102 protein-coding genes and 5 tRNA genes (2 of these 107 running past the window's edge) are annotated in these 113,332 nt (G+C 72.6%); 56 read left to right on the top strand and 51 right to left on the bottom strand.

Going from position 1 to position 113,332, the window contains the following annotated elements; genetic code table 11:
* The 6 genes from ACQPWW_RS09300 to ACQPWW_RS09275 form a co-directional block, all read left to right on the top strand.
* Window positions 1-719, top strand: partial view of an ABC transporter substrate-binding protein gene (locus tag ACQPWW_RS09300; RefSeq protein WP_433131063.1) — the 3' portion only. The gene continues 610 nt to the left of window position 1, outside the view; the window shows 719 of its 1,329 coding nt (coding positions 611-1,329); its start codon lies off the left edge, out of view; its stop codon occupies window positions 717-719.
* Window positions 720-740: 21 nt separating this feature from the next.
* Window positions 741-1,697, top strand: coding sequence for a carbohydrate ABC transporter permease (locus ACQPWW_RS09295; protein WP_433131061.1), 957 nt, complete (start codon window positions 741-743; stop codon window positions 1,695-1,697).
* Window positions 1,694-2,608: a carbohydrate ABC transporter permease gene (locus ACQPWW_RS09290; RefSeq protein ID WP_433131060.1), complete on the top strand. Its 915-nt coding sequence runs from the start codon at window positions 1,694-1,696 to the stop codon at window positions 2,606-2,608. Before ACQPWW_RS09295 ends, ACQPWW_RS09290 begins: the two co-directional genes overlap by 4 nt.
* The gene (locus ACQPWW_RS09285) at window positions 2,605-4,740 is read left to right on the top strand and encodes an alpha-galactosidase (protein WP_433131057.1); all 2,136 of its coding nucleotides are present in this window, start codon (window positions 2,605-2,607) and stop codon (window positions 4,738-4,740) included. The genes ACQPWW_RS09290 and ACQPWW_RS09285 overlap by 4 nt, the downstream gene beginning before the upstream one ends.
* Before the next feature lie 104 nt (window positions 4,741-4,844).
* Window positions 4,845-5,246, top strand: coding sequence for a YciI family protein (locus ACQPWW_RS09280; protein WP_433131055.1), 402 nt, complete (start codon window positions 4,845-4,847; stop codon window positions 5,244-5,246).
* 6 nt (window positions 5,247-5,252) lie between these two features.
* A complete protein-coding gene (locus ACQPWW_RS09275) occupies window positions 5,253-6,524 on the top strand; it encodes an RNA polymerase sigma factor (RefSeq protein ID WP_433134240.1) in 1,272 nt (423 codons plus the stop codon).
* 125 nt (window positions 6,525-6,649) lie between these two features.
* On the opposite strand, the gene ACQPWW_RS09270 is transcribed toward ACQPWW_RS09275, so the two are convergent.
* Both ACQPWW_RS09270 and ACQPWW_RS09265 read right to left on the bottom strand, forming a co-directional pair.
* Window positions 6,650-7,102 (bottom strand): hypothetical protein, encoded by a 453-nt coding sequence (locus ACQPWW_RS09270; protein ID WP_433131053.1) that lies wholly within the window; start codon window positions 7,100-7,102, stop codon window positions 6,650-6,652.
* A gap of 113 nt (window positions 7,103-7,215) precedes the next feature.
* Window positions 7,216-8,607 carry a cellulase family glycosylhydrolase gene (locus ACQPWW_RS09265; protein WP_433131051.1) on the bottom strand — a complete coding sequence of 464 codons (1,392 nt, stop codon included), beginning with the start codon at window positions 8,605-8,607 and terminating at the stop codon, window positions 7,216-7,218.
* A gap of 374 nt (window positions 8,608-8,981) precedes the next feature.
* On the opposite strand from ACQPWW_RS09265, the gene ACQPWW_RS09260 reads away from it, so the two are divergent.
* The 3 genes from ACQPWW_RS09260 to ACQPWW_RS09250 are packed head-to-tail and all read left to right on the top strand — an operon-like array spanning window position 8,982 to window position 10,905.
* Window positions 8,982-9,944: a TIGR03557 family F420-dependent LLM class oxidoreductase gene (locus ACQPWW_RS09260; RefSeq protein WP_433131049.1), complete on the top strand. Its 963-nt coding sequence runs from the start codon at window positions 8,982-8,984 to the stop codon at window positions 9,942-9,944.
* Window positions 9,941-10,780: an alpha/beta fold hydrolase gene (locus ACQPWW_RS09255; protein ID WP_433131047.1), complete on the top strand. Its 840-nt coding sequence runs from the start codon at window positions 9,941-9,943 to the stop codon at window positions 10,778-10,780. The genes ACQPWW_RS09260 and ACQPWW_RS09255 overlap by 4 nt, the downstream gene beginning before the upstream one ends.
* On the top strand, window positions 10,777-10,905 hold the full coding sequence (locus ACQPWW_RS09250; RefSeq protein WP_355029451.1) for a hypothetical protein: 129 nt from the start codon (window positions 10,777-10,779) through the stop codon (window positions 10,903-10,905). The genes ACQPWW_RS09255 and ACQPWW_RS09250 overlap by 4 nt, the downstream gene beginning before the upstream one ends.
* Window positions 10,906-10,924: 19 nt before the next feature.
* Here ACQPWW_RS09250 and ACQPWW_RS09245 read toward each other — a convergent pair whose 3' ends face one another.
* From ACQPWW_RS09245 to ACQPWW_RS09220, 6 genes are all read right to left on the bottom strand, one after another.
* Entirely contained in the window at window positions 10,925-11,734 is an 810-nt protein-coding gene (locus ACQPWW_RS09245; protein ID WP_433131045.1) for an endonuclease/exonuclease/phosphatase family protein, read from the bottom strand.
* Between the two features lie 20 nt (window positions 11,735-11,754).
* On the bottom strand, window positions 11,755-13,245 hold the full coding sequence (locus ACQPWW_RS09240) for a phosphatase PAP2 family protein (protein WP_433131043.1): 1,491 nt from the start codon (window positions 13,243-13,245) through the stop codon (window positions 11,755-11,757).
* A 69-nt stretch (window positions 13,246-13,314) separates the two neighbouring features.
* Window positions 13,315-14,316, bottom strand: coding sequence for a YihY/virulence factor BrkB family protein (locus tag ACQPWW_RS09235; RefSeq protein ID WP_433131041.1), 1,002 nt, complete (start codon window positions 14,314-14,316; stop codon window positions 13,315-13,317).
* Complete coding sequence (locus ACQPWW_RS09230; RefSeq protein ID WP_433131039.1) at window positions 14,309-15,313, bottom strand: diacylglycerol/lipid kinase family protein; 1,005 nt, start codon at window positions 15,311-15,313, stop codon at window positions 14,309-14,311. The genes ACQPWW_RS09235 and ACQPWW_RS09230 overlap by 8 nt, the downstream gene beginning before the upstream one ends.
* A gap of 94 nt (window positions 15,314-15,407) precedes the next feature.
* Window positions 15,408-15,992 (bottom strand): Clp protease N-terminal domain-containing protein, encoded by a 585-nt coding sequence (locus tag ACQPWW_RS09225; RefSeq protein ID WP_433134238.1) that lies wholly within the window; start codon window positions 15,990-15,992, stop codon window positions 15,408-15,410.
* Entirely contained in the window at window positions 15,992-16,228 is a 237-nt protein-coding gene (locus ACQPWW_RS09220; protein WP_007457155.1) for an HTH domain-containing protein, read from the bottom strand. The genes ACQPWW_RS09225 and ACQPWW_RS09220 overlap by 1 nt, the downstream gene beginning before the upstream one ends.
* Before the next feature lie 153 nt (window positions 16,229-16,381).
* Between ACQPWW_RS09220 and ACQPWW_RS09215 the strand changes: the two genes are divergently transcribed.
* The 6 genes from ACQPWW_RS09215 to ACQPWW_RS09190 all read left to right on the top strand — a co-directional run bounded on the left by ACQPWW_RS09215 (window position 16,382) and on the right by ACQPWW_RS09190 (window position 24,636).
* The gene (locus ACQPWW_RS09215; RefSeq protein ID WP_433131037.1) at window positions 16,382-17,281 is read left to right on the top strand and encodes a DUF1963 domain-containing protein; all 900 of its coding nucleotides are present in this window, start codon (window positions 16,382-16,384) and stop codon (window positions 17,279-17,281) included.
* Between the two features lie 189 nt (window positions 17,282-17,470).
* Window positions 17,471-18,331 (top strand): universal stress protein, encoded by an 861-nt coding sequence (locus ACQPWW_RS09210; protein WP_433131035.1) that lies wholly within the window; start codon window positions 17,471-17,473, stop codon window positions 18,329-18,331.
* A gap of 67 nt (window positions 18,332-18,398) precedes the next feature.
* Window positions 18,399-20,792 (top strand): phosphoketolase family protein, encoded by a 2,394-nt coding sequence (locus ACQPWW_RS09205; protein WP_433131033.1) that lies wholly within the window; start codon window positions 18,399-18,401, stop codon window positions 20,790-20,792.
* Between the two features lie 10 nt (window positions 20,793-20,802).
* Window positions 20,803-21,648 (top strand): universal stress protein, encoded by an 846-nt coding sequence (locus ACQPWW_RS09200; protein WP_433131031.1) that lies wholly within the window; start codon window positions 20,803-20,805, stop codon window positions 21,646-21,648.
* 213 nt (window positions 21,649-21,861) lie between these two features.
* A complete protein-coding gene (locus ACQPWW_RS09195; protein WP_433131029.1) occupies window positions 21,862-22,863 on the top strand; it encodes an Acg family FMN-binding oxidoreductase in 1,002 nt (333 codons plus the stop codon).
* A 96-nt stretch (window positions 22,864-22,959) separates the two neighbouring features.
* Window positions 22,960-24,636 carry a GAF domain-containing protein gene (locus ACQPWW_RS09190; protein WP_433134236.1) on the top strand — a complete coding sequence of 559 codons (1,677 nt, stop codon included), beginning with the start codon at window positions 22,960-22,962 and terminating at the stop codon, window positions 24,634-24,636.
* A gap of 45 nt (window positions 24,637-24,681) precedes the next feature.
* On the opposite strand, the gene ACQPWW_RS09185 is transcribed toward ACQPWW_RS09190, so the two are convergent.
* Window positions 24,682-25,320 (bottom strand): response regulator, encoded by a 639-nt coding sequence (locus ACQPWW_RS09185; protein WP_433131027.1) that lies wholly within the window; start codon window positions 25,318-25,320, stop codon window positions 24,682-24,684.
* Between the two features lie 227 nt (window positions 25,321-25,547).
* Between ACQPWW_RS09185 and ACQPWW_RS09180 the strand changes: the two genes are divergently transcribed.
* Window positions 25,548-26,624 carry an Acg family FMN-binding oxidoreductase gene (locus ACQPWW_RS09180; protein ID WP_433131025.1) on the top strand — a complete coding sequence of 359 codons (1,077 nt, stop codon included), beginning with the start codon at window positions 25,548-25,550 and terminating at the stop codon, window positions 26,622-26,624.
* Here ACQPWW_RS09180 and ACQPWW_RS09175 read toward each other — a convergent pair.
* Window positions 26,549-27,199 (bottom strand): TOPRIM nucleotidyl transferase/hydrolase domain-containing protein, encoded by a 651-nt coding sequence (locus ACQPWW_RS09175; protein ID WP_433131023.1) that lies wholly within the window; start codon window positions 27,197-27,199, stop codon window positions 26,549-26,551. The two genes, ACQPWW_RS09180 and ACQPWW_RS09175, sit on opposite strands and share 76 nt — an antisense overlap.
* 222 nt (window positions 27,200-27,421) lie before the next feature.
* Window positions 27,422-28,414, bottom strand: a complete 993-nt coding sequence (locus tag ACQPWW_RS09170; protein ID WP_433131021.1) for an NAD-dependent epimerase/dehydratase family protein — start codon at window positions 28,412-28,414, stop codon at window positions 27,422-27,424.
* Window positions 28,415-28,716: 302 nt separating this feature from the next.
* Here ACQPWW_RS09170 and ACQPWW_RS09165 point away from each other — a divergent pair, with 302 nt between their 5' ends.
* The 4 genes from ACQPWW_RS09165 to ACQPWW_RS09150 are packed head-to-tail and all read left to right on the top strand — an operon-like array spanning window position 28,717 to window position 36,278.
* The gene (locus tag ACQPWW_RS09165) at window positions 28,717-29,649 is read left to right on the top strand and encodes an ABC transporter ATP-binding protein (protein ID WP_433131019.1); all 933 of its coding nucleotides are present in this window, start codon (window positions 28,717-28,719) and stop codon (window positions 29,647-29,649) included.
* A complete protein-coding gene (locus tag ACQPWW_RS09160; RefSeq protein WP_433131017.1) occupies window positions 29,646-30,368 on the top strand; it encodes an ABC transporter ATP-binding protein in 723 nt (240 codons plus the stop codon). Before ACQPWW_RS09165 ends, ACQPWW_RS09160 begins: the two co-directional genes overlap by 4 nt.
* Before the next feature lie 7 nt (window positions 30,369-30,375).
* Window positions 30,376-33,543: a permease gene (locus ACQPWW_RS09155; protein WP_433131015.1), complete on the top strand. Its 3,168-nt coding sequence runs from the start codon at window positions 30,376-30,378 to the stop codon at window positions 33,541-33,543.
* Complete coding sequence (locus tag ACQPWW_RS09150) at window positions 33,540-36,278, top strand: FtsX-like permease family protein (RefSeq protein WP_433131013.1); 2,739 nt, start codon at window positions 33,540-33,542, stop codon at window positions 36,276-36,278. Before ACQPWW_RS09155 ends, ACQPWW_RS09150 begins: the two co-directional genes overlap by 4 nt.
* Before the next feature lie 84 nt (window positions 36,279-36,362).
* Here the strand turns inward: ACQPWW_RS09150 and ACQPWW_RS09145 are convergent.
* A tRNA-Val gene (locus tag ACQPWW_RS09145) sits at window positions 36,363-36,437 on the bottom strand.
* 48 nt (window positions 36,438-36,485) lie between these two features.
* Window positions 36,486-36,558 (bottom strand) — tRNA-Gly (locus ACQPWW_RS09140).
* A 148-nt stretch (window positions 36,559-36,706) separates the two neighbouring features.
* On the opposite strand from ACQPWW_RS09140, the gene ACQPWW_RS09135 reads away from it, so the two are divergent.
* The gene (locus tag ACQPWW_RS09135) at window positions 36,707-36,949 is read left to right on the top strand and encodes a DUF6458 family protein (RefSeq protein ID WP_347663612.1); all 243 of its coding nucleotides are present in this window, start codon (window positions 36,707-36,709) and stop codon (window positions 36,947-36,949) included.
* Between the two features lie 120 nt (window positions 36,950-37,069).
* On the opposite strand, the gene ACQPWW_RS09130 is transcribed toward ACQPWW_RS09135, so the two are convergent.
* Entirely contained in the window at window positions 37,070-37,885 is an 816-nt protein-coding gene (locus tag ACQPWW_RS09130; protein WP_433131011.1) for an isocitrate lyase/PEP mutase family protein, read from the bottom strand.
* A 71-nt stretch (window positions 37,886-37,956) separates the two neighbouring features.
* Between ACQPWW_RS09130 and ACQPWW_RS09125 the strand changes: the two genes are divergently transcribed.
* The gene (locus tag ACQPWW_RS09125; RefSeq protein WP_433131009.1) at window positions 37,957-38,937 is read left to right on the top strand and encodes a helix-turn-helix domain-containing protein; all 981 of its coding nucleotides are present in this window, start codon (window positions 37,957-37,959) and stop codon (window positions 38,935-38,937) included.
* A 25-nt stretch (window positions 38,938-38,962) separates the two neighbouring features.
* Here the strand turns inward: ACQPWW_RS09125 and ACQPWW_RS09120 are convergent, their stop codons facing one another.
* A complete protein-coding gene (locus ACQPWW_RS09120; RefSeq protein ID WP_433131007.1) occupies window positions 38,963-39,544 on the bottom strand; it encodes a TetR/AcrR family transcriptional regulator in 582 nt (193 codons plus the stop codon).
* A 115-nt stretch (window positions 39,545-39,659) separates the two neighbouring features.
* On the opposite strand from ACQPWW_RS09120, the gene ACQPWW_RS09115 reads away from it, so the two are divergent.
* Together ACQPWW_RS09115 and ACQPWW_RS09110 are read left to right on the top strand one after the other, a co-directional pair.
* On the top strand, window positions 39,660-40,394 hold the full coding sequence (locus ACQPWW_RS09115) for a GNAT family N-acetyltransferase (protein ID WP_433131005.1): 735 nt from the start codon (window positions 39,660-39,662) through the stop codon (window positions 40,392-40,394).
* A 136-nt stretch (window positions 40,395-40,530) separates the two neighbouring features.
* Window positions 40,531-41,046, top strand: coding sequence for a winged helix-turn-helix domain-containing protein (locus tag ACQPWW_RS09110; protein ID WP_433134234.1), 516 nt, complete (start codon window positions 40,531-40,533; stop codon window positions 41,044-41,046).
* Window positions 41,047-41,123: 77 nt separating this feature from the next.
* Here the strand turns inward: ACQPWW_RS09110 and ACQPWW_RS09105 are convergent.
* The 3 genes from ACQPWW_RS09105 to ACQPWW_RS09095 form a co-directional block, all read right to left on the bottom strand.
* A tRNA-Val gene (locus ACQPWW_RS09105) sits at window positions 41,124-41,198 on the bottom strand.
* A gap of 13 nt (window positions 41,199-41,211) precedes the next feature.
* Window positions 41,212-41,282 (bottom strand) — tRNA-Cys (locus ACQPWW_RS09100).
* A gap of 34 nt (window positions 41,283-41,316) precedes the next feature.
* Window positions 41,317-41,389: transfer RNA gene (locus ACQPWW_RS09095), tRNA-Gly, on the bottom strand.
* A gap of 386 nt (window positions 41,390-41,775) precedes the next feature.
* Here ACQPWW_RS09095 and ACQPWW_RS09090 point away from each other — a divergent pair.
* Both ACQPWW_RS09090 and ACQPWW_RS09085 read left to right on the top strand, forming a co-directional pair.
* Window positions 41,776-42,378, top strand: coding sequence for a TetR/AcrR family transcriptional regulator (locus tag ACQPWW_RS09090; protein ID WP_433131003.1), 603 nt, complete (start codon window positions 41,776-41,778; stop codon window positions 42,376-42,378).
* 80 nt (window positions 42,379-42,458) lie between these two features.
* Window positions 42,459-43,040, top strand: coding sequence for a TIGR03086 family metal-binding protein (locus ACQPWW_RS09085; protein ID WP_433131001.1), 582 nt, complete (start codon window positions 42,459-42,461; stop codon window positions 43,038-43,040).
* A gap of 29 nt (window positions 43,041-43,069) precedes the next feature.
* Here the strand turns inward: ACQPWW_RS09085 and ACQPWW_RS09080 are convergent, their stop codons facing one another.
* Window positions 43,070-44,203 (bottom strand): alkane 1-monooxygenase, encoded by a 1,134-nt coding sequence (locus tag ACQPWW_RS09080; RefSeq protein WP_433130999.1) that lies wholly within the window; start codon window positions 44,201-44,203, stop codon window positions 43,070-43,072.
* A 221-nt stretch (window positions 44,204-44,424) separates the two neighbouring features.
* Between ACQPWW_RS09080 and ACQPWW_RS09075 the strand changes: the two genes are divergently transcribed.
* Complete coding sequence (locus ACQPWW_RS09075; RefSeq protein ID WP_433130997.1) at window positions 44,425-47,355, top strand: M36 family metallopeptidase; 2,931 nt, start codon at window positions 44,425-44,427, stop codon at window positions 47,353-47,355.
* A gap of 46 nt (window positions 47,356-47,401) precedes the next feature.
* On the opposite strand, the gene ACQPWW_RS09070 is transcribed toward ACQPWW_RS09075, so the two are convergent.
* Window positions 47,402-48,253 (bottom strand): hypothetical protein, encoded by an 852-nt coding sequence (locus ACQPWW_RS09070; RefSeq protein ID WP_433130995.1) that lies wholly within the window; start codon window positions 48,251-48,253, stop codon window positions 47,402-47,404.
* Between the two features lie 184 nt (window positions 48,254-48,437).
* Between ACQPWW_RS09070 and ACQPWW_RS09065 the strand changes: the two genes are divergently transcribed.
* The 5 genes from ACQPWW_RS09065 to ACQPWW_RS09045 all read left to right on the top strand — a co-directional run bounded on the left by ACQPWW_RS09065 (window position 48,438) and on the right by ACQPWW_RS09045 (window position 53,011).
* Window positions 48,438-49,106 carry a class I SAM-dependent methyltransferase gene (locus tag ACQPWW_RS09065; RefSeq protein ID WP_355029349.1) on the top strand — a complete coding sequence of 223 codons (669 nt, stop codon included), beginning with the start codon at window positions 48,438-48,440 and terminating at the stop codon, window positions 49,104-49,106.
* 9 nt (window positions 49,107-49,115) lie between these two features.
* A complete protein-coding gene (locus ACQPWW_RS09060; RefSeq protein ID WP_433130992.1) occupies window positions 49,116-50,294 on the top strand; it encodes a cytochrome P450 in 1,179 nt (392 codons plus the stop codon).
* A gap of 35 nt (window positions 50,295-50,329) precedes the next feature.
* Entirely contained in the window at window positions 50,330-51,172 is an 843-nt protein-coding gene (locus ACQPWW_RS09055) for a polysaccharide deacetylase family protein (protein ID WP_433130990.1), read from the top strand.
* An 88-nt stretch (window positions 51,173-51,260) separates the two neighbouring features.
* Window positions 51,261-52,193, top strand: coding sequence for an ATP-binding cassette domain-containing protein (locus ACQPWW_RS09050; RefSeq protein WP_433130988.1), 933 nt, complete (start codon window positions 51,261-51,263; stop codon window positions 52,191-52,193).
* On the top strand, window positions 52,190-53,011 hold the full coding sequence (locus tag ACQPWW_RS09045) for an ABC transporter permease subunit (RefSeq protein ID WP_433130985.1): 822 nt from the start codon (window positions 52,190-52,192) through the stop codon (window positions 53,009-53,011). The genes ACQPWW_RS09050 and ACQPWW_RS09045 overlap by 4 nt, the downstream gene beginning before the upstream one ends.
* A 37-nt stretch (window positions 53,012-53,048) precedes the next feature.
* Here ACQPWW_RS09045 and ACQPWW_RS09040 read toward each other — a convergent pair whose 3' ends face one another.
* The 4 genes from ACQPWW_RS09040 to ACQPWW_RS09025 are packed head-to-tail and all read right to left on the bottom strand — an operon-like array spanning window position 53,049 to window position 57,286.
* Complete coding sequence (locus tag ACQPWW_RS09040; protein WP_433134232.1) at window positions 53,049-53,666, bottom strand: response regulator; 618 nt, start codon at window positions 53,664-53,666, stop codon at window positions 53,049-53,051.
* Window positions 53,596-55,290 (bottom strand): histidine kinase, encoded by a 1,695-nt coding sequence (locus ACQPWW_RS09035; RefSeq protein WP_433130983.1) that lies wholly within the window; start codon window positions 55,288-55,290, stop codon window positions 53,596-53,598. Before ACQPWW_RS09035 ends, ACQPWW_RS09040 begins: the two co-directional genes overlap by 71 nt.
* A 54-nt stretch (window positions 55,291-55,344) precedes the next feature.
* Window positions 55,345-56,070 carry a dethiobiotin synthase gene (gene bioD, locus ACQPWW_RS09030; RefSeq protein ID WP_433130981.1) on the bottom strand — a complete coding sequence of 242 codons (726 nt, stop codon included), beginning with the start codon at window positions 56,068-56,070 and terminating at the stop codon, window positions 55,345-55,347.
* A 55-nt stretch (window positions 56,071-56,125) separates the two neighbouring features.
* Window positions 56,126-57,286, bottom strand: a complete 1,161-nt coding sequence (locus ACQPWW_RS09025; RefSeq protein WP_433130979.1) for an 8-amino-7-oxononanoate synthase — start codon at window positions 57,284-57,286, stop codon at window positions 56,126-56,128.
* Window positions 57,287-57,453: 167 nt separating this feature from the next.
* On the opposite strand from ACQPWW_RS09025, the gene bioB reads away from it, so the two are divergent.
* Genes bioB through ACQPWW_RS09010 form a run of 3 tightly spaced genes read left to right on the top strand, consistent with a single transcriptional unit; the run spans window position 57,454 to window position 59,157 of the window.
* On the top strand, window positions 57,454-58,449 hold the full coding sequence (bioB, locus tag ACQPWW_RS09020; protein WP_425772794.1) for a biotin synthase BioB: 996 nt from the start codon (window positions 57,454-57,456) through the stop codon (window positions 58,447-58,449).
* Window positions 58,410-58,646, top strand: a complete 237-nt coding sequence (locus ACQPWW_RS09015; RefSeq protein ID WP_433134230.1) for a hypothetical protein — start codon at window positions 58,410-58,412, stop codon at window positions 58,644-58,646. Before bioB ends, ACQPWW_RS09015 begins: the two co-directional genes overlap by 40 nt.
* Before the next feature lie 4 nt (window positions 58,647-58,650).
* Window positions 58,651-59,157: a GNAT family N-acetyltransferase gene (locus ACQPWW_RS09010; RefSeq protein WP_433130977.1), complete on the top strand. Its 507-nt coding sequence runs from the start codon at window positions 58,651-58,653 to the stop codon at window positions 59,155-59,157.
* 1 nt (window position 59,158) lies between these two features.
* Here the strand turns inward: ACQPWW_RS09010 and ACQPWW_RS09005 are convergent, their stop codons facing one another.
* The 3 genes from ACQPWW_RS09005 to ACQPWW_RS08995 all read right to left on the bottom strand — a co-directional run bounded on the left by ACQPWW_RS09005 (window position 59,159) and on the right by ACQPWW_RS08995 (window position 65,449).
* Complete coding sequence (locus ACQPWW_RS09005) at window positions 59,159-59,686, bottom strand: DUF488 domain-containing protein (RefSeq protein ID WP_433130975.1); 528 nt, start codon at window positions 59,684-59,686, stop codon at window positions 59,159-59,161.
* Window positions 59,687-59,885: 199 nt separating this feature from the next.
* Window positions 59,886-62,366, bottom strand: coding sequence for a non-reducing end alpha-L-arabinofuranosidase family hydrolase (locus ACQPWW_RS09000; RefSeq protein ID WP_433130973.1), 2,481 nt, complete (start codon window positions 62,364-62,366; stop codon window positions 59,886-59,888).
* Between the two features lie 200 nt (window positions 62,367-62,566).
* A complete protein-coding gene (locus ACQPWW_RS08995; RefSeq protein WP_433130971.1) occupies window positions 62,567-65,449 on the bottom strand; it encodes a glycoside hydrolase family 9 protein in 2,883 nt (960 codons plus the stop codon).
* Between the two features lie 358 nt (window positions 65,450-65,807).
* On the opposite strand from ACQPWW_RS08995, the gene ACQPWW_RS08990 reads away from it, so the two are divergent.
* Both ACQPWW_RS08990 and ACQPWW_RS08985 read left to right on the top strand, forming a co-directional pair.
* Complete coding sequence (locus ACQPWW_RS08990; RefSeq protein ID WP_433130969.1) at window positions 65,808-66,605, top strand: LPXTG cell wall anchor domain-containing protein; 798 nt, start codon at window positions 65,808-65,810, stop codon at window positions 66,603-66,605.
* Window positions 66,606-66,671: 66 nt separating this feature from the next.
* Window positions 66,672-67,070 carry a VOC family protein gene (locus tag ACQPWW_RS08985; protein WP_433130967.1) on the top strand — a complete coding sequence of 133 codons (399 nt, stop codon included), beginning with the start codon at window positions 66,672-66,674 and terminating at the stop codon, window positions 67,068-67,070.
* On the opposite strand, the gene ACQPWW_RS08980 is transcribed toward ACQPWW_RS08985, so the two are convergent.
* The 3 genes from ACQPWW_RS08980 to ACQPWW_RS08970 form a co-directional block, all read right to left on the bottom strand.
* Window positions 66,965-68,104 (bottom strand): GNAT family N-acetyltransferase, encoded by a 1,140-nt coding sequence (locus ACQPWW_RS08980; protein ID WP_433130965.1) that lies wholly within the window; start codon window positions 68,102-68,104, stop codon window positions 66,965-66,967. The two genes, ACQPWW_RS08985 and ACQPWW_RS08980, sit on opposite strands and share 106 nt — an antisense overlap.
* 90 nt (window positions 68,105-68,194) lie before the next feature.
* Window positions 68,195-68,896, bottom strand: coding sequence for an amino acid-binding protein (locus tag ACQPWW_RS08975; RefSeq protein ID WP_357802052.1), 702 nt, complete (start codon window positions 68,894-68,896; stop codon window positions 68,195-68,197).
* Between the two features lie 154 nt (window positions 68,897-69,050).
* Window positions 69,051-70,775, bottom strand: a complete 1,725-nt coding sequence (locus tag ACQPWW_RS08970) for an alpha-keto acid decarboxylase family protein (RefSeq protein WP_433130962.1) — start codon at window positions 70,773-70,775, stop codon at window positions 69,051-69,053.
* Window positions 70,776-70,976: 201 nt separating this feature from the next.
* Between ACQPWW_RS08970 and ACQPWW_RS08965 the strand changes: the two genes are divergently transcribed.
* A complete protein-coding gene (locus ACQPWW_RS08965; RefSeq protein ID WP_433130960.1) occupies window positions 70,977-72,056 on the top strand; it encodes a phosphotransferase family protein in 1,080 nt (359 codons plus the stop codon).
* Entirely contained in the window at window positions 72,056-73,267 is a 1,212-nt protein-coding gene (locus ACQPWW_RS08960; RefSeq protein ID WP_433130958.1) for an acyl-CoA dehydrogenase family protein, read from the top strand. Before ACQPWW_RS08965 ends, ACQPWW_RS08960 begins: the two co-directional genes overlap by 1 nt.
* Before the next feature lie 19 nt (window positions 73,268-73,286).
* Here ACQPWW_RS08960 and ACQPWW_RS08955 read toward each other — a convergent pair whose 3' ends face one another.
* From ACQPWW_RS08955 to ACQPWW_RS08930, 6 genes are all read right to left on the bottom strand, one after another.
* Window positions 73,287-74,333 (bottom strand): LacI family DNA-binding transcriptional regulator, encoded by a 1,047-nt coding sequence (locus ACQPWW_RS08955; RefSeq protein WP_433130956.1) that lies wholly within the window; start codon window positions 74,331-74,333, stop codon window positions 73,287-73,289.
* 82 nt (window positions 74,334-74,415) lie between these two features.
* On the bottom strand, window positions 74,416-75,837 hold the full coding sequence (locus ACQPWW_RS08950) for a GH1 family beta-glucosidase (RefSeq protein ID WP_433130954.1): 1,422 nt from the start codon (window positions 75,835-75,837) through the stop codon (window positions 74,416-74,418).
* Window positions 75,834-76,676 (bottom strand): carbohydrate ABC transporter permease, encoded by an 843-nt coding sequence (locus ACQPWW_RS08945; protein ID WP_433130952.1) that lies wholly within the window; start codon window positions 76,674-76,676, stop codon window positions 75,834-75,836. Before ACQPWW_RS08945 ends, ACQPWW_RS08950 begins: the two co-directional genes overlap by 4 nt.
* 10 nt (window positions 76,677-76,686) lie before the next feature.
* Window positions 76,687-77,658 (bottom strand): carbohydrate ABC transporter permease, encoded by a 972-nt coding sequence (locus ACQPWW_RS08940; RefSeq protein ID WP_433130950.1) that lies wholly within the window; start codon window positions 77,656-77,658, stop codon window positions 76,687-76,689.
* A 109-nt stretch (window positions 77,659-77,767) separates the two neighbouring features.
* On the bottom strand, window positions 77,768-79,057 hold the full coding sequence (locus ACQPWW_RS08935) for an ABC transporter substrate-binding protein (RefSeq protein WP_433130948.1): 1,290 nt from the start codon (window positions 79,055-79,057) through the stop codon (window positions 77,768-77,770).
* A 323-nt stretch (window positions 79,058-79,380) separates the two neighbouring features.
* Complete coding sequence (locus ACQPWW_RS08930; protein ID WP_433130946.1) at window positions 79,381-79,935, bottom strand: plasmid pRiA4b ORF-3 family protein; 555 nt, start codon at window positions 79,933-79,935, stop codon at window positions 79,381-79,383.
* A 150-nt stretch (window positions 79,936-80,085) separates the two neighbouring features.
* On the opposite strand from ACQPWW_RS08930, the gene ACQPWW_RS08925 reads away from it, so the two are divergent.
* The 10 genes from ACQPWW_RS08925 to ACQPWW_RS08880 all read left to right on the top strand — a co-directional run bounded on the left by ACQPWW_RS08925 (window position 80,086) and on the right by ACQPWW_RS08880 (window position 91,868).
* Window positions 80,086-80,832 (top strand): pyrimidine reductase family protein, encoded by a 747-nt coding sequence (locus tag ACQPWW_RS08925; RefSeq protein ID WP_433130944.1) that lies wholly within the window; start codon window positions 80,086-80,088, stop codon window positions 80,830-80,832.
* A gap of 261 nt (window positions 80,833-81,093) precedes the next feature.
* Entirely contained in the window at window positions 81,094-82,848 is a 1,755-nt protein-coding gene (locus ACQPWW_RS08920) for an ATP-binding protein (protein ID WP_433130942.1), read from the top strand.
* Window positions 82,849-82,866: 18 nt separating this feature from the next.
* Window positions 82,867-84,015: an exonuclease SbcCD subunit D gene (locus ACQPWW_RS08915; RefSeq protein ID WP_433130940.1), complete on the top strand. Its 1,149-nt coding sequence runs from the start codon at window positions 82,867-82,869 to the stop codon at window positions 84,013-84,015.
* The gene (locus tag ACQPWW_RS08910; protein WP_433130938.1) at window positions 84,015-86,489 is read left to right on the top strand and encodes an AAA family ATPase; all 2,475 of its coding nucleotides are present in this window, start codon (window positions 84,015-84,017) and stop codon (window positions 86,487-86,489) included. Before ACQPWW_RS08915 ends, ACQPWW_RS08910 begins: the two co-directional genes overlap by 1 nt.
* Before the next feature lie 55 nt (window positions 86,490-86,544).
* Window positions 86,545-87,504, top strand: coding sequence for a hypothetical protein (locus ACQPWW_RS08905; RefSeq protein WP_433130936.1), 960 nt, complete (start codon window positions 86,545-86,547; stop codon window positions 87,502-87,504).
* Window positions 87,505-87,522: 18 nt separating this feature from the next.
* The gene (locus tag ACQPWW_RS08900) at window positions 87,523-88,380 is read left to right on the top strand and encodes a spermidine synthase (RefSeq protein ID WP_433130934.1); all 858 of its coding nucleotides are present in this window, start codon (window positions 87,523-87,525) and stop codon (window positions 88,378-88,380) included.
* 124 nt (window positions 88,381-88,504) lie between these two features.
* Window positions 88,505-89,197: a sigma-70 family RNA polymerase sigma factor gene (locus ACQPWW_RS08895; RefSeq protein ID WP_355029379.1), complete on the top strand. Its 693-nt coding sequence runs from the start codon at window positions 88,505-88,507 to the stop codon at window positions 89,195-89,197.
* Window positions 89,194-89,976, top strand: coding sequence for a zf-HC2 domain-containing protein (locus ACQPWW_RS08890; RefSeq protein WP_433130932.1), 783 nt, complete (start codon window positions 89,194-89,196; stop codon window positions 89,974-89,976). The genes ACQPWW_RS08895 and ACQPWW_RS08890 overlap by 4 nt, the downstream gene beginning before the upstream one ends.
* Window positions 89,977-90,179: 203 nt before the next feature.
* On the top strand, window positions 90,180-90,827 hold the full coding sequence (locus tag ACQPWW_RS08885) for a hypothetical protein (protein WP_433130930.1): 648 nt from the start codon (window positions 90,180-90,182) through the stop codon (window positions 90,825-90,827).
* A 120-nt stretch (window positions 90,828-90,947) separates the two neighbouring features.
* Window positions 90,948-91,868 (top strand): DNA-3-methyladenine glycosylase family protein, encoded by a 921-nt coding sequence (locus tag ACQPWW_RS08880; RefSeq protein WP_433130928.1) that lies wholly within the window; start codon window positions 90,948-90,950, stop codon window positions 91,866-91,868.
* A 45-nt stretch (window positions 91,869-91,913) separates the two neighbouring features.
* Here ACQPWW_RS08880 and ACQPWW_RS08875 read toward each other — a convergent pair whose 3' ends face one another.
* Window positions 91,914-92,342 (bottom strand): SRPBCC family protein, encoded by a 429-nt coding sequence (locus ACQPWW_RS08875; protein ID WP_433134227.1) that lies wholly within the window; start codon window positions 92,340-92,342, stop codon window positions 91,914-91,916.
* A 96-nt stretch (window positions 92,343-92,438) separates the two neighbouring features.
* Window positions 92,439-92,651 carry a hypothetical protein gene (locus ACQPWW_RS08870; protein ID WP_433130926.1) on the bottom strand — a complete coding sequence of 71 codons (213 nt, stop codon included), beginning with the start codon at window positions 92,649-92,651 and terminating at the stop codon, window positions 92,439-92,441.
* Between the two features lie 134 nt (window positions 92,652-92,785).
* Here ACQPWW_RS08870 and ACQPWW_RS08865 point away from each other — a divergent pair, with 134 nt between their 5' ends.
* Window positions 92,786-93,901: an ATP-dependent DNA ligase gene (locus ACQPWW_RS08865; RefSeq protein WP_433130924.1), complete on the top strand. Its 1,116-nt coding sequence runs from the start codon at window positions 92,786-92,788 to the stop codon at window positions 93,899-93,901.
* Window positions 93,888-95,531, top strand: a complete 1,644-nt coding sequence (locus ACQPWW_RS08860) for an alpha/beta hydrolase (protein ID WP_433130922.1) — start codon at window positions 93,888-93,890, stop codon at window positions 95,529-95,531. Before ACQPWW_RS08865 ends, ACQPWW_RS08860 begins: the two co-directional genes overlap by 14 nt.
* Here ACQPWW_RS08860 and ACQPWW_RS08855 read toward each other — a convergent pair.
* Window positions 95,458-95,970 (bottom strand): potassium channel family protein, encoded by a 513-nt coding sequence (locus ACQPWW_RS08855; RefSeq protein WP_433130920.1) that lies wholly within the window; start codon window positions 95,968-95,970, stop codon window positions 95,458-95,460. The genes ACQPWW_RS08860 and ACQPWW_RS08855 overlap by 74 nt on opposite strands.
* A 72-nt stretch (window positions 95,971-96,042) precedes the next feature.
* On the opposite strand from ACQPWW_RS08855, the gene ACQPWW_RS08850 reads away from it, so the two are divergent.
* Both ACQPWW_RS08850 and ACQPWW_RS08845 read left to right on the top strand, forming a co-directional pair.
* The gene (locus ACQPWW_RS08850) at window positions 96,043-96,495 is read left to right on the top strand and encodes an N-acetyltransferase family protein (RefSeq protein ID WP_433130918.1); all 453 of its coding nucleotides are present in this window, start codon (window positions 96,043-96,045) and stop codon (window positions 96,493-96,495) included.
* 61 nt (window positions 96,496-96,556) lie between these two features.
* Window positions 96,557-97,054 carry a hypothetical protein gene (locus ACQPWW_RS08845; protein ID WP_433130916.1) on the top strand — a complete coding sequence of 166 codons (498 nt, stop codon included), beginning with the start codon at window positions 96,557-96,559 and terminating at the stop codon, window positions 97,052-97,054.
* A gap of 632 nt (window positions 97,055-97,686) precedes the next feature.
* Here ACQPWW_RS08845 and ACQPWW_RS08840 read toward each other — a convergent pair.
* The 8 genes from ACQPWW_RS08840 to ACQPWW_RS08805 form a co-directional block, all read right to left on the bottom strand.
* A complete protein-coding gene (locus ACQPWW_RS08840; protein ID WP_433134225.1) occupies window positions 97,687-98,412 on the bottom strand; it encodes an ABC transporter ATP-binding protein in 726 nt (241 codons plus the stop codon).
* Between the two features lie 11 nt (window positions 98,413-98,423).
* Window positions 98,424-99,419, bottom strand: a complete 996-nt coding sequence (locus tag ACQPWW_RS08835) for an ABC transporter ATP-binding protein (RefSeq protein WP_433130914.1) — start codon at window positions 99,417-99,419, stop codon at window positions 98,424-98,426.
* 1 nt (window position 99,420) lies between these two features.
* Entirely contained in the window at window positions 99,421-102,129 is a 2,709-nt protein-coding gene (locus ACQPWW_RS08830; protein WP_433130912.1) for an FtsX-like permease family protein, read from the bottom strand.
* The gene (locus ACQPWW_RS08825) at window positions 102,126-105,320 is read right to left on the bottom strand and encodes an FtsX-like permease family protein (protein ID WP_433130909.1); all 3,195 of its coding nucleotides are present in this window, start codon (window positions 105,318-105,320) and stop codon (window positions 102,126-102,128) included. The genes ACQPWW_RS08830 and ACQPWW_RS08825 overlap by 4 nt, the downstream gene beginning before the upstream one ends.
* Before the next feature lie 158 nt (window positions 105,321-105,478).
* Window positions 105,479-105,643, bottom strand: coding sequence for a hypothetical protein (locus tag ACQPWW_RS08820; protein WP_433130907.1), 165 nt, complete (start codon window positions 105,641-105,643; stop codon window positions 105,479-105,481).
* A complete protein-coding gene (locus ACQPWW_RS08815; protein ID WP_355029394.1) occupies window positions 105,640-105,855 on the bottom strand; it encodes a helix-turn-helix domain-containing protein in 216 nt (71 codons plus the stop codon). Before ACQPWW_RS08815 ends, ACQPWW_RS08820 begins: the two co-directional genes overlap by 4 nt.
* A complete protein-coding gene (locus ACQPWW_RS08810; protein WP_433130905.1) occupies window positions 105,855-106,334 on the bottom strand; it encodes a DUF2975 domain-containing protein in 480 nt (159 codons plus the stop codon). Before ACQPWW_RS08810 ends, ACQPWW_RS08815 begins: the two co-directional genes overlap by 1 nt.
* Before the next feature lie 31 nt (window positions 106,335-106,365).
* Window positions 106,366-107,010 (bottom strand): YdeI/OmpD-associated family protein, encoded by a 645-nt coding sequence (locus tag ACQPWW_RS08805; protein WP_433130903.1) that lies wholly within the window; start codon window positions 107,008-107,010, stop codon window positions 106,366-106,368.
* Between the two features lie 80 nt (window positions 107,011-107,090).
* Here ACQPWW_RS08805 and ACQPWW_RS08800 point away from each other — a divergent pair, with 80 nt between their 5' ends.
* A complete protein-coding gene (locus tag ACQPWW_RS08800) occupies window positions 107,091-107,828 on the top strand; it encodes a VOC family protein (protein ID WP_433130901.1) in 738 nt (245 codons plus the stop codon).
* Window positions 107,829-107,878: 50 nt separating this feature from the next.
* Here ACQPWW_RS08800 and ACQPWW_RS08795 read toward each other — a convergent pair whose 3' ends face one another.
* The 3 genes from ACQPWW_RS08795 to ACQPWW_RS08785 form a co-directional block, all read right to left on the bottom strand.
* The gene (locus ACQPWW_RS08795) at window positions 107,879-109,129 is read right to left on the bottom strand and encodes a DUF222 domain-containing protein (protein WP_433130899.1); all 1,251 of its coding nucleotides are present in this window, start codon (window positions 109,127-109,129) and stop codon (window positions 107,879-107,881) included.
* A gap of 155 nt (window positions 109,130-109,284) precedes the next feature.
* Window positions 109,285-110,073, bottom strand: a complete 789-nt coding sequence (locus tag ACQPWW_RS08790) for a GNAT family N-acetyltransferase (RefSeq protein WP_433130897.1) — start codon at window positions 110,071-110,073, stop codon at window positions 109,285-109,287.
* Window positions 110,074-110,211: 138 nt separating this feature from the next.
* Window positions 110,212-111,120 (bottom strand): LysR substrate-binding domain-containing protein, encoded by a 909-nt coding sequence (locus ACQPWW_RS08785; RefSeq protein ID WP_433130895.1) that lies wholly within the window; start codon window positions 111,118-111,120, stop codon window positions 110,212-110,214.
* Between the two features lie 124 nt (window positions 111,121-111,244).
* On the opposite strand from ACQPWW_RS08785, the gene ACQPWW_RS08780 reads away from it, so the two are divergent.
* Window positions 111,245-111,817, top strand: a complete 573-nt coding sequence (locus ACQPWW_RS08780) for a LysE family translocator (protein WP_433130893.1) — start codon at window positions 111,245-111,247, stop codon at window positions 111,815-111,817.
* 90 nt (window positions 111,818-111,907) lie between these two features.
* Here ACQPWW_RS08780 and ligD read toward each other — a convergent pair whose 3' ends face one another.
* On the bottom strand, window positions 111,908-112,945 hold the full coding sequence (gene ligD, locus ACQPWW_RS08775) for a non-homologous end-joining DNA ligase (protein WP_433130891.1): 1,038 nt from the start codon (window positions 112,943-112,945) through the stop codon (window positions 111,908-111,910).
* A 47-nt stretch (window positions 112,946-112,992) separates the two neighbouring features.
* Here ligD and msrB point away from each other — a divergent pair, with 47 nt between their 5' ends.
* Window positions 112,993-113,332, top strand: partial view of a peptide-methionine (R)-S-oxide reductase MsrB gene (gene msrB / locus ACQPWW_RS08770; protein WP_357247712.1) — the 5' portion only. Its footprint extends 65 nt past the window's final position; only the first 340 of its 405 coding nucleotides appear in the window; the start codon lies at window positions 112,993-112,995; its stop codon lies beyond the right edge, outside the window.

Raw genomic sequence — 113,332 nt, 5'->3', positions numbered from 1 at the left:
GCCTCACCCCCATCGCCTTCGCCGACAAGGACGGCTGGCCCGCGATGGGCACCTTCGACATCCTCAACCTGCGGATCAACGGCTACCAGTTCCACGTCGACCTGATGGCCGGCAAGGAGGCCTGGACCTCCGACAAGGTCAAGAAGGTGTTCGACACCTGGGCCGGCCTGCTCCCCCTGCACCAACCGGACAGCCTCGGCCGCACCTGGCAGGAGGCCGCGCAGTCGTTGCAGCAGAAGAAGAGCGGCATGTACCTGCTCGGCCTCTTCGTCGGTCAGCAGTTCAGCAACGACGAGCAGGACGACCTCGACTTCTTCACCTTCCCCGAGATCGACCCGGCCATCGGCGCGAAGGCGCTGGACGCCCCGATCGACGGCTACATGATGGCCCGCAAGCCCAAGAACGAGGACAACGCGCGCAAGCTGCTGGAGTACTTCGGCGGCAAGGCCGCCGCGGACATCAACCTCAAGAACGACCCAGCCGTCCTCGTCGCCAACAGTGGCGCGGACGTCGGCGGCTACACGGCGTTGCAGAAGAAGGCCGCCGAGCTGGTCGGGTCGGCCACCGAGATCGCGCAGTTCCTCGACCGGGACACCCGACCGGACTTCGCCTCCACCGTGATGATCCCGGCGATCCAGCAGTTCATCAAGAACCCCAAGGACATTGACGGGCTCACCTCGTCCATCGAGAACCAGAAAAAGTCGATCTTCACTGACTGACGGCGGAAGGGGAAGGACATCGTGTCCGACCTGCCCCTGATCCAAGCGGATCGCGCCGTGCCGCCGCCGGCCTCGACCACCTCCACGGGTGGTCGTCGCCGGCGGCTACGGCTCCTGTCCCGCACCGACCGCGTGGTCATCACGCTGATGGTGCTCGTCCCACTGCTGCTCGTCACCGCGTTCGTCTGGTTGCCGGCCGCGGCGACAGTGCTGCTGTCCGGCACCGACTGGGACGGCATCGGCCCACTGAACGAGATCGAGTTCGTCGGCGCGCGCAACTACAGCGACGTGGTGAACATCTACCCGCCGTTCGTGCCGGCGATCCAGCACAACCTGCTCTGGCTGGCCGCCCTGTTCGTGGTCGCCACCCCGTTCGGCATGTTCCTGGCCGTCCTGCTGGACAAGGAGCTGCGCGGCAGCCGCTTCTACCAGACCGCGCTCTACCTGCCGGTGGTGCTCTCGCTGGCGCTCATCGGCTTCGTCTGGCAGCTGCTCTACTCCCGCGACCAGGGCCTGATCAACGCGGTGTTCGGCAGCAACATCGACTGGTACGGCGACTCGAACGTCAACATCTGGGCGGTGATGATCGCCTCCGGGTGGCGGCACGTCGGGTACATCATGCTGCTCTACCTGGCCGGCCTGAAAGGCGTCGACCCCTCGTTGCGGGAGGCCGCGGCGGTCGACGGCGCGTCGGAGAGGCGGACGTTCTTCCGGGTCGTGTTCCCGGTCATGCGTCCCATCAACATCATCGTGCTGGTGGTGACCGTCATCGAGTCGCTGCGCGCGTTCGACCTGGTCTGGGTCGTCAACAAGGGCCGCAACGGGCTGGAGCTGATCTCCGCGCTGGTCACCCAGAACGTGGTGGGTGAGGCGAGCCGGATCGGCTTCGGCTCGGCACTGGCGACGATCATGCTGGTCGTCTCGCTGATCTTCATCACCATCTACCTGGCGACAGTGATGAGGGAGAACCGGGAATGAGCACCGCGACAGTGACCCGGCGTACCGAGGACGAGACCGACCCGCCGCACCGCCGCCGCAAACTGACGCCGGCGCGGCTGCTGCTGCACGGCTTCCTCATCGTCGTATCGCTGGCCTGGATCTTTCCGATCGCCTGGGCGGTGCTGACCTCGCTGCGCTCGTACGACTACACCGCCGCCAACGGTTACGTGTCGTTCGGCGGCTGGACCCTCGACAACTACGTCACCGCCTGGCGGACGGCCGAGTTCGGCAAGCACTTCCTCAACTCGGTGTACATCACCGTGCCGGCGGTGCTGCTCACCCTCTTCCTCGCCTCGTGCGTGGCGTTCGTCATCGCCCGGTTCAGTTGGAAGCTCAACGTCGTCCTGCTCGGGGTGTTCACCGCCGCCAACCTGCTGCCCCAGCAGGCGCTGCTCATCCCGCTGTTCCGGCTGTTCACCGAGGTGCCGCTGCCGGAGTTCATGAGCGACTCGGAGTTGCTGTACGACAGCTACTGGGGGCTGATCCTGATCAACGTGGCCTTCCAGTGCGGGTTCTGTGTCTTCGTGCTCAGCAACTACATGAAGGCGCTGCCCCGCGACCTGTACGAGGCGGCGATGGTCGACGGAGCCAGCATCTGGCGGCAGTACTGGCAGGTCACCATGCCACTGTGCCGGCCGGCCCTGGCGGCGCTGGCGACGCTGGAGGTGACCTGGATCTACAACGAGTTCTTCTGGGCGACCGTCCTGATGCGCACCGGTGACAAGTTCCCCGTCACCAGTTCGCTCAACAACCTGCGCGGCGAGTTCTTCACCGACAACAACCTGGTCTCGGCGGGCAGCGTGCTCGTCGCGATCCCCACCCTGGTGATCTTCTTTATGCTCCAGCGGCACTTCGTTCGGGGCCTGACCTTGGGAGCTTCCAAAGGATGACCATCCTGCACCTGCGCCGCGCGCGGACCAGCCTGGTGCTCGACGCGCGCGGCCCGGGGCTGCCCCGGATCGTGCACTGGGGCGGCGACGTCGGCGACCTCGACGACGACGCCCTGCGCCAGCTCGCCGAAGCGACGGTGCCGCCGGTGATGCCGAGCAGCTTCGACGAGCCGCCCGCGCTGTCCCTGCTGCCGGAACCGAGCGCGGGGTGGAGCGGTCGCCCGGGGCTGACCGGGCACCGCGACGGGCGGGACTGGTCCACCGCGTTCCGCCTCGACGGGTTGGACCTGCGCGACGGCGGCCCGGACGCCGCTCGGGTGACGGTGCGGGCGTCGGACCCGGCCGCCGGTCTGTCGCTGGCCAGCGAGATCACCCTCGACCCGCACGGCCTGCTGACCGTCCGGCACCGGCTGCGCAACGACGGCGACACGGCGTACGAGCTCCGGGAGCTGACCCCGGTGCTGCCGGTGCCGGCGGTCGCCACCGAGCTGCTCGACCTCACCGGCCGGTGGTGCCGGGAACGGTCCCCGCAGCGGCACCCGTGGCCGCACGGCGCCTGGGTCCGTGAGGGTCGGCACGGCCGGACCGGGCACGACGCGACGCTGCTGCTGGTGGCGGGCACCGCCGGGTTCGGCTTCGGCCACGGCGAGGTGTGGGCGGTGCACACCGCGTGGAGCGGCGACCACGTCACAGTCGCCGAACGCCGGCCCACCGGCGAGTCGACCCTCGGCGGCGGCGAGTTGCTGGCCCCCGGCGAGATCCGGCTCGACCCCGGCGAGTCGTACGACACTCCCCTGCTCTACGCGGTCTGGTCCGACGTCGGGCTGGACGGGCTCAGCGACGTGCTGCACGCGCACCTGCGCGCCCGCCCCGGGCACCCGCGCTTCCCCCGACCGGTGACCCTCAACGTCTGGGAGGCGGTCTACTTCGACCACGACCTGGACCGGTTGCGGGCCCTCGCCGACCGGGCCGCGCAGATCGGCGTGGAGCGGTTCGTGCTCGACGACGGCTGGTTCCGCGGCCGGCGCGACGACACCGCCGGCCTCGGTGACTGGTACGTCGACGAGGGCGTCTGGCCCGACGGCCTGCAACCGCTCATCGACCACGTGACCGGACGGGGCCTGGAGTTCGGTCTGTGGGTGGAGCCGGAGATGGTCAACCCCGACTCCGACCTGTTCCGCGCGCACCCGGACTGGCTGCTGGCCGTGCCCGGCCGGCTGCCTCCGGCGTGGCGCAACCAGCAGGCGCTCGACCTGGGCCGCCCGGAGACCTACGACTACCTGCTGGAACGCCTCGACGCGCTGCTCACCGACCATCCCGGCATCAGCTACCTCAAGTGGGACCAGAACCGGGACCTCACCGAGGCCGGGCACCACGGCCGCCCCGGCGTGCACGGGCAGACCCTGGCGGTCTACCGGCTGCTCGACGAGTTGCGCCGCCGGCATCCCGGCGTGGAGATCGAGAGCTGCTCGTCCGGCGGGGCCCGGGTCGACCTGGCCATCCTGGCCCGCACCGACCGGGTCTGGGCCAGCGACTGCAACGACGCCCTGGAACGGCTCAGCATCCAGCGCTGGACCGGGTTGCTGCTGGCACCGGAGCTGGTCGGCACGCACATCGGCCCGCAGCGCTCGCACACCACCAACCGCGTACACGACCTGGGCTTCCGGGCGGCGACCGCGCTCTTCGGTCACCACGGCATCGAGTGGGACATCGCCTCGATCAGCGCCGCCGAGCAGACCGAGCTGGCCGCCTGGGTGGCACTGCACAAGCGGCTGCGCCCGCTGCTGCACTCCGGCCGGGTGGTCCGGGTCGACCACCCGGACCCGGCCGTCTGGGCACACGGCGTGGTCGACCACGACAGGACCCGTGCGGTGTACGCGGTGGCGCGACTGACCACCTCGGTGACGCAGACTCCGGGCGCGGTCCGGCTGCCCGGCCTGGACCCCGGGCGGCGTTACCGGGTGCGACCGGTGGCGGACGTGCCGGCCCCGGCGACCATCGAGCGCGCCGCGCCGACCTGGCTGGCGGGCGGCGTCACCCTCAGCGGGGCCGCGCTGGCCCGGGTGGGTGTGCAACTGCCGGCCCTGCACCCGGAACAGAGCCTGGTGCTGGAGGTCGACGCCGTTGTTTGAAAAGATTCCGGGGAATCTTCGGTCGGGGTGTCGAGAAGGGCGCCGCCTGTTTCTACCTCAGGGTGAGAGCACCGACGAGGGTGCGCGGGCGTGAGGAGCCAACAATGAAGTACATGCTGCTGATGCAGTTCAGCGCCGCCGGGACCGACTTCCCGAGCATCGACACCTGGACCCCCCAGGAGGTCCAGGCGCACATCGCGTTCATGGGCGAGGTCAACGACAAGCTCACCGCCGCCGGGGAGTGGGTCGACGCGCAGGGTCTCGGCGGTCCGCAGCAGGCCCGGATCGTCCGCGCCGGTGAGGGCGGCGCGCCGGTGGTCACCGAGGGGCCGTTCGCCGAGACGAAGGAGTTCCTCGCCGGCTTCTGGATCGTCGACTGCGACAGCCCGGAGCGGGCGGTCGAGCTGGCCGCGTACATCTCCACAGCGCCCGGCCCCGGCGGCCGGCCGCTGAACATGCCGATCGAGGTGCACCCGGTGATGTCCGCCCCACCTGAGGAGCTGTGAGGGCTGATCACCGACCCCCGCACCGAGGACCTGCTGCGCGAGTTGGCGCCGCAGGTCCTCGGCGTGCTCGCCCGCCGCTTCGGTGACTTCGCCACCGCCGAGGACGCGGTGCAGGAGGCGCTGCTGGCCGCCGCCACCCAGTGGCCGGCCGAGGGGGTGCCGGCGAACCCACGCGGCTGGCTGATCCAGGTCGGCTACCGCCGGATGATCGAGCTGGTCCGCGGCGAGCAGGCCCGGCGCCGCCGGGAGGACCTGGTCGCCCGCCGCGACCCGGACGACCGGCAGTACGCACCGGCCGCGGACGAGGAGTTGACCGCCGAGCGGGACGACACCCTGGTCCTGCTGATGCTCTGCTGCCATCCGGCGCTGGCCCCGACGTCGGCCGTGGCGCTGACCCTGCGGGCCGTCGGCGGGCTGAGCACCGCCGAGATCGCCCGCGCGTTCCTGGTGCCCGAGGCGACAATGGCGCAGCGGATCAGCCGGGCCAAGCAGCGCATCCGCGCATCCGGTCTGCCGTTCCGGATGCCCGATCCCGAGGAGCGGGCCGACCGGCTCGCCAGCGTGCGGCAGGTGCTCTACCTGATTTTCACCGAGGGACACACAAGCACCGCCGGCCCGGACCTACGCCGCATCGACCTCGCGGCCGAGGCGATCCGGCTGACCCGCGCGTTGCACACACTGCTGCCCGACGACAGCGAATCGACAGGGCTGCTGGCGTTGATGCTGCTCACCGAGGCGCGCGGCCCGGCGCGGACCGGCCCGTCCGGCGAGCTGATCTCACTGGCCGACCAGGACCGCAGCCGCTGGGACGCGGCGGCGATCGCCGAGGGCATCGCCCTGGTCACCCGGGCCCTACCGCGTGGGCCGGTCGGGCCGTACCAGGTGCAGGCCGCCATCGCCGCCCTGCACGACGAGGCGTCGAGCACCTCGCAGACCGACTGGCCACAGATCCTGGCGCTCTACGAGGTGCTGGAACGGCTCGTCGGCAGCCCGGTGGTGGCGCTCAACCGGGCCGTGGCGACCGCCATGGTGCACGGACCGGCGGCCGGCCTCGCCGCCCTCGACGCGCTGGCCGGCGACCCCCGACTGGCCGGGCACCACCGGCTGCCCGCAGCCCGCGCCCACCTGCACGAGATGGCCGGCGACCGGGAGCGGGCGATCATCGACTACCGGGCCGCCGCCGCGCGCACGAGCAGCCTGCCCGAGCAGCGCTACCTGACGATGCGGGCCGCCCGACTCACCGCCGAGTCCGACGGTGACCCAACTCCGCCACGGTGATCGACCCCTGGGGCGGGCCGGGTTGCCCGGCCCGGACGCGCTGATCATCGCCGGGGTGGTCATCGTGAACCTGGCCGGGAAGCACCTACCGCAGCGTGCCGGCGGACCGGCCGGGCCGGACAGTTTCAGCTCCTGTCCAACCAGAACCGGTCGCCCCCACCCCCGACGATGTCCGTCAGATAGAGCCGGACCCGGTTGTCCACCCTCGCCAGAGTCAGCGGCATGCCGTACCCGTCTATCTCCACGACCACATCCTGACTGTGGTAGCGGTCCGGGGCCGACAGCCGCCATTGACCCGATCCGCTGAAGGGCGTCGAGTAGCGAGACGACTGGATGTTGAGGGGTAGGTTCCGCGCATCGAAGGTGTGGTCGGGATCGAGTGTCAGCACGACGTTGTCGCGACCACTCCAGTCGCCCACCACGTCGGCAGCCATCGCCGCCGGCGGCGGCCGCAGCAACACCTTCGCCGTGATGTAGACGCCGAACCCCATGAGCAGGACGGAGGTCGTCGCAAGCGCCAGAACCCACGCAGTTCGCCGCTTCATGGGGTCACCATAACGACCGGAGAACGTGGTCACCGTCCCTCGTGGACGTGCGGCGTCATACCGGCCGGCTGTCCCCAGCGGTCGCCGCTGCCGGCCGGAAGTGGCCGGGTCCGCACCGACCCGGCCACCGCTGTCGGTTTCGTTGATCAGCTCACCGTGCAACTCACCTGCGGTGCCGGGTTGCTGCCGGTCCAGCCGCCGAGGAATCCGAAGCTGATGCTGGCCCCGGCGGCCAACCGGCCGTTGTAGTCAAGGTTGCGCGCGGTCACCGCCGACCCGCTGCTTGTCACCGCGGCGTTCCAGGACTGGGTGACGCTCTGGCCGTTGGCGAGGGTCCAGCGGGTGGTCCATCCGGTGATCGCCGTGCTGCCCGCGGTCACCCGTACCTCGCCCTGGAAGCCGCCCTGCCACTGGTTGGTCACCGTGTAGGTCGCCGTGCAGCCACCCGCGGGTGGCGGCGTGGTCGGCGGGGGCGTCGTGGGTGGCGGGGTCGTGGGTGGCGGGGTCGTGGGTGGCGGGGTGGTGGGCGGGGGCGTGGTGGGTGGGGGCAGGCCACCGAAGACGCTGGCCTCCCGGGCGGTCTGCCGGATGCCGTTGACGCCGTTGAAGAGCCGCTGACCCCAGGTGGTCAGGCTGGCCGGGTTGAAGTTGGTGGCGAGGTCGAGATATTCCACCCCGCCGCCGTTGCCACTCCACGACCAGCCCAACCAGCCGATCCCGTTGGCCTGGCTGTACGCGAGGATGGTGTCCTCGTCCGGGTTCCCGTCGGAGTGGTTGAAACCGAACTCACCGACCACGATCGGCAGCCCGGCGGCACGGAACCGGCCCAGGTAGTCGCTGATCTCCGCCGCGGTGTCGAAGACCCCGTACATGTGGATGGAGAAGACGGTGTTGCGGGCCGGGTCGGCGGCGAAGACCGACGCGGCGTTGTCCCGCATGGTGAAGGACCAGTCCTGACCCCAGTTCGGCGCGTCCACCATGATGGTGTGGGTCAGCCCGCCGTTGCGGAGACGTGTGATCGCGTTGGCGTTGTCAGTGGCCCAGGAGCCGTAGTTCTGGTTGCCGTACGGCTCGTTGCCGATATTGACGATGACGTATCTTTCCTGGCCGACGAGAACGTCGGCGAGGCTGAGCCAGTAGTCGACGGCCCGGTCGAGGGTGATCGCCCCACTCTGCTCGCCGTACCCGGTGGTGTCGTGCACCTCGAGCACGCAGATCAGCCGGTTGGCCCTGCACGTCGAGATGACGGCGGCGACGTCGGCGTTGGTGTTGCGGGTCCACCGGTCTCCGCTGGAGAGCACCACCCGCACGGTGTTCGCGCCGAGCGCCTTGACGTCGGCGAAGGAGCTGGTCTGCTGCGGGTACCAGGTGTGCGCGTGGTTGACGCCGCGCATGACGAATTCGGTGCCGTTGGCGTCGTACAACTTGCCGCCCGCGACGGAGAAACCGGCCGCGGCGTGCGCCGGCTGGCCGAACGCCAGCACGGCGACGAGCAACGCGAGCAGGGCCGCGCCGGCGGCGGTGAGTCGAGTCTTCATGGCCTTCCTCAGGGAGGACCCCCGATGCCCGACAGGGGTGGGACGTGACAGGGGAAGGCGGCTGCAGCCCGGCAGCCGCGCCCGACGTCCGGCGCGCACGCATCAGGGTAGGGCGATGGATTGGCCCTCGCAACCGGTTCAGTTGGCGGCCCGGACTCCGGACAGCCGCAACGGCCCACGCGAACGCGGGCCGTCACGGGGCGATCATCCCCACCACAGGATGTGCGCCACCTCCGGGTCTTAACCGGTTAAGACCGACGGTAGGCAGGTCACCGCCATCCGTCAAGCACTGCCATCCGGAACCGGACGGGAGGGTTGACGGCGGCCGACCGGGGTATCCCGGGAACGATCAGTCAGTGAGAGGGGATACCAGGATGGTCAGCGTCGGCTACACCCTCATGGGCGAACAGGCCGGTCCCAAGCAGTTGGTCGACCACGCGGTCCGGGCCGAGGCGGCCGGCTTCGACCAACTGGTGATGTCCGACCACTACTACCCCTGGCTGGACTCCCAGGGCCACTCCCCGTACGCCTGGTCGGTGCTCGGCGCGGTCGCCCACGCCACCTCGCGCGCCCAGCTGATGTCGTTCGTGACCTGCCCGATCCGCCGCTACCACCCCGCCGTGGTCGCGCAGAAGGCCAGCACGATCGGGGCGCTCTCGGACGGCCGGTTCACCCTCGGTCTGGGTGCCGGGGAGAACCTGAACGAGCACGTGGTCGGTGGCTGGCCGCACGTGCAGCAGCGGCACGAGATGTTCGAGGAGGCGTTGCAGATCATCCGGCCGCTACTCAACGGGGAGACGCTGACCTTCTCCGGCAACCACTTCGACGTGCCCGACGCCTACGTCTGGGACCGCCCGGAACGGCCGGTGCCGATGGCCGTCGCCGCGTCCGGTCGGCAGTCCGCGACGTTGGCCGCCGAGTACGGCAACGGCATCATCTCCACCGAACCCGACCGGCACATCCTCGAGATGTACGACGACGCCGGCGGCGCCGGCCAGCCCCGCTACGGGCAGGTGGCCATCTGCTACGGCCCCGACGAGGCCGAGTGCCGCAAGATCGTGCACGACCAGTTCCGCTGGTTCGGGATGGGTTGGAAGGTCAACGCCGACCTGCCCGGCCCGGAGTCCTTCGCCGCCGCCACCCAGTTCGTCAGGGAGGAGGACGTCGCCGAGGGCGTGCCCTGCGGGCCGGACATCGACGCGCACGTCGAGGCGTTCCGCAAGTTCGTCGACGCCGGCTTCACCCACGTGGCGATCGTCCAGGTCGGCGGTGAGACCCAGCCGATGTTCCTGGACTGGGCGCAGGAGCAGCTACTGCCCCGGCTGCGGGCGTTGTGAAGCTGACGCCCGGCGGTCACTTCGGTCCCACGGAGCTACGGCTCGCCATGGCCGCGCCCCGGCCGGCCGCCGGCCTGACCAGCGAGTGGCGGCTCGTCGACGGGCTGCGCACCCACACCCGGCGCAGCACGGCGCCGGAGACGGGGGCGCCGCCCGTGGTGCTGGTGCACGGGCTGGCCGTCTCCCACCGTTACCTCACCCCGCTGGCCGTCGCGCTCGCCAGCACCCACCCGGTGTACGTGCCGGACCTGCCCGGCTTCGGGCTGACCGCACACCCCGACGGCGCGTACGACGTCCACCGGCACGCCGCGCACCTGGCCGCCTGGCTGGCCGAGTATCGGCTGCCGCCGGTCTGCCTGCTCGGACACTCGTTCGGCGCGGAGGTGGCCGCCGCGCTCGCCGCGAACCACCCGGACGCGGTACGCGCCCTGGTGCTGGCCGGGCCGACAAGTGACCCGTCGGCCCGGTCCCGAGTGGGCCTGTTCGGCCGGTGGCTGGTGGACTGCCTGCGCGAAGCGCCGTTGCAGGCGCCGATCCTGGTCCGCGACATCTGGAACGCCCGGCCCTGGCGGGTCCTCGCGACGCTGTCGCACTCGGTGCACAACCCGATCGAGGAGGACCTCGTTCGGGTCACCGCGCCAACCCTCGTCGTGACCGGTGCTCGCGACCCGGTCGTACCGGCGCCCTGGCGCGACGAGGCGACCCGGCTCGTGCCGGACGCGAGCCTTGTTGTCGTTCCCGGTGCCGCGCACAACGTGGTCACGACCGCACCGACCCAGGTCGCGGACGCGTGCCGCCGCCTGCTCGCCCCATATTCCGCACTCTCGGACAGGTGACCCTCATGCGCTTCGGCAACACGGAGATCCGCCCGCTCGGCGGTGGCCTCGGCTGCCTCCTGATGATCCTCTTCTCGATCCTCGCCTCGGTGGTGCTCACCGTCCTGCTCAACCTGGTGCTCTGAGGCTCACCCCGTCCACGCCTCAACCGCCGGTTGCGGCCGGGCCGAGGTCGAGTGTGGTGAGCAGCGGATAGTGGTCCGAGGCGCGGTCCGCCGTTCCGCCCCGGACCACCCGGCACTCCCGCGTCCGCTCCGCCACGTCGCGCGTGCCGAGCAGGTAGTCCAGTCGCATTCCGGCGAACTCGGCCCCGCCGAAGCGGGTGGGCACGGTGTGGCCGTCGGCCTCCGGCGCCCCGAGGTTGCACGACGGCCAGAGGTCGACCAGGTCGGCCGCGAGCAGCCGGGCGATCGCCCGGGTGTCCACGGCCCCACCGAAGCGGCGCAGATGCCGCCGCCGGTAGAGGGCCGGCATCCCGGCCAGCCGCTCGGTGTGGTCGACGCTCGGGTCGAGCGAGTTGAGGTCACCGGTGACGACTGTCAACGGTCCCCGGGCCCGTCGCACCGCCCGGACCAGCCAGTCGGCCTCCATCCGCCGCCGTCCACCGGAGTACGGGTACAGGTGGGCGCCGAGCACGGTGAGCGGGCCGGCGGCGGTCGCCACCACGACGCGGGCGGCGGCGTGGTGGAACGGCCGGCGCAGCGGCCCCGCCTCGACGACCTGGTACGGCGGCCGGACCAGCACCGCCACCGGCTGCCCGAGACAGGAGCGGGCCAGGTGCGGCGTCATCCCCACCCGACCCGCGACGGTGGCCATCAGCCCGTCGCTGTCGAAGCCGCGCAGTTCCTGGAGGGCCAACACGTCCGGCGCCTGCTCGTCGATGACCCGGACCACCTGCTCCAGCCGGTCGGCGCCGCCGCGGTCCCGACCGCCGGTGCGGATGTTCCAGCTCATCAACCGCAGCACTGTGGCGCTCAGTCGGCTCGGCCGGCGCGCGCCAGCTCGTCGTCGAGGGTGTCCACGTCCTCCGACTTGATGGCCGGTTGGTTGCCTTCCTTCAGGTCGGCGTTCGGGCGGACGACGAGGTAGAGCAGCCCGATCCAGAGCGCGGAGAGTAGGATCGCGCCCATGAAGTCGGTCGGGTGGTGCATGCCCCGGTACATCCGGGAGGTGGCCACCCCGACCGGCATGATCACGGCCAGCGCCACGAAGATCCAACGCCACCACCGGTGGGTACGCGGGAACACGATGAGCGTGATGGCCAACCAGACGCAGATGGTGGCGGCGATGTGCCCGGACGGGAACGACGAGGTGGGCATCTGCCCGTCAAGGTTCTCCACCGGTGGGCGGGGTCGGTCGACGGCCCGCGCCGAGGCGAGGAACAGGGTCAGCTCCCCCACCATCGCCAGCGCCACGAACAGCACCGGACGCCAGCGCCGCCACACCGCGAGCACCAGTGGGCAGAACACCAACGAGATGATCAGGATGGCGTGGGTGTCACCGAACTTGCTCCACCACCAGCTCACGTCGGTCAACACGTCGGTGTGCCGCTCGGCGAACCAGCGCGGCACCTCGGTGTCGAGGGTGTCGAAGAAGGTGCCCTTGGCGTGATAGCTGACGTACATGCCGAAGCCGTACAACGCCCCGAACACGAGCACCCAGCCCACAAGCAGCTCGGCCACCGCCGAACGGGGGTGGGCCAGCACGTGCTCCTCGGCCGGGGCGGCGGCGATGTCGTGCCCGGCCTCCGGCTCCAGGCCCTCGGTCAGCGGCGGCACCGGCCGCCCGCGCTCGCGCCGCCACAGCCGGAACGCGTACGCGGTGACGCCCAGCCAGGCCGCGCCGAGCAACCAGCCGGCCAGCACGTCGGAGATGAAGTGCACGCCCAGCGCGATCCGGGTCAGGCCGACCACCGCCACCAGCACGCTGACACCGACGATCGCCAGCTTGCGCCAGCGCGGCGCCATGGCCGGCAGGAACACCAGCAGCAGCGCCCCGTACGCGACGAACGAGCCAAGCGCGTGCCCGCTCGGGAAGCTGTTGCCCGGTGCGCTGGCGACCGGCACGTCCACGACCGGGCGGAGCCGACCGACGAGCGTCTTCAGCGACGGGTCGAGGATCAGGCCACCGACCCCGGTGATGATCAGGTAGACGGCAAGCCGTGGCTGTTTCCGAATCAGCAACCCGATCACGGCGACGCTGATCAACCAGATGAGGATCGGCCGACCACCCAGGTCGGTCACCGCCTGTAGGACGGTGACCAGCGCGTGGTGCGGCGCGACGAGCCCGTTGAACCACTCGGCGGCGGCGTGGTCGGCGTCCTGCAACGGGCTCCACCGCACCCGGACGAGCAGCAACAGCAGCCCGAAGGCCACCCCGGCGCCGGTGACGGCCGCCAGACCGGCGATGCTCCGCTCGGCGAAGTGACCGATCGGACGTCGCGCCATCTCCTTGACCGCGGTCACCCCGCACCTCCCTTTTCTGTCTGGCGAGGCGCTTTACCCGATCCGCGTCCGTCGTACACGCCGGCGCCGCTAGAGCGCCGTCATGTCTCCGGTGTCGAGCAGCTCGGCGCGGTCCGTGTCGGGCTCCCAGAGGTCTGGTTGGGCCGGCTCCCGTACCCCGATGCGCAGCGCCTCCAACTGGGCGGCGAAGGCCAGCCCGCCGAAGAGCGCCATCCCGGTCAGGTTGGCCCAGAGCAGCAGCGCCATCATGCCGGTCAACGCGCCGTAGGTCTGCCCGAAGCCGTCGCTGAACCGCACGTACGCGGCGAGCAGCAGGCTGGCCAGCCACCACAGGACCGTGGCGATGCCGGCGCCGAAGAACAGCCAGGACAGGCCGGGCTGGTTGCGTCGTGGCGCCTGCCGGAACAGCACGGCCACGGCGACGACGGTCAGGCCGAAGCTCAGCGGGAAGCGGACCACGTCCCAGATGCCGTTGGCGACCGCACCCCACTCGTAGTGCTCGCGTACCGAGTCGCCCATCGCGCCGCCGCCGACCAGGATCAGGAAACCGGCGAGCGCGGGCAGGCCGGCGGTGACGGCCAGCACCGCGGCGCGGAGGTACTTCGGCAGCGCGGGGCGGTCCCGTTCGACGCCGTAGATCCGGTTGGCACCCCGTTCGATCTGGGCCATGGTGGTGGTCAGCGCGAACAGACCGGTGAGCAGACCGAGGGTGAGGGCCAGCTCTCCGGCGTCCTCGACGCGTTCGCCCTCGCCCAGCAACTCGGCGACCATCTGGGCGCTCTGGCCCGGGGTGAGCGCCAGGACCGTGTCGGCCACCACCTGACCGCCCTCCTCGACGCCCAGTTCGCTGATCAGGCCGGTGAGGGCGATCAGGAACGGCACCACGGCGAGGCAGAGTTGCAGCGCGAAGGCCCGCGAGTGGCTGAACCCGTCGCCGTAGCGGAACCGGATGAAGGCGTCCCGCAGCAGCTGCCAGGCGCTCTGCCGGCGCAACGTGTGCCAGGCGTCGTCGGCGGACAGCTCCTCGTCGGCCATCAGCCGGGTCTCCGGCACGATCCGGGTGCTACTCACGGCGTGCCTCCTTGATCAGCTGCTCGCCCCGCTCCCCGGCGCCTTCGGCATCCACTGCCAGGTCGGGTGCGTCCTGGGGCTGCGGTACGCAGAGCCATAGTGCCTGCGGCCGGATCTGCGCCGCCAACTGCCGGCCCGGGGAGATGAGGTCGCCGTCCAGTTCCCTCGGCTGCGCCCGGTTGCTGGTGATCATCACGCGCCGGCCGCGGAACACCTCCATCCGCGGCACCTGGCCACTGCGGCGGATCACCGCCCAGCCGAGCGCCAGCCAGTGCCGCAGGTTGCGCGGGGTGAGCACGGCCACGTCGAGCCACCCGTCGTCCGGTTCGGCCTCGGTCAGCAGGTGCACACCGCCCTGGAGCCGGCCGACGTTGGCGATCAGGACCGACCGGGCCCGTCGGCGTACCGGGGGACGGTCGTCGATGCGGATCTTCACCCGCATCGGCCGGTCCCGCAGGTGGCGGGCGGCGCCCATCACGTACGCCGGCCAGCCGATGCGGGCCTTGGTGGTCTCGGAGGTGGCGGCGAGCATCTGGGCGTCGAAGCCCATGCCGGCCATCACTGTGAAGTACTGCTTCTCGACGGCGCCGACGTCGAGCAGCCGTCGTCCCCGTTCGATGGCGACCTGCAACCCGGCGGCCAGGTCGGTGCTGAGCCCGAGGTTGGCGGCGAGCAGGTTGCCGGTGCCCTGCGGCAGCACGGCGAGCGCCACGTCGGTGCCGACCAGCGCGCTGACGCAGGACATCACGGTGCCGTCGCCACCGCAGGCGAAGACCAGGTCGACGCCGGACTTGACGGCCTGCTCGGTCTGGCCCCGGCCCGGGTCCTCGACGGTGGTCTCGTGCCACTCCGGCTCGGGCCAGCCGGCCGCAGCGAGGGCGTCGTTCACGGTACGGCGCAGCTCGTCGAGATCGTCGACCTTCACCGGGTTGACCACCACGGCGGAGCGCAGCCCACCGTCGCCACCCGAGGGTCGCCTGTCCTGTCCAGCATCCACGGGCGCCAGTGTGCAGCACCGGAGCGGCTTCAGCGACCCAGCGGGGGGCGCGCGTCGAAAGTGCCACAGAGAGGTTTCAACGCGAGCGCACCCGTCAGGCCGCCGCCCGCAGCGCGCTCTCCACCCGTCGGCGCAGATCGTCGAGGTCGATGCCGGACTCGGTGAGCACCAGCGCGCCCAGCCCGTGCCCCTCCCGGAGCACCCCGAGCAGGATGTGCTCGGTGCCGATGTGCTTGTGGCGCAGGCGCAGCGCCTCCCGCAGGGACAACTCCAGCGCCTTCTTCGACCGGGGCGAGAACGGGCCGCCGAGGTACCGCCGCCGTCGGCGACCCCAGCGGCCGCGCGGTGCCGGCACGGCCTCGCGCAGCGCGTCCGGGCCGAAGGACTCCTCGATGCGGGCCACGATCGCGGCCAGGTCGATGCCGATCTCCCGCAGGGCCGCCGCGTCGGCGTCCCCGAGGCCGGAGCCGCCGCTGGAGGTGTGTCGGCGGACGCGCTCACGCAGGTCGTCGGCGCGTACGCCGGCGTCGGCGAGCACTCGGCTGGCCAGGCCGGCGTCGTCGTCGAGCAGGGCGAGCAGCAGGTGCTCGGTGCCGACCGGCCGTTGCCCCTCGGCCCGCGCCTCCTCCAGCGCCCGGCGCACCACGCCGCGCGCCCGGTCGGTGAACCGTTCGAACATCACGCCTCCCAGGATGAGTTGACCGCCGGTCGCCCAGCGTGCTTCTTGTGCACCGCCTGCCGGCTGACCTCGAGCGCGTCGGCGATTTCCTGCCAGGACCAGCCCTGTCGACGGGCGTTGTCCACCTGGACCACCTCGAGCCGCTCGAGCAGCCGGCGCAGCGCGCGGACGGCGCGCAGCCCGACCCGGGGGTCGGTGCTGCCGGCTGCCGCCGCGAGTTCTGTCGCCTGACTCATGCCGTCAACATACGTTGACAGCGCACCTCGTGTCAACCCCGGTTGACGCGCCCCTGGTCGGGGCAGGCCCTGCGGCAGCGATGCCGATGACAGCGCGTGCGAGCCATGGGGCATCCGGTCGCCGGGCTCGTCCACGTGGCACCATGTGGCGCTATGGATCATGAGGGACAGCTTCGTCGTGCAGCGCTCGCGTTGGGCATCCCGGACGACGAGGTCAGCCGGTTCAGCCAGCACCTCCGCCTGTCGATCCGGTTGAGCGGAGGCCCCAGCGGTGTTCCGGTCGGTCAGTTCGGTGGGTTGCCCCGGCTGCCGGTGGGCATGGACTGGCCGTCCGACGGGGTCGATCCGTTGCCGTTCATCTTCTCGGTCGACTGTGCGGCGCTGCCACGAGTCGACGGCTTCGGCCTGCCGGCAGACGGCTCGCTGCTGTTCTTCCTGAACCAGGAGCAGGCCGCTGCCACCGGGGAGCGCAGGTACGGGCGGGTCGTGTACGTGCCGGCGGGCACCGATACCGAGGTGGCGGCGGCATCCGCCGACCACGCGGTCGTCGACGAGCAGTACGACGTCAGCGCCACGCTGCGCGCGGAGTTCCCCGAGTGGTTCGGGGTGGGCGAGGACGACGAAGACGAGGACGAGGACGAGGACGAGGACGACCTGTCGCCCTTCCAGCAGCAGGTGGCCCGTGACCTCGAGCGTGACCTGCCGCACCTCGACGAACTCTGTGCGCTGGCCAACGGACTCTGGCCGCCCGACGACGGGTACACCAGCGCCTACCTCGGCGGGTACGCCGACCCGGAGGTGATCAAGGGTTTTGCGGAGCAGACCCTCGCCTGGCGCGAGAAGACCGGCGAGATCGTCATCCCGGTCGCGAAATGGTATTCCCGGGTGGAGGAGGAGACGCACCGACTGACGACCGAGTGGGTGTCGCTCGCCCGCTTTCCCGTGGACAACGAGCTCTATTACCGCAGTGACGGGCGTTTCGTGATCCGTCACGACGACCTGGCCGCCGGTCGGCTGGACGAGGCGCTCTCCATGGCTGAGTTGATCCCCTAGCGCACCGGCGGCACCGGATACGGCCACGATCAGCGTTGCCGCCGCTGCTGGTCGGCTGGCCGCCCGCCCCGGATCAGCTTCGCGGGGAGCCCGCAAACCCCACAATCGGCCCGCAATCGTGACCATCCGACTACCCTCGGTCAGGGACAGCGTGGTCGTGCCGGGCGCGACGCCCGGGAGGTGATATCGATGGCCGCAGCCAGCGACGCGGCGGTGCTGGTCGGCCTCGGCTCGGATCTCGACCTTCCGGTCGTCGAACAGGCCGCGCAGGAAGCCGCCGCGCACGGCCGGCCGCTGCACCTGCTGCACACCTTCGACTGGCACGCGGCCTTCGCCGCGGACAGCGTCGCCGGACCCCGCGACCGGGCCGAAGAGCTGCTCATCCGGGCCGCCCAACTGGCCCACCAGGCCGAACCCGGACTGACAGTGGGCAGCGAGATCGTCGAGAGCGCCATGCTGGCCACCCTCATCCGCCGGTCGGAGACGGCCTTCCTGCTGGCGGTGGGCGACAGCGGGATGGCCGGCAGCGGCCAGTGCGTACCGGCCGAGACGTCCGCCGTGCAGTTGGCCGCACGCGCCGGTTGCCCGCTGCTGGTGGTCCGCCGCGAGCCGCCGCCGCAGGGCCCGGTCCTGGTCGGCGTGGACGGCTCGCCCAGCTCGCACCTCGCGCTGCAGTGGGCGGTGGAATGCGCGGCCCGCCGGGACGCCCGCCTGCTCGCCCTGCGGGTGGTGGAGCAGGACGAGGACACCGACGCCGTCGCCGAGCAGCTCAGCGAGGCGGTGGCCCGGCATGCCGGCCGCAACGGCGCGGTGCCCACCGAGTGCCGAGTCGTCCGCGGCGATCCCGCGCAGGTGCTCATCGACACGTCCCGCGCGACGCAGGTGGCGCTTGTCGCCGCCCGCGGCGACGAACCGGGACGAGCGATGCTGGGCGCTGTCGCCCAATCCCTGCTCTACCACTCCCCCGCACCGGTGGTCGTCGTCCGTGGCCTGGCCGAGGCGCCGCTGACCGGGCCGGACGCCCGGCCGGCGCGGGACCAACGGCCCTGACCCGAGGCGTTCGCGGCGGTGAAGCTGGACGCCGGACACCCCACTCCTACCCGCGAGAGGCAGCCTGATGGACACCGCTCTCGACGTGCGACGCGCTCTCACCGACGACGAGCTGCGCCGGCTGGACGCCTACTGGCGCGCCGCGAACTACCTCACCGTCGGGCAGATCTACCTGCTGGGCAACCCGCTGCTGCGGGAGCCGCTGACCCCCGACGACATCAAGCCCCGGTTGCTCGGGCACTGGGGCACCAGCCCCGGGCTCAACCTCGTCTACGCCCACCTCAACCGGGTGATCGTGGCGCGTGACCTCAACGCCATGCTGGTCACCGGCCCCGGGCACGGTGGCCCGGCGATCGTGGCCAACACCTGGCTGGAGGGCACCTGGTCGGAGCGCTACCACGATGTTTCGCGCGACGAGGTCGGGATGGCCAAGCTGTTCCGCCAGTTCTCCTTCCCCGGCGGCATCCCCAGCCACGTCGCGTCGGACGTGCCGGGCTCCATCCACGAGGGCGGCGAGCTGGGGTACGCGCTGAGCCACGCCTACGGCGCGGCGTTCGACAACCCGGACCTGGTGGTGGCCTGCGTGGTCGGCGACGGCGAGGCGGAGACCGGGCCACTGGCCGGCAGTTGGCTCTCCGACGTCTTCCTCAACCCGGCGCGCGACGGGGTGGTGCTGCCCATCCTGCACCTCAACGGCTACAAGATCGCCAACCCGACGGTGCTGTCCCGGATCCCCGAGGCCGACCTGCTCGACCTGATGCGCGGGTCGGGCTACCAGCCGTACGTGGTGGCCGGCGACGACCCGGCCGTGGTGCACCGCTCGCTCGCCGCGACGATGGACCGCGCCCTGGACGAGATCGCCGAGATCCAGCGGCGGGCCCGTTCCGGTGGAGTCGTCGAACGCCCCCGCTGGCCGATGATCATCCTGCGTACGCCGAAGGGGTGGACCGGCCCCAGCGAGGTGGACGGCATCCAGGTGGAGGGCACGTACCGCGCCCACCAGGTGCCGCTGTCGGGGGTCCGCGACAACCCGGCCCACCTGGCCGAGTTGGAGCGGTGGCTGCGCAGCTACCGGCCCGAGGAGCTGTTCGACGCCACCGGCGCGCCGGTGGACGAGCTGCGGACGCTGCCACCTCGCGGAGATCGGCGGATGAGCGCCAACCCGGTCACCAACGGTGGCGTGGTGCTGCGCGACCTGACCCTGCCCGACTTCCGCGACTACGGCGTGGACGTCCCCGAACCGGGCCAGCCGGTGGCCGGCGCGACCGGGGTGCTCGGCCCGTGGATCCGCGACGTCATCAGCGCCAACCCGGAGACGTTCCGACTGTTCGGCCCGGACGAGGTCGCCTCCAACCGGCTGGGCGCGGCGTTCGAGGTGACCGGCCGGGCGTGGGTCGCCGCCACCCTTCCCGGCGACGACCATCTCTCCCCCGACGGCCGGGTCATGGAGGTGCTCTCCGAGCACCTGTGCCAGGGCTGGCTGGAGGGCTACCTGCTGACCGGCAGGCATGGCATCTTCACCAGCTACGAGGCGTTCATCCACATCGTCGACTCGATGCTCAACCAGCACGCCAAGTGGCTGAAGGTGACCCGGGCCATCCCGTGGCGGCAGCCGATCGCCTCGTTGAACTACCTGCTGTCCAGCCACGTCTGGCGGCAGGACCACAACGGCTTCTCCCACCAGGACCCCGGCTTCATCGACCACGTGGTCAACAAGAAGGCCGAAGTGGTGCGGGTCTACCTGCCGCCGGACGCGAACACCCTGCTCGCCACGATGGACCACTGCCTGCGCAGCCGGCACTACATCAACGTGGTGGTGGCCGGTAAGCAGGCGGCGCCGAACTGGCTGACGATGACCGAGGCGATCCAGCACACCCGACGCGGCCTGGGGATCTGGGAGTGGGCAAGCAACGACGGGGGCATCGAACCGGACGTGGTGCTGGCCTGCTGCGGGGACGTGCCCACCCTGGAGACGTTGGCCGCCGTCGAGTTGCTCCGCCAGAACCTCCCGGACCTGCGGGTGAGACTGGTCAACGTGGTCGACCTGATGCGACTACAGACGGACACCGAGCACCCGCACGGCCTGACCGACAACGAGTTCGACACCATCTTCACCGAGGACCGGCCGATCATCTTCGCGTACCACGGTTATCCCTGGTTGATCCACCGACTGACCTACCGCCGCAACAACCACGACAACCTGCACGTACGCGGCTACAAGGAGGAGGGCACCACCACCACCCCGTTCGACATGGTGATGCTCAACGACCTGGACCGTTTCCACCTGGTCATCGACGTCATCGACCGGGTACCCGGGCTGGCCGCCAGCGCCGCGCACCTGCGGCAGCGGATGGTCGACGCCCGGCAGGCCGCCCGCGACTACACCCGCCGGTACGGCGAGGACGACCCCGAGGTCGCCGAGTGGCGTTGGGTCCGCGAGACCGACCCGACCAACCCCTGAGGAGGACGACGTGCGCGACGCGGAGATCCTGGTCGGCTACGACGGCTCCACCGACGCGTCGATGGCGGTGGACTGGGCGCTGGAGGAGGCTCGGCACAGCGGCCAACCGGTGCGGCTGGCGTACGTCTTCGAATGGCTGACCGTGGCCGGCTGGGTCGGTCCGGGCGTGGCGCCCGGGGTCTGGCCGGACGAGACCGCCCGCCGGCAGGTCGAGGACCTGGTCGGCAAGGCCGCGGCGGACGCCGCCGCCACCCATCCCGGGCTGACGATCACCGGCCAGGTGTACGACGGACCACCCGCCCTGGTGTTGCAGGAACGCTCGGCTGAGGCCGGCGTGCTGGTGCTCGGCAGCCGGGGCCACGGCGGATTCGGTGGCCTGCTGGCCGGGTCCACCGCCGTGTCGGTGGCCGCCCACGCACACTGCCCGGTCGTGGTGGTCCGCGACGGGACGGCCGGTGGACCGGACGACCCGGTGGCGGTCGGGGTGGACGGTTCGGAGCCGTCGCTGGTGGCGCTCGGCTTCGCGGCCGAACGGGCGGCCCGCCGGCAGGTGCCGTTGCGCGTGCTGCACGCCTGGACTCCGGGCCCCGGCGGGGCGGCCGGGGTGCCCGACGAGCGGGCCGCGGTGGAGCAGGCGCTGGAGCCGTGGCGGCGAACGTTTCCCGAGCTGAGCATGTCCGTCGACATGATCCCGGGCAGCCCCGCGGCGATGCTGATCGAGGCGAGCCGGTCCGCGCAGTCGGTGGTGGTCGGCAGCCGGGGCCGGGGTGGGCTGGCGGGGATGCTGCTCGGCTCGGTCAGCCAGCAGGTGATCCAGCACGCCAACTGCCCGGTCGCCGTGGTCCGGGAACGCTGACCGCGCGGAGATCAGCTGGCCGGCGGCTGCCGGTGACCGTGTCCGCCGTCGGACGACCTGACGGGCCGGACACCGGGCAGCTCACCGGTGGGCGCAACGACCCGGCGGCCCGGGACCTACGGCCCCTGTGGAACGGCATCGGCTGCCACAGGATGGTGGGGAAGCCACCCACCCGCCCCGCCGAACGGCACGGCGGGCAGAGACGGAGAGATCGTGACGACAAGTCAGGAAAGCCGGCTGACCACCGCGCTGGCGGAGGCCGCCGTCACCGCCGGCCACGCCCCCTCGGTACACAACACCCAACCGTGGCGCTGGCGGGTGCTGCCCGACGCGCTGGAGCTGCGCTCGGTGGCCGACCGACAGCTCGCCGCCAGCGACCCGGACGGCCGGCTGCTCGCGATCAGCTGCGGCGCCGCCCTGCACCACGCCCGGCTGGCGCTCACCGCCGAGGGCTGGCGCACCGCGGTGCAGCGGCTGCCCGACCCGGGCGACAGCGAGCTGCTGGCCCGACTCACCGACCTGAGCCGGACGGCGGCAGACCCGGACGCCATGCGGATGGTGCAGTGCATGCGGGTCCGGCACACCGACCGGCGGCCGGTCAGCGACGAGTCGGTGCCGGCCGAGGCGATCGAGGCGATCACCCAGGCGGTCGGCGCGCAGGGCTGCCGGTTGCAGATCCTCGACCGCGACCAGGTGCTGGACCTGGCCGCCGCCGCCGGGCACGCCGACACGGTCGAGGCCGAGGACCCGGAGCTGCGCGCCGAGCTGGCGTACTGGACCAGCCGTGCCGGCGAGGGCACCGGCCTGCCGCCGGAGGTGCTGCCCGAGCAACCTCCCCTGACCACCGTCCCGGGCCGGGACTTCGGCCGCCCCGGCAGTCTGCCGATCGGTCCCGGCCACGACCGCACGGCCGTGTACGCGGTGCTGCACGGGGACGAGGACGAACGGGACAGTTGGCTGCGGGCCGGCGAGGCGCTCTCCGCCGGTTGGCTGACCGCCACCCGGCTCGGCGTGTCGGTGGTGCCGCTCAGCGCCGTGGTGGAGGTGCCCGGCACCCGGCAGACCCTGCGTCAGCTGCTCTCCGGGCTCGCTTTCCCGTACCTCGTGCTGCGGTTGGGCATCGCGGACCCGGCGCACGCGGGCCCGCCGCACACGCCGCGGCTGACCACCGCGCAGGTGGTCGACACCTCCGCGGTCGCCGACGGGCACGGCTGAGGGCCTGGCGGTGACGGCCGCCGGCGCTACCATCGCCCGGTGACGAGCAGCGCGCCGCATCCGCGTCCGGAACCGTCGGCGACCCCGTCGCTCGGGCTGAGCCCGCTGTCGCGGGTCCGCCTCGACGAGTTGCTCCACGAGATGCTGGACCGGGTCGGCGAGGTAGTCACCAGCCGGGAGCGGCTGCGTGCCCTGCTCGACGCGGTGGTCGGCATCGGCACCAACCTGGATCTGCGCACCACCCTGCAACGCATCGTGCAGGCGGCCTGCGAGCTGGTCGGCGCCCGGTACGGCGCGCTGGGCGTGGTCGGCCCGGACCGCCTGCTGCACGACTTCATCGTGCACGGCATCACCCCCGAGCAACACGCGCGGATCGGCGACCTGCCGCACGGGCGGGGCGTGCTCGGCCTCCTCATCGACGACCCCCGGCCGCTGCGCATGCCGGACATCACCCAGCACCCCCGCTCGTACGGCTTCCCGGCCAACCACCCGCCGATGCACAGCTTCCTGGGCGTGCCGGTACGGATCCGCGACCAGGTGTTCGGCAACCTCTACCTGGCCGAGAAGCAGGGCGGCGCACAGTTCACCGAGGACGACGAGGAGATCGTCGTCGCGCTCGCCGCCGCCGCCGGTGTGGCCATCGAGAACGCCCGCCTGTACGCCCTGGCGCACCGGCGGCAACGCTGGCTCGCCGCCACCGCCGAGATCACCGCGGTGCTGCTCGGCGAGGTTCGCCGTACCGACGCGCTGGCGTTGGTCGCCCGACGCGCCCGGGAGGTCGCCGAGGCCGAACTGGCGCTGGTGCTGCTCTACGACACCGACGCCGCGCAGTTCACCGTCGAGGTGGTCGACGGCGTCGACGAGCAGGCCCGGGTGCTGGTCGGCACGGTCCTTCCGGCGGCCGACACCAGTTTCGGCGCGGCGATCGCCGCGGGCCGACACGACCAGGTGGACGACCTGGCGCACGCGGCGCCGTGGCCGGCGCTGCTGCACAGCGGCCCGGCGGTGATCTCGCCGCTGGCCACCGCCGACACCCTGCACGGCGTGCTGATCGTGGCACACCGGCCCGAGCGTGGTGGCGTTGCCAGCGAGGAGGACGTGGCCCTGCTGGGCGGCTTCGCCGGTCAGGCGGCGCTGGCCATGGAACGGGCCCGCGGCCAGGAGGAACGGGAGCTGCTTGTGGTCCTGGAGGACCGCGAACGCATCGCCCGCGACCTGCACGACGTGGTGATCCAGCGGCTCTTCGCCACCGGTCTGCAACTACAGAGCGCCGCGCCGATGGTGACCCGCCCCGAGGTCGCGAAACGGATCAACGCCGCCGTCGACGATCTGGACGCCACCATCCGCGACATCCGCCGGACCATCTTCGAGCTGCGTACGCCGATGACCGCGGCGCTACGCACCGAGATCCGTGAGGCGATCGAGGTGGCCGCCGAGTCGTTGGGTTTCCGGCCACACCTGGAGCTGACCGGGCCGGTGGACAGCGCCGTCCCCGACGCCATCCGCCCGCATCTCACCGCCGTGCTGCGCGAGGCGCTGTCGAACGCGGTCCGCCACGCGCAGAGCACCCACGTCGACGTCGCCGTACGCGTCGAGAGCGGACAGGTCACCGTCACCATCACCGACGACGGAGTGGGTTGTGACCCGAGTGCCGCCCGGGGTGGCCTGGTCAACCTGCGTCAACGCGCCGACCGCCACGGCGGCACGTTCACGATCAGCCCGGTCGAGCCGCACGGCACCGAGCTGCGCTGGACCGCGCCGCTGCGCGACTGACCCGCACGGATCGCGCCGCTGCGCGACTGACCCGCACGGATCAGGTCAGGGCGTCTTGCCGAGCAGGCGGGTCGCCAGGACGGCGGCCTGGGTACGGCGCTCCAGGCCCAGCTTGGCCAGCACGCTGGAGACGTAGTTCTTCACCGTCTTCTCCGCCAGGAACATCCGCCCGGCGATCTCCCGGTTGGTCAGCCCCTCCGCCACGTACTCCAGGATCCGCCGCTCCTGCTCGGTGAGCGACTTCAGCTCCCGCGGCTCCTCCACGCCCTTGCGGATGCGTTCCAGCACGCGGGCGGTGACCGCCGGGTCGAGCAGCGACTGCCCGGCGGCGACCCGGCGCACCGCGTCGACCAGGTCGGTGCCGCGGATCTGCTTGAGCACGTACCCGGCGGCACCCGCCATGATCGCCGCGAACAGCGCCTCGTCGTCCTCGTAGGAGGTGAGGATCAGGCCCTTGATGGACGAGTCGACGGCGCGGACGTCGCGGCACACGTCGATGCCGTTGCCGTCGGGCAACCGTGCGTCGAGGATCGCCACGTCGGGGCGCAACGCCGGGATGCGGCGGGCCGCCTCCTGCGCCGAGCCGGACTCGCCGACCACCTCGATGTCGCCGCCACTCTGCAACAGGTCGGCCAGGCCCCGGCGGACGACCTCGTGGTCGTCGAGGAGAAACACGCGGATCATCATTCGTTTCTACCCGCGCCACCCGGCGGGCGCACGGGCCGAAGGTCCCGACCAGGCCGGGCGGACGTCCGACGCTCCCGCCGGGCAGCATCCGCGAGCAGGGGCGGTCGGGCCCGAGGGATCGGGACGTCCGGCCCTGCTCGACACCCACCCGCCGGGCGGACCGTAGGGGTGGCCGGCCGTCGCGGTACCGCCCACGGCCGACCCACCGGGAGAGGAGCACCGCCATGGACATCGGCTACACCGCGGACCAGTTGCGGGCCGCCACCGTCGACGCGGTCCGAGCACCGTCGCTGCACAACACCCAGCCGTGGCGGATGCGGCTGCGCGACGGCGGGATCGAGGTGCTGACCGACCCGACCCGGCGGCTGCCGGCGACCGACCCGAGCGGCTGGGGCGTACGGATCGCCTGCGGCGCCGCCCTGTTCAACCTGCGACTCGCGTTGGCCGTGGCCGGCGTCCCGGCCCGGGTGCGGCTACGCCCGGACCCGGCCGAGCCGGACCTGCTGGCCCGGCTGGTGCCGGACATCGCGCGCCGGCCGACCCCCGCCGAGCAGAGCCTGCACGCTGCCATTCCCCGCCGGTTCAGCAACCGGATGCCATTCTGGCCGGACCCGGTGCCGTCCGACGCGCGTTGGCGACTGGGTGAGGCGGCCCGCGCCGAGGGGTGCTGGCTGGAGCTGCTGATCGGGGTGAGCGCGGTGACCGCGTTCGGCGAGATCGCCCGCGGCGCACACCGGGTGCTGGAGCGCGACCCCGCCTACCGGGAGGAACGACGGCAATGGCTGCGTCGGGAGCCCGCGCCCGACGGCGTGCCCGCCGCCGCCGGCGGCCCCCAGCACGAGCCACAGGACGTGCTGCCGACGCGGGGCTTCGGCGGGCGGGACCGGGCGCCCGGACGGGACTTCGAACCCGAACCGCTGGTGGGGGTGCTCGGCTCGGTCGGCAACACCGCCATCGACCAGGTGGTCGCCGGGCAGGCCCTGCAACGGGTGCTGCTCACCGCCACCGACTCGGGTTTGAGCGTGTCGATGCTGTCCCAGCCGATCGAGGTGCCCACGGCGCGGGAGCAGTTGCGGCTGTCGCTGGGACGGTTCGGCACGCCGCAGATGGCGCTACGCGTCGGGTACGGCCAGCCGGGCCGGCCCACCCCGCGGCGGCCGGTCGACGAGGTGCTGGACATTGACTGTCGTGAAGACGTCGTCGACCCACCCTCGAGATCGTGGGATCAGCCGGCGAGCAGCCGGTCCAGCGGGCGGGGGACGGCGCCCGGGTCGAGGGCACCCACCAGCGCCTCGGCGTAGCGGGCCTTGCGGCCACTCATCGTGCCCAGGAAGCGACGCAGTTGCCGCTCGACCGACCGACCGCGCTGCGCGGGCTGGTTCTGGAAGACCCGGAACCGGGCCAGGTCCCGCTGCGCCGCGATGACCCGCTCGACGCCGTCGCTGCCGAGCGCCCGGATCAGCTCGTCCTCCAGGTCGGTGACGCAGACGTGGAAACCGAGCGCCTCCATCGCCGCCCGGGTCCGGGCGGCACCGAGGCCGGCCTCCTCCAAGCCGCGCCGGAAGAAGTCCTCCTCGGCCTCGTCGCACAGCCCGCGTACGGTCACGGCGAGGCCCTGCGCTCCGCAGAGCCGCAGGTATCGGCGGGCGCTCATGGCGCCACCGATCGGCACCACGCACACGCCCTCGGCCGCCAGATCACGGTGCCGCCGCTCGGCCAACGCCTCCACCGCGCGCCTGTCGCTGACACCCTCGACGAGCACGACCGTCCGCAGACCGACGGCCAGGTCCCGGGCCGCCGCGCCGGCCGCCGTGGCGTCGGGACCGCCGGCCGCCCAGGCGTGTACGGCGGCTCGGAAGCGGTCCGGGTCTCGCACGGACCAGAGTCTCGCAACGAGCGGCCCACCGCGCCACCGGATTGTCGACGGTCGGCGTGCTCGCAGGCACCACGGCTCGTCACCGACCATGCGACACCCGCGACGCGCGCACGTCGTACCCCGGATCTGGTGGGTTGGGCCGGGCAGCGACGCCGGCCGCGCCGTCCCCTGCACCGCCCGCATGCCACCTGCCCAGTCGCGGTGGGCCGCGAACGCCGAGGCTCAGCCGGCGAGCACGGCGGCCTCCCGGGCCGGGTCCAACCCGATCGAGCCGCGCAGCGGTCGCCCGGCACGCGGCGGAACCGCGCCGACCTCGCCCAGCCAACGCCAGGTGTCGTCGACGGTCTCGGCCACCGGCCGGCAGGTCAACCCGGCGGCCAACGCGCGGGTCACGTCCTGCTCCAGCAACCCCCGGTACGGGTGGCCGATCGGCATCCAGATCGGCAGGTCGCTCCACGGCTGCACACCGGCGGCAAGGAGCGACGCCGGATCGGTCCAGCGCAGCCGGGCGTTGGCGCCGGTGGCGGCCACACACGCGTCGAGCAGCTCACCCATCGTGGTCTGCCCGGGGCGACCGACCGCGTTGAACGTGCCGCCCAGCCGTCGGGCGCCCGCGTCCAGCATCCACCCCACCAGGTCACGGACGTCGACGTACTGCACCGGCAGGTCGGCCGGCCCGGGGGCGAGCACGTCCCCGCCCCGCTCGATCCGCCGTAGCCACCAGGGCAGCCGACCGATGTCCTCCCCCGGGCCCAGGATCAGACCGGCCCGGGCGAGCAGCGCACGCTTGCCGAACACCTCCCGAACGGCACGCTCGGCGCCGGCCTTGAGCTGCGGATACTCGCCGTCGGTGGAGCCGGGGTCGGCGTCCACCACCGGAGAATCCTCGTGCAGCCCCGTCGCGGCGTGGTCGGTGTAGACCGACCCGCTGGACACGTACACGTAGTGGCCGACCGCATCGACCAGAGCGCGGGCGGCGTCCCCGGCAGCCCGCGGCGCGCCGTCCCAGGTGTCCACCACCACGTCCCACTCGCCGCCCGCCAGCGCGGCCAGGCCGTCCGGCGCGGTCCGATCACCCCGCAACCGGTGTACGCCGGGCGGTACCGACCCGTGCAACCCCCTGTTGAACACCGTCACCGACCAGCCCCGGCGCACCGCCTCGGCGACCGTGGCCCCGCCCACGAAACCCGTACCACCCAGCACCAACAGTCGCATGCGCTCCACCCTGCCGGCGGCCCGCAAAGGACGACACCCCTGTTCACCGGTAGCGGATCTGCCCGTGGCAGAACCACGAGGTGCGTGACGGTCGGTGGCAGGCCCTCGTCCAGGATGCAGGAAAGCCGTTCAGGGGCATGGTCAACGGAGCCGCCGATTGCGAAACTGCTTCAATTGCGTCAGCACGGGCGATCGAGGCTCGTGACGCATGCGCTGACCACGCGTGCCGTCCAGGTGACACCACGTGCGCGACCGCTGCTCCAGCCTGGCTCGACGTCGGCACAACCCGGACGGAGAAGGGAATGTCCAGCACCCCGCTGTCCCTGCCGCGGCCATCCGCGCGGGCGCCCGAGTTCGGTCGGGACGCGCTGATCGTCTGCGAGAACCTGGTGCGGATCTACCAGACCGGTTCGATCGAGGTACAGGCACTACAGGGACTGGACCTGGCCGTGGAGAGCGGTGAGCTGGTCGCCGTCGTCGGCGCCTCCGGGTCGGGCAAGTCGACGCTGCTCTCCATCCTGGCCGGCATCGACGCCCCCACCGCCGGGCGGGTCCGGGTCGAGAAGTGGAATCTGCTGGCGATGTCCCGCGCGGACCGGGTGAACTACCGGCGGCACACCGTCGGGTTCGTCCGGCAGCAGACCGCGAGCAACCTGATTCCCTACCTGACCGCACGGGAGATGGTGGACCTGCCGATGACGGCGGCCCGCACCCCGAAGAAGGAGCGCCGGGAGCGCGCGGCCGAACTGCTGGACAGCCTCGGTGTCGCCGACTGCGCCGACCGGCGCCCCGGACAACTCTCCGGCGGGCAGCAGATGCGGGTCGCGATCGCGGTGGCGCTGGCCAACCAGCCGCGGGTCCTGCTCGCCGACGAGCCGACCGGCGAGCTGGACGCCGCCACGTCCGCGGAGGTCTTCGGCGTGCTGCGGGACGTCAACAGGCGGTACGGCGTCACGGTTGTCGTGGTGACCCACGACCCGGAGGTCAGCGGCCAGGTCGAACGGACCGTCGCGATCCGGGACGGGCGCACCAGCAGCGAGGTGCTGCGCCGCGCCACCACCGACGCGGCCGGCGACACGCACCTGATCGCCGAGGAGTACGCCGTGATGGACCGGGCCGGGCGGGTCCAGGTGCCCCGCGAGTTCCGCCAGGCGCTGGCGCTGACCCGACGGGTCCGGCTGGCCCTGGAACCCGACCACATCACGATCCGCCCCGATCCGGGGAGCGGCGAATGAGTGGCGAGCCGCTGCTGCGCGTGCGCGGCGTACAGCGGCGCTTCCACACCGGACCGACCGTCGTACACGCCCTGCGCGGCGTGTCGTTCGACGTGACCGCCGGTTCCATGGTGGCGCTCGTCGGCCGGTCCGGCTCGGGCAAGACCACCCTGCTCAACGTCATCGGCGGCCTGGACCGACCGGACGCCGGGACCGTGCACGTCAACGGCACCGACGTCACCGCGCTCGACGAGGACGGCCTGTCCCGACTGCGGCGCGACACTGTGTCGTACGTCTTCCAGAGCTTCGGGTTGATCCCGGTGCTGTCGGCCGCGGAGAACGTCGCCGCCCCGCTGCGGCTGGCCCGCGCCGCCCCGACCGATCGCGAACGGCGCGTCGCGTTGCTGCTGGAGCTGGTCGGGCTGGCCGACCACGCCCGGCAGCGGCCGGCCGAGCTGTCCGGCGGTCAGCAGCAGCGGGTGGCGATCGCCCGCGCGCTGGCCGCCTCGCCCCGGCTCCTGCTCGCCGACGAGCCCACCGGGCAACTGGACGCCGAGACCGGCCTGTCGGTGATGGCCCTGCTGCGCGGAATTGTGGAATCCGAAGGCGTCACAGTGCTGGTGTCGACGCACGACGCGGTGATGATGGCCCTGGCCGACCGGGTGATCCGCATCCACGACGGGCACCTCGACGAACAGGCGGCCGGGCAGCCGTACGAGCCCGTGCCGGACGTCAGGTGACGCGACGATGCTGAGGCTGGTCCGCCGGCGCGCCCGCGCGCAGTGGCCGTTGCTGGCAGCCCTGCTCGGGATCGTCACGATCGGCGCGACAGTGCTGGGCACCTGCACCCTGCTCGTCACCCGTACCGCCGAGCGGGCGCTGGAGGTCGCCATGGCCCGCGCCGCGCCCGCCGCCGTCGACGTGACCGTCTACACCGGCGCCGTCGAGGGCCCTGACACGCCGTCCGTCGCCGCCGACACCCGCGCCGTGGTGACCTCCGCGCTCGCGCCGTTCCCGGTGACCACCACCGCGCGGGCGTCGACAGTGCTGCGGGCGCTGCCGCCCGCGCTCGCCCCGGGCACCACCGTCGGGGCCCAGGCGTACCTGTCGGGGCTGGACGACCTGCCGGCCCGAGCCGAGCTGGTCACCGGGCGTTGGCCACAGCACCCTGGCGACGCGGTCCTGCTGGAGTCCACCGCACACCTGCTCGGCCTCACCCCCGGTCGCCGGGTGCGCCTCGGCGCCGAGCTGGCCCACGCGCCCGTCCCGGCCATCGACGTGACGGTCGCCGGTGTGGTGCGCCCGCTGCCGGGACGCGGCTGGGACCGCGACCCGCTGGCCGCGGCCGGCTCCGCCCCCGGCTACCGGGACGGCCGCTTCATGCAGCCGGTCAACGCCTACGGCCCGTTCCTCGTCGACCTCGCCGACCTGGTCACCACGGGCGCCACGGTCGACCGGATGGAGGTCACCGCCCATCCGGACCTGTCCCACCCCAACCGCCGCGACCTGGAGGCCGTGGCCGGGGCCGTCCGCGGTGCCGACCGCCCGCTGGCCGGCACTCTCGGCGACCGCGTCCAGCTCGCACGGGTCGCCTCAACCCTGCCGCTGACCCTGCGGGCCGCCGACGACCAGCGGCACGTCACCGCCGCCGTCGTCCTCGCCATCGCCGTCCTCGGCGGTGTCCTGACCGCGACGGCCCTCGTCCTCGCCGGCCGGCTGACCGCGGGCATCCGCGCCGACGAGACCGCCCTGCGGTCCGCCCTGGGCGCCAGCCGTCGCCAACTCGCCGCCACCGCCACACTCGAGGCCGGGCTCGTCGCCGCCGTCGCCGCGGCGCTCGCGCTACCGGCCTCGTCGGCAGTGCACGCCGGCCTCACCCACCTACCGCCGCTGGACGGCGCCGGCCTGACCGTCCGGCCGGCCATCACCGGCGCCCAGGTCCTCGCCGTCGCCGGCGGCGCGCTGGTGCTCACCGCCGTGCTCACCGTCCTGGCGATCCGGCCCGTCCCGGCGCCCGGTGACCGGCGCACCCGCCGCGAACTGCTGGCCCGATCCGGCGCCGACCTGATGCTCGCGGTGTTCGCCGCCGCCGGGTGGTGGCAGCTGTACGCGCAGCCCAGCACCGCCAGCCCACGCGCCGACACGATCCGGGTGCTCGCGCCGGCGTTGCTGCTCACCGCGGGCGCCGCCCTGGCGCTCCGGGTGGTGCTGCCCGCCCTGCGCGGCGCGGACCGGCTGGCGTACCGCGCCCGCGGGCTGGCGCTTCCGCTGGCGGTCTCCGAGGCCGCCCGCCGGCCGCAGGCGGTCGCCGCCGGGCTGCTCGTCGGGCTTGCCTGCGCGGCCGCAACCTTCGGCCTCGCCTTCGACACCACGTGGCACCAGTCGCAGCGCGACCAGGCCGCGCTCTCCGTCGGCACCGACCTGGCACTCACCCTCGGCACGGCGCCGGTGGCCGGCGACGGCGCGGTCGTCAGCGCGGCCACCGCGGGGGCGGTGAGTCCGGCCCTCGACCGTGGTACCGCCGTCGGTCAGTGGCTCGGCAACGCCGGCACCGCGCCGCGCCTGGTCGCCGTCGACACCACCCGCGCCGACGCCCTGCTGCGCGGGCCGCTGGACAGCGACCGCGGCTGGGCGGACGTGGGCGCCGCGCTGGCACCACGCACCCGGACCACCGGCCTCGCTGTTCCGGCCGGCGCCCCGCTCGTGCTGAGCGGGACCGCCGCCGGCGACACCCCGCTCACCGTGACGCCCCGACTGCTCCTGCAGGACGCCACCGGCCTCCGCACGTCCTGCGCCGGTCCCGCCGTACCGCTCGACGGCCGCGAGGTGCGACTGCCCGCCTGCGCGACGGCTGACGGGCTACGCCTCGTCGCTGTCGCCCTGCCGGTCTCCGCCGACCCGGCCGGCGCACCCGTCGCCGTAGCCGTCACGCTCACCGTGCCGCCCGCCGGGTCGGCGGAGGGGTCCCCCGACGGATCGGACTGGACCGCCACGTCCGCGCCGCCGATCCCGGGCAAGTTGACCGACCTGAGCGTCACGGTGTCCGCCACGCCGACGGGAACCGCGCTGCGGATGGCCGCGACGGTCGACCTCGGCGGCGCCGACGACGCGGCCCGGACCCTCGTCGCCACCGCCTTCCCGGACCCCGGCCCGGTGCCCGTCGCCGTCTCCGCCCGCTTCGCCAGCGAGGTCGGTGCCGACAGCGGCAGCCGGCTCAGCGTCACGGTCGGCACCACGCCCGTCCCGATCGTCGTCACCGAGGTCGTGCCGACAGTGCCGTCCGCCCCCGGCGCCGTCGCCGTCCTGGCCGACCTGGACACGCTGTCCCGCGCCCGCGCCGTCACCGGTGACCTGACGTTCCCGGTCGACGCCTGGTGGGTCGGCCGCCCGGACGGTCCCGGTGCCGCCGAGCGGGCCACCGCCCTGCACCTGGGCAGCGTCGCGACCCGCGAGGCGGAGCAGGCCCGCCTCACCAGCGGCCCGTTGCAGGCCGGGCTGCCGGCCGCGCTCCGGCTCATCGTCCCGGCCTCGGCTCTGCTGCTGCTCGCCGGCGTCGTCCTGCACGTCACCTGTGACCTACAGGTCCGCGCTGTCGAGGTGGCGCGGCTGCGCGGCCTGGGAGTGTCCCGGCGCGGCATCCGGGCCGTGCTGCTCGGCCAGCACACCGGCGTCCTGCTGCCCCTGCTCACGGGGGGCGCGATCGTCGGCGCGCTCGCCACCCGCGTCGTCGCTCCCCTGCTCGTGCGCTCCGACACCGGTGCCGCGCCCGTTCCGGCCGCGCAGCCGCACTGGCCGTGGCCGGCCGAGGCCGGACTGCTCGCCGTGCTGCTGGCCGGATGCCTGCTGGCGGTCGCCGTCGTGGTCACCGTCCAGGTCCGCCGGGCCGACGCCGCGCACCTGCGGGTGGCGCGGTGAACCGGTGGCTGGCGCCGCACTGGCCCAGCGTCCGCGGCCGTGGCCGTACCGACGCCGGACCGCTGCTGCTCACCGCCGCCGTCATCGCGGCCGTCGCGCTGCTCGCCGGTGCGGTGCCGGCGCTGCTCGGCGCCGCCGCCGACAACGCCGTCCAGGACACGGTCCGCCGCGTCGGCACCGACTCGAACGTCCTCGCACACGCCGACTTCGAACGCGACGACGGCCCCACCGGCGGGCGGGTCCGGATGCCCGACCTCGCCGAGGACGTCGAGAACTTCCGGACCCGGGCGACCCACGCGCTCGGGCCCGACCTGGACGCCGCGCTGTTCCCGCCCGTCGCCGTCGTCAACGGCCCGATCCTCGGCATCACCGACGGCACCGTGCCGCGTACCTTCCAGTTCACCTACCTGGCCGACGACCTCGGCGGCCCGCACGTGACCTGGACCGCCGGCAGCGCGCCCGGCCCCGCCGTCACCGACGAATACCTCGAGATCCCCTACGACGGAACGCCCTGGCCGGTGCAGGTCGGCCTGTCCGAGGCGGACGCCGCCGCACTCAACCTCGGCCCCGGCGATCGGATCCCGGTCAAGGACGGCCAGGGTCACGCCAAGGACGTCCGGATCAGCGGGGTCTACCGACCCGCGGACAGCGCCGACCCCGCCTGGCGACTCGCCCCGGCGCTACTGCGCCCCGTGCCCGGCGCCGACGGCGTGGGAACCACCCGGTTCGGCGGCCTGCTGTCGCGCGATTCGTTGCCGGACGCCCGGCTCGCCGTCAACCAGGACCAACTGCGGCGCACCGTCCACTTCGCCCCCGAAGCCGACGCGCTCACCTGGGATTCCACCGCGGCGCTCGCCGGTCAGGTGGTCAAGCTCAAGGCAGCGTCCGGCTCGGTGAGCGACAACGACCAGTCCCTGCGGTGGGAATCGCAACTCGACAGCGCCCTGCGCGACGCGCGTAGCCGCAACGGCGCCGCCTTCGCGCAGGCCGCCGTCCTGCTCGTCGGGGTGCTGACCGCCACGGTACTGGTCCTGCTGCTCACCGCCGACCTGCTGGTCCGCCGCCGTACCCCGGCGCTGAGCGCCGCCCGGCAGCGGGGGGCGGCACTACCCGACCTCGGTACGGAACTGACAATCGAGTCCACAGTGGTGTCCCTGTCGGCCGCCGCCGTCGGGCTCGCGCTCGCCCGCGCGGCCGCTCCGGGCGTCTCCTGGACCTGGGCCGTTCCCGTGGTCCTGGCCGGCGCCGTCGCCGGGCCGGCGTTCGGCACCCTCGCCGCCGCTCGCGCCAGCCGCGACCGGCGCCAACCCGCCAACCCGGCCGCCCGGCGCTGGATCCGGGCCACCGGCCAACTGCGCCGCGCCGCCGTCGAGGCCGCCGTCCTGATCGCCGCGGTCGCCGCGTTCGTCACCCTGCACCAGCGCGGGCTCCTGCCGGTCACCTCCGACGGCGACACCGGTGAGCTGAGCGGCGACCTGATCCTGCCGATCAGCGCCCTCGCTCTGGGCGCGCTCGTCGGCGCGCTCGTCCTGCTCCGGCTGCTGCCCCTCGGGGCGCGGTTCGCGCTCCGGCGGGCCCTGCGCTCGCGTCGCCCGCTTGCCGTGTTCGGCGCCGCCCAGGCGGCCACCACCGCCGGGCGCGCGCTGCCGCTGCTCGTTCTGGTCAGCACCACGGCGCTCGCGTCGTTCGCGCTCATCCTCGGCGGCACCGTCACCCGGGGTCTGGCCGACGGCGCGTGGAGCACCGTGGGCGCCGACGCCCGCCTCGACGTCGGCGCCGAGGCCGCCACGCCCGCACTCGCCGAGCGCATCGGCGCCGCACCCGGGGTGGGGCAGGTCGTCGTCGCGCAGGTGACCGACTCGGCACGCGTCTTCGCCGAATCGACACTGCTCACCCCACGCCTGGTCATCGTGGACGCCGCGGCGTTCCAGCGCCTGCTGGCCACCACTCCGCTGCCCGACGCGCCGGCGTTGGCCCGGCTGACGGCGCCCGGTCCCGTCCCCGGTGACGTTCCGGCGCTGGTCCGGTCGAGCGACGGCGGCCTGCGGACCGGTACGCGGCTGCAGCTGCCCCGGGAAGGCGCCCCGGCGATCCGCCTCACCGCTGTCGGTACCGCTCCCTCCGTCGGCGGCGTCGACGACGTCGTCATCGTGGACGCCGCGGCCCTCGCCGACGCCGGGCTGCCCGCCGTTCCGAATACCGTCTGGGTGACCGGCTCCGGCGCGGCGCGGGCCGTGTCGACAAGCGGCGTCGCCTCCGACGTCGTGCTGCGCGCGGACGTCCTTCGGGCGCAGCGAGTGGCTCCGCTGACCGCGGGGCTGCTACGGCTGGCGTGGACGGCCGCCGCGGTGCTGCTGGCGCTGGGGCTGCTCGGCCTCACGCTCGCCGCCGCCGCCGGTGCGTCGCAGCGGTGGCAGACCCTGACCCGGCTGCGGACCCTCGGCCTGCGGCCACGCGACGTCCGCTGGGTCGCCGCCGGAGAGCTGCTACCGCCGGTCGTGGTCGCCGCGGTGTGCGGCCCGCTGCTCGGGGCCCTGCTCGCACGCCTGACGCTCGGCCCGCTCGACCTGCGGCTGCTCACCGGCCAGGCCACCGACCCGGCGGCGGTCCTGCCGTGGTGGCTGCTCGGCCTGGTGAGCGTGGCGCTGCTGGCGACGGCCGCCGCGGTCGTACCCGTGGAGTCGGCGCTGCGGCGACGCGACCGGCTGAGCGAGGTGCTCCGCGCCGGCGAGTGACCGGCTGGTGGCAGGTGGGAAGCAGCAACGGCAAGGCCCGTTACCGGACATCCGGTAACGGGCCAACTGATCCGCTTGTATAGATGGTGGGCGATACTGGGTTTGAACCAGTGACCTCTTCCGTGTCAAGGAAGCGCGCTCCCACTGCGCCAATCGCCCGTGGCGACTGCCGAAACCGGCAGCCAGGCCCCGATGGGGCAGATCGCGAGCGGACGACGGGATTCGAACCCGCGACCCTCACCTTGGCAAGGTGATGCGCTACCAGCTGCGCTACGTCCGCACGTCCCCGACTCGCGTCGGTGACAGGTGAACTCTACCCGATGCCAAGATCGCTTGGCGCGGCACCCTGGGCGGTGAGCGGTTGCGCTGGTCGCCACCGGGGTACTGAAGGGCTCGACAGCGCACCACACCCCCTTAAGGAGGCTGTCGTGGGTATCGGCACCAGCATCTTCCTGATCGCGCTCGGCGCGATCCTCACTTTCGCGCTGGACGCGAGCGTCGGCGGCATCAACCTCGACGTGGTCGGCTGGATCCTGATGGGAGCCGGCGTGCTCGGCCTGATCATGACCACGCTGATCTGGGGCCGGCGTCGCCAGGTGGTCACGACCACCGAGCAGCCGGTGGAGTACCGCCAGGTCGAGGAGCGGCGCGACATCGCCCCGCCGATGTGACCCGTCCACTGCCAATCGCCGGCGGGTCGGGCGATGACGGACCGGCCGCCTCGACGAGGACGGCCGGTCCGTCGCACCCGGCCGAGGGCGGCGCGGGAGGAACGCCCACGAGCGCACCGCTCAGCGCATCAGCGCGTTGAGCGTGCCGTAGTCGAGGGCATCCGCCAACGCGCCGTAGGTGCCCACGCCCAGCGCCTCGTCCGCCGCCCGGCGGGCCACCGTGTACGCGGCCTCCGCGACCGCCGAGCCGAGGCTCACCCGGGCCACCCCCAGGCCGGCCAACTCCCCCACCGACGGCGCACCCGGCCCGGCGAGCACGTTCAGCGGCGCGGGCACCGCCTGCACCAGCGCGCGGACGGTCACCGGATCGACCACCCCGGGCACGAAGATGCCGTCCGCGCCGGCCGCGAGATAGGCGGTGGCCCGCGCCACCGTCTCCTCGACGCCCCCGGCGCCGCTGAGAAACGTGTCGATCCGGGCGTTGACGAAGAGCGGCAGCCCCGCCGCGTCGGCCGCGCCCCGCGCCGCGCCGATCCGGGCGCACTGGTCGGGCACGTCCCGCAACGGCGAGCCACCCTCCCGTCGGGCGTCCTCGATGTTCACGCCGACGGCACCGGCGTCGAGCACCGCGCGGATGGTCGCGCCGACCTCCGCCGGTGTCGCCCCGTACCCGGATTCGATGTCCGCGGTGACCGGCAGCGACACCGCGGCGGTGACCCGGCCGACCAGGTCGACGGCCGCGTCGCGGCCCAGGACGTCACCGTCGGACACGCCCAGGCTCCAGGCGACGCCGGCGCTGGTGGTGGCCACCGCGCGGGCGCCGGCGGTGGCCACGATGCGGGCGCTCGCGGCGTCCCAGGCGTTGACCAGGACCAGCGGCGATCCTGGGGTGTGCAGGGATCGGAAGAGTTCGGCTCGGGTGTGTTGTTCGCTCACCCGGCAAGTCTCGGCCGGTCCCGGTCACCGCAGTAATGTTTCAGTCCCAGCTGAATCCACCGGGGGTGTTCGTGGTCGCCATCAGCATGTCGGCGGGTGCGGTCGCCCGCATCCGGTTCGCCGTCTCCTCCCTGTGGGAGGTCGTCGCGAGCGTCCGGGTGCTGCGCGACCCCGGGGACCACGCCGTCCACCTGCCCTGGGTGCGCCGGGTCCGTCCACCGCTGGCCGAGGCGGGGTTGGTCGACCCGGACGGCGGGCTGCTCTGGCAGTTGGTGCCGGCCCGGCCCGGCTACCTGGCCGACTTCCTCACCCCGCCGCCGGCTGGCCTCAGTCCGGACCTGACCGCCGAGCTCGCCGCGCTGCGCGCCACCCCGGCCGACACCGTCCGCGCGCACCTGGACCTGTACCCGGGCGAACGCACGCCGGCGCTCACCGCCCTGTACGCCGACCCCCCGGTCGGGCTGCGCCGGCTGGCCGAGGAGATCGAGGCGTACTGGCGGATCGCACTGGCTCCGCACTGGCCACGGCTGCGACTGCTGCTCGACGCGGACGTCACCGCCCGCGCCCGCATCCTCGCCGAGGACGGCGCCGGGGTGCTGCTCAACGACCTGCACCGGCAGGTCCGCTGGGAGGACGACACACTGCTCATCGCGCAGCGGCACTGCCTGGCGCCGGACGTCCCGGACGGCCCGGGCCTGGTGCTGGTCCCGTCCGTCTTCGTCTGGCCGTCGGTGGCGAGCGTGTCGGCCGGGGACGCGCCGCAGCTCGCCTATCCCGCCCGCGGGCTCGGCACCCTCTGGGAGCGCCCGAACGGGGTCCCGCAGGCGCTGGCCGCCGTGCTCGGTCGCGGACGGGCCCGGCTGCTCACCGAGCTGACCTCGCCGGTCAGCACCACCGAACTGGCCCGGCGTAGCGAGATGTCGCCCGCCGGAGTCTCCCAACACCTCAGCGCTCTCCGCGCGGCCGGCCTGGTGGTGACCCACCGGCGGGGCCGGACGCTGCTCAGCGCCCGCACCGACCTCGCCGAGGCCCTGCTCTCCGCGACCGGGTAGGCGTCGCGGCGCGCGGACAGGGCGGTCAGTCCAGGCAGGTGAGCGCGACCTCGGCGTACCGCGTCAGCGCCGCCCGGTCCGGGCTGATGGCGCCCATCACGCGCAGACCCTGGAGGCTGGTCACCAGGAACCCGGCCAGGTCGCTGGCACTGCGGTCGGACGTGATCTGACCCCGCAGCTGCGCCTCGGCGAGCAGGTCGTAGAGCGCCAACTCCAGGGACCGGGTGGTGGAGCGGAGCCGCTCGGCGACCCGCAGGTCCTGGTGGGCCCGTTCCATCGACGCCCCGACGATCAGACAGGCGAGGTGCCGGCCGTCGCCGGTGATGTCGTCCACAGCGCCGATGAACACCTCGCGGATGACCGCCCGCGCGTCGTTGCCGGAGCGCAGCAGATCGACCATCGGTGCGGCGTAACGCTGCCGGTACAGGTCGAGCACCGCCAGGTAGAGCCCGTCCTTGCTGCCGAAGGCGGCGTAGATCGAGCCGCTGCCCAGGCCGGTCGCCTCGGAGAGGTCGCGCATGGAGGTGCCCTCGTAACCCTTCCTCCGGAACACGTCCATGGCGGCGGCGACCGCGGCGTCGAAGTCGAACTCCCGGGTTCGTGCCATGCCGCGAACGCTACCCGCTATCTGGAACGATCGACAAAGTACTGCCTGTCACAGTCCTCGAATTCCCCTGTTTCTCCAGGTGAGGGCGTCAAGTAGGCGCGCTAACATCCGGATCATGGAGTCTCTCGAGACGGTGCTGGCCGCGCACCGGGCGTACCTGCTCGGTTGGAACATCGGGGTCACCGGAGGACCGGACCTTCCGACCTACCGCAGCGAGGTGCCGCACGCGACCCTCAACGGCGTGCTGCGCGTCGCCGGCCGCACGCCGCGGGACGCGCTCGTCGAGGCCCGGCAGCGCCTGCACGGCGTACCCCGGGTCTGGTGGGTCGGGCCGGACAGCGACGCCGGGACCGCCGAGGGTCTGCTCTCCCTCGGCGCGGCCGAGATGGCCCGCCTACCGATCATGACCATGGCGATCGGTGCGGCAGCCGAGGTCGCGACACCGGCCGGCCTGCGGATCGCCGAGACCACCGACCTGGACGCGTTCGTCGCTGCCTACGCCCGGGTGTCCGGAATTTCGGCCGAGGGGGTGGCCGCGACGATCGAACGGGAGAAGGCGTTCACCGGGGACGGCACGGTGCTCAGACTGGCCGGCCGCCTCGACGACGGCCGGGTCGTCGGAACGGCCGTCGCCTGGCTCAGCCACGGACTGGTCACCCTCTACTTCGTGGGTACGCAGCCCGAGCACCGCCGCCGGGGCATCGGCGCGGCCCTGACCAGGGCGGCGCTCGACCTCGCCGGGGAACACGGCGCCCGCGCCGCCGCCCTCACCTCGTCGCCCATCGGCGAGCCGGTCTACCGCCGCCTCGGGTTCCGGCCGGTGGGTGAGTTCCGCGTGTTGACGTTCTGACAGCGACGCCCGAGGCCATCGCCACCCGTCAAAACCATTGACTACGGGAGTCAGACAGCGTTGTCTTTCCTGTGGCGCCTGGGGAGGGGGAACGGTGACGGACGACGTGTCCCTCGTGTTCTGCGTAACCGCCGACGTGTCGGTGCGCGAGCGGATGGTCCGACGCCTGGACGGCCTCGGCACCCTGGTGATCTGCGCCGACCTGGCCGAGTTGCAGGCGATGATCGGCCCGCCCGCGCTCGGCGCCCCGGCCCCGCTCCTCAGCCCCACTGCCGCCGCCCCCGGCCCAGTTCCCACCGCCCCCGGCCCGGCCGGCGCCAGGGAGCCGGCCGCCGTCAGCGCCGACGCGGGCGATCGGATCAGCCTCGGGGACCTCCTGATCGATCCGCTCGACCATCTGGTGACCTGGCGCGGACAACCGCTGGCCCTGACCCGCCTCGAACGGAGCCTGCTCACGCACCTCGCCACCGCGACGGCCGGAGTCTGCACCTACGAGCGGCTCTTCGAGTCGGTCTGGGGGTGCGCCTACCTGGGCGACACGTCGGTCCTGCACTCGGCAGTGAAACGGTTACGCCACAAGCTGCGCCTCGCCGGCGCCACGGTGCGGGTGCACACCGTACGCGGGATCGGCTATCGGCTCAGCGTGACGTGAACCCATCCGGGGGCCGACCGCCGGGGAAAACACGAGCGGCTCGTTACCGGGTATCCGGTAACGAGCCGCTGATCTGCTGGTGGGCGATACTGGGTTTGAACCAGTGACCTCTTCCGTGTCAAGGAAGCGCGCTCCCACTGCGCCAATCGCCCGTGCTTGTTGCCGAGGTGGGGACGGGATTTGAACCCGCGTACACGGCTTTGCAGGCCGTTGCCTCGCCTCTCGGCCACCCCACCGAGGTTGCCCCCGTCATGCGTGGCGGCAGCTCCGAGCGGACGACGGGATTCGAACCCGCGACCCTCACCTTGGCAAGGTGATGCGCTACCAGCTGCGCTACGTCCGCACGCCCCCGGACGTTCCCGGGTGACGGATGAGAACTTTAGCCGAGCCGGTGAAAGACTGCCAACTCGGGGTCACCTCGGCGCGTCCCATCGATCTCGGGCGGGATCGGGACCACCACCGGCGAGCTTCCTAGGGGGCTGGTCTGGTGCTGCTGGCGGCCACCGACCGTCACGCTCGGGGCCCATGAGGCGATGATGGACATCACTGCGTCGAACGCCGACCACCAGGCACTTCGTGCGCCACCCACTCGCGGCGGACCTCGGTGAACGCTCTCATAGGAACGACTGACGGCACTCCGAGGAAGTGTCCGGCTTCCGACTGTCGCAGCGCGGATCCGGCCGCAGTGGTAACTGCTCGTGTTCACTCGGATGGGCTACGGTAACGGTCGTGACGAGACGTGCGGCCGAGATCCGCCTGGATGCCCTGCTGCGCACCGCCTGTGACGTGATCGTGGAGCGCGGTCTGGCCAACACCCGGACGGCCGACGTGGCACAGGCCGCCGGCGTGAGTCAGGCACTGGTGTTCTACCACTTCGCCACGAAGGAGCGCTTGCTCGCGCAGGCCTTCGCGTACGCGGTCGAGCAGGATCTGGCCCGACTGGACGCGGTGACCCGCTCCTCGGCCCCCCCGCTGACCAAGCTCCGCCGGATCCTCAAGCTCTACACGCCGGCCGGACGGGCGACCTCCTGGTCCATGTGGATCGACGGCTGGTCCGAGTCGCTGCGCACCCCGGAGCTGGAGAAGGTGTCCCGCCGGCTCGACCTGCGCTGGCGGCAGGACCTGGCCGCGGTGATCTCCGCCGGGGTGGCCGACGGCACCTTCCAGTGCGCCGACCCGGACGGGGCCGCCTGGCGGATCAGCGCGGTGATGGACGGCCTCGCCGTCCAACTCGCCGTGCACGACCGGGTGATCTCCCGTCGGCAGTTCGGCGAGTGGGTCCGGCTGGTCACCGCCCGGGAGCTCGGCCTGGACCCCACCGCCCTGGACTGAGCCGGGCAGCCGGCGCGATCGCCCCCACCGGGCCGGCCAAAACGGCTCGGCCCGCGCCGTCGACCGGAACAATCGGCAGCATGGATCTACTGGAGGCGTACCGCCGGAGCCTGGCCGAATTCGTCGACCGGGTGGACCAGGTCGAGCCCGGCCAGTGGTCCGACCCGACACCCTGCTCCGACTGGGACGTGCGCACGCTCGTCAACCATGTGGTGAGTGAGGACCGGTGGAGCGTCCCGCTGCTCGCCGGTCGGACCATCGACGAGGTCGGCGACCGACTCGACGGCGACCAGCTCGGCGACGACCCGATCGCGGGGGCGCGGGAGGCGGCCGCGCAGGCCGAGATCGCCGCCACCCATCCGGGCACGCTGGACCGCGTCGTGCACCTCTCCGCCGGCGAGACCCCGGCCACGGAATACCTCAAGCAGCTCCTCGCCGAGCATCTCGTGCACGGTTGGGACGTCGCGGTGGCGATCGGCGCGCAGCCTCGGCTCGACCCGGACGCGGTGCACGTGGCCGCCCGGTGGTTCGCCGGCCAGATCGACGACTACCGCCGCAACAACCTGGTCCGGACCGGGGTGCGGGTGCCCGACGACGCCGACGAGCAGGACCACCTGCTGGCCGCCTTCGGCCGCGACCCCGACTGGACACCTGACGACTGACCCGGCCAGACGACCGACCACCCCCGGTGTCACCGCCGGCGGTGCACGTTGGCGCGCGCCCGGTCGCCGCCGTAGTGGGCGAGCACCCGACGGTCCATCACCCGCCGCCACAGCGGTGGCACCAGCGCAACGACCACCATCGTCGCGTAGCCGGCCGGCAGCCGCGGTGACGTGTCGAAGGTGCGCAGGGTCTGGTAGCGGCGCAGCGGGTTGGCGTGGTGGTCGCTGTGCCGCTGGAGCTGGAAGAGGAAGACGTTGGTGACCACGCGGTCGCTGTTCCAGCTGTGCCGGGGGTCGACCTTCTCGTAGCGGCCGGCGGCGGTGCGCTGCCGGGCCAGCCCGTAGTGCTCCAGGTAGTTGACCACCTCCAGCAGGGAGAAGCCGACCACCGCCTGGAGGACCAGGAACGGCAGCACCCCGGGGCCGAAGGCCACCGTCAGCGCCGCGTACAGCAGCACTGTCAGGGCCCAGGCGTTGAGCACGTCGTTGCGGTGGGTCCAGGGTGACCGGCCGCGGATCCGGAACCGGCCGGCCTCCAACCGCCAGGCCGAGCGCAGGCTGCCGAAGACGGTACGCGGCCAGAACGCCCAGAAGCTTTCCCCCAACCGGGAGCTGGCCGGATCCTCCCGGGTGGCGACCCGCACGTGGTGGCCGCGGTTGTGCTCGACGAAGAAGTGCCCGTACCCGGTCGGCGCCAGGGCCACCTTGGACAGCCAGCGCTCCACCCGCTCCCGCTTGTGGCCCAGCTCGTGGGCGGTGTTGATGGCGATGCCGTTGACCACGCCGACAGTGGCGACCAGGCCGGCGGCATCCAGCACCGAGAGCGCGTCGCGTGTCCACACCGCGGCGCAGAGCACCACTGCCGCGTACTGGGCCGGCAGGTAGAGGTAGGTGAGCCAGCGGTAGTAGCCGTCGGCGGACAGCCGGGGCACCGCCTCCTCGGGTGGGTTCTGCCGGTCGTCGCCGAGCAGCAGGTCGATCACCGGGATCAGGCCGAACACGACGGCCGGGGTGAGCCACCAGCCCCAGGCGCCGCCGCCGGCCCGCCAGACCGCGAAGCCGACGAAGGGCAGCGCCGGCACCAGGAGCGCCAGCGGCCAGAGCGCCCGGCGGGGGTCTCGCCACCGGGCGGGCTCGACGGTCGGATCGACATCGACGGCCATGACCAACCTCCGGTCTCGCGTCCCTGCACCGACTGTGGCAGCCGTCCCGGAGTTTTACAAGAGAGCAGATTTTGTAAAGTCGACTTATTTCGATCAATTGGCGCGTCGGGCGGCCCGGACCTTGCCGCCGCCACCCCCGACTGATATTCACAGACGCACATGCGTCACCGCGCATCGACGGCCGGCGACCGCCGGCCATTTCGCTCCCACGAGGAGGTCCCGTGCCACTACCCGAATGGTCATCCCCGATGAGCCGGCGTCGACGCCGGCTCATCGCCGTCCTGGCGACGACGGCCACGGTCGCCGCGTTGCTCCCCACCGGCGTGAGCACCGCGGCCCCCACCGGCAGCGCGGCGTCCGCCGAGCGCCGGTCCGGACCGTTCAGCGAGGGGCACGAGCCCGCCGACGCCGACAACCGCGTCGGTACGGCGGCACCCGCCGCCCGCCAGCGCGGCCTGGCCCGCGCCGCCGACCCCGACGTCCGGTGGAACCGACTCGGCACCCCGCAGGCGCTCGGGCCCGGCCGTGCCCCGCTCGCCACCGGGCTGCCCGCCGACCCGGAGGCCGCCGCCCGCGCCTACCTGACCGCCAACCGCGACCTGTTCGGCCTGGACGCCGCCGCGGTGGCCAGCATGGAACGGGTGCTGGTCCGGCCGATCGGCAGCGGCGCCGTGGTCACCCTCCGGCAACGCTTCGGTGACCTGCCCGCCGGCCCGGACGGCCTCGTCACCCTCGCCGTCACCGGGGGAACGGTGCTCTCGGTCAACTCCTCGCTGGCCCGCGACACCGGCACTCCCGCACCGGCCACCCGCACCGCCGAGCAGGCGTACGCCGCGGCCCTCGCCGACGCCGGGCTGACCGCCGGCGCGGTGGCCAGCCACACCATCCGGCAGGTGGCCGTACCCACCCCGCTGGACGGGCCACGGGCCGCCTACGAGGTCACCATGATCGGCGCGGACACCGAGCACCCGGCCGCGTTCACCAGCTACGTGGACGGCGGCACCGGGCAGGTGCTGGTCCGCGAGGACCTCGTCGACTACGACTCCGACAACCCGAGCTGGGCGGTCTTCCCCGCCACCCCGCCCCGCGACCTCGGCCCCGGGCAGGACCCCCGGGTGCGCTGGTGCGGCGACCCCGCACCCGGCTGCCAGGCCGCCTTCCGCGACCCGGCCACCGGCCAACCCTGGGACATCGACGCGGCCACCGGCGCACCCACCCTCACCTCGCGCGGCAACTCGGCGAACACCGTGCTCTCCTGGGGCGCCGGCACCCCGATCGTCCCGGCCACCACCAGCCCGGACCGCCGCTACGAGTACCCCTTCACCGACCAGTGGCACCAGGCTAAGTGCAACCCGGAGGTGTTCACCTCCGCCCAGCGCAACGACGCCGACGCGTCGATCGCCAACCTCTTCGCCATGCACAACCGGATGCACGACTGGTCGTACCGGCTGGGCTTCACCGAGTCCGCGTGGAACCTCCAGGCGGTCAACCTCACCCCGGACGGGCTGGGCGGCGACGCCGAGCAGGGCCGCGCCCAGCAGGGCGCGCTCACCGGCAACCGGAACAACGCCAACCAGGGCACCGGGCGCGACGGGCTGCCGCCGACCACCAACATGTACCTGTGGCAGCCACAGGCCGGTGGCCCGTACCCGCCGTGTGTGGACGGCGACTACGACATGACGGTGATCGGCCACGAGTACACCCACGCGATCACCAACCGGATGATCGCCGGCCCGGACAGCGGGATCGGCGGCCACCAGGGCGGAGCGATGGGCGAGTCGTGGGGCGACCTGCTCGCCGCCGAGTACCTCTTCCAGAACGGGCTGCGCGCGCCCGGCGAGACTCCCTTCGTCACCGGCGGCTACGTCACCGGCAACCTGGTCAGCGGCATCCGCAACTACGACCTCAGCCGCAGCCCGCTCAACTACTCCGACATCGGCTACAACACCGGCGGTCCCGCCGTGCACGCCGACGGGGAGATCTGGGGCGCCACCAACTTCCGGGTCCGCGCCGCACTGGTCAAGCGGTACGGCCTCGGCACCGCGCAGCGGCAGCTCGACTGCGCGCAGGGCAAGGTCGCCGCCGACCAGTGCCCCGGTAACCGGCGCTGGTCGCAGTTGGTCTTCGACTCGTTCCTGCTCCAGGCCGCCAGCCAGGTCAGCATGCTCGACATGCGGGACAACATGCTCACCGCCGACCTGCTCCGCTTCGGCGGCGCCAACCAGGACCTGATCTGGGCGGAGTTCGCCCGCTCCGGGATGGGCCGCGACGCCGCCACCAACGGCGCCGGCGACACCGACCCGACGCCGAGCTTCGCCTCGCCGCGCGGCGGCAACGCGACACTCACCCTGCGCCCGCGCGGCGACAGCGCCGACGCGCCGATCCGGGTGTACGTCGGGGCGTACGAGGCGCGGGCCACGCCGATCGCGGACACCGACCCGGCGACGTCGATCCCGGACACCGTGGAGCTGGTGGCCGGCACGTACGACCTGCTCGCCGTGGCCCCCGGCTTCGGGCACCAGCGGCTCACCGTGGTCGCCAAGGCCGACCAGGACGGATATGTGGACCTGCGGATGAGCCGCAACCTGGCGTCCACCGCCTCCGGGGCGACGATCACCGGCGACGGGGTCAACCTGGACCGGATCGCCGACGACACCGAGGCGACGAACTGGGCCTCCCTGGACGGGGTGGCCGGCCGGCAGCTCACCGTGGCGTTGCCCGGGGACGCCCCGCAGTCGGTCAAGCGGGTGAACGTCAGCGCGATGCTGCGCCCGGCGATCGCCGGCGACGCCGACACCGGCAGTCAGAACGCGCTCAGCGCGCTGCGCTCGTTCGCGGTGTCCGCCTGCGACGCGACGACCACCGACTGCGCGGACCCGGCGCGCTGGCAGCGGATCTACACGAGCGCGGGCGACGCGTTCCCCGGCGGGGCGTACCGGTCGTACAGCCGGGACATCAACCTGCGGACGTTCGCGGTGCCCACCACCCTCGCCACCCACCTGCGCCTGGAGGTGCTGGCCAGCCAGTGCACCGGCGGCCCACGGTACGCGGGCGAGCAGGACGACGACCCGGCCACGACGACGGACTGCGCAACCGCCAGCCCGGCCCGGACGCAGGTCAGGATCGCCGAGTTCCAGGCGTTCTCGAAGTGACGCCGTGGGGGCCGGCGGACCACCCGCCGGCCCCCACGTCCCCCGATCAGCGGCGGGCCGGTCGCCACCGGTCGGCCGACATCGGCCGCTCCCAGCGCCGGTCCACCGGCGGGTCCTCGGCCTCGTCGGCCGGGGTCCGGGTCAGGTGGCGCAGCCGCAGCAGCAACCCCATTCCGAGGAAGAGCAGCAGCCCGCCGAGCAGGAACGCGGCCTGCACCACGCCGAACCCACCGGCCTGCGAGACCGGGCGGCCGGCCGGTGGGGCGGCGTCGGCCGGGTAGTCCCCCACCGGCTCCGCCGCCGACGTGTCCTCCTCGACCGGAACGCTCGCCGGGTCGCTGGGTGGCGCCGGGGTGGCGCTCGGCTTCGGCGTACCGGTCGGGGTGGCGCCCGCGCCCCGCACCGAGCGGGTGGCCGTCTGCCGGGCCAGCAGACGCGCGTTGGCGTCGTACGCCTCGGCGGCGAGGGTGACCCGCCCCTCTGCGACGTCCTCGGCGAAGGCCACCCGGTAGCGTGCCGTGACCGTACGGCCCGGACAGAGCGTGCCCGGGTCGAACTGCCGGTCGGTCAGCCGGGCCACGTCACCCTCGGTCCGGATCTCCACGGGAAAGTCCCCGGTCTCCTCCACCCGATCCATCTTCACCTGGTCGAGCCGGATGCCCCGCACGCTGAGCACCATCGACCAACGCACCTTCACGCATCCGCCGCGCCGATCCGTCTGGGACACCACAGCGGAGATCGTCCGCACCTGATCGCCGGCGGTGAACCGGGCCGGCAGGCCGCTCATCTCGGTGGCGAAGGCCGCCTGCGCCGGCGCGGCCAGGGTCAGCACCGCCCCCGTCACGCCGGCAACCAACGCCCCGACCCGCAGCGCGTACCGCCACACGATCACCACCACCCCGCCTCTTCTCGTCGCTCCCGGAAAACGCTAGGAGGAAACGGGCGGGCCGGACAGAGGGGTGTCTTCGCATCGGACGCCAAGGACAACCGGTGATTTCACCGAGAGTGGTGAACCGCTGACCCGTACGGGCGCTTCCCCCTCCATCCGCCGCCGCGGTTTGCCGGTGCGCGAGAATCGCCAGGTGTCCGAGCTCTCCAGCACGTTCGTCCGGCTGCACGCCCGGCTGGCCCCGGTCCCCTTCGTCCCCGAGGTGCGACTGCACCAGGCCGACGAGCCGATCGGGCTGTGGGAGCTGACCGAGGGCGAGTTCTCCACCGACCGGCCGCCGCCGTTCTGGGCGTTCGCCTGGGCCGGCGGACAGGCCCTCGCCCGCTACGTGACCGACCACCCGGAGCTGGTCGCCGGCCGCCGGGTGCTCGACCTCGCCTCCGGCTCCGGTCTGGTGGCCATCGCCGCCGCCCGCGCCGGGGCGGCAGCGGTGCGCGCCGTCGAGGTGGACGAGCTGGCGGTGGCGGCCGTCGCGCTGAACGCCGAGGCCAACGGGGTACGCGTCGACGCCGAGTTCGGCGACATCCTCGACTCCGACGCGGGGGACGCCGAGGTGGTGCTCGCCGGTGACGTCTTCTACAGCGACGCGATGGCCCGGCGGGTGCTGCGCTTCCTGCTGCGCGCCGCCCGGGCCGGGGCGCCGGCGCTTGTCGGTGACCCCGGCCGGGCGTTCCTGCCCCGCGACCGCTTCGACGAGTTGGCCGCGTACGACGTGCCGGTGCCGGAGGCGCTGGAGAGCGTCCGGGTGAAGCGCACCACCGTCTGGCAGTTGCGCGCCGGCCTGCCGGGAGCCGCCCGCTAGCGTGTCGACGTGCTCTTCTCCAGCTGGGGGTCCGCGGTCCAGGCACCCTGGCCGGACGTCGCCGAGGTGAGCGACCACGTCGGCGTACGCCACCTGGTCGTCACCCGGCACGCGCTGGTCCGTCAGGTCCTGGCCGACCCGGTCGGCTACCGGCCGGACAACGCGCTGGACGCTGTGACACCGATGCCGGTGACCGCGCTGCGGGTGCTCGCCGGGCACCGGTTCCGGCTGCCGCCGACCCTGGCGAACAACTCGGGCGCCAGCCATCCCCAGATCCGGGCGATCGTCGCGGCGGCGTTGCACCCCGAGCGGGTCGCCGCGCAGCGGCCCTGGCTCACCGCGCTGGTCCGGGACCGGGTCGCCCGGCTCGGGGCCCGGCTCGACGGAGGGGCGCCCGTCGACCTGTACGCGGACCTCGCCGCCGACCTGCCGCTGCTGGTGCTGGCCCGGCTGGTCGAGCTGCCGGACGCGCCCGTCGGCGCGGTCAAGGAGTTCGCCCGCGCCGCGCTGGAGCTGTTCTGGGCGCCGCTGGACGCCGACCGGCAGCTGGCGCTCGCCGCCGAGGTGGGCCGGTTCCACCGCGTACTGCGGGACTTCGCGGCCACCGGCGGCGGGTTGGCCGGCGAACTGCGCGCGGCCGGGCACTCGCCGGACGTGGTGGTCGGCGCGCTCTTCTTCCTGTTGGTCGCCGGGCAGGAGACCACCTCGCAGTTCCTCACCCTGCTGCTGCACCGGCTGGCCGGGGAGCCCGCGGTGCGGGCCGGCCTGCGCGCCGGCGAGGTCGCGGTGGCCGACGTCGTGGAGGAGGGGCTGCGACTGGAGCCGCCGATCGTCACCTGGCGGCGGGTGGCGACGACGGACCGCACGCTGGGCGGTACGGCGGTGCCGGCGGGCAGCAGCCTCGTGCTCTGGCTGGGCCGCGCCGGCCGTGACCCGGCGGTCGTCGAGGCGCCCGACGAGTTCCGGCCGGGCCAGCGTGGGTCCCGCCGCCACCTGGCGTTCGGGGCGGGCGCCCACCGCTGTGTCGGTGACGTGCTGGCCCGGATGGAGGCGGCCGTGGTGGTTGCCGAGGCCGCACCGCTGCTGGACGGGGTGACGGTGGTCCGCCCGCCCTGGTGCCCGGACAATCTCACCTTCCGGATGCCGGACGCCTTCGTCGTCCGCCGCTCGGCGGGGGAACCGGCCTGACCGGATCCTGATCTCGCTTCGGTAGGTTTCCGGGCGTGTCAGCGACCCCCGCTCGTCGGATCCTCGCCGTCGTACCAGTTCTGGCCCTGCTGGTGCTGAGTGCCTGCACAGCCGGCGGCACGGTGCACGCCCGGCAGATCACCGTGGGCCAGCCGGCCCTGTCCGCCGCACCTGCCGCGCCGTCGGCCTCGCCGTCCCCGACGGCGAAGCCCACACCGGGAAGCCTGGACTGGTACGTGTCCCAGGTGCCGACCTTCCCCGAGGCGCCGCCACCGCAACCGGTGCCGCTGCCCGCGACCGGCCCGGCCCAGTTCTGGCACCGCCTGCCGACCGACCAGAAGGTCGCCTTCATCACCATCGACGACGGTGGGCTGGCCCGCCCGCCCGAGGTGGCCGACTTCGTCTGGCGGGCGCACATCCCGGTGACGATGTTCCTCAACTCACCGGCGGCGGAGGAGCACACCGACTACTTCCGGCAGATCATGGTGGCGGGCGGGGTCGTCGAGAACCACACAATCACGCACACCTCGCTGGCCGGCCGGTCGTACGACCGCCAGAAGCACGAGATCTGCGGGGCGGCGGACAAGCTGCAAGCGTTGTACGGCAAGCGACCGACCCTGTTCCGGCCACCGTTCGGCGAGCATGACAGCACCACGTTGACGGCGGCGTACGACTGCGGCGCGAAGGCGGTCTTCCACTGGACCGAGACCGTGCACGAGGGGAAGGTGCGCTACCAGACCCCGGAGAAGGTGGTGCACCCCGGCGACGTGCTGCTCATGCACTTCCGGCCGGCGCTGATGGACGACCTGCTCGCCGCGCTCAAGGCGATCCACCGAGCCGGGCTCACGCCGGCGCTGCTGGAGGACTACGTGCGCTGACCGTTCGCCGACGACCTGACGAAAGTAAGGGTCGGGTGGTGCCGTTCGGGCGCGGTGCGACAACGGGCCGCGCGCCTACCGTCAGCGCATGATCACTTTACGTGGGTTGACGAAACGGTTCGGGGCGACCGTCGCGGTCGACGCGTTGACCGTCGACGTCGCGCCCGGCCGGGTCACCGGCTTTCTCGGCCCCAACGGTGCCGGCAAGTCCACCACCATGCGGATGATCCTCGGGCTGGACCGCCCCACCGCCGGACAGGCCCTGATCGGCGGGCGCGCGTACCGGGAACTGCGCCGGCCGCTGCACGAGGTGGGCGCGCTGCTCGACGCCCGAGCCATCCACCCGACCCGCTCCGGCCGGGCGCACCTGCTGGCCATGGCCCGCAGCAACGGCATCCCCGACCGCCGGGTCGACGAGGTGCTGGACACCGTCGGGTTGGACGGCCGGGCCGCCGGCAAACCGGGTCGGACCCTCTCCCTCGGCATGGGCCAGCGGCTCGGCATCGCCGGCGCGCTGCTCGGCGACCCGCCGGTGCTGATGTTCGACGAGCCGGTGAACGGCCTCGACCCGGACGGTGTGCGCTGGGTCCGGCAGCTCATGCGCTCGCTGGCCGACCAGGGGAAGACCATCTTCGTCTCCAGCCACCTGATGAGCGAGATGCAGCTCACCGCCGACCAACTCGTGGTGATCGGCAGAGGCCGGCTGATCGTCGACGCGCCGATCGGCGACGTGATCGCCAGCAGTACGGTCGCCGTCCGGGTGCGCAGCCCGCACCCGGACGGGCTGGCCGCCCTGGCCGCGCGCCTCACGGCCGCCGGCGCGAGCGTGACGGCGGCCGACCGCGACGGGCTGACCGTCACCGGCGCCACCGCGGAGCGGGTCGGTGACGCGGCGCACGAGCTGGGGGTACGACTGCACGAGCTGAGCCCGCACGGCGCGTCGCTGGAGCAGGCGTTCATGGAGCTGACCGCCGACAGCGTCGAGTACGCCGGCGGTCCGACCGAGGGTGGGCAGCGATGAGCACGCGGACCGAGGTGGGCACCCGTTCCGCCACCGCGCCGGCCGCCGGTGCGCCGGCCGCCTTCCGGGGAGCGCTGGCCGCCGAGTGGACCAAGCTGTTCTCGGTGCGCAGCACCTGGTGGACGGCGCTGGCCGGGCTGCTGGTGATGGCCGCGAGCGCCGGCCAGCTCGCCATCTACGCCGCCAACGCCAACACCAACGACGACCCGGCCGACGACCGGGGGATCGTCACCGTCGGCAGCGTGCTTGTCGACTCGGTCGAGTTGACCCAGTACGCGGTGCTGGCGTTGGGCCTGCTCGCGATCACCGCCGAGTTCACGAGCGGCACCATCCGGACCACCTTGCAGTGCACGCCGTCGCGCGGTCGGGTGCTGCTGGCCAAGGCCGTGGTCACCGGCACTGTCACCTTCGCCCTCGGGTTGCTGCTCGGCGGCGTCGGCGCCCTCGTCGCCCGGCCGGTCCTCGGCGAGTGGGGCAGCGCGCCGGCCGCCGGCACCATCGGCGACATCGTGGCGGTGGCGGCCTACCTGGCGCTGGTCGGCGTGCTCGCGCTGGGCCTCGGCGCCGCGTTGCGCAGCGCGGTGCTCACCATCGTCGTCCTCTTCGCCACCCTGATGATCGTGCCGCTGTCCCTCCAGGAACCGGACATCGACCTGCTGAACCGGATCGCCGACGGGTTCCCCGGCGTGGCCGGCGGGCACTTCATGGCCGGCGACACCGAGCCGTACCCGAGCCTGGTCGGGCTGCTCCTGCTCGCCGGATGGGCCGCTGCCGCGCTGCTGCTGGGCCGGGCCGCGCTGCGCCGCCGCGACGCGTAGGTCGCACCGGCTGAGCGGGGGTCGTCACGGTCCCCGCTCAGCCGTCGACAAGCCCCGCCTCGTACGCGAGGATCGCCGCCTGCACCCGGTTACGCACGTCCAGCCGGGTGAAGATGCTTGTCAGGTAACTCTTCACGGTGCCCTCCACCAGGTGCAGCCGGCGGGCGATCTCGGCGTTGGACAGCCCCGCCCCGACCAGGGCCAGCACCTCCCGTTCCCGCTCGGTCAACCCGGCCGTACGGTCCCGCGCGGCGGGCCGGCGGGCCAACCGCCCGGCACCCAGCTCGATCACCCGACGGGCCACGGTCGGCGACAGGTACGCGCCGCCCTCGGCGACGGCGTGCACACCGGCGATCAGCTCACGCGGGTCACCGGCCTTGAGCAGGAACCCGTTGGCGCCGTGCCCGAGCGCGCGGGCCACGTGGTCGTCCTCGCCGAACGTGGTCAGCATGATCGTCGCGGTCTCCGGCACCACCCGGCGGATCTCGGCGGCGGCGGCCAACCCGTCCAGCCGCGGCATCCGGATGTCCAACAGCGCGACCCGAGGTCGGTGCGCACGGACCAACTCCACAGCGGCGCGCCCGTCAGCGGCCTCGGCGACCACCTCGATCCCCGGATCGGCGGCGAGGATGGCCCGGACGCCGGCCCGGACCATTGCCTCGTCGTCGGCAAGCACCACCCGCACCGGCCCTACGCCGGCCCTGTCGGTGTCCACTACGCGATCGACTCCTTGCTGGCCAACCGGCCATCGGTGAAGCAGAGTTGCCAGGTCGGTTGGGCCAGCGGGAAGTTGCCGTCGGTGTAGTACTCGCAGCCGGCCCGGTCCGCCCCCGCGGGGCGTTCCAGGTGCCGCCGGGGCAGACCGTCCAGCTCCGACCTGGCCGTGCCGACGCGCATCTGTTCGAAGGTGGCCCGGTCCAGCACCGTCCCGGCGGTCGCCACCGGGTAGTAGACGAACGAGAGCACCAGGGCGAAGCCGGCCGGCGCCAGGAGCGCCACCCACAGACTGCGCCGGACCGCCGGCGGGCGTCGTGCAGCCGCCGCTCCGCGTCCACCGGTCGCTCCACCGGACCGGGCGCGCCGGCACCGGATCGTGCTGCCCGGCCCATCGGCCCGATCGCCTCCACCGGCGGCGCGCCGGCCGGCAACGCCGCCACCACGGCGAACCCGCCGCCGGCGCGGGGTCCGGCGTCGAGCGTCCCACCGGCGAGGCGGACCCGCTCGGCGAGGGCGAGCAACCCGCTTCCCTGCGACGGCGGCGCGGGCAGCGGCTCAGCCGGCGGGGCGCCGTTGACCACGCGCACCTCGACCCGTTCACCGTCGTGGGTGAGGCGCACGTCGACAGGGGCGCCCGGCGCGTACCGGGCGGCGTTTGTCAGCGCCTCCCGGACCACCCGGTGGGCCGCGTGGCCGGTCATCGCCGGCAGCTCCGCGACCGACGGGGCGGCGTCCAGCCGTACCGCCATCCCGGCCTCCCGGGCATTCTCGACAAGGTCGGCGAGCGTCTCCCCACTCGGACGCACCGACGCGCCCCCGTCCTCGCGGAGCACCCCGATGATCTCGTGCAGTCGCTCGGTGGCGGCGGCGACGCTGACCCGCAACTCCCCCGCCGCGGCCCGGTGCCGCTCGTCGAGGTCGGCGGCCACCTCCAGGGCGGCGGCGCGCAACGCGATCAGGCTGAGATCGTGACCCAGCGAGTCGTGCATCTCCCCGGCGATCCGGGCCCGTTCCCGCAGCCGGATCCGCTCGGCGGCGCCGTGCTTCTCGCGGGTCAGCGCCTCGACGTGGCGACGACCGGCATCGGTCAACTCCTGCTGCTGACGCCGGTACCGGCCTACCAACCAGGGGAACACCGCGGCGAAGAGCAGCACCGAGGCCAGCAGGAACCAGGTGGCCGCGCCGGTGCCGAGCAGACCCAGGTTGAGCGCCGTGCCGCCGGCCGCGATCAGCACGAACACCCCGGCGGCCGGGCCGGCGGAAGCGGTACGCCGCCCCGCGAGGTAGCTGAAGACGGGGATCGCGAAGACGAAGTTGCCGTCGACGACCGACCCGGACACCGCCAGCACGAGGGCGACAAGCGGTGTGCGCCGACCCACCGCCACGGCCACGCCGAGCAGCAGCAGCTTGCCGACCAGCAGGGGCACCGCGTACCGCGGGTAGGGCGGGCTGACCCCGGCATAGCCGACCGGGGCCGCGACGACCGCCCAGAGCAGCGCGTCCAGCAGCAGGCGACGCCGCCGATCCAACGGACCGGGCGGCGAGGAGTCGAGGATCCGCACGGCGGCCAGGCTACCCACGCCCGACCTGCGCGGACACCGACGAAAGTCAGGTGTTCAGCCGCTCTCCTCGGCCCACACCCGCCAGTCGTCGAGCACGCCGTGCAGGGCCGGAGTCAGCCAGCCCGGCGCGGAGCGCCGGAACACGCCCGGATCCATCGCGCCGGCGCCGTCGGGCAGCGCGCCGAGCAGATTCGGCACCAGATCGGTGAGGTTGGTCCAGTGCACCAACTCCGGCCGGCTGGGCCAGGCCCCGATGACCACGCCGGCCGGCACCGCCCGCCGGTCGAGCGCCTCCAGGGTCAGCGCGGTGTGGTTGAGCGTGCCCAACCCGGCGCGGGCGACCACCACGGCGGGCGCGCCGAGCGACACCGCCAGGTCGGCCACCGTCCACGGCTCCCCCGACGGACGCAACCCCATCGGAACCAGCAACCCACCCGCGCCCTCGATCAACACCAGGTCGTGTTTGTCCGCCTCCGCACGGATCGCGTCCACCGCCTCGTACAACTCCAACGGCGGCAGGTCGGCGACCCGGGCGGCGGCCAACGGGGCGAGCGGGTCGGGGTAACTGGCCAGCGTGCGGCCCGTCAGTGGCGCGGCCAGCCGGTTCACTGCGTCCACGTCGCCCGGCTCACCGCCGGCCGTACCCGTCTGGCCCGGTTTGATCACCGCCACCCGCAGCCCGGCGGCCTGCGCCGCGGCGGCGATCGCCGCGGTCGCCACCGTCTTGCCGACCTCGGTGTCGGTCCCGGTAACCAGAACCGGCCCTTCCCACCCGGTCACTGGGCCACCTCTGCTCGCGACTGCGGGGCTCGCAAACCCGGCTCACTCCTCGCGCTCACGGGGCGACCTCTGCTCGCGACTGCGGCGCACACTCCACGATGACCTCCAGGGCCCGCTCGAAATCCGCCCGGGGCACCCCGGCGCTGACCGTGAGGCGCAGGCGGGAACGGCTGTCCGGGGTGGACGGTGGCCGGAAACAGCCCACCGCGACACCCCGCTCCCGGCAGTCGGCGGCCCAGGCGGTGGCCGCCTCCGGCCCGGGGGCGGTCACCGAGATGACCGCCGCGTCCGGCGCGGAGACGGCCAACCCGGCCGCACGCAGTCGACCGACCGCCAGCCGCACCCGGTCGGACAGCTCCGCGCGCAGGTCGTCACCGACCCGGGCCAGCCGCAGCGCGGCGTGCACCCCGGCGGCGACCGCCGGTGGGAGCGCGGTGTCGAAGATGAACGTGCGCCCGGTCTCCACCAGATGCCTGACGAACTCGGCCGGACCGGCGACCACGCCACCGGCGCCACCGAGCGCCTTGGACAGGGTGGCGGTCACCAGCACGTCCGGTGCGCCGGCCAGCCCCGCGGCGACCACCGCGCCGGCGCCGCCCGGACCGGTCACGCCGAGCGCGTGCGCGTCGTCGACGAGCAGGAGCGCACCGTGCCGGCGGGCCACCGCGTGCAGCCGGGCCAGCGGCGCGAGGTCACCGTCGACCGAGAAGACCGACTCCGTCACCACCACCGCCGGGCGGCCCGGAGCGGCCGCGAGCGCGGCGGCCACGGCGGCCACGTCGGCGTGCGGGGTGACCACCGTCTCCGCCCCGGAGATCCGGCAGCCGTCGATCAGGGACGCGTGGTTGTGGGCGTCGGAGACGAGCAGCGTACGAGGTTGGACGAGCGCCCGCAGCGCACCGAGGTTGGCCAGGTAGCCGGAGGAGAAGACGAGGGCGCGATCGGTGCCGAGCCACTGCGCCAGCTCGTCCTCAAGCGCCTGGTGGGCGTCGGTGGAACCCCGCACCAGGCGGGACCCGGTGGCCCCCAGCCCGTACGCCGACAGCGCCGCCACGGCCGCGGCGGTGACCTCCGGGTGGGTGGCCAGACCGAGGTAGTCGTTGCCGGCCAGGTCGGTCACCCCGTCGCCAGCGGGTCGCGGGTGCAGCCGCCGGGTCAGCCCGGCCTTCGCCCGTAACTGCGCGCGGCGGTCGAGCGCCGCCAGCCAGTCCGCCACCGTCACCCCTTCGCCGCCGTCCGCGCCGGTCAGCCCGACACCCGCCGGGCGAAATTACCACCCGCCACCGTCAGCCCGACGGATCCACTCGACCTGGGCGGTCACCGGCGGCCAGGCCATTCCGGCTGATCGGGGGGCCTGGACCCCGGCCTAGTAGGGTACGAGCCATGCCAGAGATCCTCGACCAGGCCCGGACCCAGGTGCTGGGTGACGGTGTCGGCCTCGACCAGGCCGGCATCCTCGCGGTGCTGAACCTGCCCGACGAGCACCTGCCCGCCGCCCTGCAACTCGCCCACGACGTGCGGATGCGCTGGTGCGGTCCCGAGGTCGAGGTCGAGGGCATCGTGTCGCTGAAGACCGGCGGCTGCCCGGAGGACTGCCACTTCTGCTCCCAGTCGGGCCTGTTCACCTCCCCCGTGCGGTCGGTCTGGCTGGACATCCCGTCGCTTGTCGAGGCCGCGAAGCAGACCGCGAAGACGGGCGCGACCGAGTTCTGCATCGTGGCCGCGGTGCGCGGCCCGGACGCCCGGCTCATGAAGCAGATGCGCGAGGGTGTCGCCGCCATCAAGGCGGAGGTCGACATCCAGGTCGCCGCGTCGCTGGGCATGCTCACCCAGGAGCAGGTCGACGACCTTGTCGACATGGGCGTGCACCGGTACAACCACAACCTGGAGACCTGCCGGTCGTACTTCCCCAACGTGGTCACCACGCACTCCTGGGAGGAGCGCTGGGAGACGCTGCGGATGGTGCGCGACTCCGGCATGGAGGTGTGCTGCGGTGGCATTCTCGGCCTCGGCGAGACCGTCGAGCAGCGGGCGGAGTTCGCCGCGCAGCTCGCCGAGTTGAATCCGCACGAGGTGCCGCTCAACTTCCTCAACCCCCGGCCGGGCACGCCACTCGGTGACCGCCCGGTGGTGGAGGGCAAGGACGCGCTGCGGGCCATCGCCGCGTTCCGGCTGGCCATGCCACGGACCATCCTCCGGTACGCGGGCGGTCGGGAGATCACCCTCGGTGACCTGGGCACCCGCGACGGTCTGCTCGGCGGCATCAACGCGGTGATCGTCGGCAACTACCTGACCACGCTGGGTCGGCCGGCGACAGCCGACCTGGACCTGCTCGACGAATTGAAGATGCCGGTCAAGGCGCTTTCTGCCACGCTGTGACGACAATGACGACGACCGAGGTGTGGTGTGACAGGTGCGGTGAGCCGGCGACGGCCGCCGCCCACCCGGGCTGCGCCTCGGCCCGCCAGTTGGAGCCGCCCCGGTTCTGCCAGCGGTGCCGCCGCCGGATGAAGGTGCAGGTGCTGCCGGTCGGCTGGTCGGCGGTCTGCGTCGAGCACGGCGAGATCCGGGGCTGAGCCGGTGCTGCGCGGGCGGGCGGTGACCCTGCGACCGGCGACGGTCGCGGACGTGCCGGCCCTCGCGGCGATCCGGGCCGCCCCGGAGGTACGCCGGTGGTGGCGCGGCGGTGACGACCTCGCCGATTCCGTCCGCGCCGACCTCGGCGACGACGACCTGCACGTGTACGCCATCGAGCACGACGGCCGGGTGGTCGGTGCGATCCAGTGGCACGCCGAATCGGACCCGGACTACCGGCACGCCAGCCTGGACGTCTTCCTCGACCCGGCGGTGCGCGGCGCGGGGCTCGGCGTGGACGCGATCCGCGCCCTCACCCGGCACCTGATCGACGAGTACGGCCACCACCGCTTCACCATCGACCCGGCCGCGGCGAACAGCGCCGCGATCCGCGCGTACGCGAAGGTCGGTTTCCGCCCGGTGGGCGTGCTGCGCCGCTACGAGCGCGGCGAGGACGGGCGCTGGCACGACGGCCTTCTGATGGATCTGCTCGCCGACGACCTGGTGGAGTGACTCAGCCGTCCCAGCACAGGTGCCCGTCGGGGAGCCGGCGGGCACCCTCGGATGGCTGGTGGGGGCTGAGCCGCCCCTCCGGCATGAGGTGCGCCACCGGCGTTCCCCGACCGAGGGTCACGACGTCGGCGATCAGCCGGCGGTGGCAGCGCCACCAGAGGCTCTCGCTGCACATCACGGCCGTGGTCCGCCGGGCCGCGTCGGTGAGCACCTCGGTCAGCGCCACGTCGAACTCCGGCCTGCGGGAGTACGCGGCGTACGCCCGGAACGCGGGGACCTTCCACCAGGTGTCCGGCTCGGGGTCGCCGGCCCGGACGTGCCGGCGTCCGCCCAGGTCCGGCTCCCAGCGGTAGTCGATCCCGCACTCGGGCAACCACCGTTCAAGCTCCTCGCGGTGGACGTCCGGGTTGGTGCGGCTGGCCGGGTACCGTCGCACGTCCACGAGCATGGTCACCCCGGCGCCGGTCAGCAACTCTCCCAGCCGCACCCGGTCGGCCGTGCCGTGCCCGACGGTCAGCAACTCCCCCACACAGATGACTTGCCCGAAATCCCGGGCGGTTATCCCCGGTCCCGGGCGAGATCTTGGACAGTCACCGCTCCACCCGAGGAACGGTGACTGTCCGGGAACTCAACCTGCTCGCGGAGGAACTGGCCGGCTGAACCGGGCGGGCGTGCCCGGCACCGCACGGTGCCGGACACGCCCTGGTTCTCCGCGAACGGTTGTGCGCCTAGCGCTGGAGGGTCAGTACACCCGGCCGCCACGGCAGCAGGTTGTAGTCGCCTCCCGCACTGGGGTTCTTGCCCTGGTACAGGAACTGCAGGTTGCAGGCGTCGATGGTCTTGGTCTGGTCGGGGTTGTTGCGGACCAGGTCACCGTGGCTGATGTCGTTGGTCCACGTCGCGCCGCTGTTGGCCTTGCCGGCGAAGGGGTTGCTCTCGCTGGCGGCCTGCGGGGTCCACGAGCCGCTCAGGCTGGTGGACGTGAACGACCGGAAGTAGCGTCCCTGGCTCCCGATCGCCTCGACGATCATGAGGTACTGGTTCTGGCCCTGCACCTTGTAGACCTCGACGCCCTCGAACAGGTTGTTCGTCGAGTCGGTCATGATCGTCGTGTAGGTCGAGCCGAAGCTGCCCGGGAAGTTCCCCAGCGGCATGCTCGACCGGTAGATCTTGCCGTTGTCCCCGGCGAAGAACAGGTACATGTTCTGGTCGTCGCCGATGAGGGTCTGGTCGATCACCCCGTACGGGGCGTCGGAGAGGGTGGCGGTGGACAGCGTCTGTGCCGAGGACCAGCCGTTGGCGTTCGTCGGGTCGCTCGACGTCTTGTAGCTGAACGAGGTCGGTCCCCACTGGTACGCCAGCACCCAGATGTTCTTCGGGGCGAAGTACAGCAGCGTGGGCGCCACAGTGCCCTGGCTCATTCCGGTCTGGGTGGCCGAGGCCATGTCGGACCAGTTGGTGAACGTGCTGAAGTTCATCGAGCCGTACTGGCCACTGCTGTTGACGTTCGACCCGTAGACCAGGTGCTTGCCGTTGTAGACCACGTTTGTGAAGTCCTTGAGCGAGACCCAGCCGTTCTGCGGGTTCGTCAGCGCGCCGGTCGACGACCACCGGTAGGTCGACGGAAGCGCGCAGCCGCCCGGCGGAGCCGTGGTTGGCGGCGGCGTCGTGGTCGGCGGCGGCGTGGTCGGCGTGGTGCCGCCGAAGTCGGTCCGCCACTGCTGGTTGGTCTGCCCGTGGCAGTCGTACAGCTGGATCTGCTGGCCGTTGCCGGTGCCCCAGACGTCCAGGCACCGGCCGGACTGCACGCCGCTGATGGTGCCGTTGGAGTTGATGTTCCACTGCTGGTTTGCCCCGCTGTTGCAGTCCCAGATGACGATTCCGGTGCCGTTGGCGGTGGCCGCGCCGTTCGCGTCGAGGCACTTGCTGCCGTAGACCCTCAACTGCTTGTTCGCGGTGTACGTCCACTGCTGGTTCGACTGAGTGTGGCAGTCGTAGAGCTGGACGCGGGTGCCGTTGGTCTGCGTGGCGTTTGGCACGTCGATGCACCGGCCCGACTGCACGCCGACGATCCGGCCGGCGCCGCCGCTCGGCGGCGGCGTGGTCGGGCTCGTGGTCGGGCTCGTGGTCGGGCTCACCGTCGGGGTCGCGGTCGGGCTCGAGGTCGGGGGGGCCGCGTTGAGCGCGTTGAGGACGGAGGTGTAGGCGGCCTTCTTGTTGCCGCCGCCGTCGAAGAGCAGCGGGCTCTCGTTCGAGCGCCAGGAGTCGCTGTCGCGTACGCCCCAGACGGTGATGCCGATGCAGCGCGGCACGTTCAGGCACGCCTGGGTCAGCCCGGCGTACTGGGTGGTGGAGGAGTTGGTGACGTCGACCTCGGTCAGCGCCACGTCCACGCCGAGCGCGGCGAAGCTGGACAGCGTGGTCTGGAAGTTGCTCGGCAGCGAGCTGCCGCCGGTGAAGTGGGTTTGCAACCCGACGCAGTCGATCGGCACGCCACGGGACTTGAAGTCCTGGATCATGCGGTAGACGCCCTGCGTCTTGCCGTACGACCAGTTCTCGATGTTGTAGTCGTTGTAGCAGAGCTTGACCGACGGGTCGGCCGCCCGCGCGGTGCGGAACGCCACCTCGATCCAGTCGTTACCGGTGCCCTGGAGGTTGGACGAGCGGCGGCTGCCGTCCTCGTTGAACGCCTCGTTGACCACGTCCCACGCGGCGAGCTTGCCCCGGTAGTGGCCCATCACGCCGTTGATGTGGTCGATCATCGCCTGACGCAGGCTGCTGCCGTTCAGGCTCTGCATCCACCCCGGCTGCTGCGCGTGCCAGGCCAGGGTGTGCCCACGGACCTTCAGGCCACGCTGGGTCGCCCAGTTGTAGATCTGGTCACCGGAGTTGAAGTTGAACTGGCCCCGCTGGGGCTCCGTCGCGTCCGGCTTCATCTCGTTCTCGGCCGTGATCATGTTGAACTCACGCGCCGCGATCGTGCTGTACGTGGAATCGCCCAGCCGGCCCGCCGCGATGGCGGTGCCGAAGTACCGGCCCGACTGCGCGGCGGCCGCGCCGAGCGTGGTCGCGGCGGCGTTCGCCGAGGGCATCATCACCGCGACGGCGGCCACGGTCACGACGCTGAACGCGCCGGCGAGCAGCGCTCGGACGGCGGTTGATCGCCGTCGCCGAGTCCCGCCGCGATGAACGGATGGGCTCATTGCCATCTCGGCCTCCTTACTGGCCTACACCCGGGCCGCCGAGGCGGAACGACCGGACGTCTTGGGGTGGGATATCTAACGCAGTCGATGTTAACCACGCACCGGTCCGGGCAACGGTTTTACGGAAAAGTTTCGGAAATGTTTTGGGCTTGCGGCGTGGCCGGTCGCCCGGGGCGGTACCGGCCACGTCACGCAGCGTCGATGGGTCAGGAGACGGTGCAGGCGGCGCCGTTCACCGTGAAGGCGGTCGGCCTGGTGGTGCTGCCGGTGTGGGTGCCGTTGAAGCCGAAGCTCGTCGACGCACCCGGCGCCAGTGTCCCGTTGTAGGACAGGTTCGACGCGGTCACCGCGGCGCCGGTCTGGGTCACGTTCGCCGACCAGGCCTGCCCGATCTTCTGCCCGCTGCTCGGGAACGTGAACGCGAGCGTCCAGCCGTTGATCGCCGTGGTGCCGGTGTTGGCGATCGTGATGTTCGCGGTGAACCCGGTGTCCCAGTTGTTCGCCGTCCAGGTCACCGCGCAGCCGCCGCCGGCCGGCGGGGCCGTGGTGGTGACAGTGACGCCGGGCGACGCGGCTGACACGTTTCCGGCCGCGTCCACCGCCACCACAGTGAACGTGTACGTGGTGGAGGCGGTCAGCCCGGTCACCGCAAGCGTGGTGCCGGTGGCCGAGCCGACCAACACGTTCCCGCCCCGGTAGACGCGGTAGGCGGTGACGCCCACCGCGTCGGTGGACGGGCCCCAGGTCAGGGTCAGACCGGTCGGGCCGATCGCGGAGGCGGTGGGCGTACCGGGTGCGGTCGGCGCCGTGGTGTCCGGCGCCGGGCCGGCCGGCGTGGTGACGCTGAGCGCGGCCGATGCCGCCGAGCGGTTGCCGGAGCCGTCGAGCGCCCGCACTGTGAACTGGTACGTCCGCTCGGGCGCCAACCCGGTCACGGCGACTGTGGCCCCCGTCGAGGCGGTGACGACCGGGTCGACGCCGGCCGAGGTACGGGTCACCTCGTAGCCGGCCAACCCGCTGCCGCCGGTGTCGGTGGACGCGGCCCAGGTCAGCGTGAGCCCACTGGACGTGATCGCGGACGCGACGGGCGTGCCGGGCACAGTGGGCGCGGTGGTGTCCGGGGTGGCCGGTCCGGGCTCCTCGCCCCAGACCCGTACCCCGCCGGAGTAGAGCGGCACCTTGCGGTTGGGCCCGGCGGTCGCCTGGTACGACGGGTCGTTTGTCGGGTCCCAGGTGCCGCCCTCCGGCACGCCGATCTTGAACTGGACCTCCATCCGGTGCGCCGACTGGCCGGCCGGGGCGATGGTGTGCCCGGTGCAGTCCACCTCCACGTACCAGATGTCGCCGCTGAACTGCTTGGCGCTCGTCGGGGACGGGCAGCCCTGGGTGTAGCCGGCGGTGACCTGCACCGGGCCGGTGCCGTCGGGCCGGAAGAAGTACCGGAACTTCCCGTCGGTCAGTGCGCGCGCCGGGAACGCCGACTTGTTGTAGATCATCGTCTTCAGCCCGGTGGCCCGGGGCTCGGCCTGCGTCACGGTGGTCTCCACCGTCAGCTGGTCGATGTCCGGCGTCTCGGCGACCGGGAAGTTCGCAAGCGGCGTGCCGCCGTACTCGGAGGTCAGTCGGACCAACGCGGACGTGAAGCCGGCGTTGTAGTCGGTGGCCACCTCGTTCATCACGTAGTCCGACCGGCTGTCGCTGTACGCGTCGTTGGCCGAGGACGGGCCGCCGACAAGTGCGCCGTAGAGGGTGTGCCGGGTCTCGACGGGCACGGTCTGGCTGTCCCACCAGGAGCCGTGCGCGGTGCGGTGGTGCGGGTTCTTCGGTGCGTTGGCGCCGAACCCGATGACGTAGCTGGAGTTGCGCGGGTTGTCGCCGAGCGCGTAGTTGATCTGCCGGACGGCGAAGTCGTGGTAGCGCGCCTTGCGGGTGGTGTCGGTGGTCTTGTCGCTGTAGACGAGCGCGGCGAAGGAGGTGTTCGCGGCGTAGCGCAGCGCGCCCCACGAGTCGAGCACTGCCATCCCGCCCGGCGAGTACGGCACCCGTTGCCCGTCCACCCCGACGGTCCAGTAGTCCAGCCAGCGGTTGGCGTCATCGACGTACTTCTGCTTGCCGGTCAGGTTGGCCAGCAGCACGTACGCCCCGAACTGCTTGTTGTCCCAGGCGATTGTCCACTTGTAGGAGCGGGTGGTGGACTGGTTCTCGGTGCCGAGCTTGTCGTACTCGCTCTCGGCCTTGGTCAGGTAACCAGCCTCGCCGGTGGCCCGGTGCAGCCAGATGGCGGCCCAGACCAGCTCGTCCTGCCAGCCGCTCCACGAGCGGTAGAAGCTTGTCGCGTCGGTGATGCACTCGTGGTAGGACTTCCGCACCGTGTCGGCGAACGTGTAGAGCTGCCTGGCGTGGGTGAGCAGCTTGTCCGCGTAGGTCGCGTCGGTGGGCCGGAACACCATCGAGGAGGCGGCCATCGCGGCGGCCGTCTCCCCGGCCAGGTCCGCGCCGCCACAGCTCGCGTCGATCTTGTACGCGGGTCGCGCCATCGGCATCACCTCGGCCGGGCCCCACCACTTGTGGTCGTCGTCGCCCTTGCCGATCTGTCCGTAGAGGACGTTTGCCGACGGGTGCGCCTTGATGAAGTAGTCGTTGACGAAGCGCAGGTTGTTGAGCAGGTGCGGCAGTTGCCCGGACGCGGTGTAGCCACTGCGGTACTCCACCGCGCCCCAGGCCAGCATCGTGGCGCTGAACGCCATCGGGAAGCCGAACTTGACGTGGTCGCCGGCGTCGTACCAGCCGCCGGTGAGGTCCAGCCCGACGTCGGCGCCGTCGGTGAGCGCGCTGTCGCCGCGCCAGGAGACCCGGTTCCAGCTGGGCTTCCGACCGGACTGCTGCGCCTCGTAGAAGAGCAGCGACTTCTGCAACGCCTCGGCGTAGTTGAAGGAGGCCGGGGCCGCGGACGCGGGTGCCGACACCGGTCCGGCGACCACCAGGGACAGGCCGGTGAGCAGGGCGATGCCGGCGGCCAGCAGCCGGCGGGGCCAGGGTTGGTCGACGACCGGTGAGCGGCCGGCAACCGACCGGGTGGCATGGCGCATGGCGGGCTCCTGTCGGAGGCGCCGCCGATGGTCGCACCGACGCGGGACGGCGTACGGGCGGCACGGCCACCGGCGGCATCGGGGGTGGCGGTATGACCATGGCAGGCGATGGAAGCGCTCCCATGGATAGACGACAATGTAATGTGGCCATCGCCGATTGGGAAGCCCGTGTCCCGCCGCCAGCGTCACCGCACTCGTGGGCGTTACAGCGACACGCGCACGGCCGCACGAAAAGTCGGCCCGGCAGCCACTTCCGCCCGAGACGTCGCCCCAGCTCAACCCGGTTGGCCGATGCCGCCCGGGCCTTCCCACCATGGGATCATGGGCGGCCCCCTCGACCAATCTCGGAGGAAACCTCATGCCACTGCGTCGGCGCCTGATGCGCTCGGCCGTCTGCACGGCCGCCGCCACGGCCGTTCTCGCCATCGCCTCACCGGCCTGGGCATCGAGCATCGTCCCCCTCAACCGCGCCCACATCGGCAAGACGGCGGGGGCGTTCCAGCAGGAGTGCCAGGACCCCAAGTTCGGCACCCGACCCGCCGACCAGGACGGTTGGCACTTCGTGCTGCCCACCAAGCAGTCCGGCGACTTCCAGACCCTGTCCCTGACCTTCAAGGACACCGCTGGCGTCACCGTGACGGTGACCGTGCCGAACCCCGCCGACCCCTACACCGACTTCCTCTCCGCCAACGGCGGAGGCGACAAGCAGGTGAAGCACGCCTATCTCTTCACCCCGACCGGATGGACGTTGACCGGCGGCAGCGCCCTGGTCAGCGGCGAGGGTGAGCGGTTCAACCTCAGCCACACGTGCGCTGGCACCACGGCCACCGCGTCGCCGACCCCGACGCCGACGCCGACCACGCCGACCACTGAGTCGCCGACGCCGACGCCGACGGCGACCACACCGGCCACGACCACGCCGACGCCGACCACGCCGACGTCAACGCCGACGGGCTCGGTCTCGCCGTCGGAGTCGGCGGCGCCGGGCGGTTCAACCTCGGCCGCGGCGGGCGCGGGCGGCGGCGACAACGGCGGCAGCCTCCCGCTCACCGGCGTGGCGGTCACCACCTACGCGCTCGGCGGTGTCGCTCTCATCGGCGGCGGCGCCCTGCTGATGATGCGTCGCCGTCGCGACCGGATCACCTTCACCAGCTGACCGACGAACGCCCACGACCGGCCCCGGACACCGCTCCGACGGCCGGTCGTGGCGTACCGTCGAACGATGGCGATGATCGCGCAACTCTCGCTGGGAGTGTCCGATCCGGAACGGGCCGCGGCGTTCTGGGCCGGCGCGCTCGGCTACCGCCGCCGCCCGCCCCGGCATCCCGGCGACGAGTGGATCGTGCTGGAGCCACCGCCCGGGGCGCCGGGCGCGCCCATCGCGATGGACCTCAGCGAGAGCCCGGTCGAGGAGTTTCCCCGCGTCCACCTCGACCTGGACGCCGGTGAGCGCAGCCTCGACGAGGAGGTCGACAGGCTGCTCGCACTCGGCGCCCAGCCGGTGGACTGGGCGCACTACCCCACCGACCCGCTGCCCACCGAACCGCCGTACGTGGTGCTCGCCGACCCGGAGGGCAACCGGTTCTGCGTCTCGGGCCGCCGCGAACCGCCTTCGCGCTGACGCCGGTGGGCGAGCGGGACGGTGACGGTGAACCGCCCGCCGTCGCGCTCCACGGAGCTGGGCCGGTCCAGCCGCCGCAGCGTCCGCAGCATCGGGGCGTTCTCCGCCTGGACATGCAGCACCAACGCCGCGTACCCGACGGCGTCGGCGTGCCGGACCAACCGGCGCAGCAACGCCGAGCCCAGCCCCCGCCGCTGCCAGTCGTCGCGCACCAGCAGCGCCACCTCGGCCTCGTCGCCCTCGCCGAGCAGGTTGGCCATGGCGACCACCGACTCCGCCGCACCGTCGGCACCGGTGGTCGTGGCGACCAGCGTCAACCCTCGAACCGGCTCCAGCAGCCGGCGCAGTCGGGCGGGCTGCGGCAGCAGCGCCCCACCCAGGTAACGCCGGTGCCGGCTCCGTGGCGAGCATGTCTCGTGCAGCTCGACGACGCCGGACAGGTCGTCCGCGCAGCCCGGCCGGACGGCCACCTCGGCCCCGTCGGGCAGCACCACTGTGACCTGCTCCGCGGCCCGACGTGCCACGGTGGCGGCCAGCTCGACAAGGGCCTGCGCCCGGGCGTACTCCGCCGGGGTGAAGGCGGGCGCGGCCCGGCGCAGCGCGAACGAGCCGCCCGCCGGATCGGCAAGCGACATGGTGGCGTCGGTGATCCCCGAGTCGACGCCTGTCGACGCCGGTCGCCAGGTGACCGAGTCGGCGCCGAGCAGGGTCCGCAACGCCTCGCCCGTCGCGTCCGGATCGCGCGCCAGCCGGTTGGCCAGCCCGAGGACCCGGGTGGGCTGGTCGACAAGGCCGCGCGCCTCGGTGCGCGCCACCCAGCAGTCCCGGCCCCGACCGCGCTCGACGGCGGCGATCAAACCCGCCTCGTCGAGCGTGTCCGGAGCGTCGACCAGGAAGTCGTCCACCGCGCCCTGCTCGGTGGGTTGCACCTGCACGGTGAGGATGTTGACCCCGCGCAGCGCGAGGCTCGCCGTGAGCACCGACAGGTAGCCCGGTCGGTCGTCCACGGTGGCTCGAATCCGCCACAATGTCATGGTTGGCTCCCTTCCCCACCTCAGAGCCTCACCCCCGGCTGTTGCCGCCCGATTGCCCGGCGGTGTCGCGCCCGGGAACTCGCCGGCCGGTCAGGGGCCGGCGACCACCGGCGGCGCGCCGACCAGGTCCAGCCGATCACCGAGGATCACCGCACTGGCCCGGACCAGCTGGGTGAGCCGGTCGACCTCGGTGCTGTGGAAGTTGGCGGCGCACAGGGTGTCGCTGTATTCCCGAGCCGCCACCAGCACCAGGCCCGCCCGACCGAACGGCGCGATCGCGTGGTGGGTGCCGTCGGGCGTGGTCATCGACCGACCGCGCAGCGGGGTCACCTCCGGCAACCGCAGGGGTACGGGCGCACGCCAGCTCGCGTGCCCCACCGTCGCCCCGCCGCCCCCGGTCCGTGAGGCCCAGTCGACAGGCACCACGGCGGCGACGGCCCAGTCGGCCGCCAGCAGCCCGGGCACCGCGTCGACAAGGGTGGCCAGCCCGTCGGCCGGGTTGGCCGCGACCTGGGCCAACAACTCAGCGTCCTGGCCGGTGGTGGTGGGCGCGCCGATCGCCCGCCACACGCCGTCCACCCGCACGCCCGGAATCGCCGCGAGACCAGCCAGCAGCCGCTCCACCCGGGCGGCCCCCGGCCAGACGACAGTGAAGTCGTCCACCGCGCGCCCGCCGAGTCGTTCGAGGACCACCACCTGGACGATGTCCGCGCCGGAGACGCCCAACGTGCGGGCGACCTGGCCGAGCGTGCCCGGACGGTCCGGCAGGGTGACCCGAACTCGCAGCAACATGTCTGTCCCTCCGCTCGGCGGGCCGGCGAGAAGCGGCCGGCAGGATGCGATACAGCCTGCCGGTTGACCATTTCGTCCCTGTTGCAGAGGCATGTCCCGAGGGGAAATTCACGAGCGGCGACCGGCTGGTTCCGGCAGGTGAGGAAGCCGACGCTCAGGGGAGCCCGCCCAGGGGCAGGACCGGTGTGGAGGCGAGCTGCGCGTGGTAGTCCGCGGCGGAGGTCTCCCGACCCCACTGGGGCATGCCGGTGGGCAGGTCCAGTGGGTCGGTCTCCACCTCGATGAGGGTCAACTGGGCCGGGGGGCCGTCGATGCCGGCCAGGATGGCGGCGAGCTCGCCTTCGGTACGGGCGACGTGGGCCGTGAAGCCCTTGTCCCGTCCGAACACCGCGGGCAGTTCCGTGTACCGCCAGTTGTCGATGTCGTTGTACGGCTGATGCCGTCCATCGACTGCCCGTTCGACGGTGTAGCCGCCGTTGTTGACCACGATGATGATCGGACGTTGGTTGCAGGCGAGCATCCGGCTGATCTCCTGCACCGTCAGTTGCAGTGATCCGTCGCCGGTGACAAGCACCGTCCGCCGATCCGGTGCCGCCACCGCGGCGCCGAAGGCGGCCGGGGTGGCGTAGCCGATCGAGCCCCAGATGGGCGGCCACACGACGGTGACGTCGGCGGGCAGGCGCATCGTCGCCGCGCCGAAGGACGGGGTGCCGGTCTCCGGGACGAAGATGTCCCCCTCGCGCAGCATGCTCTGGATCGCCGGCCAGAGCCGTGCCTGCCGGATCGGTTCGGTGTTCGACGGGTCGAGTGCGGGTGGGTCGGCCGCCAGCAGCGGCGCGCGTGACCATTCCGCCGTACGGTTCGGGGCGATCTCGTGCAGGCACCGCAACGCCGCCGGCAGGGCGACCGGGGCGAAGCGGGTGCCGGCGACGACGGCGGCGTCGCGGTGCAGGCTGATGACCCGGTCCACCGTGATGTCGGCGGTGAACAGGCCGTCCCAGTCGAAGAACGTGGTGCCCACACAGACCAGTGCGTCCGCGCCCTCCACTACCGCACGGACCTCGTCGACGCTGTCACCGCCGTTGTAGGCGCCCACGTAGTGAGGGTTGGACTCGTCGAGCAGTCCCCGTCCCAGCGAATGCGCGGCGACCGGCCAGTTCCGGTCGGCGGCCATGGCGGTGACGGCGGCGCCGAGGTCAAAGCGGATCGGCAGGTTCCCCACCAGCATGGCGGGCCGCTCGGCACCGGCGAGCAGCCGCCGGGCGGCGGCGGCGAAGGCGTCGAGCTGCCCGGGCGCCACGACCGGCTCGGGGCGGGTGAACGGTCGCCCCGGCTCGGCGACCTCGGCGTGGGCCACGTCGCCGGGCATCCGGACGTAGACCGGACGCTGCTGCGACCAGCACTCGGTGAGCACCCGGTCGACCTCCCCCAGGGCGTTCTGCGCGGTCAGCGAGGTCTGGGCGACCGTCACCTCGCGGGCCACCCGCATCCAGTGCTCGAAGTCCCCGTCGGCGAGCGAGTGGTGCATGGAGGTGCGCTCCCGCATGATCTCCTCGGTCGGACCACCGACGATCGAGACGATGGGCACCGACTCCGCCATGGCCCCGGCCAGCGCGTTGACCGCCGACAGCTCACCGGGACCGAACGTCGTGAGGATCGCGGCCACGCCGCCGAGGCGGGCGTATCCGTCGGCGCTGTAGCCGGCGTTGAGTTCGTTGCAGCTGCCGACCCACTCGATCCCGTCGAACGCCTCGATCTGATCGAGGAAATCCATGTTGTAGTCGCCCGGCAACCCGAAGACATGGCGCACCCCGAGGTCGTAGAGCCGGCTGAGCAAGAGCTCGCCGACCGTCGTCGTACCCTTGCCCGCCTTCACCACGATTGACCCCCGTCGCTCCGGAGACCGCTGCCACGGCCACCATGAAGACGATATCCAGGCAACTGTCGCAAGGATGGGGGATTGTCCGCTCGGGTGGCTCGACCGGCGGCGGCGCCGCGTCCGCATGGCCGAGGCGCTGACGACGACACGTCAGGCGTATCTGACCTTGACAACGTGAACGGCCTGCCATCAACTAGTCGGATGAGTGATCCGGCCGTCGATGCGTCGCGGCCCGAGGCCGTCCCGGCCTCACCCGCGGGTCTGGCCCTGGACCGCCTCGCCGACTACCTGGCCCAGCACCGACCCGAGCTGGCCGCCGGGCCGCCGCGGGCCGACCTGATCGCGGGCGGCAAGTCCAACCTCACCTACCTGCTGCGCCTCGGCGACCGCGAGGTCGTGCTGCGCCGCCCACCGCTGGGGCACGTGCTGGCGACCGCGCACGACATGGCACGCGAGTTCCGGGTCATCTCGGCGCTGGCGCCGACCGAGGTGCCGGTGCCCGGCGCGCTTCTGCTCTGCACCGACCCGGACGTGATCGGCGCCCCGTTCTATCTGATGGAGCGGATGCCCGGCGAGGTGTTCCGCACCCGCGCGCAGACCGACCCGCTCGGCGACGAACGACGACGGGCGCTCGCCATGGCGATGATGGACACCCTCGCCGCGCTGCACACCGTCGAGCCCGCCGCCGTCGGGTTGGGCGACTTCGGCCGCCCCGAGGGCTACCTGGCCCGGCAGGTCCGCCGCTGGGCCGGGCAGCTCGACCGCTCGCGCAGCCGCGACCTGCCCGGCATCGACGAGCTGCGGGACCTGCTGGCCGCGACCGCCCCGGAGGGCGCGAACGCCGGCCGGATCGTGCACGGCGACTACCGGTTGGACAATCTCCTCGCCTCGGCCGACCCGGTGGCAGTGCACGCCGTCCTCGACTGGGAGATGGCCACCCTCGGTGACCCGCTCGCCGACCTGGGGCTGCTCCTGACGTACTGGGATGTCCTCGGCAGCAGCGACACGGCCGAGGGCAACCCGGTCGCCGACGGGCTCGGCCCACGCGCCGGCTTTCCCACCGGCTGCGAGTTGATCGACAGGTACGCCGGGCGCAGCGACGTGGACGTCGGGCCGCTGCACTGGCACGTGGCGCTCGGGTGCTTCAAGCTCGCTGTCATCTGCGAGGGCATCCACTACCGGCACACGCTCGGGCAGACGCTCGGCGAGGGCTTCGACCGGATCGGCGAGATGGTGGCACCGCTGGTCGCGCACGGGCTGACCGCCGCCAGGGAGCGGTGATGGATTTCGCTTACGACACCCGGACCGAGGAGCTGCGCGACGAGCTGACCCGGTTCCTGACCGAGCACGTCTACCCGGCCGAGGCCGTGCACGCCGAGCAGGTGGCCGCCGGTGACCCCTGGTCGCGTACCCCGGTGTTGGCCGAGCTGAAGGCGGAGGCCCGCAAACGCGGCCTGTGGAACCTGTTCCTCCCCGACCCGCGCTACGGCGCCGGCCTGACCAACCTCCAGTACGCGCCGCTCGCCGAGTTGACCGGGCGCAGCCCGCATCTGGCGCCCGAGGCGGTCAACTGCGCGGCGCCGGACACCGGCAACATGGAGCTGCTTGCCGAGTTCGGCTCGGACGCCCAGCGGCAGCGCTGGCTGACGCCGCTGCTGGAGGGCGAGATCCGCTCCGCGTTCTGCATGACCGAACCCGACGTGGCGTCCTCCGACGCCACAAACATCGCCACCCGGATCACCCGGGACGGCGACGAGTACGTGATCAACGGACGCAAGTGGTGGTCGTCCGGCGCGATGGACCCGCGCTGCGAGATCTTCATCGTGATGGGCAAGACCGACCCCGACGCCGACCGGCACCGCCAGCAGAGCATGGTGCTGGTCCCCCGGGACACTCCCGGGGTGCACGTCCGCCGGGGCATGACCGTCTTCGGCTACACCGACGGTTCACACGGCGGGCACGCCGAGATCGACTTCACCGACGTCCGGGTGCCGGCGGAGAACCTGATCGGCGCCGAGGGCACCGGCTTCGCCATCGCCCAGGCCCGACTGGGTCCGGGCCGGATCCACCACTGCATGCGATTGATCGGAATGGCTGAGCGGGCGTTGGAGCTGCTCTGCCGCCGGGCCAACGAACGGATCGCGTTCGGCCGGCCCCTCGCGGAGCAGGGCGTGGTCCGGGAGTGGATCGCCGAGTCGCGGGTGCGCATCGAGCAGGCCCGCCTGCTGGTGCTGAAGACGGCCTGGCTGATGGACACCGTCGGCAACAAGGGCGCACACACCGAGATCCAGGCCATCAAGATCGGCACCCCGGCGATGGCGGAGTGGGTGATCGACAAGGCCATCCAGGGGTACGGCGGCGCCGGCGTCAGCCAGGACACCCCGCTGGCCGCCCTCTGGGCACAGACCCGCACCCTACGCCTGGCCGACGGCCCCGACGAGGTCCACCGCAACTCCCTGGCCAAGCGCGAACTCCGCCGCTGGGCCCCGTAACCCCCGCGCCCGGGGGCGGTCAGGCGGAGGCGCGGTGGACCAACTGGGTGTCCAGGAGGAGGTGCGTGGCCGGTAGGTCCTCGCCGCGGATCCGGGCCACCAGCAGGCGGGCCATCTGTCGGCCCATCTCCTCCACCGGTTGGAAGACGGTGGTCAGCGGCGGGTCCGCCCGGAGGGCGATCGTCGCGTCGTCGAAGCCGATCACCGCGACGTCCTCCGGCACCCGCCGGCCGGCCTCCCGCAGCGTCCGCAGCGCGCCGAACGCCATCAGGTCGGACGCGACGAAGACCGCGTCCAGGTCCGGGCAGACGTTCAACAGTCGCCGCATGGCGCTCGCGCCGCTGCCCTCGCTGAAGTCGCCGTACGCGATCAGGTCGGGGTTGACGCCGGCCCCGGTGGCCTTCACCGCCTCGGTGTAGCCGGCCAGGCGGGCCAGGCCCACGCCCATGTCCTGCGTACCGGCGATGGTGGCGATGCGCCGTCGCCCCTGCATCGCCAGGTACTCGACGGCCTGCCGGGCTCCGCCAACGTTGTCCACGTCGACGAACCAGGCCGGCTGGGCGCCCGGCTGGAGCATCCGGGCGGGCCGACCGCCGAGCACCGCGGGCAGGCCGCGTTCCTCCAGCAGCGTCGGCAGCGGGTCGGAGTCGTGCAACGACAGCAGCAGGACGCCGTCGACGTGCTGGTTGGTCAGGTGGTGCTCGACCCGCTCCCGCTCCACCGGCGACTGGGCCATGGCCAGCCAGAGCTGCATCGGCGTCTCCAGCAGGCCGGAGCTGATCCCCCGGACGATCGCGGCGAAGAACGGCTCGGTGAAGACCCGCTCGCCGGATTCGGAGACCACGAGCGCCACGGAGTCGGTCCGTTGGGTGACGAGCGCGCGGGCGGCCCGGTTCGGCACGTACCCCAGCTCGGCGATGGCCTGTTGGACCGCGGCCCGGGCCTCCGGACTGACCTGCGGTGAGCCGTTGACCACCCGGGAGACCGTGCCCCGACCGACACCGGCGCGCGCCGCGACCGCATCGAGGGTCGGGCGCCCGAGCGACCGGGTGCGCTGCGTTGTCATCGTCTGCTCCTCCGACGGCGGGCGGACCCGGCGCCACCTGCGAGAGGTGGACGCCAGGACCGTCCTGGTGGCTGGCCCGAGCCTATTGTGCGGCCAGACCGTTGCGCCGGATCACCGAGGCGTACCACTTGGCGCTGGACTTGGGGGTGCGGACCTGGCTGTCGTAATCGACGTGGATCATGCCGAACCGCTTGGTGTAACCCCAGGCCCATTCGAAATTATCCATCAACGACCAGGCAAAGTATCCCCGCAGAGGCACTCCGGCGTCGATCGCCTCGTGCGCGGCGCGCAGGTGGGCGTCGAAGTAGGCCAGCCGGTCGACGTCGTCGACCTCCCCGTCGACCACCGAGTCGACGAACGCGGAACCGTTCTCGGTGACGTAGAGCGGCAGGTTGGTGTACTCGTGCACCCGACGCAGCGTCTCGGTCAGGCCCGGGGCGTCGATCTCCCAGCCCATGTCGGTCACCGGGACGCCCCGGGTGACGAACCGGACGTCCTCGCTGCCCGGCCAGCACGAGGGAGCCGAATCGACAGCGGCGCCCTCGGCCGCCGCGGCGACCACGTGCCGGCTGTAGTAGTTGACCCCGACCAGGTCCAGCGGCGTGGAGATGGTCGCCAGGTCGCCCTCGCGCACGTGGCCGAAGTCGGTCACCGTGGCGAGGTCGGCCACCAGGTCCTCCGGGTACGACCCGCGCAGCAGCGGGTCGAGGAAGAACCGGTTGGCCAGCCCGTCGATCCGCCGGGCGGCGTCCACGTCCGCCGGGGCGTCGGTGGCCGGGTCGACCGGGTAGAGGTTGACCGTCACGCCCACCTCGGCGGCCGGCCGGGAGGCCCGCAACGCCTGCACGGCCAGGCCGTGACCGAGCATCAGGTGGTGCCCGGCGCGAACCGCGTCGGCGCCGTCGGTGCGGCCGGGTGCGTGCACACCGGAGCCGTAGCCGAGGAACGCCGAGCACCACGGCTCGTTCAACGTGGTCCAGTACCGCACCCGGTCACCGAGCGCGTCGGCCACCAGCGTCGTGTAGTCGGCGAAGCGGGCCGCGGTGTCCCGGGCCGGCCAGCCGCCGGCGTCCTCCAGGGGCTGCGGCAGGTCCCAGTGGTAGAGGGTGAGCCACGGCTCGATGCCGTTGGCCAGCAGCTCGTCGACCAGACGCCGGTAGAAGTCCAACCCCTGCGGGTTGGCCGCGCCGGTGCCGCCGGGCTGCACCCGGGACCAGGAGACCGAGAAACGGTACGACTTCAGGCCCAGCTCGGCCATCAGCGCGACGTCGCCGCCGAGCCGGTGGTAGTGGTCGCAGGCGACGTCGCCGGTGTGCCCGGCGACGACCCGACCGTCGGTGTGGCTGAAGGTGTCCCAGATCGACGGGGTACGGCCGTCCTCGGCCGCCGCCCCCTCGATCTGGTACGCCGCGGTCGCGGCTCCCCACAGGAATCCGGGTGGGAAGGTCAGCCCGGGGCGCTCGTCGAGGACATCAACGGCGGGTGGGCTGGCGGGGTTGCTCACGACTTGACGGCACCTTCCATGATCCCGCCAATGATCTGGCGGCCGAACACGAGGAAAACGATCACCAGGGGGATGGTGCCGATCGCCGTGGCGGCGAACACCTGGGAGTAATCGGTGTAGTAGGCGTACGAGAGGAAGGAGAGCGAGACCTGAAGGGTCGGGTTCTCCGGGGTGAGGATGGCGTACGGCCAGAGGAACGAGTTCCAGGTCTCCATGAAGGTCAGCAGACCGAGAACACCGGCGGCGGGGCGCAGCGCGGGCAGCACGATGCTCCAGTAGATCCGGAACGTGCTCGCCCCGTCGACCCGACCGGCCTCGATCAGCTCGTCGGAGATCGCCTGGCTGGCGTACTGCCGCATCATGAACACGCCGAAGGCGCTCACCAGGAACGGCACGGTGACCGCGTAGAGGGTGTCGTACCAGCCCAGGTCCTGCATCATGCCCCAGAGCGGGATGAGCCCCATCTGGGTCGGGATCATCATGGTGACGATGATCGCCAGCAGGAGGGCGTTGCTGCCCCGGAACCGCAGTTTGGCGAAGGCGAACCCGGCAAGCGAACCGGTGAGCACCACCGACAGGGTGACCACCGAGGAGACGATGATCGAGTTCATCATGCCGGTGAGGAAGTTCGCGGCGTCGTTGTCGAGCACCCGCCCGAAGTTGTCACCGAACGCCCCGCCGGGCGTCAGCGGCGGCGGCACGTCGTTGATGGACTCCAGGCTGCGAGTGCCGATCACGATCATGTAATAGAAGGGGTAGATCGACAGCAGCGCCGCCAGGACGAGCGCCACATAGGTCAGCGGGCTGGTGCGCCACAGGCGCTGGGAAGCCGAGATCATCGATCTCTCCTCACTTCGCCGAGCGGCGGACGAGTAGGAAGTTGAACAGCGACACCACGACGATGATCATGAAGATCGCCCAGGCGACTGCGGCTCCGTAGCCGGCGGTGTTGAGGTTCGAGATGCCCATCTCGTACATGTACATGGCCAGCGTCTGGAACTCCCGCTGGTTGCCGCCGATGATGCTGCCGTTGCCGAAGAGCAGGGGCTCGGTGAAGAGCTGCATCCCGCCGATCGTGGACAGGATGACCACGAAGATGAAGGTGGGCTTGAGCATCGGCAGGGTGATCTGCCAGAACTGCCGCCACTGGCTCGCGCCGTCGATGGCCGCGGCCTCGTAGAGGTCCTTCGGGATCGCCTGCATGCCGGCGAGCAGGATCAGGGTGTTGTACCCCGTCCACCGCCAGTTGACCATCGAGGAGATGGCGAACCAGGAACTCCACCGCTGTCCGTCCCAGTCGACCGGGTCGACACCGACCAGGCTGAGCAGCCAGTTGAACAGACCGAACTCCCGCTGGAACAGCATTCCGAAGACGATCGCGACCGCGGCCACCGACACCACGTTCGGCATGAAGATGGCCATCCGGAAGAAGGTCTTGGCACGCAGGAAGGTCCGGTTGAGCAGGTTCGCCAGGAAGAGGGCGAGCAACAGCTGCGGGATGGTCGACAGGGCGAAGATGCCGAACGTGTTGACCAGCGCGTTCCAGAAGTACTCGTCGGAGAACAGTCGGGTGTAGTTGTCGAAGCCGATGAACGTGTGGTCGCCGATCATGTCCCAGTCGTGCAGTGACATCCAGGCGGTACGCACCATCGGGTACAACCCGAACACGCCGAAGATCACGAAGAACGGGGCGATGTAGAGGTACGGCGAGTACTTGACATCGAGGCGGTTTAATAACCTTGCCCGGCTACGTCGGGAAGAGACGTCGGGAGAAGGCGGTGCTGCTGGCGACGGCGGTGCCGTCGTGGCCGACAGGCTCATGCGAATTTCCTTTTCCGGCGAGGCCCGGGGGCCCTCGCGCAGGGCGCTACGCGGAGGGGACCGGCCGGTGGCGTCCGGGAACCCCCGAACGCCACCGGCAGGGAATCACTCAGAAGGCACCCTGAGTCTTTGCGTCCTTCGTGAACTGCTCCCAGGCCTTCGCCTTGTCGGCCCGCCCGTTCTCGAACGCCCGCAGAGCCGGCTCGAGCGCGTTCTCCTTGATCGCCTGGTGCTTCGGGCCCAGGTGGGTCGGCTGGATCTTGGCAACGCTCTCGCCGAAGATCTTGCCGGTCGGCGCACCGCTGAAGTACTCGTTGGTGTAGCTGGTGAACGCCTCGTTCTTCAGCGCCTCCAGGTTGGTGGGCAGCGGGCCCTTGGCCTTGAAGGCCTCCACCTGGCTCTTGGCGTTGGTCAGGTACTCGGCGAGCTTCGCCGCCTCCTTCGGGTACTTGCTCTGCTCCGGAACCGCGAGCCACGAGCCACCCCAGTTACCGCCGCCACCCGGAACTGCCGCGACGTCCCACTTGCCCTTGTTGGCCGCGCCGGAGTTCTCCGAGACGATGCCGAGCATCCAGGACGGGCAGAAGGTCGCCGCGAAGGTGCCCTGCTTGAAACCACCCGACCACTCCGGCGACCAGGTCTGCGCCTTGGCGGAGATGTCGGCCATCCCGGTGGCGGTCTCCCAGGCGTTCTTCACCGCGGGGCTGGTGTCCGCGATGATGTTGTTCTCCTTGTCGTAGAACAGATCACCGTTGCCCTGGAACATCACGCCGTTGGAGACGGCGGTGATCGAGTCGATGAACGCCTTGCCGCCGCTGCCCTGCTTGTACTTCAGACCGGCGTCGTGGAAGCCCTTCCAGTCCGGCCAGAGCGCCGACACCTGGTCGCGCTCGGTGGGCAGGCCGGCCGCCTGGAACAGGTCCTTGCGGTAGCAGACCGCGAGGCTGCCGACGTCGGTCGGCAGGCCGACCAGCCGGCCGTCCTGCGACTTGCCCAGCTCCCACTTCCAGGGCAGGTACTCCTTGGAGTGGTCCGCGATCAGCGGGTTGAGGTCGGTCCAGTTGCGCGGGTTGGTCTTGAACTCGTTGAGAATGCCCTCTTCCAGGGCGGTGACGTCCGCGGCGCCCTTGCCGGTGGCGAGGTAGCGGACCAGCTTCGGCCGGTACTCGGCGAGCTGCGCGGTCTTGCGCAGCTCGACCTTGATGCCGGTGTCCTTCTCGTACTGCTTGACGAGCTCTTCGTAGCCGAACTCGCCGAACGTGTCGACGACCAGCTTGGCCGGCTTCTCGCCGGCCGCCGGCTTGTCGTCGTCGTTGCCACAGGCTGCGAGACCGCTGACCGCGGTGATCGCGGCCAGGGCAGCGGCCGCCAGGCGGGTACGCCGCGTGGTGACACTCATTCGCTGACCCCTCTTTCCGGTGGTGAGGCTGATGTGTGTGGTGGGGGTGTGCTCATCGCGCCACGCCAGGGTGTGCGAGTGACCCATGCCACCTCCGGGAGCGCTCCCATGAGATTGCCGACAGGTAACGGGGGTGTCAATAGGACGTTGGGAGCGTTCCCAGATCGTTACCGCCCAGCTAGCCCGGAATCCGTACCCCAAAAACGCCCCCTTTTCACCCCGCCCGCACCCCCTCACCGCCCGTGATCAAGAGGTTTCGGTGGGGAACCGTACCGCTGCTGACGCAACCCATATGGTCAACCACGAAAGGCGAGAGTGGGGGGTCAGGAGAAGCGGCGGAGCAGGGTGGTCGCGCGGTCCGGGTCGAAGCGGGACGGGTCGAAGGTGGCGCCCGCCCAGTCGCGCAGCGTCGCGTGCCGCGAATCGACCGGGTCGCCCTCGTCGGCCAACGCGACAAGGAGCGCCTGGTAGCCCGGCGGCCCGCCGACACCCTCCGGCGGGCAGGCCCGGTCGCCGTCCAGGCAGACCGGGTACCGCTCATCGGGGTCCGCCGTCAACGCGTCCTCCACGACCAGGTCGTGCTCCCACCAGTCGCCGAAGTCGTACGTGTAGGAGAACCGGCTGCCCTTGCCCAGCACCGCGTCCAGCCGCACGTCCAGCTCGTCGTGCAGCGCCAACTCCCCGTCCGGATCGGGCTCGCCGTACTGCACGGCGTCGATCTCGAACGAGTGCAGGTGGCAGTCCCGCCAACCCATCGCGTGCTGCGCCACCCGGTGCAGCCGGTCCAGCGTGTAGCCGGCCGGCACGAGCACCCGCCGCCACACCGGCGGGCGGACGCCGGCCAGGGACATCTTCAGCTGGAAGATCTGACGCGGCATGCTGTCCTGTCCTCCCGCGGCTTAGGCTGCCAGCATGATCTGCCGAGCGTGCCGGGCCCGGCGACACGACGAGTGCCCGGGCCGGAACTGGTGCGACTGCCAGCACCGTACCGCCGAACCGACCCCTCCGGTCACCGGTCCGGCCGGCGAATGACCGTCGGAATCCCGATCCGGCGGCTCTGGCCCGAGCCGTCGACGCAGCCACTCGACGACACCGCGCTGACCGACCTCTACCACCGCGTGGCCGAGCCCCGACTACGGGTCAACTTCGTCACCAGCCTGGACGGCGCGGTCAGCGTGGACGGCTACTCCGCCGGGCTCTCCGGCCAGCCGGACAAGCGGGTGTTCGGCGTGCTCCGGATGGTCTGTGACGCGCTCGTGGTGGCCGCCGGCACGCTGCGCCACGAGGGTTACCGGGCGGTCCGCCTCGACGAGCGTCGCCGCGCCTGGCGTCGCGACAACGGGTTGGTCGAGTACCCCACGCTGGTGGTCGTCTCCGCCGCGCTCGACCTGGATCCGGCGCAGGCCGCCTTCGCCGACGCGCCGACCCGACCGATCGTGCTCACCCACGCCAAGGCCGAGCCACCACCCGGCCTGACCGACGTCGCCGACCTGCTGCGCTGCGGCACCGACCGGGTCGACCTCGCCGCCGGCCTCGCCGAACTGCACCGACGCGGGCTGACCCAACTGCTCTGCGAGGGCGGCCCGCACCTGTTCGGCGCGCTCACCGCCGCCGACCTGGTGGACGAGCTGTGCCTCACCGTCTCGCCGCTGCTGGCGGGACCCGGGCCGGGCCGGATCACCGCCGGCGACGCCGCACCGCCCCGACACCTGCCGCTGCGGCACGTGCTCGCCGCCGAGGACGGTGTCCTCATGCTCCGCCACGCCCGCGGCTGACCCGGGCGGGTTCAGTCGGTCAGCACGGCGCCGGGCGGCCCACCCGATCCGGGAGCGCCGGCCCACACCCGCACGTCGCCGTACGGTTCGTCGGCCGCGAGGTGGATTGCGCGACGCGCTGTCCTCGGCCGGGCACCCAGCGTCAGGAGCCGGACGGCGCATGGTGTCGTCCGCCGCGTCGCGTGGCGACCTGTCGTACTCCTCGGGCAGGATGCACAGCATGCGCGCCGACCGTGATGCCCGATCGACCCGAGTCGCCCGATGACCGACGCCGACCTCGACAGTCCGGGCGAGGCGGTCGGGCGGGTGCTGGGCACCGCCGACGCCACTCCGTTGCAGTTCTGGACGGCCGTGGCGCCCGGCAGCTACCTCCAGCTCGACGACGTCGTGGTCACCCGGCGGGAGCTGCCGGACCGGGAGCCGGTGACGATCGCCGGGGTGGTCACCCAGGTCCGCGCCCGGCACGAGGGCGCCCAGTTCGACTCGGACGTGTTCGCCATCGCCGACGGCACGCTGCCGGCGATGGTGCAGGAGGCGGCCGAGGTCACCACCACCCGGGTCGATCCGGAGCTGTACGTGCCGCCGACCCCGGGCGCGGTGGTGCACCGGGCCGAGGGCGACGCGCGGGCGCGGGCGCTGCACTTCGACCGGATGGAACGACGCATCCCGATGGGGATGGGCCGGGACGGCGTTCCGGTCTATCTCAACGCCGACTTCCTCGACGGCAGCCGGGGCGCGCACGTCTCCATCTCCGGCATCTCCGGTGTCGCCACCAAGACCAGCTTCGCGACCTTCCTGCTCTACTCGGTCTTCCGCTCCGGTGTGCTGGGCGGCGACGCGGTGAACGCCAAGGCGCTGATCTTCAACGTCAAGGGCGAGGACCTGCTCTTCCTCGACCATCCCAACACCCGCCTCGACGAGCCGACCCGCGCGGCGTACGCGAAGCTCGGGCTGAGCGCCGGCGCCTTCCCCGACGTGCGGGTGTACGCCCCGCCCCGGGTCGGTGACGCGGCCGGCACGCCGGACGTGAGCAGCCGGCTCACCGGGGTGGACTCGTTCTACTGGACGCTCAGCGAGTTCTGCACCGACCGCCTGCTGCCGTACGTCTTCGCCGACGCCGACGACGAACGCCAGCAGTACACGATGGTGGTCCACTCGGTGGCCGCGCACCTGGCGCGTTACGCCCAGCCGGCCGACGGCGGGGTGAGCATCGACGGGGTGCGGCTCGGCTCCTACGGCGACCTTGTCGACCACATCGTCGACCAGCTCAACGACGACGAGACCCGCTCCGACTGGGCGGGCAGCGCTGTCGGTCTGGGCACCGTCAACGCGTTCGCCCGGCGGCTGATCGGCAGCAAGAAGGACCTCGCCCGGCTGATCCGTGGCGACCTGGCCACCCGCCGCCCGCACTCGATCAACACCAGCGAGTCGGCGCAGGTGACGGTGGTCGACCTGCACAACCTTCCGGACCGCGCGCAGCGGTTCGTGGTGGGTGTGACGCTGAAGAGCGAGTTCGAGCGCAAGGAGAAGTCGGGCACCGCCAAGCCGCTGCTCTTCGTCGTCCTCGACGAGCTCAACAAGTACGCCCCCCGGGAGGGCTCCTCCCCGATCAAGGAGGTGCTGCTCGACATCGCCGAGCGGGGCCGCTCGCTCGGGGTGATCCTGATCGGCGCGCAGCAGACGGCGAGTGAGGTGGAGCGGCGCATCGTCACCAACTCGGCGATCCGGGTGGTCGGCCGGCTCGACCCGGCCGAGGCCTCCCGCCCGGAGTACGGTTTCCTCCCGCCGGCGCAGCGGCAGCGGGCGCTGCTGGCCAAGCCGGGCACGATGTTCGTCAACCAGCCGGACATTCCGGTGCCGCTCTGCCTGGAGTTTCCGTTCCCGGCCTGGGCCACCCGGGTCTCCGAGGCGGGCCGGGCGCCATCGGAGACGTTGCGCTCGATCACCCAGTCCGCCGACCCGTTCGCCGTGGTGGGCTCCGGCGGCGGCAGCAGCGACGACGACATCCCGTTCTAGGTAGGGGCCGGCACAGCCATGAAGATCCTGCACACCTCCGACTGGCACGTGGGAAAGGTGCTCAAGGGACAGTCCCGGGCCGAGGAGCACAAGGCCGTGCTGGCCGGGGTGATCGACATCGCCCGCGCCGAGCAGCCGGATCTGGTGATCGTCGCCGGCGACCTCTACGACACCGCCGCGCCCAGCTCGGAGGCGACCCGCCTGGTCACCCGGGCGTTGACCGCGCTGCGCCGCACCGGCGCGGACGTGGTCGCGATCGGCGGCAACCACGACAACGGTCCCGCGCTGGACGCGCTGCGTCCGTGGGCTGACGCCGCCGGCATCACGCTGCGCGGCGGGGTGCGGGAAGATCCCGACGAGCACGTGATCGACGGCACCACCGCCGGCGGTGAGCGGTGGCGGCTGGCCGCGCTGCCATTCCTGTCCCAGCGGTACGCGGTGCGCGCCCTGGAGATGTACGACCTGACCGCCGCGGAGACCAACCAGACGTACGCCGACCACCTGGGCCGGGTGCTGGGGCGACTCACCGAGGGTTTCACCGAACCGGACCGGGTGCACCTGGTCACCGCGCACCTCACGGTGACCGGCGCGACCACCGGTGGCGGCGAACGCGACGCGCACACGGTGCTGGGCTACGCCGTCCCGGCCACCGTCTTCCCGGCCACCGCGCACTACGTGGCGCTGGGCCACCTGCACCGGGCGCAGCGGGTCATCGGCCCCTGCCCGGTGCGCTACAGCGGCAGCCCGCTGGCTGTCGACTTCGGTGAGCAGGAAAACGTCCCCTCGGTCACGCTGGTCGAGGTGACGGCCAGCACCGCCGCCCGGGTGCGGGAGGTGCCGGTGACCGCGGCGAGCGCGCTGCGCACGGTGCGGGGCACCCTGGCCCAGCTCGCCGAGATCGAGGCGCCGGACGCCTGGTTGCGGGTGTACGTGCGGGAGCAACCCCGCGCCGGCCTGCGCGAGGAGGTGCAGGAGCTGCTCCCCCGGGCGCTGGAGATCCGGATCGACCCGGAGCTGCTGACCGCGCCGGGCAGCGGTGCCCGCATCGCGCAGCGCTCGGGGCGTTCGCCGCGGGAGTTGTTCGCCGACTACCTGGACAGCCGGGGCCACGCCGACGAGGGCGTCCGGGAACTGTTCGACGAGCTCTTCGAGGAGGTCGAGCACTGATGCGTCCGATGCGGTTGGACATGGCCGGGTTCACGGTCTTCCGGGACGACACCACAGTCGACTTCACCGACGCCGACTTCTTCGCCCTGATCGGTCCGACCGGTTCGGGCAAGTCCACGGTGCTGGACGCCATCTGTTTCGCCCTCTACGGCATGGTGCCCCGCTGGGGCGGCCCGCGGGGGTTGGCCAACGCGCTCGCGCCGTCGGCGACCGAGGCCCGGGTGCGGTTGGTCTTCGAGTCCGGTGGGGCCCGCTATGTCGCCACCCGGGTGGTCCGCCGCGACGGCCGGGGCAACGTGAAGACCGCGAACGCCGGCCTGCAGCTGATGCCGGCCGGCTTCGACGTGACCAAACTCGACACCGGGTTGAGCCCGGACGACCTCGGCGAGGTGGTCGCCGGCACCCCCGCCGAGATGGAGCAGGCGGTGCTGGAGGCGGTCGGGCTGCCGTACGAGCAGTTCACCAGCTGCGTGGTGCTGCCGCAGGGGCAGTTCGCGGACTTCCTGCACGCCAAGCCGGCGACCCGGCAGCAGATCCTGGTCAACCTGCTCGGCCTCGGGGTCTACGAGGATGTGCAGAAGAAGGCGACGGCGCGCGCCGCGCAGGCGGAGGCCCGACTGGAGGCGGTCGACCAGGTGCTCGCCGGGCTGACCGGCGTGGACGACGAGGCGTTGGCCGAGGCCGACGCGCGGGTCGACCGGATGGCCGAGCTGGCCGGCGAGGTGACCGCCGCGGTGCCGGAGCTGGCGGCGGCCCGCTCGGCCGCCCGGGAGGCGGCGGCGGCGCTCACCGCTCTCGACGACGAGCTGACCGTCCTGACCGGGGTACGCGCGCCCGCCGGGGTGGCCGAGGTGGCCCGCGCGGTCACCGCGGCGCGGGCCGACGCCGAGGCCGCGGCGACCGCTGTGTCGTTGGCCGAGGAGCGGGAGGAGAAGCTGCGCGGCGAGCTGGCCGCCGCCGGTGACGAGAGCGCCCTGCGGCTGCAACTGCGGGCGTACGACGATCGGGACCGGTTGTCCGGCGAGGCCGACACGGTCCGCGCCGCGGTGCGCGCGGCGAACGACGAGCACGCCGCGGCGGTGGCCGCGCTGGCGGCGGCCCGCACGGAGGCCGAGCGGGCCGAGGCCGAGCTGGAGGCGGCCTTCCGGGCGCACGAGGAGGCGAAGGCCACCGACCTGGCGGTCAGCCTGCGGGTGCACCTGCATGCCGGCGCGGCCTGCCCGGTCTGCGAGCAGCCGGTGGCGCGGGTGCCGGCGGTGCCGGCCGATTCGGCGGTGGCGGCGGCGACGGCGGCGGGCAAGGCGGCGCGGGCCGCGACCAAGGCCGCGCAGGCGACGGTGCAGCAACGCGACGCGGCAGCGCGTGACCAGGAACGGCTGCTGGTGCAGGCGCGGGCCCGGCAGGAGCAGGTGGACGCCCGACTGGCCGAGTTGGACGGGCAGCTCGCCGGCGCGGCCGAGCCGGCCGTGTTGCGCCGGGAGTTGGCCGAGCACGCCCGGTTGCGGCGCGCACTGGAGGAGGCGGCGAGCGCGGTGCGGGCCGGCCGGGACGCCGCGCGCCAGGCCCGCGCCGGGGTGGATGCCGCCGAGGAGCGGCTGCGGGCCGCGTGGCGGGCCTTCGACACGTCCCGGGACGGGTTGGCGCGGTTCGGCCCGCCGGTGACCGATCGGGACGACGTGGCGGTGGCCTGGTCCACGTTGACCGGTTGGGCGACCACCGAGGCGGATCGTCGCCGCGCCGACCGGGCGAGCCGGGCCGCCGCGGTCGCCGAGGCCGAGTCGGTGGCCGACGCGGTGCAGCGGCGCATCGCCGGCATCTTCGCCGACGCCGACGTGCCGGTCGGCGACGATCCGGTGCACGCGGCGACGGTGGCGGTGGAGCGGGCCGACGCCGACCGACGCCGGCTGGCCGAGCGCCGGGAGCAGGCCGGCACGTTGCGCGAGCAGCGGGCCGGGCACGAGCGGGAGGCGCAGGTGGCGCGCGCGCTCGCCGGGCACCTGCGGGCCAACAACTTCGAACGGTGGTTGCTGGCCGAGGCGTTGGACCTGCTTGTGGACGGGGCGTCGGGGATCCTGCGGGAGCTCTCCTCCGGCCAGTACGAGCTGGTGCACGACAAGGGTGAGTTCGTCGTGGTCGACCACCACGACGCGGGGCTGCGCCGGGGGGTGCGCACCCTCTCCGGCGGTGAGACGTTCCAGGCGTCGCTGGCGTTGGCGTTGGCGCTCTCCGAGCAGCTGGCCGGGATGTCGACAACGGCGGCGAGCCTGGAGTCGATCGTCCTGGATGAGGGCTTCGGCACGCTCGACGCGGCGACCCTGGACACGGTCGCCGCCACGTTGGAAAATCTGGCCGCCCGGGGCGACCGGATGGTCGGCGTGGTCACCCACGTGCCGGCGCTGGCCGAACGGATCCCGGTCCGCTTCGAGGTGCGCAAGGACGCGCGTTCGGCGCGCGTGGAGCGGACGGGCCGGTGAGCGCGAGGAGTGCGGCGCGGCGGGGCCCCGCGGTCGCGAACGAAGGGCGGGCGCGGTGAGCGACGCGGCGTTCTTCGTCGACTCGTGGGATCCGGCGTACGGGGCGTCGTTCGAGGCGTCGGCCGCCGGTCCGGCCGCGCCGAGCAGCGCGCAGGTCGACGCGGACGTGGAGCTGCCCGCTGTGGACTGGCGGGCGATCGGGGTACGCCCCGGGGTGCGGCCACCCGACGTGGTGCTGCTTGTCGACGGGGTCCGCCGGATCGACGCGAGCATCTGGACGGCGGAGACCGACGGCCTGTCGTTTCCCGGTCTGGCCGCCTCGTACGCGGCCGGGGTGGTCCGGTGTGACCTGGGCCGGGGTGCGGCGCAGTTGGCCGGCACCCGGGTCGGTCGGGGGCTGTTCACGGCGAGCCCGTCGGCCCAGGACGTGGTGGCCGGCGCGATCCGCTACCCGGTGCACCGGGTGGGTGGCACCGGCGAACTGGCGAAGCTGCCAGCCGCCGTGCAGGGCCCGCTGACCGCGCTGGAGGTGGCGGTGTCCGACGCCGCCCGGGTCGACGGCGACCTGCTGGTGGTGGACGGCCCGCTGCGCAGTCGCCGGCAGCTGCCGCGCACGCTCGGCTACATCAAGACCCAACACAGCCAGTACCTGGATGCCCGGCTGACGGCGGTGGTGACCGGCCTGGCGTCGGGTGAGCGGTCCCCGGTGTTCCGGCTGGGCACCGCCTGGGGCGGCTGGTCGTGGTATTTGCGGCTGCCGGTGGCGATCGGCGCCCCGTGGGCGGGCATCGTCCGGGTGGAGTGTTCGGCCGACCTGCCCGTCGAGGCGGCGATCGAGCTGGCCGACCTGTCGCTGGCCACCCTGCCCCGCTTCGCCTCCACCCCGTACAAGGACCCGCGGGCCCCCCAGAACCTGATCCCGATCGCCGGGCTGGAGCGCCGGCTGCGTGCCCTGCTCGGCGACTCCCGGCTGCTGCACCGCGCGTTGACCGCCGCGGCCCGCGCGGCCCGTTGACAGCGGATACTTGTCGGGATGGGACGTAAGCGGGCGGCCGACCGGGTGGTCGAGCAGGTCGACACCGGGCAGGCCGAGCTGGTTCCGGACCCGGACCGGGCCGGCTCGTGGACGCTGCTGCTGGACGGCGCGCCGCAGTCGCACGTCGACCTGACCGACCCGACGCATCTGGAGTTCGAGTACGTGCGGCGGCTGGCCGCCGCGGTGGACCTTGTCGCACCGGCCGGTGCGCCGCTGCGGGTGCTGCATCTGGGTGGCGGCGCCCTGACCCTGCCCCGCTACGTGTCGGTCACCCGGCCCGGCTCCACCCAGCGGGTGGCCGAGGTGGACGGCGCGCTCGTGGAGTTGGTCCGCAGGGTGCTGCCGTGGCCGTCCGACGCCCGGCTGCGGGTCCGCGTGGAGGATGCGCGGGCCGTGTTGACCGCCACCCGGGACGCCAGTTACGACGTGGTGGTCGCCGACGTGTTCGCCGGTGCCCGTACCCCGGCTCACCTCACCTCGGTGGAGTACGCGGCCGAGGTGGCCCGGGTGCTCCGCCCCGCGGGCTGGTACCTGGCGAACCTGGCCGACGGCCCGCCGCTGCGGCACGCACGTGGGCAGGTCGCCACGGTCCGCTCGGTGTTGCCGCAGGCCTGTCTGGTCAGCGACGCGGCGGTGTTGCGGGGCCGCCGGTACGGAAACCTGGTGCTTGTCGCCGGACGGTCCACACCGCCGGTGCCGGAGCTGACCCGGCGCGCCGCCGGCGACTGGTTCCCCGGCCGGGTGGTGGCCGGCGACGAGTTGGACCGCTTCGCCAGCGGCGCGCAGGTGGTCCACGACGCGGACGCCACCGGTTCCGATCCGCCACCACCGGGCCTGTTCTCCGTCCGCCGCTGACCGTCCACCCGACGGCTCCGCAGAACTTTTTCGCCGTTTGTTGATCCGCTCGGGGCGGCGCTGCGTACCACCGGGCGGCCCGCTTCGTGGGCCGGCGATGGTTACGGACACCCCGGAGGTCTGCATGCACGCGGTGGCGGCCGGTTGGCATGGCGACGTGGTAGGCGCCGACTGGATGTCGGCGCGGTCCTCGTCACGGCCGACGTCGTCTGCCCGGGGGGTCGACGCGCACGCGACGTCTCGCCAGAATGGTCCGGTGACGCCGCGACCGGCGCCCGGACGCCATCAGGCGACGACAACCGAGGCCAGCCACTCCGACCAGTTGATCCGTCAGCTCTACGCCGAGCACGCCGGCCCGTTGCTGATGTTCGTCATGCGCCTCACCGGGGGGGACCGGCAGCGCGCAGAGGACATCGTCCAGGAGACGCTGCTGCGGGCCTGGCGGAACGCGCACCGCCTGGGCACGCAGGGGCAGGGGTCGCTACGGCCGTGGCTGGTCACGGTGGCCCGTCGGATCGCCATCGACGAGCACCGCAGCCAGGAGGCGCGGCCGCCGGAGACGTACGACCGGGACCTCACCGCGTTCGCCGAGGCGGACAGCACCGACCGGGTGCTGCGGACCATGACGGTGGCGGACGCGCTGCGTACGCTCAGTCAGTCGCACCGGGAGATCCTGATCTCGACGTACTTCCGGGGGCGGACGGTGCCGGAGGCCGCCGAGGAGTTGGGGCTGCCGCTCGGCACCGCCAAGTCGAGGGTCTACTACGCGCTGCGCGCGCTGCGCACGGCTCTGCAGGAGCGGGGGGTGACAGAATGAGCCGGCCGGACCACATGGACGTCGCGGCGTACGCGCTCGGTGTGCTCGACGAGCAGGACACTGAGCGGTTCGAGGAGCATCTCGCCACCTGCTGGGCGTGCGCGGCCGAGTTGGAGACGATGGTGCCGGTGGTCGGGCTGCTGTCCGACATCGACGGCGAGACGATGATGGCGCTGGAGCAGACGGCGACCGACCCGGCGCTGCTGAACCGGACGCTGGGCGCGGTCCGGGCCGACCGGCGGCGGAGCAGGTTTCGTCAGATGCTCGCGACGGCCGCCGCGGTGGTGGTCTTCGGCGGTCTGAGCGGGTACGGCTTCGTCAGCGTGACCGGCAGCAGCGACCCGGCGCCGCCGCTCGCCGGTGCGACGCCGAGCACGCCGGCCGACCCGGCGACGAGCGGGCCGACGGCCCCGCCGAGCGGCCCCGGTGTCGGCGGCACCGAGGAGGAGGGCGACCAGGTCGAGGCCACCGACCCGACGACCGGTGTGCAGACCACCATGTTCCTTGTGAAGCGGGAGTACGGCACGCGGATCAATTTCAGCCTGCGGAAGCTGCCCGGCCCGCGCACCTGCCGGTTGGTGGTGGTGCGGAAGAACGCCAGCACCGAGGTCATTTCGAGCTGGTCGGTGCCGGACGGCGGCTACGGCACCAGCATTCGACCGCAGGGTCTGGAGTTGAGCGCGTCGACGTCGGCTCCGGTGGAGGACATCAAGCAGCTCCAGGTGCAGTCGGTGGACGCCAATGGTGTGGCGAGTCCGCTGGTCACGCTACCGATGTAGTCTCGCGTACGGATCGGCGCCGGCCATGGCGACAATGGCCGGCGCCGATCTGTCGTTTGCGGAGAAGTCCCGCATCGGGGGCGTACGCATTCCCGCTCGAATCGGTTCAATCAATTCGCGTGAAATTGACCACTGTTACTACTTCAACCTTGACAGCCTGCCTCCCGTACCTATGGGTGAACTGCCGAGAATGAGGAGGGCACGTGGCACAGATGAAGCGGACCGTCATCGTCGCGAGCGCGATGGTCGCACTAACGGCCTGCGCTCCCGCAGGTTACGACGGGGCGAACTCGAGCGCGGCCGAGCCGGTCGCCGTCGCCGCGGCCGAGCCCAGCGCGTCGGTTGAGGCCGAGGCGTCGGCGTCCGCGGAGGCGCCAGCCGCCGACGCGCCGCCCGCGAACGTCGACCTGACCGAGAAGCTGGTCGGCAAGAGCGTCGCCCGAATGGGCAAGGTGGTCACCGACCAGGACGGCTGGATCCTGTACCGCTTCGACAAGGACACCGCCGACCCGCCGTCGTCGAACTGCGTCGACAAGTGCGCCGAGGTGTGGCCCCCGGCGCTGACCGACGGCAACCCGCAGCTCACCGGCGTCTCCGACGACAAGGTCAGCAGCGTGACCCGCCAGGACGGCACCCGTCAGCTCACCGTCGGCGGCTGGCCGGTCTACCGCTACATCGGCGACAAGAAGCCCGGCCAGTGGAAGGGCCAGGCCGTTGGTGGGACCTGGTTCGTGGTCCAGCCGGACGGCAAGAAGAACCTCAGCTGCCTGCCCACCTCCACGCCGAAGGCGGTCGCGCCGCCCGCGGACAGCGGCGCCAGCGACGCCGGGGGCTCGGGCTACTCGTACTGATCCCAGACGCCACGGAAGCACGGTGGCCGGTCGCAGCCGGGGAGGGCGCGACCGGCCACCGTCGTGCCCGTGCGGGCCTGCGGTGGTCGTGACCAGGCCGCGACCTGGCAGAGTGGCGGGGTGACCGACACCGAACCCGCCGCGACCCGGGTGCTGCGCCCGCCGGTCGGCTACCGGCTGGCGGCCTCGGTCCGGGCGCTGACCTTCACCCCGTACGACCCCTGCGCACGCGTCGTCGGCGGCACCTTCTGGTGGGCCACCCGCACCCCGGACGGGCCGGCCACCCTGGCGCTGCGGCTGGCCGATGGCGACCTGCTCGCCGAGGGCTACGGGCCGGGCGCCGCGCACGTGGTGGCGCGGGCCGACGCGATCGCCGGGCTGCACGACGACCTGACCGGCTTCGCGGAGCTGGCCGGGGCGCACCCGCTGGTGGCCCGGCTGGCCCGGGAGCACCGGGGGCTGCGGATGCCTCGCACCGGGCAGGTCTTCCCCCGGCTGCTGCGCGTGGTCTTCGAGCAGAAGGTCACCGTCAAGGAGGCGTACCGGGCGTACGCGGCGACAGTGCGGCACTTCGAGGAGCCGGCCCCCGGCCCGTTGCCGTCGCTGCTGCTGCCGCCCGAGGCCGCCGCGGTGGCGGCCACCCCGTACTGGGTGTTCCACCCGTTCGGCGTGGAGCAACGTCGGGCCGACACGCTGCGTCGCGTCGCCGCGCTCGCCGACCGGTTGGAGCGCAGCACCGACGCCGCCGACGCCACCCGTCGGCTCACCGCCATCCCGGGCATCGGGCCGTGGACGGCCGCCGAGGTGGTCCGGGTGGCGTACGGGGACCCGGACGCGGTGAGCGTCGGCGACTACCACGTCCCGAACACGGTGGCCTGGGCGCTCGCCGGCGAGCCGAGGGGCGACGACGCCCGGATGTTGGCCCTGTTGGAGCCGTTCCGGGGGCACCGGGGTCGGGTCTGTCTGCTGCTGGGCGCTGCCGGCCTCCGGGCGCCGAAGTACGGTCCACGTGCCCCGATCCGCTCGTTCGCACGGTACTGAGCGGTCACCGTCCGGCGCAGAGCCGGCGCCCCACCTCCGGGTACCTCAGCTCGGCAACTGCTCGCACCGGCGCTTGAGCCCGTCGGCCTCCAGGCGCAGGTAGCGCCGGAGCAGGCCGCCGTACAGCCGGCCGATCAGGCCGGCCAGCGCCCCGGACTGGACGATGGCCAGCTCGACCCGGGTGTGCCCGTCGGGCAGCGGCAACAGTCGGTGCTCCCCACCGGTGCGTACCCCGGGGGTGTCGGAGACCCAGGTGAACTCCCGTCCCTCGGTCAGCTCGGTGACCCGCCACACCGCCGGCCGCAGCTTCGGTTGGGTCAACCGGGCGGTCGCGCCGACGGCGAGTGGCCCCGGTTCTCCCCGCTCGACCCGGGACACCGATGCCGTCCACTCCGGCCAGCGCTCCACGTCGACAAGCACCGCCCAGACCCGCTCGATGTCGGCGGCGATCTCCGTCGTGGCCTCGAACCGCATCACGTCCCCTCCCCGGCGGGCGCCGTCGCGCACCGCCCACGGGTGCGGACGAGGCCGCCGAGTGGATCGTGACACCCCCGCGCAACCTCGGCGGGATCAGGCGGCTTCGCGGAGGTCGGCCAGGCTCAGGGGGGTACGCAGCCGCAGCAGTTCCTCCAGCTCACTCACCGAACCGACCTCGCCGAGCACGTTCCGGCCGCCACCGAACCGCTGCGGGTAGCGGCGGGTCAGCCGGTAGCGGTAGCGGCCCCGGATCAGCTCGACGCTCACCCGCCACCGCCCGCAGCAGTCACAGACCCACTCGGACACCTCGCGAAAGTAGCTCTGACCTGCGGTTATCCGATTCGCCCGGTCGGGACGAGCGGCGCGTGGGCGGACACGCCACCCCGGCACCCAGGGTGATCTGCCTCACGGCTGTCGGTGCCGTCTGATTGACTGGCGCCGTGGACCTGCCGATCAATCCTCCGGTCGAGCCGATGCTTGCCAAGAGTGTCGCCAAACTCCCCACCGCGTCCGGCATGACCTACGAGCCCAAGTGGGACGGGTTCCGGTGCATCGTGTTCCGCGACGGCGACGAGGTCGAGCTGGCCAGCCGGGGCGGCAAGTCGATGACCCGCTATTTCCCGGAGGTGGTCGAGCAGGCCCGCCGGCAGTTGCCCGAGCGGTGCGCGGTCGACGGTGAGTTGATCGTCATCCGGCGCGACGGGCCGAGCGGCCAGCCCCGGTTGGATTTCGAGTTGCTGGCCCAGCGCATCCACCCGGCCGCGTCCCGGGTGCAGCTGCTGGCCGAGACCACACCTGCCGATTTCGTCGCGTTCGACCTGCTGGCGATCGGTGACGAGGCGCTGCTCGACCAGCCCTACCCGCTGCGCCGGAAGCGGTTGGTCGAGGCGCTGGCCGGGGTGCGTCCGCCCGTGCACGTCACCCAGGTCACCACCGATCCCGACACCGCCCGCCGTTGGTTCGACGTCTTCGAGGGCGCCGGGCTGGACGGGCTGATCGTCAAGCCGGCCGACCTGCCGTACGAGCCCGGCAAGCGGCTGATGTTCAAGGTCAAGCACGCCCGCACCGCGGACGCGGTGGTGGCCGGCTTCCGCTGGCACAAGTCCGGCCCGGTGGTGGGTTCGCTGCTGCTCGGTCTGTACGACGACGCCGGGGTCCTGCACCACGTGGGGGTGAGCGCGTCGTTCACCATGGCCCGTCGCGCCGAGCTGCTCGACGAGCTGGCCCCCTACCGGGACACCGGCGGCGAGCACCCGTGGGTGCACGGCGACCACGAGCGCGGTCAACGCATCCCGGGTGGCGTGAGCCGGTGGACCGGCACGAAGAATCTGGAGTGGGAGCCGGTCCGCCCGGAGCTGGTGGTCGAGGTGGGCTACGACGCGATGGAGGGCGAGCGGTTCCGGCACACCGCACGGTTCGTCCGCTGGCGTCCGGACCGCGATCCCCGGTCGTGCCGTTACGACCAGCTCGACCGGCCGATCCGCTTCGATGTGGACCAGGTGCTGCGCGGTGACCCGGCGGCCACCGTGGACCGGGCCGCCAATGGCTCGGCGTAGCCTGGCCGTCGACTCGACCCCGGAGGAGCACGTGATCCGCACCGCCCATCAGCCTCGGCTGGCGACCAGTCGCCGGGTCCGTCGCACGCTGGCCGCCTTCACCGTCGCGGCGCTGCTCACCGCCGGTTGCACGCTGCCGGCGTTCGCACCCCGCACCGAGGTGGAGGGCGCGGCCGCGCCGACGGGCAGCGCACCCACCTGGCGGCCCTGCCCGGAGGTGCCCGACGACCTGGTCGGGCGCGGCGCGCCGGGCATGCGCTACGAGTGTGCCCGGATCGCGGTGCCCCGCGACTGGGGCACCGGCGGCGGGGCGAGCACCGGCCCGGGCGCCGGGGAGACCTTCGAGATCGCCCTGCTGCGGGCCCGCTCGACGAAACAGCGCGACCGGGTCGGCTCACTTGTCATCAACCCGGGCGGCCCGGGCGGCTCCGGCGTCGACACCGCCGTCTACCTGTCGTTCGGCCCCCAGTTCGGCGGGCTGCCCACCTCGATCACCGAGCGCTTCGACATCGTCGGTTTCGACCCGCGCGGGGTCTCCCGGTCCAGCCCGGTGAAGTGCATCTCCGACGCCGACCTGGACGCCAGCTTCGGCTTCGACCCGGACCCGGCGGGCCAGTCGGAGTTCGACGGCTTCGTCGGTCTGAGCCAGCGGATCGGGCGTGGCTGCGGCGACCGGTACGGGGACCAGTTGCCGTTGTACGGCACCGAGCAGGCTGCCCGTGACATGGACGCGGTGCGCGCCGCGGTGGGTGACGACAAGCTCACCTACCTGGGCTACTCCTACGGCACGCTGCTCGGCGCCACGTACGCCCAGCTCTACCCGCAGCGGGTGCGGGCGCTGGTGCTCGACGGGGCCGTCGACCCGCAGCAGCGGCTGGTGGAGGGTTCGGAGAGCCAGGCCCGCGGCTTCGAGCGGGCCTTCACCAACTTCACCCGCTGGTGCGCGGCGAACGCCGGCCGTTGCCCGATCGCCCCGGACGCGCGGGCCGCGGTCACCTCGGCCATCGACAAGGCCAAGGTCTCTCCGGTACGCGGCGCCGGCGGACGGGAAGCCACCGCCGGCTGGGTGTTCTACGCGGTCATCTCCTCGCTCTACACCGAATCCGGCTGGCAGGAGCTGGCCCAGGCGATCGACCGTCTGGCCAAGGGCGACCCGAAGGACGTGTTCCGGCTCGCCGACGCGTACGCCGGCCGGGGCGACGATGGGCATTACTCGAACCTGTTCGACGCCAACCTGGCCATCAACTGCGCGGACGAGACGGAGAAGCCCAGCCGGGAGCAGATCCGGCAGTTGCAGGCGGACTGGCGGGGGAAGTATCCGCTGTTCGGGCCGGCGCTGGCGGTCGGCATGCTGAGCTGCGTCGAGTGGCCGGGTGGGCGCGACCCGTACCCGACCGGCAAGGCCAACGGCGCGCCGCCGATCGTGGTGGTCGGCACCACCGGCGACCCCGCGACACCCTACGAGCAGACCCCGCGGCTCGCCTCGATGCTGGGCGTCGGCCGGGTGCTCACCTGGGAGGGCGAGGGGCACACCGCGTACCCACAGACGTCCTGCATCACCGACGCCGTCGACGCGTACCTGCTCGACCTGACAGTGCCCCGCGAGGGCCTCCGCTGCCCGGCCCGCTGACCGGCGGGGCCGGCGGCAGCGGAGGCACCTCGATCCCCTGCCGGGTGGCCAACTCCTCAAGCAGCGCCCGCATCCGGCGCACGTCGGCCTTGAGCTGCTCCTGCTCCTCGTGCTCGAACGCGTTGTCGTCGACGATGAGCCGGCTCGCGAAGTGTGCGGTGATCAGCGGGATGACCAGCAGCACCATTGTCGAGATGAGCAACGCGGCAAGCGTACGGCCCGCCCAGGTCGTCGGTGAGATGTCGCCGTACCCGACGGTCGAGGCGGTGACCACCGCCCACCAGACAGCGTCGGCCGGGCTGCGCTGCTCAACCTCCCCGTAGATGATCCCGGCCACCACGATCATCAACAGGTACGAGGTGATCAGCGTGCGGGGCGAGTTGGCGAACCACACCAACGCCCGGTATATCCAGCGGAACGGCAGCAGCACGGGCTCCATGCCGCCCCATGCTGCCCGTTGCCCGCAAGTGGCACGGACCATCGGTCGGGTTCGCTGTGCCAGGCTCACCGGATGACCGACGTGACCTACCGGGAGGCGGTCCGGGCCGACCTGCCCGCCGTCATCGCCCTGCTCGCCGACGACGTCCTGGGCAAGGCCCGCGACTTCACCGAGGTCGACGAGGCCTACGAGAAGGCGTTCGCGGACATCACCGCGGACCCGCGCAACCAGCTCATCGTGGCCGAGCAGGGCGCCGAACTGGTCGGCTGCCTCCAGATCACCTACATCCCCGGCCTCGGTCGGCACGGCAGCGAGCGATCCCTGATCGAGGCGGTCCGGGTCCGCTCCGACCGGCGCGGCCAGGGGCTGGGCCGAGACCTGATGAGCTGGGCCGTCGACCAGGCCCGGCAGCGCGGCTGCGCGCTGGTGCAGCTCACCACCGACAAGACCCGTGCGGACGCGCACCGCTTCTATCTGGGCCTCGGCTTCGTGGCCAGCCACGAGGGCATGAAGCTGGCGCTCTGAGGCGTCGTACACCCACCCGGCGGGCAGCGGAAACCGAGCCGGCCGGTCTACATTCGCTGCCGTGGACGAGCCGACGATGCCCGCTGGCCCGCCGCCGCGCCCACCGTGGCGGCGGACGGGCTGGGCGATTCTGACGGCCGGCGTCCTTCTGGTCGTCGTCGCGTTCTGGCTGCCCGCCTGGCGCACCGTCTATCCGGATCGGGTGGACGTCACAGCGGGCTCGAAGGAGCTCGGCTGGGCGCTACCGTTCGCGGTGATCGCTGCCGTCTTCGCTGTCCTGTCGCTCGTCAACGTCGGCCCGGCCCGCTGGGTCTGGCGGCAGGCCAGCCTGGGAATGCTCGTCTCCAACGTGCTCGCCTGCGGCAGCATCACCGGGGTGTACTGGTATTTCGAGGCCGAAGACCCCTACGTCGACGAGGAAGTGCTGTCGACCGGGCCGGGCGCCGGTCTCCTCCTGGCCCTTGTGGGCTACCTGCTGATCCCGCTCGCCGGCGCCCTCCCCAGCGGCCGCACGGGTGGCGACCGGCCCAGGCACGACCGGCCCGACCAGGCGAAGTAGAAGGACGACCTCACGCGCCACGCGGTCGCGCCGCGGGTCCCGAAGTCGCCCCTGCGAGCCTGTAGAGCTGCCCCACATCTGGGGCACCGCCCCACACCCAGACCGCCGCCCACACCCGGGCCGCTGCTGCCCCACACCCCGGCCGTGCCCCACACCCCGGCCACTGCCCCACACCCAGACCGCCGCCCCACACCCCGGCCGTGCCCCACACCCCGGCCACTGCCCCACACCCCGGCCACTGCCCCACACCCGGACCGCCGCCCCACACCCCGGCCACTGCCCCACACCCAGACCGCCGCCCCACACCCCGGCCGTGCCCCACACCCCGGCCACTGCCCCACACCCAGACCGCCGCCCCACACCCCGGCCGTGCCCCACACCCCGGCCACTGCCCCACACCCGGACCGCCGCCCCACACCCCGGCCGTGCCCCACACCCCGGCCACTGCCCCACACCCGGACCGCCGCCCCACATCCGGCCACTGCCCCACATCTGGGGCAGCTCTACAGGGAGCGAACACACCCCGTCGGTCGCGCGGACCGAGATCCACGACCCACGGCGCCGGAGCCGCAACCCGCAGCCCGCAGCCACCGCCCCCGTCACCGCGCGCCGCCACCGCCGAAGCGCGACCGTCAGCCGTCGACCAGGCGACCGTCGCGCAGCACGAGCACCCGGTCGGCGAGGTCGATCAGGGCCGGGTCGTGCGTGGCCACCAGCGCTGTCATGCCGCGCGCGTGCACCACCGCGCGCAGCAGGTCCATGATGGACCGGCCGGTCTCCGAGTCGAGCTGACCAGTGGGCTCGTCGGCGATGAGCAGATCCGGCTCGTTGGCCAGCGCCCGGGCGACCGCGACCCGCTGTTGCTGCCCACCGGAGAGCTCGTACGGGCGCTGGGCCGCGTGTCCGCCCAGGCCGACCAGTTCCAGGAGCACCGCGACCCGCTGCTCCCGCTCGGCGGCCGGCACCTGCGCCAGCCGCAACGGCACCCCCACGTTCTCGGCGGCGGAGAGGATCGGCACCAGCCCGAAGGTCTGGAACACGAACCCGACGGTGCCCCGGCGCAGCTGGAGCAGTTCCGCCTCGCCGGCCGCTGTCACCTCGTGCCCGGCCACCACCACCTGACCGCTGTCCGGCCGGTCGAGACCGCCGATGAGGTTCAGCAGGGTGGTCTTGCCGGCCCCGGACCGGCCCCGGATGGCGACCAGCTCACCCCGACTGGCACTGAACGAGACGTCCTGCACCGCGTGTACGGCGTGCTCGCCCCGGCCGAAGGTGCGACTCACACCGCTGACCCGGACCACCTCGGCCGGTTGCGCGGCGGGTCCACCGCCGAACCCGGTCGCACCGGTCACCACCATGTCCCGACCACTCATGCCCGTGCTCCCCGCTCGTCCGAAGCCCGGTCGCCGGGCCGTACCTGCACGTGATCCGGCTCCAGATCGAGCCGGACCCGCTCCTTCAGCGCGAGCGCGTCGACGAATGCGGCAGGTAGCTGCATCCGGCCGTTGCGGTCCAGCACCGCGTACTCCTCGCTGACCAGCTCGGTGTTGCCGTCCGCGTCGATCCGGGCGGTCCGGCGTACCTCGGAGGCGGTCCGGCCGTCGCGGATCGCGACGGTCCGGCGGACCTGCGTGGCCACGGCGTGGTCGTGGGTGACGACCACGATGGTCACGCCCAGCTCGGCGTTGATGGTGCGCAGCGCCGCGAAGACCTCCGCGCCGGTCGACTCGTCCAGCTCACCGGTCGGCTCGTCGGCGAAGAGCACCTCCGGATCGTTCGCCACCGCCACCGCCACCGCGCACCGCTGCTGCTCGCCGCCGCTGAGCTGCCCCGGCCGACGGTCCGCGCAGTAACCCACACCGACCATGTCGAGCAGTTCCCGGGCCCGTTCCCGGCGGGCCTTGCCGCCGCGTTTGCCGGCCAGCTGCATCGGCAGCTCGACGTTCTCCAGGGCGGTGAGGTACGGCAGCAGGTTGCGGCCGGTCTGCTGCCAGACGAAGCCGACCAGCTCCCGCCGGTAGCTCAGCCGCCGCTTCGTGGACAGTGAGAGCAGGTCGTAGTCGGCCACCCGGGCGATGCCGGCGGTGGGCGTGTCCAGGCCGGAGAGGATGTTGAGCAGGGTCGACTTGCCCGAGCCGGACGCGCCGACGATCGCCACCAGCTCCCCCCGGTCGATGACCAGGTCGAGCCCCTGGAGGGCGACCACCTCGACCCCCTCGGTCTTGAAGATGCGCACCAGGCCGTCGCAGACGATGTGTCCGCGCAGTCGGTCCTGCCCGCCGGCCCGCTCGGCGGCACGTTGCGCGGCCCGCTGTTGCAGGGAGGCCAGGTCGGGCACCAGTGAAGTCTGGGCGGTAGCGGTCATCTCAGCTCTCCTCTCCGAGCCGAAGCACCTCACCGAGGCGCAACCGGCGGTTGTTCAGGGCCTCGACGGCGACCGCGAAGCCGAGGGCGACCACCCCGAGCGCGAGCACCGCCGCCACCAGGCCGGGCTCGAAGGCCACCCGCACCGGCATGCCACTGGTGAACGCGGACAGGCCGAGCACCGGGTTGAGCAGCAGGGGCAGCACCGCACCGACAAGCGCGCCGGTCAGCACCGACACCCCGACCAGCGGGGCCAGCTCGACCAGCAGCAGCCCACGCCACTGGCGGCGGGACAGGCCGAGGGTACGCAGCCGGGACAGCACCTGGCCGCGGGCCCGCGCGCCGGCCAGCACGGTGAACGCGATGGCCAGCAGCCCGAGCACGGAGCCACCGACGGCCCCGGCGACGAACCCGAAGGCCAGTACGCCGTTCGCGCCGCCCGCGCCGAGATCCCGGCGGATGTCGGCCCGGGTGTCGACGACGACTCCGAGCGGGCGTTCCCGCCCGGTGACCGCCCCGTCCTGCTGGTACCGCGACTGTCCCTGGTCGCCGGCGCGGCGCAGCGCCTCGGCGTCCAGCCGATCGCCGGCGACCAGCAGGCTGGTCGCCACGGGCGTGGTGGTGCGCGCCGGCAGCGCCTGCCAGGGCAGGATGACGAACCGGTCGGTGTTCGCCGACAGCAGGGGGAAACTCTCCTCGCTGCCGGCCACCCGGAACTCGTACCGCTGACCCTGCACCGGGATGAAGGCGGAGCGGTCCAGTCCGGCCCTGGCGAGATCGGCGGCGACCGCCGGCGAGACGATCGCCGGCACCGGACCCGGGTCGGGTCGGGCGGTGCGCAGCGCGGCCGGAAGCGGCAGATCCACCTCCGACTCCCGGGCCACCGTGACCAACCCTGGGCCGTCGATCAGCAGCACGGCCGTCTCCCCGAGCCGCGCGTCGGTGCCGAGCTCGTCGGCTGCCAACCGCTCGTCGGACGCGAACAGCACCCGCGTCGCGGCCCGTACCCCCGGCAGGCGACCCAACTCGTCGATCGTGTCGGGAGCGAAGCGCTCACCTCGGATCACCGCGTCGGCGGGCACGATCCGCTCGGCGGCCCGGTCCCGGCTCGCGTCGACGCCGGCGGCGACGACCGCGCAGAACGCCGCGGTGCCGATCGCGAGCACCACGACGACCAGCGGGGCGGCGACCGCCGACCGGCCGGCCCGCGCCGTGCCGAGGAAGGCGACGCTGCCCCGGGTCCGCGCGGCCAGCCGGCTGACCAGCAACAACGGCCAGGGGTACGCCCGCAGCGCGAGCACCGCCGCGGCGACCGCGAGCAGCACCGGCACCGACACCAGCAGCGGGTCCACCTCACCGAGGGTGAGGCCGCGCCGACGCAGCAGCACCGCGGCGAGCACGGCGAGCAGCAACACGGAAACCTCGACGGTGAGCCGACGGGTCGACGGGCGCATCCGGACCAGGTCGCGGCGGGACGCCCCACCGGTCGGCACGGCCAGCGTGGCCAGCGGCAGTGCCAGGGTGACAAGGACGGTCGCGGCGATCGCGTACGGCGTGCTCGGGTCCGGGGCGCCCGGGAACAGGGTGCCCAGCCACCAGCCGAGGGCGGCGGCCACCGGCACCACAAGCAGCGACTCGGCGAGGCTTCGTCGGGCGCCGGCCGTGGTCCCGCCGCCGCGGGCCCGGATCAGCACGAACTCCGCCCGGCGCCGCCGGGTGGCGAGGATGGCGGCGAGCACGATCAGCCCGGCCAGCGTGGCCAGGACGCCGGCCGCGATCACCGCCAGCAGGGTCCGGGCGGCGTTCACCTGGTCGGCGAACGCCCGCAACGGGACGTCGACGCCCTGGGCCAGCGAGAGGTCGTCCGGCCTGTTCCGCTGCGCCTCCTGGAGACCGTCGATCAGCTGGTCCAGCCGCCGCGCATCGATCGTGTCGGCGTTCAGCCGGTACCGCCAGTTGGACCGGAGAAACCATCCCGCCGCGGCCCGCTTGTCGAGGGCCGACTGGGCGACCACGCCGGAGGCGATGAACGGCTGACCGTCCCCCTGCGGTTCGATGATCCGCAGCATCGACGGCAGCCCGTCCCAGATGCCGCCCGTACGGTCGATGGGGCGGAACAGCCCCACCACCGTCAGCGGGACGTCGTCGTAGAGCCGCTTCTGGTCGTCGACCTTGCCGATGCGCAGGTGGCTGCCGGTCCGCAGGTTGAGCCTGGCGGCGACGTCGGCGTCGAGCGCCACCTCGATCGGCCGGTCGGGCAGGTACGTCTCGCTCGGCCACGCCCCCTCGACGAGGGTGCTGGCGTCCTGGACGCCGGGCATGCCCCGGAGACCCAGGTCGACGAGCAGGTTGCGGGCCGCGAGATCCGGACCGACCACGCGGGCCGGTTCCAGGTCCACGTTGTACCACCGCTCGGTCACCGCCGATCGGACCTGCGGCGGCAGGTCCGCGGCCAGCGCGTCGAACCGCTCGCGGGCGTAGGCCATCGCCGGCTTCAGGGCGGGGGCGGTCAGCACGTCACTGGTGTACGAGAGGTCCCGGCGCGCCGGCAGCTCAGCGTTCAGCTGCGCCCGGAGCCCCTGTTGGGCGAGTTGGTTCACCAGCCGGGGCACGCCGCTGATCAGCAACGTGACCACCAGGGTCAGCACCGCCAGCAGCAGGAACTGCCCGCCGTACGCCCGGACCCGCCGGACCGCCGCGCCGACGCTCATCGTTCTCCCCCGATTCGCAGCTGCACCGCCGCCACCCGCTGCCGGATGCCGGAGGCGATGAACGCGCTGAAGGCGAGCGCCGCCAGCAGCAGACCGACTGCGGTCAGACCGATCGGCACCCAGGGCAGCGCGAACGTCGCCGGGGGGATCGGCCGACCAGCGGCCGGGGTGAGGATGACAAGTGGGGCCATGGTGGCTCCGACCGCGGCGCCGAGCAGCAGACCGACGCCCACGCCGATGCCCGCGAGGAAGGCCTGTTCGGCAAGCAGCGCCCGAGCCAGCAGCCGGGGCGTGGCGCCGAGGGTGTTCAGGACCGCGAACTCGCTGAGCCGGCGTCGTGCGGTCGCCCACACGTCCACCATCAGGCCGACGATGGCGAGCAGCACCGCGCCGAGCGCCGCGGCGAGCATCCCGGTACGCGAACCCTGCCAGTACGGGTCGTCCGCCGCGGCGGTGATCTCCGCTTCCCGGTTGAGGACGGTGACTCCCGGCAGCTCGTCGGCCGCTCCGGCGGCAGCCGACGCGTCGGTGGCGCCGATCCACCACTCCGGTACCGGGCGGATCGTCCCGCCGGAACCGAGCAGCGCGTCGACAGCGGCCGGCAGGTCGAGCAGGACGCCCTCGCCGGTGGTGGCCGGCACCGAGTCCAGCTCACCGACGAGGTGGACTCGCAGCGCCGCCCCGGAGAGCGGCAGCTCGACGGTGTCGCCGAGGCGCAGGCTCAGCGCCTCGCGTACCCCGGGGGTCATCAGGACCGGAACGGCGGCGACCGGTCCGCCCGCCTCTCCCGGTACGACGACGAACCGGCTCGCCGGTCGATCCGGCCGACCCCCCTCGGTGATCAGATTGACGGGGGTATTGGCGACGAGCCCGGCCCCGCTCGAATCCACAAGCGTGCGCGGCCCACCGAGCCACGTCGCGGTCCAGTCACCGGGCAGCTCGGCCGGCCGGGCGGTGCCGCCGGCATCGACAAGCGCCAGCCCTTGCACCGCGAACCCGTACGAGATGCCGCCCGCGGACCCGGTGTCGGCTTCGAAGCCGGCCAGCCGCAGCGGCGCTCCGCCCACGTCCGGAAGCGTGACAGTGAACCGGCTGGCCTGCCCGGTGCTCAGGGCGTCGGTCGCCGGCAACCTGAAGACGAGCCCGTCGGGGGTGGTCAACAGCAACGACACCGCTACCCGGTGCGGCTCGGCGGGTTGCTCGACCGGCGTACGGACGGTGCCGGTGACCGCTCGGGTGCCCGCCGGCAGCTCGACTCCCCCGGTGGCGCCGCGCGCTTGGATCATCCGCTGGTACTGCTCCGACACCGGGTCGTCGCTGAGCCGGTCGGCGAGTCGGACGACCCCGGGCGCGCTGGCCGGGTTGATGCCGATCACGCTGACCGCCAGGTCGTCCCGGCCGACCCGGATCTCGTCGCGCCACGCCGGCAGCACCCGGTCCACGCTCGGCAGCGCGGCGAGTTCACCGGCCCGGGTGAGCGGGGCGGCCCCGTTTCGTTCGGTGACCCGCAGGTCGGCACCGACCGTGTGCCCGGCCTGCTCGACCTGGGACCGCTCCCCCGTGCTGATCAGCGACCAGGCCAGGGTGCTGCCACCGACGGCGAGGGCGAGCAGCAGCACCGGGCCGGCGTGCGGACGGCGTCCGGCCTGCCACATGCCGAACATGGTGGCCGTCCAGGGCCGCCGGTCGACGAACCGCTCGGCGAACCGGGTGACCGGTGGCAGCATCCGCAGCGCCAGCACCGCCCCCGCCAGCACCCCGAGTGTCGGGGCGGCGATCAGCAGCGGGTCGAGTCCGAGCCGGCCGCCCGAACCGGCCAGCGGCGAGGCGTACCGGCGGAGCTGCACCCAGGCGAGCACGGCGAGCGCCACAAGCACCAGGTCGACGCTGGCCCGCTGAACGCCCGCGCCCCGGTTCGGGCGGGACCGGGCGGCCATGTCGGCGACGTACGTGCCGGCACCACGCAGCGTCGGGGCGACCATGGCCACCAGACAGCCGGCGGCCGTGGCCGCGGCGGCGGCCCAGACCAGGGCGGTGTTGCCGCCGGCGGAGGACAGGTGCTCGGCACCGCCGGGTCGGACGAAGCGCAGCGCCACACCGGCGATCACCGGCGCGAGCAGAACCGCGGGGGCGACCACCAGGGTCGCCTCGCGGGCGGCCAGGCCGGCCAACTGCCGGCGGGCCGCGCCGCGGGCCCGCAGCAGCGCGGTCTGCGCGCGACGGTCCTCGTGCAGGAGCGCGGCGACAAGCACCAGCGCGTACCCGCCGAGCACCAGGATGAGCAACAGCGGGGTGGCCAGCGCGGAACGGCCGACCAGGTCGGCGCGGCCGATCCGGTCCAGCAGCTGCGGAATCTTGGTCACCGCCTGGCCGGAGCTGCCCAGTTGGGCGGCTTCGGACACCGCCGTGGACGCCTCGGTGAGGGCCTTGCGCACGGCGGGAAGATCGGCCGCGTCGACGCCGCCGAGATCCGGTTCGACGAGCCAGGACGCCGACACCGAGCCGGGGAAGATGGCCGCGAAGTCGGCCGGGTCGAGTGCGAACGGCCCGTACGACGTGCCGGAGCCGGCGCTGCCCGTGCCCACCCCGGGGGCCAACAGCCAGTACGTGTCCGTCGGGTCGCGGGGCCGCCAGATGCCGGCGAGCACCAGTTCGCCGCGCCGTTCGGTGGCCCGGTCCCGGACCGGGACGCGTTGGCCGACGCTGAGGCCCAGCGCGGCCGCGGCCCGCTCCGGGAGGCTCACCTGGGTCGGGTTCGCCCCCGGGCGGGGCCAGGCCCCGTTTGTCAGCTCCGCGTGCCCGGCCAGGTCGTCGAGGGTGGCCAGGTTGGCGAAGACGGGCTCGTCACCGGTACGGGGCACGGATCCGAGCGAGCCGGTCAACTCCCGCCCGGTGCCGTACCGGGCGGCAGAGACGTTGACCGGGACGCCGACGAGCCCGTCGGTGAGTTCGGCGCGGACCGCCCCGTCGCGGGTGGTGAACTCGGCTGCGTCGCGCCCACCCGACCCACTGACCAGGAGGCCGCGTTCCTCGGCCGGCGAGGCGGCCACCAGTGCCCGCTGCCCGGCGTCGACGGCCCGACGGTTGTAGTCGGACAGCCCGGTGACCAACGCGACGGCGACCAGGGCCGCGATCACCGCGGCGACCAGCAACCCTCGCGCCTCTCGGGCACGCCTCCACACCAGCTTCATCCGACGCCTCCCCTGGCCCTGACGGGCCGACGACCATCAAGACAGGCCACCCACCGGGAAAGGTTCGCGCCCGTTACATGATCGTTACTGAGAGAGGGGTCGGCTCAGGCCGGCCGGCGCGCCTCGGACGGCCGCCGGCCGGCGCGCGCCCCGGACGGTCAGCTGCCGCCCCGGACGTTGCGGACGCCGAATGCCACCGCTCCGATGACGAGCACGACGCCCAGGAGCTGGAGACCGGGCGAGTCGTCGGCCTCGCCGAGCACGATGCCGGCGATACCGATGGCGACCGCGAGAATGACGCCGACGGTCAGGACGTACCTCATGGGGTTTCCTCCTCGATCCACTCGAGCAGATCTCCGGGCTGGCAGCCGAGCACCCGGCACATCGCTTCCAGCGTGCTGAAGCGGACGGCCTTGGCCCGGCCGTTCTTGAGCACCGCCACGTTGGCCGGCGTGAGGCCGACCCGCTCGGCGAACTCGCCGACGCTCATCTTGCGTTTGGCCAACTCGACGTCGATGCGGACGACGATGGGCATCAGATCACCGCCTCCATGTCGGTCCGCAGCGTGGTCGCCTGCCGCAGCAGCGCGCGCATCACCACCATGAGGAGCCCGAGAACCGTGACACCCATCGTCAACAGGAACAGCAGGATCGGGCCGCCCGGGTCGTCCGCGTTGAAGCCGACGTAGAGGAAGACCCCCACGAGCACCACCCACGCGGCGCCGATGGCCCACACGATCAGGTCGACCCATTTCAGGGACGCTTCGGTGAAGATGCGGTCGTTCTTGACCAGGCTGAGCAACTTCCACGTCGACACGATGACCACCTGGACGCACAGCACCCAGAACACCGTCACGGCGGTCAGCGGCCACCGGAGGTAGGCGTGTTCCGGCGACTCCTGGGCCATGTACGCGAACTGCCCCGGCAGCGAGAACGTCTGGAACCCGATCAGGACCACGAACAGCACCCCGAGGAAGACCCTGAGAGCGGCTACCGCTCGATGCTCTGTAACCATGCATCGAGTTTCGCTCGTTACCTATCGAAAGTCAATCGGTTCGTTGGGGCTCGACTCCCGCCTGCGGCGGCGTCGGCCCGGAGACCGGTCTCGCCTTCTGGGGGTAGACCGCCTCGTGGCGAGCCAGCATGGCGACGAACTCGGCGATCTTCCGCTCGCGGGTCTGCGCCCGCTTCACGGAATTGACGCGGTGGATGAGAGCGAACCGGTTGGCCTTGGTGAGCACGTCGAACATGGCCTGCGCGGCAGGTTCGGCGGCGATGGCGGCGAGGAGGTCGGCGGGCACCTCGGCTTCCGACGACGGGGCGTAGGCCGCCGCCCACCGCCCGTCCGCCTTCGCGGCTTCCACGGCGGCGCGACCCGAGGGCAGCATTCGCCCCTCCGCCTCCAACCGGGCCACGTGGGCGACGTTGCGTTGCGACCAGGAGCTGCGCGACCGGCGCGGGGTGAACCGGATCCAGGAGCTCTCCTGATCCCGTTTCCGGGCCTGCCCGTCGATCCAGCCGAAGCACAGGCCCTCGTCGACCGCCTGCTGCCAGGTGAGCGTCGTGGCCGTGCCGCCCTTCCTGGTCAGGGCGAGCCAGACACCGGGCGACGTGGCGTGGTTCGCCGACAACCACGCACGCAGGGCGTCGGCGTCAGCGACGATCAACTCATCCAGCTCTGGGCTCGCCATGACGGCAGGCTAACCGCCACGGCCGACACGGACATCGAGCGGTCGACGCCGTCGGCCGCTCAGGCCCTAGCATCGTCGCCATGGCAACGCGGCTCGTGCAGATCAACATGAAGGCTCGCGACGACTCCGCGCTCGGCGGTTTCTGGGCGGAGGCGCTCGGCTGGGGAATCTCCAGCGAGGCGCCCGGCGTGACGAACCTCGAACCGGAGGGTTTCGACTACCCCGATCCCGTCGCCGTCTGCGTCGACCTCGTCGTCTCCACGGAACCCAAGACGGTGAAGAACCGCGTACACGTCGACCTCGCCACCACCTCGGCGGCCCATCAGGCGCAGGTGGTCACACGCCTGACGGATCTCGGCGCGACACTCGCCGACGTCGGCCAGGGCGACGTGCCATGGACGGTCATGGCCGACCCGGAGGGCAACGAGTTCTGCGTGCTGGACCCCCGGCCGCTCTACCGGGACACCGGGCCGATCGCCGCGGTGGTGGTCGACTGCGCGGATCCGCGAGCCATGGCCGACTTCTGGGACAAGGCAATGGACTGGACCCTGCACGAGGTGACCGACCAGAGCGCAATGCTGCGCTCCGCCAAGGGCGTCGGCCCATATCTGCGGTTCGTCCGCACCCCCGACGTGAAGACCGGATGGAACCGCGTCCACCTCGACGTCCGCCCGTACCCGGGTGACGACCTGGCGGCCGAGGCGGCGAGACTGCGGTCTTTCGGCGCCACCGCCGTCGACCTGAGCCCGAGCGAGATCCCGTGGCGGGTCCTCACCGACCCGGAGGGCAACGAGTTCTGCCTCCTCACCCCGAGCTGACCCGTACGGATCGCCGCGCACCGTGACCGGTCCGGGCCGTCGGGGAGCCGCTACGTCCGGCGGTGGTAGTGGTTGCGGCGCGGGAACTGGTCGGGGTCGAGCCAGGCCGGCGGTACGAACTCCGGTCGGCCGTCGTCGCCCAGCCGGACCGCCCACTCCGTCTGGTGCAGGTGCCGATGGTGATGGCCGCAGAGCAACACCGAATTGTCGAGGCTGGTCGGGCCGCCGTCGGCCCAGTGTCGAATGTGGTGGGCGGCGCACCAGCGGGGCGGCCGGTCGCAGCCGGGAAAGGCGCAGCCTCCGTCGCGCAGCACCAACGCACGCCGCAGCGGGCCGCTGACGAGGCGGCGTTGCCGGCCCACGTCGAGCACCTGACCGGCACCGCCCAACACGGCCGGCAGGATGGCGGCGTCGCAGGCGAGCCGACGCACCGTGGCGGGAGTGAGACGCAGGCCGACGTCGAGCGCGCCGGCGTGCAACTGCCGCGTCAGCTCGTCGAAGCCGGTGGTGACGACGAGCTGGGCCGGGTCGCCGCCGTGCTCCGGCAGCTCACCGGTGCGCAGCGCCAGCCGGCACACGTCGGCGAGGGCGTCGTGCCGGCGCTGGCCGGGGGTGCGTGTGTCGTCGGGCCCGCTGGGCGCGCTGAGCGGGTCGATGGCGGCGCGCACGAGCGCTGCGGTCTCCGCGTCGAGGGTGCCGCTGAGCCGTAGTCGACCGCCGGACTGCTCGGAGACGGTGACGTGCCGGTCGCGGGTTGCCCGGGTGGCCTCGGCGTCCAGTGCCGCACGGGCGGCGGCGTCGGCGATCTCGGGGGCGACGTGGTCGAGGATGCGGGTGCTGAGCTTGCGCAGCACTGTGGGATCGAACTGCTCGGCCCACTCGACAAGCACACCGACGGCCTTGTCGGCGACCTCCGGCCCGACGACCGTCCGCACGGCGGTGACGGCGTCGGCGATGACCCGGGCCTGCTCCAGGCTGACCGCCCCGGTGGCCAGCGCGTCGCGCACCCCCGCCGGGGCCGCGTCGACCGAGGCAGCCAGGTCGACCAGCCGACGGGCGGCGGCGACGTCGAGTCGCAGGCGGTGTCGCAACCACACGGTCGTCGAGGACGCGCCCTGCGCGACCGCGGTGCCCCGACCATCCACCTCCCGCACGAGGGCCAACCGCACCGCCGCCAGCCGCTGCTGGAGCCGGTGCGTGGCGTCGAGCGCCGCGATCAGGTCGCCCTCGGAGAGCGCCCAGGCGGAAGCATCGGTGCAGGTCGCCACCGCGCTCTCCGCCCGCGCCAACTCATCGATCACAAACAGACACTAGAACAGGTGTACGACAACTTCCGGTGCGTCGGGGTGCGTTACGTACCGTGGCCAGATCGGGCCAGCGTCGGCATCCGGACCTGCCGATGAGCGGGCGGGGGGGGGTCTTGTGCGTGGATCCGGACGGGCCGCGAGAAGGGTGCTCACCGCTGCCAGTTGTAGGGCGTCGTCGTCGACACCTTGATCAGACCGTAGCGTTCAAGGATCGGGCGCGAGTATTCGGTCGAGTCGCTGTTGATGAGTGTCTTGCCCATACGGAGTGCTGAGCGGGCCCGCGCCGCGGTCAACGCGCGGTAGATCCCACGGCCGCGCCACTCCGCACGGGTCGCGCCGCCCCAGATCCCGGCGAAGTCGGTCCCCCGCACCGGCTCCAGCCGGCCGGCACTGACGATCCGTCCCTCCGCCTCCGCAACCCACAACTCCATTCCGTCATCGCGGGTCAGGCGGCGCAGGAGGGCGTTCGCCATGTCATCGCCAACCGGATTCCCAAAGGCTTCGTCTTGCATCGCACTCATCGCGCGGACGTCCGCCTCCTCGCTCACCCGACGCAGTGTCACGCCTTCGGGCAGCGGAACGTCAACGGCTAGTAGCCGCGCCTCGCCAAGCATGATCGACTCAGGCTCATCCGCGGTGAATCCATTCTCCAGCAACGCCTCGTGCAACCCCGGCGCATGGTCGTGCCCACGCGCCTTCCACTTGACCCGCCCGATCTCGGGGTCTGCCTGGTAGTGAGCGAGCGCCTCTCGGACGAGCCGGCGAATCGTATCGGCGTCCGCCCCGCCGAGATCGCGGTAGGTGACAAACCCACGACCACCAGCGAAGGTCACGAGACGCAGGGGCCCGTGTCGGGTGACCGAGACCGCGCTCGGCGTCTCGGCGTCCGCCCGAAGCTGTTCGTCGTAGGCCGCAAGCAGTCGAGCCGAATTGATCATGCTCGTACGCTGCAACAGTGGGGGCCGGAGACGCAACTGGGTTTCGAGCCAACCCCGCGATCCTGGCCTGAGGCACTCTCATGCCGCTGAGCATGCGCGCCGGCCGCTGATCCGCCGTCACGCTCCGTAGGGCGGCGTCTACTTCGGTGTGGTCCGGGCCAGGACGTCGCAGAGGTATCGGTGAAGTGCCCGGGCTGCCGGCGACCGGTCGGTGCGCCTGGTGGTGGCGTAAATCTGCCTCGTCAGGCCAGTCGGCCTGGCGATCGGCAGGTAGCTCACGCCGGGCTGCGCGACGGCTGCGAGCTGCGGCACGAGCCCTACCCCGAAACCGGCGCCAACCATCGCCAGGACCATCGGGTAGCTGTGCACCCGGATGTCGACGCGAGGGTCGAACCCGGCTGCTCGACAGGCCATCTCGGTGGCGGCCTGGAAACCGGTGCTGGTGAGCGCGGCGACCCAGGGAGTCGTGGCGAAGTCGGCGAGGTCGGCGGCCCCGGTCTCGGCGGCTGCCAGGCTTCGGGGCACGGCCAGCAACATCGGCTCCCGGTAGAGCGGCCGCTGGTCGAGTCCGCGCAGATCAGGTCGCGACAGTGGGGCGTACTCGTGGGTGACCGCCAGGTCGACGGTTCCCGCCTGCACCATCGGGAGCGCCTCGGCCGACTCCAGCTCGGTGAACCGTAACTCGATGTCGGGGTGCCGGCGCCGGAAGACGGTCAGCGCCGGGATGACGAAGCTGATTCCGGCGGTGGCGAACGCCGCGATCCTGATCGTGCCACCGCCCAGGCCGGCCACGTCACGGACTGCTCGTTCAGCGTCAGCGAGCGAGCTCAGCAGCCGTCCGGCATGGTCAGCCAGAACCCGGCCCGCCTCGGTGAGCCGGACGCTGCGCGCCGAGCGCTCCAGCAGTGCGACACCGACATCGCGTTCCAGGGCGGCGAGCTGCTGGGAGGCGGCTGCGGCGGTGCAACCGGCACGTTCGGCGGCAGCAGCGATGGTGCCGGTGACCGCCACGTCACGTAACAGGCTGAGTCGCCGAGGATCGAGCATCGGAAAAGCTTATGCTCAGTGCTCGCCACACGGTATGGATCTATTGCTGGACTCCCGGCATGCTGAGACGATGCCGCTCGATCCGCATTTGCTTGCCGCCTTCACCGCCGTCACGGTCATTGCCATGATCGCGCCTGGCCCCGACATGCTGTTCGTGCTCAGCTGCGGGATGCGCGGTGGGCCGCGGGCCGGACTGCTGGCCACCGCGGGGCTGGCCACCAGCGAGGCGATCCACGTGCTCGTCGCGGCGGCCGGTTTGACCGCCCTGTTCACCGCGGTGCCGCAAGCGTTCACAGTGCTGCGTATCGCCGGTGCGGTGTACCTGACGTACCTCGGCATCCAGATGATCCGGCACCGCGGTGACATGGTCCCCGGGACGGAGGCAGCCGGAGTGTCCGGTCGGCGCGCCTACCTCAGCGGTTTCCTGACCAACCTCTCCAATCCGAAGATGATCGCGTTCTCGGTGGCCTTTCTGCCGCAGTTCGTCGATCCGGCACTCGGTTCCGTCTGGATCCAGTTCGCCGTTCTCGGGCTGATCCTGATCGCGCTGGAGTTCGTTGTGGACGGCGCGGTCGGAGTGCTCGCCGGTCGGATCGGAACGTGGCTGCGGCATCGCCGCACGCTGAGCCGCCGCATCGACACAGTCACGGGCGGCGTTCTCATCGCCATCGGCCTACAGCTGGCCGCCGAACGGTAGGAACGCCACCGACCGTCGTGGCATCCGGATCTGCGGCATCGGAGGGAACCCGCCGACGTAACGGTCCGGGCAGCGCGGCACCCGGCGCGCTCAGGCGCTCTCGCCCTCCGGGGCACGCTTGGCGCGGCTGGGCTGCACCCGCTTGGGCTCGCCGGGCATTTTCGGGTGGTCCGGCGGATAGGGCAGGTCGCCCTGGCCGGCGGCGGCGTCCCGGTCGGCCCACTCCAACAGCGGGGTGATGTCCCACGGGGCGTCGTCGATGCCGGCGTGCGGATCGCCGCGCTCGGCGAGCCGGGCCGGGACGGTACGCAGGTCGAAGTCGTCCGGGTCGACGTCGGGCAGCTCGTCCCAGGTGACCGGGGTCGAGACGGTGGCCCGCGCGTTGGCCCGCAGCGAGTACGCGCAGGCGATCGTGCGGTCCCGGGCCATCTGGTTGAAGTCGACGAAGACCCGGCTGCCGCGCTCCTCCTTCCACCAGGCGGTGGTGACCAGGTCGGGGTGGCGACGCTCCACCTCACGGGCGAGCGCGATGGTGGCCCGGCGCACCTCGGTGAACGTCCAACGGGGCTGGATGCGCAGGTAGACGTGCACACCCCGGCCACCGGAGGTCTTCGGCCAACCGGTCACGCCCAGCTCGTCGAGGAGCGCGCGGACCTCTGCGGCGGCCCGCGCCGCGTCGGCGAAGTCGGTGCCGGGCTGCGGGTCCAGGTCGATGCGCAGCTCGTCGGGTCGGTCGGCGTCGGCGGCGCGCACCGGCCACGGGTGGAAGACGATGGTGCCCATCTGCGCCGCCCAGGCCACGTGCGCCAGGTCGACCGGGCACAGCTCGGCCGCGCTGCGACCGCTGGGGAAGGTGATCTGCGCGGTCGTCACCCACTGCGGCACCCCGCGGGTGGGCACCCGCTTCTGGAAGAACGCCTCGCCCTCGACGCCCTCGGGAAAGCGTTGCAGCGTGGTGGGCCGCTCCCGCAGGGCGCGCATGATCCCGTCGCCGACCGCGAGGTAGTAGTGGAAGACGTCCGCCTTGGTGAAGCCCCGCTGGGGGAAGATCACCCGGTCGGGACTGCTCAGCCGTACGCTGTGCCCGGCCACCTCGATCTCGGTGACCGCTGCCTTGGTGCCCGCCATCACGCGACCTTATGCCACGCCCCCGACGTTCGACGTACGGTTGACGGGTGAGTCTTGACGACAACGAGCTGCCCCGCACCGACGACGAGTGGCGGGTCCGGTTGACCCCCGAGGAGTTCCACGTCCTGCGGGAGGCCGGCACCGAACGCCCGTGGGTCGGCGAGTACGTGGACACGAAGACCCAGGGGGTCTACCACTGCCGCGCCTGCGGGCTGGAGCTCTTCTCCAGCGACACGAAATTCGATTCGCACTGTGGGTGGCCGAGCTTCGACGACGCCATCCCGGGCCGGGTGAAGGAGATCGAGGACCGCAGTCTCGGGATGGCGCGCACCGAGATCCGCTGCGCCCGCTGCGACAGTCACCTCGGGCACGTCTTCCACGGTGAGG

Origin of the sequence: Micromonospora sp. CA-240977 (assembly GCF_050942285.1) — a bacterium.
Lineage (GTDB): Bacteria > Actinomycetota > Actinomycetes > Mycobacteriales > Micromonosporaceae > Micromonospora.
This window is presented reverse-complemented; position numbering and strand designations above follow the sequence as displayed.

What these genes read in the sequence shown, in the direction of transcription:
- ACQPWW_RS09290 (WP_433131060.1), top strand. Translation starts at nt 1,694, where the DNA reads ATGAGCACCGCGACAGTGACCCGGCGTACCGAGGACGAGACCGACCCG.
- ACQPWW_RS09285 (WP_433131057.1), top strand. Translation starts at nt 2,605, where the DNA reads ATGACCATCCTGCACCTGCGCCGCGCGCGGACCAGCCTGGTGCTCGAC.
- ACQPWW_RS09280 (WP_433131055.1), top strand. Translation starts at nt 4,845, where the DNA reads ATGAAGTACATGCTGCTGATGCAGTTCAGCGCCGCCGGGACCGACTTC.
- ACQPWW_RS09265 (WP_433131051.1), bottom strand. Translation starts at nt 8,607, where the DNA reads ATGAAGACTCGACTCACCGCCGCCGGCGCGGCCCTGCTCGCGTTGCTC.
- ACQPWW_RS09260 (WP_433131049.1), top strand. Translation starts at nt 8,982, where the DNA reads ATGGTCAGCGTCGGCTACACCCTCATGGGCGAACAGGCCGGTCCCAAG.
- ACQPWW_RS09245 (WP_433131045.1), bottom strand. Translation starts at nt 11,734, where the DNA reads ATGAGCTGGAACATCCGCACCGGCGGTCGGGACCGCGGCGGCGCCGAC.
- ACQPWW_RS09225 (WP_433134238.1), bottom strand. Translation starts at nt 15,992, where the DNA reads ATGTTCGAACGGTTCACCGACCGGGCGCGCGGCGTGGTGCGCCGGGCG.
- ACQPWW_RS09220 (WP_007457155.1), bottom strand. Translation starts at nt 16,228, where the DNA reads ATGAGTCAGGCGACAGAACTCGCGGCGGCAGCCGGCAGCACCGACCCC.
- ACQPWW_RS09215 (WP_433131037.1), top strand. Translation starts at nt 16,382, where the DNA reads ATGGATCATGAGGGACAGCTTCGTCGTGCAGCGCTCGCGTTGGGCATC.
- ACQPWW_RS09210 (WP_433131035.1), top strand. Translation starts at nt 17,471, where the DNA reads ATGGCCGCAGCCAGCGACGCGGCGGTGCTGGTCGGCCTCGGCTCGGAT.
- ACQPWW_RS09205 (WP_433131033.1), top strand. Translation starts at nt 18,399, where the DNA reads ATGGACACCGCTCTCGACGTGCGACGCGCTCTCACCGACGACGAGCTG.
- ACQPWW_RS09185 (WP_433131027.1), bottom strand. Translation starts at nt 25,320, where the DNA reads ATGATCCGCGTGTTTCTCCTCGACGACCACGAGGTCGTCCGCCGGGGC.
- ACQPWW_RS09180 (WP_433131025.1), top strand. Translation starts at nt 25,548, where the DNA reads ATGGACATCGGCTACACCGCGGACCAGTTGCGGGCCGCCACCGTCGAC.
- ACQPWW_RS09170 (WP_433131021.1), bottom strand. Translation starts at nt 28,414, where the DNA reads ATGCGACTGTTGGTGCTGGGTGGTACGGGTTTCGTGGGCGGGGCCACG.
- ACQPWW_RS09165 (WP_433131019.1), top strand. Translation starts at nt 28,717, where the DNA reads ATGTCCAGCACCCCGCTGTCCCTGCCGCGGCCATCCGCGCGGGCGCCC.
- ACQPWW_RS09160 (WP_433131017.1), top strand. Translation starts at nt 29,646, where the DNA reads ATGAGTGGCGAGCCGCTGCTGCGCGTGCGCGGCGTACAGCGGCGCTTC.
- ACQPWW_RS09155 (WP_433131015.1), top strand. Translation starts at nt 30,376, where the DNA reads ATGCTGAGGCTGGTCCGCCGGCGCGCCCGCGCGCAGTGGCCGTTGCTG.
- ACQPWW_RS09120 (WP_433131007.1), bottom strand. Translation starts at nt 39,544, where the DNA reads ATGGCACGAACCCGGGAGTTCGACTTCGACGCCGCGGTCGCCGCCGCC.
- ACQPWW_RS09115 (WP_433131005.1), top strand. Translation starts at nt 39,660, where the DNA reads ATGGAGTCTCTCGAGACGGTGCTGGCCGCGCACCGGGCGTACCTGCTC.
- ACQPWW_RS09085 (WP_433131001.1), top strand. Translation starts at nt 42,459, where the DNA reads ATGGATCTACTGGAGGCGTACCGCCGGAGCCTGGCCGAATTCGTCGAC.
- ACQPWW_RS09080 (WP_433130999.1), bottom strand. Translation starts at nt 44,203, where the DNA reads ATGGCCGTCGATGTCGATCCGACCGTCGAGCCCGCCCGGTGGCGAGAC.
- ACQPWW_RS09050 (WP_433130988.1), top strand. Translation starts at nt 51,261, where the DNA reads ATGATCACTTTACGTGGGTTGACGAAACGGTTCGGGGCGACCGTCGCG.
- ACQPWW_RS09045 (WP_433130985.1), top strand. Translation starts at nt 52,190, where the DNA reads ATGAGCACGCGGACCGAGGTGGGCACCCGTTCCGCCACCGCGCCGGCC.
- ACQPWW_RS09040 (WP_433134232.1), bottom strand. Translation starts at nt 53,666, where the DNA reads ATGGTCCGGGCCGGCGTCCGGGCCATCCTCGCCGCCGATCCGGGGATC.
- bioB (WP_425772794.1), top strand. Translation starts at nt 57,454, where the DNA reads ATGCCAGAGATCCTCGACCAGGCCCGGACCCAGGTGCTGGGTGACGGT.
- ACQPWW_RS09000 (WP_433130973.1), bottom strand. Translation starts at nt 62,366, where the DNA reads ATGGCAATGAGCCCATCCGTTCATCGCGGCGGGACTCGGCGACGGCGA.
- ACQPWW_RS08995 (WP_433130971.1), bottom strand. Translation starts at nt 65,449, where the DNA reads ATGCGCCATGCCACCCGGTCGGTTGCCGGCCGCTCACCGGTCGTCGAC.
- ACQPWW_RS08990 (WP_433130969.1), top strand. Translation starts at nt 65,808, where the DNA reads ATGCCACTGCGTCGGCGCCTGATGCGCTCGGCCGTCTGCACGGCCGCC.
- ACQPWW_RS08985 (WP_433130967.1), top strand. Translation starts at nt 66,672, where the DNA reads ATGGCGATGATCGCGCAACTCTCGCTGGGAGTGTCCGATCCGGAACGG.
- ACQPWW_RS08980 (WP_433130965.1), bottom strand. Translation starts at nt 68,104, where the DNA reads ATGACATTGTGGCGGATTCGAGCCACCGTGGACGACCGACCGGGCTAC.
- ACQPWW_RS08975 (WP_357802052.1), bottom strand. Translation starts at nt 68,896, where the DNA reads ATGTTGCTGCGAGTTCGGGTCACCCTGCCGGACCGTCCGGGCACGCTC.
- ACQPWW_RS08965 (WP_433130960.1), top strand. Translation starts at nt 70,977, where the DNA reads ATGAGTGATCCGGCCGTCGATGCGTCGCGGCCCGAGGCCGTCCCGGCC.
- ACQPWW_RS08960 (WP_433130958.1), top strand. Translation starts at nt 72,056, where the DNA reads ATGGATTTCGCTTACGACACCCGGACCGAGGAGCTGCGCGACGAGCTG.
- ACQPWW_RS08955 (WP_433130956.1), bottom strand. Translation starts at nt 74,333, where the DNA reads ATGACAACGCAGCGCACCCGGTCGCTCGGGCGCCCGACCCTCGATGCG.
- ACQPWW_RS08945 (WP_433130952.1), bottom strand. Translation starts at nt 76,676, where the DNA reads ATGATCTCGGCTTCCCAGCGCCTGTGGCGCACCAGCCCGCTGACCTAT.
- ACQPWW_RS08940 (WP_433130950.1), bottom strand. Translation starts at nt 77,658, where the DNA reads ATGAGCCTGTCGGCCACGACGGCACCGCCGTCGCCAGCAGCACCGCCT.
- ACQPWW_RS08935 (WP_433130948.1), bottom strand. Translation starts at nt 79,057, where the DNA reads ATGAGTGTCACCACGCGGCGTACCCGCCTGGCGGCCGCTGCCCTGGCC.
- ACQPWW_RS08930 (WP_433130946.1), bottom strand. Translation starts at nt 79,935, where the DNA reads ATGCCGCGTCAGATCTTCCAGCTGAAGATGTCCCTGGCCGGCGTCCGC.
- ACQPWW_RS08925 (WP_433130944.1), top strand. Translation starts at nt 80,086, where the DNA reads ATGACCGTCGGAATCCCGATCCGGCGGCTCTGGCCCGAGCCGTCGACG.
- ACQPWW_RS08920 (WP_433130942.1), top strand. Translation starts at nt 81,094, where the DNA reads ATGACCGACGCCGACCTCGACAGTCCGGGCGAGGCGGTCGGGCGGGTG.
- ACQPWW_RS08915 (WP_433130940.1), top strand. Translation starts at nt 82,867, where the DNA reads ATGAAGATCCTGCACACCTCCGACTGGCACGTGGGAAAGGTGCTCAAG.
- ACQPWW_RS08910 (WP_433130938.1), top strand. Translation starts at nt 84,015, where the DNA reads ATGCGTCCGATGCGGTTGGACATGGCCGGGTTCACGGTCTTCCGGGAC.
- ACQPWW_RS08900 (WP_433130934.1), top strand. Translation starts at nt 87,523, where the DNA reads ATGGGACGTAAGCGGGCGGCCGACCGGGTGGTCGAGCAGGTCGACACC.
- ACQPWW_RS08895 (WP_355029379.1), top strand. Translation starts at nt 88,505, where the DNA reads ATGCACGCGGTGGCGGCCGGTTGGCATGGCGACGTGGTAGGCGCCGAC.
- ACQPWW_RS08890 (WP_433130932.1), top strand. Translation starts at nt 89,194, where the DNA reads ATGAGCCGGCCGGACCACATGGACGTCGCGGCGTACGCGCTCGGTGTG.
- ACQPWW_RS08875 (WP_433134227.1), bottom strand. Translation starts at nt 92,342, where the DNA reads ATGCGGTTCGAGGCCACGACGGAGATCGCCGCCGACATCGAGCGGGTC.
- ACQPWW_RS08860 (WP_433130922.1), top strand. Translation starts at nt 93,888, where the DNA reads ATGGCTCGGCGTAGCCTGGCCGTCGACTCGACCCCGGAGGAGCACGTG.
- ACQPWW_RS08855 (WP_433130920.1), bottom strand. Translation starts at nt 95,970, where the DNA reads ATGGAGCCCGTGCTGCTGCCGTTCCGCTGGATATACCGGGCGTTGGTG.
- ACQPWW_RS08850 (WP_433130918.1), top strand. Translation starts at nt 96,043, where the DNA reads ATGACCGACGTGACCTACCGGGAGGCGGTCCGGGCCGACCTGCCCGCC.
- ACQPWW_RS08840 (WP_433134225.1), bottom strand. Translation starts at nt 98,412, where the DNA reads ATGGTGGTGACCGGTGCGACCGGGTTCGGCGGTGGACCCGCCGCGCAA.
- ACQPWW_RS08835 (WP_433130914.1), bottom strand. Translation starts at nt 99,419, where the DNA reads ATGACCGCTACCGCCCAGACTTCACTGGTGCCCGACCTGGCCTCCCTG.
- ACQPWW_RS08830 (WP_433130912.1), bottom strand. Translation starts at nt 102,129, where the DNA reads ATGAGCGTCGGCGCGGCGGTCCGGCGGGTCCGGGCGTACGGCGGGCAG.
- ACQPWW_RS08825 (WP_433130909.1), bottom strand. Translation starts at nt 105,320, where the DNA reads ATGAAGCTGGTGTGGAGGCGTGCCCGAGAGGCGCGAGGGTTGCTGGTC.
- ACQPWW_RS08820 (WP_433130907.1), bottom strand. Translation starts at nt 105,643, where the DNA reads ATGAGGTACGTCCTGACCGTCGGCGTCATTCTCGCGGTCGCCATCGGT.
- ACQPWW_RS08815 (WP_355029394.1), bottom strand. Translation starts at nt 105,855, where the DNA reads ATGCCCATCGTCGTCCGCATCGACGTCGAGTTGGCCAAACGCAAGATG.
- ACQPWW_RS08810 (WP_433130905.1), bottom strand. Translation starts at nt 106,334, where the DNA reads ATGGTTACAGAGCATCGAGCGGTAGCCGCTCTCAGGGTCTTCCTCGGG.
- ACQPWW_RS08805 (WP_433130903.1), bottom strand. Translation starts at nt 107,010, where the DNA reads ATGGCGAGCCCAGAGCTGGATGAGTTGATCGTCGCTGACGCCGACGCC.
- ACQPWW_RS08800 (WP_433130901.1), top strand. Translation starts at nt 107,091, where the DNA reads ATGGCAACGCGGCTCGTGCAGATCAACATGAAGGCTCGCGACGACTCC.
- ACQPWW_RS08790 (WP_433130897.1), bottom strand. Translation starts at nt 110,073, where the DNA reads ATGATCAATTCGGCTCGACTGCTTGCGGCCTACGACGAACAGCTTCGG.
- ACQPWW_RS08785 (WP_433130895.1), bottom strand. Translation starts at nt 111,120, where the DNA reads ATGCTCGATCCTCGGCGACTCAGCCTGTTACGTGACGTGGCGGTCACC.
- ACQPWW_RS08780 (WP_433130893.1), top strand. Translation starts at nt 111,245, where the DNA reads ATGATCGCGCCTGGCCCCGACATGCTGTTCGTGCTCAGCTGCGGGATG.
- ligD (WP_433130891.1), bottom strand. Translation starts at nt 112,945, where the DNA reads ATGGCGGGCACCAAGGCAGCGGTCACCGAGATCGAGGTGGCCGGGCAC.